Source organism: Haloactinospora alba (genome assembly GCF_006717075.1).
GTDB classification, from domain to species: domain Bacteria; phylum Actinomycetota; class Actinomycetes; order Streptosporangiales; family Streptosporangiaceae; genus Haloactinospora; species Haloactinospora alba.
On sequence record NZ_VFQC01000001.1, the window covers coordinates 3,126,054 to 3,241,396 of the forward strand.

Below are 115,343 nucleotides of genomic sequence, written 5' to 3' on the forward strand. Positions count from 1 at the left end.
TGAATGACACCGTGTCGAGGACCGTGCGGCGCCCGAACCGCTTGGTGAGGCCGCCCGCGCTCAGTACGGGCCCCTGTCCGAGGTCAGCTTCCATCCCCGCCTTCCTCTCGCGACTACCGGACCACCGTGGACGTTCCTACTGGGTGCACTTGAATCGCAGTTCGACGTTGGTGGGGTTCCACGAGGCGCTCATACCGCCGTCGAACGAGCCGCCTCGGGAGACGCAGTAGGCGTAGGCCCAGGCCAGAACGCCGCCCGCGGCTGTGATGACCGCGACCGCGACGACGACGTAGATCCACACGGCCTGGTCTCGCCGTTCGTGGAGGGCCTGGGCGAGGTGGCCGGCCGGGCGGGCGGGAGCCATCGCCAGCAGGCTGGCAGCGGTGTCCACCACTGCCGTGGCGCGGTTCCCGGTGTCGGCGCCGGTATCCACTACCATAGGGGGACCTTTCCGTTTCGTTCGTTCATTCTCGGAACCGAAGGGCGGCGCGGATATCGCGTCGTGGGGGCTGGCTGGGACGAGTCAGTCCCCACATCCGCGTTTCCTTCACAGGGGGAACGCCGTGGCTGCCGTGTTTTTATGACACAGACTCGGGATTTTTCGAAATTCCTGCCGTGACCACGGAATACAGCAGATTCAGTCCCCGGTCCCGCGACCGGGCCACCGTTCCCCAGTGGACTCCCAGCACCCGCGCCGCCGCCGCGAGTTCCATCCCGCAGAGGTCGACGAGGAACACCGACTGGGCCTGACGCAGCGGGAGCCTGTGCAACAGCCACTGGGCCTGCCACGTCGCCTCGGCTTCCCTGATGGGTAGTACGGGGACCTCGGGCATCTCGTCCACGACCCTGACGGGGGCCGCGCGCAGGTGGTCGTAGGCGACGGTGGTCACGCACCGCAAGGCGTAGGCACGAGGAGCGGGGTGGCTCGTGAGCCGGTGCGCGTGGGTGAGGAGTTTCAGGCAGGCGTCGTGCACCACGTCCTCGTGCCTGCGTGGCACCAGGACCGCCGCCTTCCGGTACATGTGGGGGAGGAGGGAGACGACCAGCTCGTGGGGGTGGGCCGGGTCGTGCGCGCCCGCTGGTGCGCGGTGACCACCCTGGTCGTTCCCGTTCGGAGGGTGGGGCATTCGACTTCTCGCTCTCGTTCAGGTGGGGGATGGCACGTTTGCCACAAGGAGAGCCATGAGTCGCACCGTACTCCCCGCTCACAACGAGGAAAATACTTCTTTGTAAAGCGAATGCGGAAACATTCGGGGAAAACACGGGAAATGGCGTTTACGATCCGGTACGGAACCAGGCACCCGGAGAAAACATCGCCGCGGAACGCGGCGGGATCGGACTCGAACGGGTGACGCGTCCGCAGCGTGCCCTCGGGCACCGGCACCGCCCGTCGGTGCGTGCCCCAAAGAAACCGGGGCGCTGCCCCTGCCCGGAGACGCGGTCAACCGCGAAACCGGGCGGGGGCGAAGGTGAGGCCGTGTGTGCTGGCGCGGCGCCGTCCACCGGTGGCGCCAGGGCCTGTTGTGTGGACGCTGTGCGCCGCGAGCGGCGCGTCCGGTGCCGCCTGGCACGGCCAGGAGGGAGGGCGGAGCGGCCCCTCCGCCGACCGACGAGAACGCGGCCAGGCGGCACCGGGGCGACGCGCAGCGGGACAGGCGTCACCGAACAGGCCTAGTAGTGGCCGTTGCTGTCGGAGAACGACTTGGCGTCGCAAGGGGACTCGTAGCGGTCGTCGATGTAGCCCAGTCCCCACTCGATCTGGGTGGCGGGGTTGGTCTTCCAGTCGGAGCCCGCACTGGCCATCTTGTTGCCCGGCAGGGCCTGCGGGATGCCGTAGGCGCCCGAGCTGGGGTTCTCCGCCGAGGGATCCCAACCGCTCTCCCGCTCCCACAACGCGTCCAGGCAGGAGAACTGGTCCTGTCCCCACCCGTAGTCGCCGAGCTTGGACTGCGCGATCTCCTTGGGGGAACCGTCGGGGACGGAACCGCCGCTGTCCCCCTCGTCGGTCTCCTCCTCTTCCTCCTCTTCCTTCTCCTTCTCGGTGGTGGCCCCCGCGCCGCTGGCCAGAGCGGCGCTGCTGGCCTCATCCAGCTTCTTCTCGGCCTTGTCGCGCTGTTCGGCGAGTTCCTCCTGGGAGGGTTCGTCGACGTCCGCGAAGAAGTTCTTGCCGGTGTCGGCGGCGCGGTCCGGTGTCATCGCCGAGACGGCCTGGTCCGGTTCGCCGCCCGCGTCCGCGAATGCGGACACCGCGAACGTGGCACCGGCGACCACCGCTGCCGAGCCGACCGCTGTGGCGACCCGCAGCGAGATCCGGTTGAGTAGCAAGAATCGCCCTTTCGTCTATCGCGATGGACGGTCGCGCGCGGCCGGCTACATGTCTCCGCGACAGCCACGACTCAGGGGAGATCACGCCTTCCGGCGCGTTTCGGCTTCCGGCCGCCCAGCACTGCGTGACCGCAGGGGTCGCGGGCGTGGCGTCGCTCCCGGCACGCGCTTCCAGGGGTTCCATCCGGAGCGGGAACTACTGTGCCGCATTACGGCTGCTCCGCAATTCGTATTCAATCATGTCATAAATCACATCACGCCGTGTGTCGCGCGAACGGCCGCGCTGCCAGGGCTTACCACGCGCGGTAGCGGCGCGGGTTCCCGCGTCTGGCGACACGTACCCGGACGTTCTGAGTACACGTGATCAGGCCGAGCGTACGGGACCCGTGGCACCATCGCGGCCATGAGCATCCCCTGCCCGTTCACCGCGTGTCCGGACTGCGCCGCGCGGACCGACGAGGGCGACACCACCTGCCCCGAGTGCCACCTACCACTGTCCACGAGCGCCGCCACGCGGCTCGCGGAGGTGCGCGACGAACTCGACCGGTTGGCGCGGCGGCGCCGCCTCCTGGAGGAGGAGCAGGAGGAGCTCATCTCCCGGCTGCGTGCGCTGCGTGAGACGCGCGCGGCCCGCCATCCACAACCGGAGTCGTCAGCCGCGGCCCCGCCACCGCAACCGGAGCCGGAGCCCGCACCGGCACCCGTGGTCGCCGCCCCCGCTTCCGGAGAGCACGCGCCGCGACCGGAACCGTCCCCCCAACCGTCCGCGCCGCGCCCCAAACGGCCGCGACGCGAGATCTCCCTCCCCTCGGCCCAGAACGTCCTGCTCGGACTGGGCGGGCTCCTCATCGCCGTCGCCGCCACCGTGTTCACCGTCGTCACCTGGAGCGAACTCGGCCTCGCGCCCCGGGCGCTCATCCTGGCCGGCTTCACCACCGCGGCCGGGTACACGACGGTGCCGCTGCTGCGCGCGGGCATGCGTGCCACCGCGGAGACGTTCGGGGTGCTGGCCGCGGCCCTGCTCGCGCTGACCACCACGGCGCTGGGCATGCTCGCCCTGGGAGCTGGGCCGGTGGCGGGTACCGGCACGTCGGACCTCGGGGTGTCGGCCCCCCGCCTCTGGACGGCCACCGCCGGCACCGCCGTGATCGTCGCCGCTCTCGCGTACTTCCCCCGCCTCGTCCCGTTGCGCGGCCCGCACGTCATCGCCGTGGTCCTGGCACAGCTGGTCGCGCCGCTGGCCGCCATGGCGCTGGTCACCGGGAGCGGCGCCACGTGGCCCGTGGTACTGACCGCGCTCGCGGTCACCTCCCTGGGCGACCTCGCCCTGTACCGTCGCGTGACCCGCCTGCGGAGCCGGTGGCGCGGCCAGCTCGGCACACTGGTCTGGACACTGGGTGCAGCCTGCTGGTGCCCCGCCGTGCTGCCGGCGGTCCCCGTCACCGTCGGGTTCGTGTCACTTCCCGTGCTCCTGGCGGGGGCCTGGCCGGCCGGCGCCGGCGGGGCCGCAACGGCGGTGGTCGTCGGAGGGACCCTCGCCACGGCCGGGGGCGCCGCCGCCTGGGCGGCCCGGACCACCCCCTCCCCCGCCTGGCGGAGGTCCCTCGTGGCCCTGGCTACCGCCGCCGGAACCACCACCCTCCCCACGACCCTCACCGGGTTGTACGACGCGGACGCCGCTCCGCTCTGGGCCCTGGTAGCCAGCATGAGCGTCTCGGCCGCCGCGGCGTGCGGGCTCTCCGGGTCGTTGCCGCGGCACGGGGACCGCGCGGCGTCCGGGATCACCGCCGGTGCGGCGCTCGCGTTCGGCGCCGTCCCCTCGGTGTTCATGCTGGCCGGGGAGCTGCCCGCTCTCACCGCCCGTCTCGCCGCGCCGTGGACCGGCGCTGGCGCCGGGGCTCCGACACCCGCCACCGAGCTGACCCCCCGCCTGGTGCTGCTGCTCCTGGTACAGACCGCCGGTTGGGGGCTCCTCGCTCGGACGCTGCGCCGGCGGTGGGCCGCGGTCGCCGCGTTGTGCCTCGCCAGCACGACCGCGCTCGCCCTCTCCCGCGCGGGCCTCCTCGCCGCCCACCCGTGGGTGGGGGTGACCGGTGCCGCGCTGGCGTTGCTCGCGGCCGCCGCCGTGGCGGCCCGCGGCACGGGGCCGGCCGGTCGGGTCACGCACGCGTGGCTGGGGAACGCGCCGCTGGCGCTGGCCGGCGTCGCGGGATCGCTGGGGCTGACCTACGCGCTGTCCAGCCCGCGTGCGACCGTCGTCACCGCGGGGGTGCTGCTGCTCGCCGCGGCGGCGGTCGCCGGACTGCGCACCAACCGCCCGGTCGCGGCGGCCACCGCCGCCAGCGGCGCTCTCCTGCTCACCGGGGAGGTGGCCGCGCTCCTGCTGTGGCTCTCCGCGCCCGTGGCCGTCTGGGTCGCTGCCATGCTGGCCGTGGCTGCCGGCGCGGTGGCGACCGCCTCCGCCGTGACAGCACTCGCCGCTCCCGAACCGCCCCTCCCCGCCCGCCAGGACCAGGTGCGCGCTCTGGACGCGGCCGTGGCCGCTCCCCTGGCGGGAACGCTCGTCGCGGCCGGCACGGCCGGTGCCGGGGTGTTCACCCTGGCGGCGGCCCTGGTGGTGTTTCCCGTGCTGGTGGTCGCCACGCACCATCCCAGCCTCGCTCCCCCCGTGCGGGTCGGGGCGTTCGCCGTGGCAGCGCTGTCGGCGACGGTGGCGGCCGCGGGAACGCTGCCGCTGCTGGCACACGCCACCGTGGACCACCTGCGCCACCTCGCGGCCCCCTGGCAAGAGCACGCGGTCGCACCGCTCGTCGCCGACCAACCGGACGGTCCGCGCACCGCCGCCGCCCTGCTGCTGGCAGTACCGCTGGTCGCGGCCGGAGCCGTCCTGGAGGGACGGCGGGTCGGGATTCCCGCCAGCATCGTCGGCTGCGTGAGTGCGGCCCTCATCGGAGCCGTCTGGCTCCCCCATCCCGCCACGATCGCCGTCCTGACCGCGACCGCCGTCGCCGCGCTCGCCGCCGCCTCCGTTGCCGAGCTAGGCTCGGACCGGCCGATCGTGGGCTCGGGCATCACCGTGTTCGCCAAACGGGCGGTCGCGGGCCGCCGCGGCGCTGTCACCGGCATCGTCACGGCCGCGACGGTGGCCGTCCTGGCGGTGGCCGCCGCCCTGAGCGGGCCGGTCGCCACCATCACGGTGCTCGGGGCGCTGACGGTGGCGAGTGCCGGGGCAGCGGTGGCCCGGCCCGGCCCCAGAACCACCGCCGCGGGCGCGTCGGCGACCGTGGCGTGCGCGTCCGGGGTGACCGTGGCGTCGTTCGTCCACGCGGGCGCGCCGCTTCCCGCGTTCGTGGGAGCACTGCTCACCGTGGCCGCGCTCGCCGTCGGTGCCGCGGCAGCGCTCGCGCACGCCGGGAGACGGCCGGAACAGGTCACCGCGCTGGACGGCGCGTCCGTGATCCCCGCGGCCCTGGCGCTCGGGTTCGCCGCCGCCTGGGGGCGGGACCTGTTCGCGCTCGCCGCCGCCGTCTCCGCCGTGCTGGTGCTGACCGTGGCCACCCGTACGGCCGGGAGGCACACCCGGTGGTGGCTGCTCGGTGGTGCCGCAGCCGTGGCGGGAAGCGCCCTGACCGCCCTCGCCGACCGGCTCGCCGCGGTGGTGACCGGGCCGGTGCCGGTACTGGCGGCCCCGTGGCAGCACGGGGGCACCCCGCGCGTGCTGCCCACGCTCCTCACCGACGCGTCCCTGCCGCTGCTGCTGCCGGCGTGCGGCACCGCCGTGGCGGCCCTCGCGTGGTGCGCCGCCATGGTCGACGGCACCAGCGGCCAGGGGCAGCGGCTGTTCTCCTGGGGCTGCTCCGCCGCCGGGGTGCTGGTTCCGGTGGCGCTGGTCAACCTCGACACCGGCTACGGGGCGGCGCTCGGCGCCCTGGTGGTGACCTCCGGGCTGCTGTTCGCCGGCGCCTCCGCCGCTTCGGGAACCGGGGCGTACGCCCTGGTGGCGACCGGGACGCTCACCACCGCCCTCGCCTCCGGGTGGTCTGCCGCCACGCCCACGGCGACCCTGCTGGTGCTGGTGTCGCTGACCGTGCTGGCCGCCGTCCCCGCGGGGGCCGTACGGGGCCACACCCCCGCCGGGGTCGCGCGTGTCCTGGCCTACCTGGCGGGGGTGGGAGCCGGGCTGGTGACGCTGTCCTGCTACGGCGCCCTGCTGCACGCCGGTTTCGCGCCGGACCCGCGCTGGCACCCGTTCACGGGGCTGGCGACGGCGGCGCTCATCGCGGGACTGGTGCGGCTGCGCGCGCTGTCGGACCGCCCCGCCCAGCGCGGCGGACTCGTCACGGCTGGCGTCACGCTGCTGCTGGTGAGCTCGTTCGCCGCGCCGGGGGAACCCGGCCTCGGCGGCCTGGTCGCGGCGGTGTGCGGACTGCTGCTGCTGACGTTCGCCCGCGCGCTCCCGACGTGGCCGCGCTGGCTGGCCACGGGCGCGGCGGCGCTGGTGGCGGCGGGCGCGCTGGCCTACGTGCTCGTCCCGTTGGTGTCACTGCTGCTGGCTCCCTACACGTGGGTGGGCGCCGTCTGGCAGCCCGCCGGCTGGGACGCGGTGACGCGTCCCGCCACCGTGGCCCTCGGCCCGGCGGGGGCCGGCGGTTCCCCGGTGGTTCTCCCCCCGGCGGGGCTGCTGCCGACCGTGGCCACGGTGGCGGCCACCGTGCTGCTGGGGGTGCGCGTGTGGGCGCGTTCGTGGTTGCCGCGCGCCGCCGCGGTGCTGGCCGTGCCGGTGCTGGTGCCGTTCCCGCTGGCCGTGCGGATCGGTGACGCGGGTGATCCCGGCGTGGCCGGGCTGCCGTACCCGGCCGCGCTGGCGGGGGTGCTGCTGGTCGCCGCCCTCCTGACGGTGCTCGGCGCCCGCAGCGGGAACAGTCGGCTCGCCGCCGTGTGCGGCGGCGCTGCGCTGTCGCCACTGACCCTGGCCGCGGCCTGGGGATTGACGACACCGCCGGCGACCCTGGTGACACTGGCCGCCGCCACGGTGCTCGCGGCCGTCGCCGCGGCGCTGGCGCGCACGGTCGTGTTCACGGCGGGTGCGACGGCCAGCGCGGTGCTGGCGGCCGGCGGGTTCGCGCTGGCCGCGCCGCTGGCGCTGGGCCAGCCGGCCGCGGTGGCGGCACTCGCGCCGCTCGTCGTGGTTGCGGGTGTCACCGCGGTGCTGGGCGGGGTGCGGCTGCAGCGGCGGGTGACGCTTCCCGCGGAGGTCGCCGCCGGGGTACTGGCGGTGGTCGCGATCGTGCTGACGCTGGCCGGATCGGCCCGGTTGGAGCTCACCAGTGCGGCACTCGCTGCGGCGGGCGTGATCGCGTTGGCCAACGCGCCCCGTCCGGGCCGGTGGTGGCTCGGTGCGGTCGGGCCGGTCCTGCTGCTGGGGGCGCTCTGGCTGTTCCTCGGGTGGATGCGGGTGAGCGCGCCCGAGCCCTACACCACGGTTCCGGCGCTGGCGGCACTGGCGGCGGGATGGGAACTGCGGCGCCGCCGCCCGGACACCGGAACCTGGGTCAGCTACGGCGCGCCATTGGCGCTGCTGCTCGCGCCCGGACTGGTGGCGGCCCTCCTCGGTGACGGCACCCTGTGGCGGGTGGCGCTGCTGGGCACCACCGGGCTGGTGGTGACCCTGGTGGGGGCGTGGCGGCGGTTGCAGGCCCCGCTGCTGGTCGGGGCGGTCTCCCTGTTGCCGCTCGCCGCCAAGACCCCCGGACCGCCGCTGTGGGACATGGTGCTGGCGCTGCCGAACTGGATACCGCTCGGGGCCGTCGGGGTGCTGCTCGTGTACGCGGGCGCGCGTTACGAACGCCACATCCGCCGCCTGCGCGCACTCGGACAGCGGATACGCGAGATGGAGTAGCACGGGCCCGACCGCGCTGGGGACGCCCAGGACCTGTCCGCGTCGGCACGCGGCACCCCGCGGGGAATGGCACCGGCGGCGCGCCGCGTTGCGGGTACGGTTACCGTCGTGGCCGGAACCGGGACGGCTCTTGCCGGGCGGAAACCCGCTCCGTCCCGTCGGCCCCGTGCCGCGTCCGGCTCCCGCCCCGGGAGCACGCGAACGGCGGCGCCGAGCATCCGGCCACCGTCCTCACCGTGGAGGTTGCACCGTGCCCACGCGTCGCGGCCGTGTGCCGCGTCTCCTCACCCCGCCGCTCGCCGCGGCGCTGCTGTGCGTACTCGCGCACACCCCCGTGCTGGCGGACACGGCCCCCCGGTCCGCCGCGTACCGGATCATGCCGGCCGGGGACTCCATCACCCAGGGCGCACGCGGCGACTACACGTGGCGGTACCACCTGTGGCGCCACCTGGCCCCGGAGGAACCCCGGGTGGACTTCGTCGGCCCGTACCGGAAGGTGGCCGACACCTCCGCCGGCTCCGAGAAGCACGAGGTATCGCCCGAGTCCGACTCCGGCTACCGCGACCCGGACTTCGACCAGGACCACAACGCGATCTGGGGACGGACCCTCGCCGACGCGCGCACCACGATCCGGCGCGACGTCCGCGAGCACAGCCCCGACCTCATCCTGGTGCTGCTGGGCATCAACGACCTGGTGCAGCCGGACGCGTCCCCCGAGCGCGTCGAGGAGGAGCTGCGGGCCTACCTGACCGACGCCCGCGCCGCCCGCCCCGGAGTGGGGTTCGCGCTGGCGCGACTGACCCCCAGCCTGATGGGAGAGGAGGACCCCCGGTTCGCGCGGGACTTCGCGGAGGTCAACCGGCGCATCGGCACGGTCGCGCGCGACATGGCCACCGTGTCCTCGCCCATCGCCGTCGTCGACATCGCCGCGGCGACCGGGTACACGGCCCGGCGTGACACCAGCGACGGGACGCATCCCAACAGGCAGGGGCAGGTGAAGATCGCCGCCGCGTTCGCCGAGACCCTCGCCGAGGAGTTCTCCCTCGGCGGGCGGTACCCGCGCCCGTTCACCGTGACCGACTCCGGCGGCGGGGAGGGCGGCTCCGCCACGCCGGGCTGGCCGCTCACTCTGGGGGTGGCGGCCAGCGTGGTGGCCCTGGCCGGGGTGCTGGCGCTGCGCCGCCACCGGATGGAACGGCGAAGCTAGGCTCTGTTCGGCGGGCGCCGGTTCATCCGGTGCCGGCCCCCGGCCTCAGGGTGCGGCTCCAGAGCGCGTCGCCGTTGCCGTCGCGCAGGTGGACGGTGAGCTCCTTGCTGGCACGGTCGATCTCCACCTCACCGAAGTGCTGCCCGCCCTCCATGGGTGAGGCGTTCTGGCGCGGCGGTCCGTGGGCGAACACCTGCCGCGGCCCGAACGTGGGGTCGAGTTCGGAAGGGCCGAACCCGCCGGCGTGCAGCGGGCCGGACACGAACTCCCAGAACGGGGAGAAGTCGGGGATGCTCGCGCGGTCCGGCGAGTAGTGGTGCGCGGCGGTGTAGTGCACGTCGGCGGTGAGCCAGACGACGTCGGACACACCGCGGCGGTGCAGCCCGCGCAGCACCGCGGCCAGTTCCGGCTCCCTGCCGCGCGGCCGGCCCGGCAGGCCGTTGGCGACCGCCTCCACGTCGTCGCCGTCCGGCACCACCAGTCCCAGCGGCATGTCGGAGGCGACGACCTTCCACGTGGCGGTGGAGGCGGCCAGCGCCGACACCAGCCATTCCGCCTGCGCGGTGCCGAGGATGCTGCGGGACGGTGCCGTACCGTCCGCGTTGGCGTCCCGGTAGGGGCGCATGTCGATGACGAACACGTCCAGGTCCGGCCCGTAGGAGATGGCGCGGTAGATCCGGCCGTCCACCGTCTCGGCGGGGACGATGGGTTGCCACTCGTGGAACGCCCGGTGCGCGCGGGACGCCAGCACGTCCACGTCGCGCTGGGTGTAGCCGCTGTCCGGTGGGAGGGTCTCGCCCGGGTACCAGTTGTTGACGACCTCGTGGTCGTCCCACTGCACGATCTGCGGGACCCGGGCGGCGAAGTCGCGCAGCGGGTCGTCCAGTAGGTTGTAGGCGAACTGGCCGCGGAACTGGTCCAGGGTCTCGGCGGGGGCGGCCTTCGCCTCGGTGACGACGTTGCGCCACACCCGCCCGTCGGGAAGTGTGACGCTTTCCCGCAGCGGAGCGTCCGAGTAGCACACGTCGCCGCTGTGCAGGAAGAAGTCGGGGTCGCGGTCGGCCATCGCGGTGAAGATCGGCATGCCGCCGAGGTCGGGGTTGCTGCCCCAGCCCTGCCCGGCGACGTCGCCCGACCACAGGAAGCGGATCGTGTCGTTGTCCCCGCCGGCCGTGCGGAACGTGCCGTGGGTGGCGGCGCTCGTGTACCGGCCCGACTCGGCGCGTACCCGCAGGTGCACCCGCTGGCCCGGGTCGAGCCCGGTGATCCGCACCCGGCCGGTGCCGTCGCTGTCCGGGGTGAGCTGCGGCCCCCGTACCGTGCGCGGGTCGGTGAAGTCGGGGGTGTCGCTGACCTCCACCACCATTCGGGCGGGCCGGTCCGCCCGGGTCCAGACGACGGCGCCGTCCGGGCGGGGGTCGCCGAGCTGGATCCCGTGGGTCAGCGTCGGACGGTTGTTGCCCTGCGCGAGGACGGGGGCGCCGCTGACGCCGCCGAGCGCGGCGGCGCCGAGGCCGACGGCGCCGTGCCGCAGCAGGCCGCGGCGGGACGGGGGGCGGGGGCGGAAGCTGGGCATGGTCGCGTTCTCCTCGTCTCCGGTATCCGGGACGGACCCGGTTGTACCGGGTGGCGGTGGCTCGCGGCCGAACCCGCGGTGGCGTGGGGATGAACCACCACCCGGGTTCATCCCCACAGCGCCCGGGAGGTCACTCCTCCAGCATCTCGGTCACGAGCGCGGCGATGGGTGAGCGTTCCGACCGGGTCAGGGTGACGTGGGCGAACAGCGGGTGGCCCTTGAGTTTCTCGATGACGGCGGCCACCCCGTCGTGGCGCCCCACCCGCAGGTTGTCGCGCTGGGCGACGTCGTGGGTGAGCACCACCCGGGAGTTCTCCCCCAGTCGGGACAGCACGGTCAGCAGCACCCCGCGTTCCAGCGACTGCGCCTCGTCCACGATCACGAAGGAGTCGTGCAGGGAGCGGCCCCGGATGTGGGTCAGCGGCAGCACCTCCAGCAGCTCCCGGTCCATGACCTCGTCGATGACCTCCTGGCTGGTGACGGCGGACAGGGTGTCGTGCACCGCCTGCGACCAGGGCGACATCTTCTCGTACTCGCTGCCGGGCAGGTAGCCCAGGTCCTCACCGCCCACGGCGTGCAGGGGACGGAACACGACCACCTTGCGGTGCTCCTCGCGTTCCAGTACCGCTTCCAGGCCGGCGCACAGTGCCAGTGCCGACTTCCCGGTACCGGCCCGGCCGCCCAGGGACACGATGCCGACCTCGGGGTCGGTGAGGAGGTCGATGGCGACGCGCTGTTCGGCGCTGCGCCCGTGCAGCCCGAAAACGTCCCGGTCCCCCTTGACGACCTTCACCGACTTGTCCGGCAGTACCCGCCCCAGGGCCTTGCCGCGCTCCGACAGCAACGCCAACCCGGTGTGGCACGGGAAGTCCCGCGCCGCCTCGATGTCGGCGCTGGCGCACCGGAAGAGCTCCGACACCTCGTGGGCGGGCACGTCGAGTTCGGCCATGCCCGTCCACCCGTGCTCGATCGCGAGTTCCGCGCGGTACTCCTCCGCCGCCACGCCGATGGAGGACGCCTTGATCCGCATCGGGAGGTCCTTGCTGACGAGGACGACCTCCTCGTGGGACCGGAGGTTTCCGGCGACGGTCAGGATGCGGGTGTCGTTGTCGCCGAGCCGGAACCCCGCCGGCAGGACGGAGTCGTCACTGTGGTTGAGCTCCACCCGCAGTGTTCCGCCCTGGTCGTTGACCGGGACGTCGGTGTCCAGCCCGCCGTGCGCCAGCCGCAGGTCGTCCAGCCGGCGCAACGCTTCCCGGGCGAAATAGCCCAGTTCCGGATGGTGGCGCTTGTTTTCCAGCTCGGTAATCACAACGATGGGCAGAACCACCGCGTGCTCGGCGAAACGGGTCATCGACACGGGATCGGCCAACAGCACGCTGGTGTCGAGCACGTAGGTGCGCCGCTCCCCCGTCCCAACCGAGGAGACAGGGTTTTTCGGGTCGCGACGGTACGTCGAGGAACTAGCCACGCGTTCTCCCCTCGGGCGCCGCCGGGGCGCCCGGTTCGCACGGGATACCAGGGTCCGGGACCGGCCCCGCGAGGGCCGGTCCCGGCCCTTCTCGCGCGAAGTTCCGTCAATAGGACCTCACAGCTCGGGGCCTCCCGAGTGACCGGCGCACAACCGGCCACTGGGACCGACAGTACTCGTATCGCCGGAAAGAGCAAGGGTCATGCGTGGGATGGCGCGTTAACAGCCGTCGACGAAAGGCGTGTAACGGGAGGTCAGGAGCCGAAGCGGCGGTTGCGCGCCCCGTAGGAACGCAACGCGCGCAGGAAGTCCACCCTGCGGAAGGCGGGCCAGAAGACCTCGCAGAAGTAGAACTCCGAGTGGGCGCTCTGCCACAGCAGGAACCCGGACAGGCGCTGCTCCCCCGACGTGCGGATGAGCAGGTCCGGGTCGGGTTGGCCGCGCGTGTAGAGGTGCCGGGAGATGTCGTCCAGGTCCAGCCGCTGGGCCAGTTCCTCGATGGTGGTGCCGTTGGCCGCCTCGGCGTACAGCAGGGACCGCACCGCGTCGGCGATCTCGCGCCGGCCGCCGTAACCCACCGCGGCGTTCACCACCAACCCGGAGCCGTCGGAGGTGGTCTCCTCGGCCTCCTTCATCACCCGGGCGGTGGACTCGGGCAGGGTATCCAGGGCGCCGACCGGGTTGACGTTCCACCCCTCCTCGCACAGCCGCCCCACGGTGGTCTCGATGATCCCCAGCAGGGGTTCGACCTCCTCGCGGGCGCGCATCAGGTTGTCGGTGGACAGCAGCCACAGGGTGACCACGTGCACCCCGACCTCGTCGCACCAGTGCAGGAAGTCGAAGATCTTGTCGGCTCCGGCCTGGTGGCCCTGCTGGACGTCCTTGTGGCCGCTACTGCGGGACCAGCGGCGGTTCCCGTCCAGGATGACCCCGACGTGCCGAGGGGTATCGTAACCGCCGAGTTCGCGCTCCAGCCGGCGTTCGTACAGCCAGTAGAGGGGATTGCGCAACCCCATGAGACGTCACCTTTCGCCGCCGTGGTGCGGAGGGGGATAACCGGGTCCCGTACCCCGCTCCGCGGCCCGGTGGCGGACGCCGCGGGAAAGGGCACGGACCTGTCCAGGGTAGGCCGCGTTACTGGCTATCGTCACCGCGAACGGGATTCGGCACGCGCCGCGACGGGTGCGGGGCGGGCGCGAACCCGCCCGCCCCGTCGGTGTCACACCCGGGCGAGTTGCTCCGCGAGCCGTTCCGGGGTGGTCGCGGGAAGCTCGCAGGTGAAGTCGCGGCACACGTAGGCGGCGGGGGCGCCGTCCACCAGGGTGCGGCCGGTGAGCAGCGGGATGCCGCCATCGTCGTCCCCGTCCCCGCGGGTGATCGCGGTGGCGCCGGGGGCGTGCAGCAGTGCCGTGGTGTGCAGCTCCCTCGTGGCGGGGTCCCCGGCGGCTCCCACCACCGCGACCTCCGGCGGACCGGTGAGCAGCGCCTCCGCGGCGAACAGTCCCCACCCGGCGAAGCGGGGGGCTTTCTCGGCCAGGAGGGCCACCGGCGCCAGTGCCCGTTCCGCGGCCTCGCGGTGGCGGGTCGAGCCGGTCAGTCCGGCATGGGTGAGCAGCGCGGCCGCCGCGGCGAACTGCCCGGACGGAGTGGCGTTGTCCGTGGGGTCCTTCGGCCGGTTGAACAGGGCCTCGCTGTCGTCGGCGGTGTCGAAGAACCCGCCCTCCCCGTCGGGGAAGTGTTCCAGCACCGCCTCCAGGAGTGCTCCCGCGGTCGTGGCCCACCGCGTCTCACCGGTGACGGCGTGCAGCGCGAGCATCCCCTCGGCCACGTCGGCGTAGTCCTCCAGCACCCCGGCGCTGTCGCCTGCGGTGCCGTCGCGGGAGGTGCGCAGGAGGCGGCCGCCCCGCAGGTGGACCTCCCACAGCAGTTCAGCCGCGGTGCGGGCGTTCTCCACCAGGTCGGGGCGGTCGAACAGCGCTCCCGCCTCGGCGAGGGCCGCGATGGCGAGCCCGTTCCAGGCGGCGACGACCTTGTCGTCCCGCTGCGGCGGCACCCGCTGGTCGCGGGCGGCGAGCAACGCGGCCCGGACCCGCTGGTAGCGCTGCCAGTCCTCGGGGTCGGCCCGCAGCTGGAGCACGGAGGCCCCGTGTTCGAACGTCCCGGTCTCGGTCACCCCGAACAGGTCGGCCGCCCAGGCGCCGTCCTCGTCCCCGAGCGTCTCGCGCAGCGTCTGCGGGCTCCACACGTAGTAGCGCCCCTCCTCGCCCTCGCTGTCGGCGTCGAGCGCGGAAGCGAACCCGCCCTGGGGGGTGCGCAGCCCGCGCACCATCCAGTCGGCGGTCTCCAGCGCGACCCGGCGCGCCATGCCGTCGGAGGTCGAGCGCCACAGGCGGGTATAGCCACGCAGCAGCAGCGCGTTGTCGTAGAGCATCTTCTCGAAGTGGGGCACGGTCCAGTGCGGGTCCACCGAGTAGCGGGCGAACCCGCCGCCGAGCTGGTCGTACATGCCGCCGCGGGCCATGGCCTCGGCGGTTCCCGTCGCCATCCGCAGGCTGGCGGTGTCGGCGCCGGTGCGGCCCGCGACGCGGCGGTGGTGGGCCAGCAGGAACGACAGCACCATGGAGGGCGGGAACTTGGGCGCGGTTCCGTACCCGCCGTTGGCGTCGTCGTAGTCGCGTTCCAGCTGGGTCACCGCGGCGTCGAGGGTCTCGGCTCCGGGAGCGCTGCCCGTTCCCAGGGACCGGGGGCCGCTGAGCGCCTCGACCACCCGGCGCCCCTGTTCCAGTACGCCCTGGTGCTCCTGCTCCCAGGCGCGGCTGACCCCGTCCATCAGGCGGTGGAAGTGTTCACGCGGGAAGTAGGTGCCGCAGTAGAACGGTTCGCCCTCCGGGGTGAGGAACGCGGTCATCGGCCAGCCGCCCTGGCCGGTCATGGCCTGGGTGGCTTCCATGTAGACGGCGTCGATGTCGGGGCGTTCCTCCCGGTCCACCTTGATGTTGACGAACCGCGCGTTCATGATCTCCGCCGTCGCCTCGTCCTCGAAGGACTCGTGGGCCATGACGTGGCACCAGTGGCAGGCGGAGTAGCCGACCGAGAGGAGCACGGGAACCTGCCGCCGCCGCGCCTCGTCGAAGGCTTCCTGGCCCCACGGGTGCCAGTCCACCGGGTTGTCGGCGTGTTGGAGCAGGTAGGGGCTCGTTGCCTCAGTCAGACGGTTGGACATGTCCCCACTCTGCCCGACCACAGTGGTTGTGACACCGGCGGGTGGAGCCAGTCCCCGGCCGATCTAGGATCCGTCCCGGCCTGTGCGGCCGGACCACCCCTCGGAGTCGGCCTCCGCGGCAGCGGCGCCGTCCGCGGCGGCGTCCTCCGCGACCGCGGCGGTGCCGTCGCCGGTGCCCTCGCCCGCGTCCGTGTCCGCGTCCCGGACGCGGCTGAGCTTGCCGACCATGGATTTCATGAGGAAGTAGAGCACGGCCCCCACGAAGGCCACGACGAGGAAACCGAGCACGCCCGGAGTGACCAGGTCGGTGGGGGTGTCGGTGTCAGCGAGAAGAACCGCGGCGCTCATCGATGGTGCGGGCTCGCCCCTCCCGTAGCGCGGGGAGGCGGTGCCCTCCTCCTTTCCGGTGGTGTCAGTGCACCCGCCGCGTCAGCGGGGGTGTCAGCGGGGCTCGCGTTCCGCCCCGGTGGCGGGGCGGAACGCGGTGTCGCCGCCGGAACGCCCACCACCCCGGCGGCGGGTGCCGGTCAGGCGGCGGGGAACCTCACACGTTGCATGTTCGCACGTCCTCTGCGACCCCGGCGAAGAGGTCCTCCTCCGGGAGGCTGGTGTCCACCACGGACCGCGCCAGGTGGTAGTCCTCGTAGGGCCAGGCCTCGCGCTGGATCTCCCGTGGGACCGCGAACCAGAACCCGTTCGGGTCGATCTGGGTGGCGTGCGCGATGAGGGCGCGGTCGCGGGTCTCGAAGTAGTCGGCGCACTGGATCTGGGTGGTGATCTCCCACTGCGGGAAGTTCCGCTCCTGGATGCGTTCCACCCAGTCGGCGAAGGGGTTCTCCATACCGTGCTGGTGCAGCACTGTGGCCAGACTCTCGAACCGGGCCAGCGGGAACGAGACGTGGTAGTACAGCTTGAGCGGCTGCCACGGCTCGCCGCTCTCGGGGTAACGGTCCGGGTCGCCGGCCGCGTCGAACGCCTCCACGGAGACCTTGTGCGTCATGATGTGGTCCGGGTGGGGATAACCGCCGTTGTCGTCGTAGGTCACCATGACGTGGGGGCGGAAGGAGCGCACCGACCGGACCAGGGGCTCGGACGCGGTCTCCAGGGGTTGGACCGCGAAGCAGCCCTCCGGGAGCGGGGGCGGGGGGTCGCCCTCCGGCAGGCCGGAGTCGACGAAACCGCTGAACTCCTGGTGCACCCCGAGGATCTGCCGTGCCTCGGCCATCTCCTTGCGGCGCACCTCGGCGATGTTGTCGCGGATCTCCGGGCGGTCCATCGCGGGGTTCAGGATGGAGCCGGCCTCACCTCCGGTGAGGGTGACGACAAGCACTTCGGCGCCCTCGTCCACGTAGCGCGCCATGGTGGCGGCGCCCTTGCTCGACTCGTCATCAGGGTGGGCATGGACAGACATGAGCCGCAAACGCTCAGACAACGGACAGATCCCCTTGGATAGTCGCGGACGTTGACGTGTCCCCGGGGCGAGCTCCCCACTCCTGGGGCCGTGGAACACGCGTGAGACGAGCGTGTCGCGGGGGCGGGACGGGGGCCGCTCGAACCGGGGCTATCTTGGACAACGTAGTCACCACGCTCGGAGATTCCCGTATGCCCGACAGCCCATCCGCATCCGCCCCCCGCTCCGGCACGACGCCCGAGGGGGGACGCAGTCAGGGAAAGCGCCCTGTCCTCTTCATAATCGGCGTTCTCGTCGCCATTGTCTTCACTGTCGGATGGGGTCTGGCGCTGCGGAGCTACGGCGGTTCAGGAACGGGTGTATCCACCCAGACGGTCGCCTGGAAGGTCGTGTCCGACCAGGAGGCGTCCATAACTTTCCAGGTCAGTGGGGACAGTCCGGTATCCTGTCTCATCAAGGCGAGTGATGCCCAGCACGTCGACGTCGGCCAGACCGAGGTGGACGTCGCGGCCGACGACCGGAACGTCACCGCCACAGTGGAGACAGTTCGCGAGGCGTCGACGGTAGAAGTGGCCTCATGTAGGGAACAAGGTTCGGCAAAGTAAAACCGAAGCCCCTGGGGGTTACCCCGGCGGGCGCTGTCCCCTGCCCGTTTCCGAACCGAGATGACAGCCACGGCTGAGCTTTCGCGGCCCTCCGGCCCGAGGGGTGCCACAACCCCCGCGACCCCCGGAAGCCCGCGATTCGCGGTCGTACGGCCTCACAGCTCGGTGGTAATCTCGTAAGTTCAGCCGCGGCCGGTGGACATCCGCGGCCGCTAGACGTACCAAGGGAGTTCCCGTGACCGAGACCCGCGATGACAACGTCACCTGGCTCACCCAGGAGGCGTATGACCGGCTCAAGTCCGAGCTGGACCACCTCTCGGGGCCTGGTCGCATCGAGATCGCCGACAAGATCGAAGAGGCCCGCGCCGAGGGGGATCTCAAGGAGAACGGCGGTTACCACGCCGCCAAGGAGGAGCAGGGCAAGATCGAAGCCCGGATCACGCAGCTCCAGGAGATCCTGCGCAACGCGCGCGTGGGGGAGGCTCCACGCAAGGAGGGCACCGTCGGCCCCGGTATGACCGTCACCATCAAGTTCGAGGGTGATGACGAGGAGATCACCTTCCTACTCGCTTCCCGGGAGGAGAGCGGCGCGCCGATCGACGTCTACTCGCCCAAGTCGCCGCTGGGCAGCGCGATCAACGGCAAGAAGATCGGCGAGACGACCAGCTACACCTTGCCGAACGGCGGGAGCATCTCGGTCGACATCATCGACGCCGTTCCCTACGGCGAGAAGTAACAGCACCGGCCAGCGGGACGGGGTGGTGGCCGCCGCCCCGTCCGCGCCCCCGCCGCACGACCGCGGCGGGGGCGCACGGCTGTGGACGGCTGCCTCCGGAATACTCTCCGAACCGATGGCTCACGTAGAGTACGGCCCGGTCTATCGAGAGGAATCCCGGAATTGCCACCCCCCGCCTGGCATGAGTCCCACGGCGGCTACAACCCGCCACCCGGATACGGGCAGTACCCCGGTTACGGGCAGTACCAGGGGCACCCCCACCCGGGCGGATACGGCTATCCCGGCTGGCCCTCGGGCGGTGCGATGCCGCCGCAGGGGTTCCCCACGCCGCCCGGCCCGCCGATCGCGGGCTACGGCAGGCGCGCCGCCGGCTTCCTGCTGGACTGCGTGTTCCTCGCCCTGCTGTTCTTCGGCCTTATCTTCCTGGGATACCTCACCGGAGAACTCGCCTCCCCCCCCCCGGTGAGGCTTCAGCGGAGGATGTGAGGACCCTGTTCATAGGGGTCAGCTATCTTCTCGCGGTGATCGTGAACTTCTGCTACCGGTGGATCCCGCACGGCAGGTCCGGCCAGACATGGGGCAAGAGGATCACGGGCATCCGGCTCGTGAAACCGGAGACCGGCCAGCCGCCCGGACTCGGCTCCTCCTTCGGCCGCGAGGTGATCATGGGTCTGCTCAACGCGTTCGGCAGCGTCTGCGGCTTCGCGCTGGATCTGCTGTGGCCGCTGTGGGACAGCAGATGCCAGACCCTGCACGACAAGGCGATCTCGACCGTCGTCGTACGCGTACGCTAGATGCTGTCGCCGGGCAGACTCCGCCCTGCCCGCCCCCGAAGAATGACCGGGCGGTAGCCTCCCACAGTCACCCGACAACCCACCGAGAGGACCCCCATGGCTTCCCCCTCCTGGAACAACCCGCCCCCCGGATACGACTACCCGGGCGGCTACGGATACGGCGGCTACGGCCACCCCGCTGGCGCGCCGTACGGCTCCCCCGCCGCTGCCAGCCAACCACTCGCGGAATACGGCACCCGCGTGTGCGCCTACCTGCTGGACTGCGTGTTCATGCTGATCCTCATGGTGGTGACCTCCGTCCTCGCCCTGGGGGCCACCATGGGGCTCTTCTACGTACTGTGGCCCGAGTCGTTCGCCGGAACGGGCGACGAAGCGATGATCCCGATCATCGTCAGTGTCATCGTGATGTACCCGGTGATGTTCGGAACGGCGTTCTGCTACCGGTGGATCCCGCACGGCAGGTCCGGGCAGACGTGGGGCAAGAGGATCATGGGCATCCGGCTCGTGAAACTGGAAACCGGCCAGCCGCCCGGACTCGGCTCCTCCTTCGTCCGCGAGCTGCTCTTCCAGCTACTGAACATGGCCACCTGCGGCGCCGGCAACCTCCTCGACCTGCTGTGGCCGCTGTGGGACGAACCCAACCGCCAGACCCTGCACGACAAGGCGGTCTCGACCGTCGTCGTCGCGGTTCGCTAGGACCCGCCTCCCGGCTCCGCCCGGAAACCCAATGGACAGTACTCTCCTACAACTGTAACGACACCGACCGAGAGGACCCTCGTGGCTTCCGCCTCCTGGAACAACCCCCGCCCGGACACGGATGTGATGTTCCGGCACGTTGGTAACACCCGACACGCCCTGGCAAGGCCTTGAACGAAGAGAGGGCCTTCTGGTTCCGGTGTGGACTGTGAGATCTGCACCGACGCTCCAGGAGGCCCTCGTGCCCCACCGTAACGCCCCCCTGACCCCCACCGGGCGCCTGCGACTCGCCCGATGCGTCGTCCAGGACGGATGGACCCGCCGCCAAGCCGCCGAACGCTTCAACGTCGCCCCCAAGACCGCCCACAAATGGGCCGCCCGCTACCGCGACGAAGGCGAGACCGGCATGGCCGACCGGCCCAGCCGCCCGCACCGCCAACCCAGCCGCACCAGCGCCGAGACCGAAGACGACGTGGTCCGGCTGCGCCGCAAGCACCGCCTGGGACCGGCACGCCTGGCCACCCGCACCCGGGTGGCCGCCTCCACCGCTCATCGCATCCTGGCCCGCCGCGGCCTGCCGCCCCTGGCCGCCACCGACCGGGCCACCGCAGAGCCCGTGCGCCGCTACGAGCGCGACCGCCCCGGCGAGCTGGTCCACGTCGACGTCAAAAAGCTCGGACGCATCCCCGACGGCGGGGGATGGCGCGCCCTGGGCCGGGCCGCCGCCCGGCCCAACAAGGCATCTGCGGGCACCGCCTTCCTGCACACCGCCCTGGACGACCGCTCCCGCCTGGCCTACTCGGAGATCCTGGCCGACGAAAAGGCCGCGACCTGCGCCGGCTTCCTGCGCCGGGCCGCGGCCTGGTTCCACGGCCACGGTGTGCGCGTGCAACGAGTGCTGACCGACAACGCCTGGGCCTACTCCAAGACCACCTGGCGCCAAATCTGTTCGGAGTTGGGGATCTCGCCGAGGTGGACCCGGCCCTGGCGGCCCCAAACCAACGGCAAGGTCGAACGTTTCCACCAGACCCTGGCCCAGGAGTGGGCCTACACCCGCCCCTACGCCTCAGAGGCCGAGCGCCAGGCCGCTTATCCTGCTTTCCTGGACTGGTACAACTACCATCGCCCCCACACCGGGATCGGCGGCCGAACACCCGCCGAGCGCGTTCCCAACCTCTCAGAACATCACACCTAACGCGCGAACGCCAGAAGGCAGGCGGTGAACCCGTGCAGGTGGTTCCCGCCGGCGACGGGGCCGATCTCCCCGGCGGCGAAGAATCCGCTCACGTTGTCCGTTCCCAGCGTCTGGCGAACCGCGCGCACGTCGTGGTCGGCCGTGGCGAACATGGACACGCCGCGGCCGTTGCAGGAGAACAGCAGGACGCTGTCGGTCCGGCCGGGAGCGCTCTCCTCGAACGCCCGCAACCGCTGCGCCAGGTCGGTGTCCGCGGTGTCGCGGTCCCGCACCTGGAACCGCACGGTCTGGCCGACCTCGACCATGTCGCCGATGGTCAGGGTGCCCTCGTCCGGGTCGGCGCCGACGACGGCGCGCACCAGGAAGTCGCCGTGTTCGTGGCGCTCGGCGTACTCGTCCATGGCGATGCCGATGTGCAGCCCCAGCGAGGCCAGCTCCTGCTCCTCCTCGGGGAGCGCGTTGATGACGCCCTCCACCTTCTCGTAGGCGGGAGCGCCGGCCAGTTCCACGATGGTGTTGCCCTCGGCCTTGGTGACCGCCATGGCGGGGCCGATCGGGCGGCAGCCCTGGCTGACCATGGTGCCGACGACGTTGTCGCCGCCCAGGATGAGGCCGACCGCTCCGGAGTCGGCCACCTCACCCTCGAGGAACAGCCGCACCGAGTCCTGTCCGCGCATCCCGTCGGCGAGGCCGCCCACGAGCGGCAGCCCTCCCAGGGCGGTGGTGGACTGCTCCACGAACGACTGCGCCGGGAACTCGTAGGGGTTGGCCAGCAGCAGCGCCGCGCGGTCGGAGGGGGTGGGTTCGTGCATCCCCACGACGGCGAGGTGGTCCTCCTCCGGGACCACGTCGAGTCGGAACGGGGTGAGGGTCACGCCGGGGAGCCGCGCGGCCCACACGCTCACCGCCCCCTGTTCCTCGACCCCGCGCCCCTCGCCGATGACGCCGGTGGCGCTGCACCCCACCGCCACGGCGCCCCCGCCGTGGGCCATGACGCGTTCCCCCGCGAGCACCACCTCGTCCGGGTCCTCGCCGCAGACGAAGAAACACAGGAGGTCCACGGGCCCGTCGAGCGGCGCCACCGCGCGCAGTACCGCCCGCTCAGCCGCGCTCACCAGGTCGGCACCCGTAGCCAGAGCTTCGCCGAACGTGGCCACTCGTCGCCACCTCACATCTCGGGCCGAAACAGTCTTTCGGGGACCATACTCCCAGTCGTGGCGGGTGAAACTCGGCGACAACCCGGGGAATTCCCGCATCTCGGGGAAGCCACGGGCGAAACCGGTGGTGTGTTCTCCCGCTGGCCCTACACTTGTACGCGTGTCTGCTGTCACGTCCCCCCATGCTTCGCACGACTGGCCCACGACCCTCGGTGCTCTGCGGGCGAGCGGGCACCGGCACCGCTCCGTGGGATCCGAGGTGCGCCAGAATCTGCACGCCCGGCTGCGTTCGGGGGAGGAGCGCTTCCCCGGCGTCGTGGGTTTCGACACGACGGTGCTGCCGCAGCTGGAGCGGGCGCTGCTGGCCGGTCACGACGTGCTCCTGGTCGGACGGCACGGCCAGGGCAGGAGCCGTCTGCTGCGCGCCGTGGCGGCGCTGCTCGACGAGTGGACCCCCGCGGTGGCGGGGTGCGCCGTCAACGATCACCCCTACGCGCCGGTGTGCCCCGCCTGCCGGGAGGCCGCGGCCGAGGCGGGCGAGGACCTGCCGGTGGTATGGCGGCACCGCACGGAGCGGTACAACGAGAAGCTGTGCACCCCCGACACGAGTGTCGGCGACCTCATCGGCGACATCGACCCGGTGAGGCTGGCTGACGGGTACCCCCTCAGCGACCCGCGCGCCGTGCACTACGGGCTGGTTCCGCGCACCAACCGCGGGGTGGTCGGTGTGAACGAGCTTCCGGAGCTGGCGGCCCAACTGCAGGTGGCGCTGTTGGACGTGCTGGAGGAACGCGAGGCCCACGTCCGCGGCCACACGCTGCGGCTGCCGCTGGACGTGCTGGTGCTCGCCACCGCCAACCCGGAGAACCCCACGCGCCGCGGCCGGATCGTGGCGCCGCTCAGGGACCGGTTCGGCGCCCATGTGCGGACCCACTACCCGGAGGATCCCGACGCGGAGGCGGCCCTGATCCGCCAGGAGGCGCGGGTGGACGACGGCCCGGACGTTCCCGACCACCTGATGGAGATCGCCGCCCGGTTCGTCCGGCTCGTGCGGGAGTCGCCGTCCGTGGACGAACGTTGCGGTGTCTCGACCCGGCTCGGCACCGACGCCGTGGAGACCGCGGCGGCCTCGGCCGCGCGGCGCGGCGCCCTCACCGGTGAGGAGCACCCGGTGGCGCGGGTGTGCGACCTGGAACCGGCCGTGGACACGCTCCGGGACCGGGTCGAGTTCGAGGCCGGCGAGGAGGAGCGGGGGCGGGAGATCCTGACGCACCTGCTGCGCCGCGCCACCCTCGACACGTTCCGGAACCTCCTGGGCGACGCGGAGTTGGGCGAGCTCACCGGAGTGTTCACCGGCGGGGCCACGGTGGCGTCGGGGCCGCTGGTCAGTAGCGCCACGCTGCTGGACCGCCTGGGCCCGGTTCCCGAGCTGGCCGAGCTGACCAGTCGGGTGCGGACTCCCGCCGCGGACGGGGACGGGAGCGCCGAACACGACCGGGGGCACACGGCAGCCGCTGTGGAGTTCGCTCTGGAGGGGCTGTACCTGAACCGTCAGCTCTCCAGGGACACCGCGCACGACGGAGTCGTCTACCGACTGTGAGAGCCGCAGGAGTGGCAATGGACCGTTACCGGTACGGCCGGCCCCCCGGCTCCGGTCTCGACCGGCTGGCGGCGCTGGCCCTAGAGGAGCTGGGGCGCGGGGTGCGACGCGGCGCCACCCCGCGGGAGGCGCTGCACGGACTGCTCCGCCGCGGCCTTCAGGACACCCCCGGCATCGACGGTGTGCTGGAGGAGGCGCGCCTGCGGCGGGAGCGGTTGCTCTCGGCGGGCCACCCGGACGGGACGCTGACCCGCGCGCGTTCCCTGCTGGAGCGGGCGCTGCGCCAGGAGCGCGCCGTGCTGTCGTCCGACGGCGGGGGTGCCGCGCGGTTGCGGGAGGTGGGCCTCGGGTCGGTTCCCGCCGACGTCCCGGCGGCACTGCGCGCGCTGGCGGACTACCGGTGGCGGTCGGCGGCCGCGCGGGCGACGTTCGACCGGTTGTGGGACCTGGTGTACCGGGAGATCGCCGAGGCGTGGGTCCCCGGAGCGAAGGAGGGCCTGCGCGAGGCGCCCCCCGCCACGGAGCACCGTTTCCGGGCGATGCTGGCGGCGCTCACCCGGATGCTGGAGGCCGACGCCCGGGGGGCGTCGGTGGACGACGCGGCCTTCCTGGCCGAGTACGGCGACCTCCTCCCGCGGGGGCCGCGCGACCTCGACGAGCTGGTGGACCTCCTGGCCCGCCGTGCGGCCGCTCTGCGGCGCGTGCTGGAGTCCGTACCCCCGCAACGGAACGCGGAGCTGCGCGGCCTCGTCGCCGTGGGTGCCGAGGAGGCGGGGATAGCGGGAGAGCTGGAGCGGCTGTCGGAAGCGTTGCGGGCGCGCCGCCCGGACCTGGCGTTCTCCGGTGGCCGGGAGACCACCGGGCCGAGTCCGCTGGGGCTGGGGGCGGCCACCACCGTGGCCCGGGAACTCGCCGACCTGGCGGAGGTGGAGGCGGCGCTGCGGTCCCAGGACGCGGACGCGGCGCTGGAGCGGGTCGACCTGGCCGCGGTGTCGCGCTGCCTGGGGGACACCGCCGCCGAGGACCTCACACGGCTGGGCGGTCTGGAGCGGCGGCTACGCGAGGGTGGCTACCTGGAGGGGACGCGCCGCCGTCCGCGACTGACTCCGAGGGCGGTGCGCCGGCTGGGTGAGGCCGCCCTGCGGGAGGCGACGGCCGCGCTGGAAGCCGACCCCCGCAACAGCGCCATCCGCGGGTGTGCGGGTGAACCGTCCGGCCATTCCACGGGCGCGGCGCTGGCGGCGCGTAACGCGGTCGGACGCGAGCGTGACCCGCGGGGGCGGCTGCGGTTGGACCCGCACGACCTCGCGCCCGCCACGGGGGGTGGACACGGCGGCGCCGCGGCGGTGTGCCTGCTGCTCGACATGTCCTACTCGATGGTGCGGGGTGAGGTGTGGGACAGCGCCAAGGCGGCGGCGATGGCCCTGAACACCCTGGTCAGCACGCGTTTCCCGCAGGACGCGCTCCGTGTCATCGGCTTCAACGACCGCGCGCGGGAGATCCCCGGCCACGAGCTGCTGGGGCTGGCGTGGGAACCGGTGCAGGGCACCAACCTGCAGCACGCCCTGGCCTTGGCGGGGCGCCACCTGGACCGCTGTCCCGGTTTCGACCCGGTCGTTCTGGTGGTGACGGACGGGGAACCGACGGCCCACCTGGAACCGGACGGTTCGGTGTCGTTCGCGTGGCCGCCGTCGCCCCGGACCACGGAGGCGACCCTGGCCGAGGTGGACCGGATGGCGCGCCGGGAGGCGTCGCTGACGACGTTCCTGCTGTCCGGCGACGCCCGGTTGGAGGACTTCGCGCGGCGGGCCCGCGACCGCGGCGGGGGCCGGGTGGTGCCCACCGACGGCGGTGAGCTCGGGGGCCGCGTGGTGCGCGAGCTGCTGCGTCGGCGGCGGTGACTCCGCCACCGGTGCCGCTGGCGGGCGCTGCGGGTCAGTGCTCGAAGATGCTGACGTCGGTGGCGTCCCGGACGAGTTCCGGGGAGATGTCCCCCTCGGCGTAGAGCAGTTGGTGGCGGTCGGCCGGCATCAGGGTCTTGGTGAACCGGACCGGTGTGGTGCCGGAGTAGGACATGCGCTCGTGCACCAGCAGCGGGATGCCCGGCCCCAGACCGAACAGGGTGGAGTCCCGCAGGGAGGGCATGCGGGCCCCGACGACGTCCCAGGAGGAGGTGTAGGGGTATCCCAGGTCGGCGAGGACGGCGCTCGTCCCCTGCGGCAGGTCGTCGGGACGCATCAGTTCGGTGTGCGTCGCGATGTGGTCGGGATAGTAGGACAGCTGCCGCTCCCACAACCGGCCCTCCACGAAACGGTCGCAGCGGCGGGTGACGACGAACCCCGCGGCGTCGGAGGGGTCCAGGTTCAGCAGGCTCGCCAGGTAGCCGGTGGCGGGTTCCACGAGCACCTGGAGCTGCTGTTCCGGTTCCAGTCCCTGCTCGTGTTTCAGCCGGTCCGCGTACTGGGTGTAGCGCTCGTCGTCGGAGATGCCGGGCAGGGTGCTGGCCAGGTGGGTGGTGGGTTTGTACGAGCGGACCCTGCTCCCGCTGCCCTGTTTGGTGTCGATCCTGCCGCGGCCCGCCAGCTCCTGCAGGGCCCTGCGGATGGTGTTCCGTGACGTGCCGTACCGACCCATGAGCTGGTCCTCGGTGGGCAGCGCCGCCCCGGGGGTGTACCGGCCGGTGTCGATCTCTTCCATGAGTTCCTGAGCGATCTCCAGGTGCCGGGGCTCCATACTCGCTCCTACCGGTCGTGGGATTGGTTCCAATGATTCTACCCATGAGACTTGACTCACGCTGGACAAGACAGCATGGTGGGACTTGTAGGAATGAATCGCATAAAGCCGAACAGTGGAAAGAGTCGCTCAGGGCACGTGACGACAGCACCGCTCGGCGGAGTGGGTTCATTACTCTCCCGGGGCTCGGGCCCCGCTACCGTGCGGGCTCCACGGCAGCGCCGCACGAAAAGAGAGGAGGGGAACAATGCCCCTGATACTCGGTACTCTCGTGCTGCTTCTCGTGGCTTTCTTCAGCCTCGTCCTCGGTGTTCTGATCGCCGCCAGCATCGGCATCAAGCGCGATGACCGCGGCGACTACCACGCCCTGCGGGACGGCACGAGCGAGCGCCGCTTCTCGGGCGCCGGCCGCAGCCTCTCCGGGCTACGGTTTCCCGACCAGGAGGAGCAGGAAGGCCGGGAGGAGTCCGACGGGGACAGTGACGACGGGGTGCCGCCCAGCCACCACACCGCCACGGTGTGACCCCCGCCCGACGCTCCCCCCACGTGCGGCGACAGCAACCGCACGCGCCCGGCTCGTGCCGGACGCGCGGTTGTACCGCCGCGCGGGAACCGGGCCGGACGCCCGGTCACCCGGCGAGTGCCTGCCGCAGGTCGGCGAGCAGGTCCTCGGCCGCCTCGATACCGACCGACAGCCGCACCAGGTCAGCGGGCACCTCCAGCGCCGACCCGGCCGTCGAGGAGTGCGTCATCCTCCCCGGGTGCTCGATCAACGACTCCACCCCTCCCAGGGACTCGCCCAGCGTGAACACCCGCGCCCGCTCGCACAGCCGCAGCGCGGCGTCCTCGCCGCCGGACAGCCGGACCGACACCATGCCGCCGAAACCCGACATCTGGTTCGCGGCCACCTTGTGCCCCGGATGGTCCGCCAGGCCGGGGTAGAGCACCTCCCGCACCGCCGGGTGCTCGGACAGCTCCCGGACGACGCGCTCGGCGTTGGCGCAGTGCCGGTCCATCCGCACCCCGAGCGTCTTCACCCCCCGCAGCGTCAGCCAGGAGTCGAACGGCCCCGCGATGGCGCCCATGGTCTTCTGGTGGAACGCCAGCCGCTCCCCCAGCTCGGCGTCGGCGGCCACCAGCGCACCACCGACGACGTCGGAGTGGCCCCCCAGGTACTTGGTGGTGGAGTGCGCCACCACGTCCGCCCCGAGGGCGAGCGGCTGCTGCAGGTAGGGCGAGGCGAAGGTGTTGTCCACCACCAGCAGCGCTCCCGCCTCGTGGGCGATGCCGGCGAGCGCCGCGATGTCGGTGACGTTCAGCAACGGGTTCGTCGGCGTCTCCGTCCAGACCGCCACGGTCTCGGGACGGATGGCGGCGCGCACCGCCTCCGGGTCGGTCTGGGGCACCGCATCCCAGCTCACCCCCCACCGCTGCAGCACGGTGGAGAACAGCCGGAACGTCCCCCCGTAGGCGTCGTCGGGGATGATCACGTGGTCGCCCGGCCCCGCGATGGTGCGCAGCAGCGTGTCCTCGGCCGCCATCCCGGAGGCGAACGCGAGACCGCGCGCGCCGGACTCCAGTGCCGCCAGGCACTCCTCCAGCGCGCTACGCGTGGGATTGGCCGCACGTGAGTACTCGTAGCCCCCGCGCAGCCCGCCGACACTGTCCTGGGCGTAGGTGCTGGTCTGGTGGATCGGGACCACGACCGAACCGGTACCGGCGTCGGCTTCCTGTCCCGCGTGGATCGCGCGTGTGTCAAACCCGTCGAACGTCATGCGGCCCAGGTTAGGCGCACTGGCACCGGGTGCGCTGCCGGTTCGCCACAACCGGGCGCTCTGACCTCACGCCCCGGAGGAGGCGGCGCGCGGTTCCGGCGGGCTACGGCGCCTCCTCCTCCGTCTCGTGGGTGCGCAGCGGTGGAACCCAGCCGGCGTCGGCGTCGTAACGGCGCACGATCCGCCCGGGCACACCGGCGATGACGCTGTGGTCGGGGTAGTCCCCCGCCCGCACGACCGAGCTCGCCGCCACCACGCAGTTGCGGCCGAGCCGCGCGCCGGGCAGCACGACGGCGTTCGCGCCGATCCAGGTTCCGGAACCCACCCGCACCGGGTCGTCGGCGGGCCACTGGTGGCCCACCGGCACGTCGGGGTCGGTGTACACGTGGTTCTGGTCGCTGATGTAGACGTAGGGACCGGTGAAGACGTTGTCGCCCAGTTCGATGGAGCAGTGCGCCACCACGTGCGACCCGCGGCCGATGGTGCACCCGTCCCCGATCCGGATCAGCGGGTCCGGCCCCAGGTCGAGTCCGGGCACCATGCCGGCGGTGAGTGTGATGTCCGCGCCGAGCAGCGTGTGTGAGCCGAGCACGATCCACGGCTCACCGAAGATCGTGGCGTGCGGGAACGCGATCGACGTTCCCGGGCCGTAGCCCGCGAACCGGCGGGCGGCCCGGGAACCGGAACGGGTCTCGGCGCTGCGTCGGGCCCACGTCCACACAGCGCGCACCAACCAGGACAACAGCCGCGACACGCAGAAACCCCTACATTTACCGACCAGTAGCTGACCAGTGAAACGGTAATAGCAACCGCGCGCCGCGTGGAACGCCGGGTGGGCTCACCCGGACAGGTGGGCCAGCAGGTCCTGGCGGGTCAGCACCCCGGCGGGTTTGCCGTCCATCAGCACCACCACGGCGCCGCCCTTCTCCAGCAGGCCGATGCAGCGGCTCACCGGCTCGCCGGAGCCCACGGCGGGAAGCGGCGGGCTCATGTGCGTCTCCACGGTGTCGCCGAGCTGGGCGCGGGAGTTGAACAGGGCGTCCAACATGTCGCGTTCGGCGATGGCCCCCACCACCTCCGCCGCCATGACCGGAGGCTCCGCCTTGATGACGGGAAGCTGGGATACCTGGTACTCGCGCATGATCGCCACCGCGGTCCCCACCGTCTCGTAAGGGTGGATGTGGACGAACTCGGGCAGCTCCGATCCCTTGCCGGCGAGCACGTCCCCGGCGGTGGCCTCCTCGGTCTCGGCGGAGAGGAAACCGTAGTCGGCCATCCACTCGTCGTTGAAGATCTTGGTGAGGTACCCGCGCCCCCCGTCGGGCAGCAGCACCACGATGACGTCGTCGGGTCCGGCCGTGGCCGCCACCCGCAGCGCCGCGACGGTCGCGAGCCCGCAGGAGCCGCCGACCAGCAGCGTCTCCTCCTTCGCGAGCCTGCGGGTCATCACGAAGGACTCCTTGTCGGTGACCGCGAGGACCTCGTCGCAGACCTGCGGGTCGTACGTCTCGGGCCAGATGTCCTCACCGACGCCCTCCACCATGTAGGGACGCCCGCTGCCACCGGAGTAGACCGACCCCTCGGGATCGGCCCCGATCACCCGCACCCTGCCGCCGGAGATCTCCTTGAGGTAGCGGCCGGCGCCGGTGATGGTGCCGCCGGTGCCGATACCGCACACGAAGTGCGTGACGCGCCCCTCGGTCTGCTCCCAGATCTCGGGGCCGGTGGTGTGGTAGTGCGAGGCGGGGTTGTTCTGGTTGGCGTACTGGTCGGGTTTCCACGCGCCCGGTGTGGTGGCCGCCAGCCGGTCGGACACCGAGTAGTAGGAGTCCGGATGGTCCGGCGCGACCGTGGAGGGGCACACCACCACCTCAGCGCCGTAGGCGCGCAGCACCGACAGCTTGTCCGAGCCGACCTTGTCCGGGCAGACGAAGACGCACCGGTAGCCCTTCTCCGCCGCGACGATCGCCAGTCCCACGCCGGTGTTCCCCGACGTCGGCTCGACGATCGTCCCGCCGGGGCGCAACTGGCCGCTGTTCTCCGCGTCCTCCACCATGCGCAGGGCGATCCTGTCCTTGACCGAGCCTCCCGGGTTGAAGTACTCGGCCTTGGCCAGCACGGTCGGCGCGAGTCCGGCTGTCAGCGCGTTCATCCGCACCAGCGGGGTGTTCCCGACGAGCTCGATCAACGAATCGTGCGTCCGCATCAGCGGAGCCCCTTTCACATCTGCCCGGCGCACGGGGCTGGTTCCCACCCCCGTGGCCGCGGTCGCGGCTCTCAAGCGCACGGGCTGGTACGGCCCGTTTCCCCGAGCTTAACCCGATTGTGGCGAACACCACAGTCACGAAGGGAAAGAAGTGGAACACGGGTAGTGGGGGGCGGGACACATTATGGAATCGCCGCTCCGCCCGAAACCGTTGGAACCAGTACCACCACCGGCCAGGAACCTGTCGGGGAGGAGGCCACAGATGCTGCTGCGCGCCGTACGCGCCCGTCGAATCGCCACCGCCACGATGTTCTCCTCGGGCGGCCTGACCCTGCTGGGAGCCAGCACCGTCGGCCTCCTCTACCTGCAGGCCAAGCTGGCACGCAGGGTCGTGGGCGTCACCCACTGGTCGGCCCCGCCGGTGGACGGCGACTACGGGAACGGGGACGGTCCCCCCGTCTCCTTCGTGATGATGGGGGACTCGACCGCCGCCGGCTTCGCCGTCGCCGACGGCCAGCAGACGCCGGGAAGCCTGCTCGCCTCCAGCATCGCGGCGGCGGCCGACCGGCCGGTGCGGATGCGCAACGTCTCCGTCGTGGGCGCCACCTCCCGGGACCTGCCCGCCCAGCTCGCCACCGTCCGGGAGCAGCCCGCGGACCTCGCCGTGATCCTCATCGGCGCCAACGACGTCATCAACCGGATGCGGCCCGCCGACTCGGTACGCCACCTGAAGGAGGTCGTGGGCGAGCTCACCAGCGCCGGCACGGCCGTGGTGGTGGGCACCTGCCCCGACCTGGGCACCGTGCGGCCGATCGGGTGGCCGCTGCGCCACGTCGCGCGGCGCTCCTCGCGTCAGCTGGCCGCCGCCCAGACCATCGCCGTGGTGGAGGCCGGAGGGCGCACCGTGTCCCTGAGTGACCTCCTCACCGACGTGTTCTGGGACAACCCGCAACAGATGTTCGGGCCGGACCGGTTCCACCCCTCCGAACACGGTTACGCCCACCTCGCCGCCGCACTGCTGCCCTCGGCCTGCCTCGCGCTCGGCTTCCTCCCGCAGGACCTGCCGCCGCAGGGAACCGACGGCGTGCTACCGGTGGACCGCGCCGCCGTCGCTGCTGCCGAGAACGCCGGAACCGAGGTCAACGGGGCCAGCCTGGCCGGCCGGGAGCGCGGCCCGCGCGGGCGGTGGGCCACGCTCGTCCGCCGCGACTCCGGCGACACCGAGTCCGCGACGGACGGGAACGGCGAACCGGCGCAACCGCACCCGGAGGCGCACTGACACCCCCGCACGGGTTAACGTGCGAGTAACCAACGGCCGGGCCCACCGGCCCCCTTCGGCAGAGAGGAAACCGCGAGCATGCCCGAAGCCGTCATCGTCGCGACCGCACGCTCGCCCATCGGTCGCGCGTTCAAAGGGTCGCTGAAGGACATCCGTCCCGACGACCTGACCGCGCAACTCGTGTCCGCCGCCCTGGCGAAAGTCCCCCAGGTCGACCAGAACAGCATCGACGACCTCATGGTCGGCTGCGGTCTCCCCGGCGGGGAGCAGGGCTACAACCTCGCCCGGGTGGTCGCGGTGCAGCTCGGGTTGGACAACCTTCCCGGCACCACCCTCACCCGCTACTGCTCCTCCTCGCTGCAGACCACCCGCATGGCCTACCACGCCATCAAGGCCGGCGAGGGCGACGTGTTCGTCTCGGCCGGTGTGGAGATGGTGAGCAGCTACGTCAAGGGCAACAGCGACACCCTTCCCGACACCCAGAACCCGGTGTTCGCCGAGGCCGAGGAGCGCACCGCCAAACGGGCGGAAGGCGGGGCCCCCGTCTGGCACGACCCGCGCGAGGACGGGAAACTCCCCGACGTCTACCTCGCCATGGGCCAGACAGCGGAGAACGTGGCGCAGATGCGCGGCGTCTCCCGCCAACGCCAGGACGAGTTCGGGGTGCGTTCCCAGAACCGCGCGGAACAGGCCATCGACAACGGGTTCTGGTCCCGCGAGATCACCCCGGTCACCCTCCCGGACGGCACCGTGGTCGACGCCGACGACGGCCCCCGCCGCGGGACCACCTACGAGAAGATCTCCCAGCTCGACCCGGTGTTCCGCCCCGACGGAACGGTGACGGCCGGCAACGCCTGCCCGCTGAACGACGGCGCGGCGGCGCTGGTCATCATGAGCGACACCAAGGCCGCCCAGCTCGGCCTCACCCCGCTGGCCCGGGTCGTCTCCACCGGGGTGGGGGCGCTCTCCCCGGAGATCATGGGGCTGGGACCGGTGGAGGCCTCCCGGCAGGCGCTCTCCCGCGCCAACATGACGATCTCCGACATCGACCTGGTGGAGATCAACGAGGCGTTCGCGGCCCAGGTGCTGCCCTCGGCCGACGACCTCGGCATCGACGTCGAGAACCAGCTCAACGTCAACGGCGGCGCGATCGCCGTCGGCCACCCCTTCGGGATGACCGGCGCGCGCATCACCACCACCCTGCTCAACAGCCTCCAGTTCCACGACAGCACCTACGGGCTGGAGACCATGTGCGTGGGCGGCGGCCAGGGCATGGCCGCCGTGTTCGAACGGTTGAGCTGAGCCCGAACACCCGGCCGCGACCCGCGCCGTCCCACCCGCTCGGGGCGTGTCGCGGCCGGTCGCGGTGGTGTGCCGGTGGCACTGTCCGCCCAGCGCCGCCAACGGCACCGGAAAAACGGGACAGAACGTAAAAGCTCTGCTCAGGGCCTTGTCCCAGTGGGGCGCGTGGTGCAGTGTCGCAGGTAAGCGCTACCTACGTTCGGAGGTACCAATTGACGGTAGCCCATTCTCCGGAAATCCACGCGCAGCTCCTCGACCGCATCCCGACCGTTACCGGCCACGACCTCCAGGAATGGTTCGACACGCTTAACAAGGGGCCCGCGCTGAAGCGGTGCTCGGAACGCGCCAACTGGCTCGCCGACGAGCACGGCCTCAGCCACGGCTACGCCCGCGCCATCGTGCAGGAGTACGACCGGCGCTGGCGCAACCGCTCGAACAACGTCCCGTCACCGCGCTCCTGACCACCCGCCGCGCGTGACGCGGCCCGGCGCCGGACGCCGGGACCTCCGCGCGGTGCCGGACCGGTAGGAGGGGCAGCCACGGCACCGGTACGGCACCGCGCGGCTCCGCCCGAGCCCCGTCACACACCGCGGCACGCCTTCCAGGCAACAGACGTGTCCGCTGGTCACAACCCAGAACACCGGTCACAGCCGCTACCGCCCGGCAGCATCCGCGGATCCGGAACGGACTCGCGGCCCTGGGACGCCCGTGTTCCGGAGTGACCGTCACACCCGATCCCTGGAACGGCCGCGGACCATAGCCATGCCCCCTGCCACGGCGGCGACGACCAACCCGGCGCACATGACGATGTTGCCGGTGACGGTCCCGGGCTCACCTGAAGCGAGGTTCGCGGTGAGTTCCTGGCTGAGCAGGCCTCCGGACACGATCCAGGCGGATATGAGAATTCCGGAGACCGGGGTCCACCACCGGATCCAGAAGGCGACGAGCGTCCCGCGGACGAGGATGAGAGCGATGCCGGGCGGGAACCCCGGGAGCCCGTTCGGGGGCAGCGATCCACTGGACGACCAGCCCCAGCACGCCGATCCCGAGGCCACAGAGGCACAGCCGCCTGTTCCTCACATCGCGGTTCGGCTCCGGTGCGGTGGTACTCACCGACGTTCCTTTCGTGCCCATGGTGGATGCGCTGGAATTCCGGCCACGACGCCGTATCGGCCCACACCGCGGCGAACTCGACGACCCTGTCCGGTGTGACGGTCCGGTCCGCGAACTCGGGACCCGCGAATCCCCCGACAAGGGAAACGAGGGACAGGGCCACGGCGAGCAATGGAGTGAACCGCCAGCGCACGGTCATCAGCAGGACCGCGCCCCGAGGTGGATCAGTGGCCCGGCCCGTCGTAGCCGACCACGAGACTGTGGGACCGGATGACCTCGGGGCCGGCGTCGCCGACGGCCGCCAGCACGAGACCGAGGAGGGCCGCCCGTACGTACGCGCGTCGTGTTGAGGTTCCATCGGTTCGCGTTGTCACCCCTGCACTGTCCCGTCCGGCAGGGGCGCCGCACATCCGCTCCGCGTCGTAAGAAGCCCGGGAACCGGGTACGCACTCGCACGTATCCGGCCTACGTCACGCAGACGACCGCCCCGCTCCCGTGGCACGGCGGGGATCACGGTCTGGCGGCTCGCGCCGCCCCGCACCCCCACCGACCGCAGCACAACGCCCCGCCCGGGGATCGGCCGGGGGCGTTCGCCGTGCGTTCCACCACCGCGGTGGTGTCACCGGTGGGAAAGACGGACGTGTGCCCGCCAACCGGTGGCGGTGGGACGCAGCGCGGCGGTGAGCTCCTCGGCGGTGGGACGTCCGCAGCGGTCCCACTCGGCGACGAGGGCGCGCAGCCGCCGCAGTGCGGGGGAACCGGACGCGTCGGCGCGGAAGCCGCCCCCCTCGGGGCCGCAGGTGTGCACCGCGATCCGGGAGCCGCGCGCAACGCCGTATCCGATCTCGGTGCCGCGACCGGTGGAGACGAGCCCCTGCGGGCGCCGGGCGAGCAGCCACAGCCGCAGGTGGTCGCTCTGGGGCCACGCGATGTCGCTGGGAACGGTGTGCTCCGCCGCGCGCAGCGACCGCAACAGGTGTTCGGCGGCGCTGGGGCGGCCGCGCAGCCAGGTGGCCGAGACGTAGTCCCCTTCCTCTTGAGCGTTGCTGGACCCGGACTCCACTGGAACGTGCCACGGCGTGTGCATCCGCCCGTAGGCGCCCCGGTGCAGGTGGACCGTGCGGGGGCGCGCACCGGATCCGACGGTTGCGCGCAGCATTCCGGTGGCGTACGCCACCGGCGCCAGCGGCAGCGGCAGCAGCACGCGGGCGCCCTCGACCGCCTGGCACAGCCACTCCCCGGGTAGCTCCTCGGGGGTCGCCCAGGCCACGATCCGGTCGAAGGGACCGTACTCGGCGGCGCCGTGGCGGCCGTCGCGGGCGAGGCTGGTGACGTTGGTGTAACCGGCCGCGACGTGCAGACGCGCGGCGCGTTCCACCAGGGTCTCCTCCAGGTCGATGCTGACCACGTGACCGCGCGGCCCGACCGTCTCGGCCAGCAGCGCTGTGGACAGTCCGGAACCGGTGCCCACCTCCAACACCCGTTGCCCCGGGTGGGGATCGAGAAGACGGAGGTGGCGGGCGATAGTGGCGGTGTCGGTGCGCTGGCGCACCGCCCGTCCGTCCGCACCCCGATAGTGGGATTCGGGCACGGCGCGCAGGGCGCGTTCCACCCGCTCGTCGGTCACCTCGACCATGCTCGGTCCTTTCCGCTGTCGGATATCGTCGCTGTTCAGATTCGGACGGTGGGGTGGAACGTCTGGCCGGACCACTCCTCGCCGACCGGCTGGAGTCGTGTCTCGATCCAGGCATGCGCGGCGAAGGGCCGGACCCGGCAACCGATACACCAGTCCACCGAACGGCGATGCAGGGTCGCTGCGAGCAGGACTGCCAACGAGATCTCCAGGCAGGCGGTCCGGCCGGGATACCAGTGGCTCACCGCTCGGCAGGCGGCCACGATCTCGTCGGCTCGCGTGTGGCTGGTGGAACGGCGGGCGCCTCGTTTCGCCAGTCGAGCCGCCGCGAGAGTGAACCGCAGTGGGGTGAAGCGCAACAGTAGAAGAGCCGCCAATAAACCGCCGCAGGCTGTGACCCGGTCACGGATACGGGGAGCGGGTCCGGGGGCGGATACCATACGCACGCTCACCACGGCCTCCACCTCCGTTCCTGCGGGGAGGAAACGAGGCCGTGCTGACGGAGCTGTTCGGTGAGAGCTTCCATGTCCTCGCGTACCCGACGGGGGTCTACCCCGTAGCGCCGGGCGATCCGCCTGGATGCCTCGCTCGGGAGGGCCCCTTGGGAGAGCAGGTACCAGAAACACCCTCCTGTCGGAGTGAGCGCGAACCACCGGCCGCGCCCCCGTGTGTCGAGCAGCATGGTCCCCTGAGAAGTGAACGTCGTGTACACGTTCCGGTGGGGGCGGAGAGAGTCGTCCATGGTCAGAAGTCGCTCCCTCCGTGTGCGGCTACCGGCCTTTCGTTGTGGGCGAGCCATAGCTCGGCGGCGAGAAAGGACTCGAACAGCGCCAGCCGACCGGGGGCGCCTGCAATCAGACGTTCCAGGTCATCTCGGACAGCGTTTCGGTCGATAACACCCCGGTCGGCAAGGCGTGACTCATGCACTATCTGGCGCAGGGTGGCGGCGTTGGCGTGAATGCTCGTGTAAGCGGCAGTGTCGTGACTCCCCTTGGTAGGGCGTTCCAGTACGTAACGAGGAACCAAGCCCTCCAATGCGGATCCGAGCAGCGGTTTCTGCCGATGCGTTGAGTACCGCTGTGCGACAGGTAGGGACATGCAGGCGCGGATCACCTCGTTGTCCAGGAACGGAGAGTCGAGATACACCCCCACAGCTGAGAACTGGGCCCGGCGTTCGGCGTGGTGCGTCCCGTACTCGTGGAGCTCGGCCCAGGCCCGGTCGCGGCTGCTGGGCTGGGAAGCTGAATCGCGGGCCGCGGCTTGTGCGGCTGCGTGGGCGCGCTGCGCCAGTTCCTTCTGGGCGTCCTTGGTGAGCCATGCCGCGAAGCTGGGGGGCGGAAACCAGGTGAGACGGTCTTTGGGCCTGGGGCGGCGCCACGTACCGTCCGGATTCTCCACGGAGCTGGCAAAGCTGCGGAGCGCTTGTGATGGGGAGGTGCGCGCGAGTGCGAAGGAGCGTGACAGCACCGACGCTGTCGCTTGGTGACGCGTGTCGGCGTAGTCGCGAGCGTGCTGGAGGAGCGAACGCCACTGTGGGGGAGCCGTGAGGTCGGCCAAGGCGAAGGGAACGGAAGCGAGTAGTGTGTCTCCTCCCGAACCGGAAAGGTGAAGGGTGCTCCCGTGCGCACGGATCATCTGGTGGTAGGAGGTGTGCGTTCCCCAGCGTGGCGCGTCGCTGAAGAGTTGGTCTGTAGGCGGAACCCGGTCGAGTTGTGTGAAGAGCGCGTGCCTCTCGTCGTGCACGACGCGGTGGTGCAGGTTCGGGAACTCTTCCGCGCAGGCGATGGCATAGCGTTGGTCCTCGTCCTCAGCGCCGGTTGTTCGGGTCAGTGCTAACAGTGGCGCGCGTGTCGCCTGGGCCGTGAGCAACGCGATGCTCGATGAGTCCAGTCCGCCGCTGAGGTCGGTACTGATCGGTCCGGTGGTGTTGCGGACACGTGCGAGAACGGCTCGGAGAAGTGCGTGACGTAGGCGTGGAGCTGCCACGCCGGAGTCCGTGTGCGGGGGTGGAGGCTCGTAGGGCCGCACCACTGAGCCTGTGGGAGTGACGTGTAGTAGATGGCCTCCCGGAACGCGGTACACCTCACGGAACGTCGTGCGTTCCGCGACGATCTCCGGAACCGTGGGGCAGGTCAGTAGCGCCGAGAGCGCAGTGTCGTCCAGTGCCCTCTGGTGGGATGCTGCGAGCAAGCGGGCGGACGAGGACCACGCGCAGCCGTGCGGGTGGCTCGTGTAGTACACCGGCCGGGAGCCGCAGAGGTCGGTAAGGACCGTGGTGGTTCCCTGGTGCCAGGCGATCACCCAGTACGATCCGGGCCAGTGGGTGAGCCTCTGCCACTGTCGCGCGCGCACGGCTGTTATGCCCTCGTGCACCTCGGCGTCCGACGCGTGGCAGGATCCGACTACAGCGATGGCGGTGTCCTCCGCTACAGCCGTACGGATGCGGGTTCCCTGCTGAGCGGAGACGCGGGGCGCGGTCGGCCAGTCCCACAGAGCGGTGCCGTGTCCAGCGGCCGAGTACCGGTCCGCGATCCAGAGCATGCTGGCCTCCCGACTCTTCCGACCGTGGGGCGAGGAGCCCACCCCACGGTGAACGGCCGCTACTCGAAGTAGCGCTCCTGGTCCATGCTGTCCTCGGCGTATCGGCCCAGCGTGGCTTCGTCAGCCGTGTCCAACTCGACCACAGCGGGGGCTTCGTAGTACTCGTGCGGCTCCAACGGGATGTTCTCCTTCCGATCCGGGCTGTCGACGGCAGTTTCTATTCCATTGGTAATGGAATAACGCGCGATTGACAACCCCTCTTTGTTCGCTCCGGATTCCCCTCGTGACACTCGGAGTTATTCCATTCATAATGGGATAAGCTTCGACCCCCAGGAGGACCAATGGAGCTGGCGCGTATAGCTGGCGATTGTCCTGATCGCCGCACATGCCCCACTCTGTACGAGACCGACCGGGATACGGTCCTCGTGCAGGGATACGAACTACCGCCCGAGGAGCACACCCGCCTGGCGGTGCCGGAAGGTGAGTCCGTGGTCGAGATCCCCAAGTCCCTGTTGCAGGAGGCCGCCCGTGCTGACCGCGTCTGAACTCGGCGACTACATCGAGTCCCGCCTCACCCGCTCGGCGTTCCGCTTGGAGGTTCTGGACCGCTACGAGGTCGCCGCGGACGGCGGGGACTTCGCCCGTTATCTCGCGGGGGAGCCAGACCCCGACTACGAACGCAAACAGCCTTGGCTGGATCAACTCACTGCTGAGTACGAGGCCGGGATCCTGAACCACCGGGTACACGTACTGCGCACGCCCCTGAGCGACTACCTGCGCTACGAGTGCGAATGGGGCTACCTCCTCAACGCGCGGGCTGGGGAGGAGATCCACATCATCGATCTGGCTGAGCAGCCGGAGCCGGAAGGGCTGGTCGATCACGACTTCTGGCTCGTTGACGACCGTTACGGTCTCCGCATGTACTACTCCCCGGAAGGGCGGTTCCACGGAGCGGAGCCCGTTGACGATATCGTCTCCTACCAGTACGCGCGGGATGCCGCGCTCGCGGCAGCGCAGCCGTTCGAACGGTGGTGGAACCGGCATCCGGAGGAATGGAGAGCCAACCAGCCTGTATGACACCGCCAACGTCGCATGAGGCCGGGCACGGACCGACGGACCGCGCCCGGCTCGCACGTGCGCTCCGGGAGGCCCGCCGCGCCGCTGGCATCGGCGGTATCGAGGCCGGCCGCCGCGCCGGGATCTCGCAGTCCAAGGTCTCCAAGGTGGAACGCGGCCTGCTGGTGCCGACGGTGTCGGATGTGCAGGCCCTGAGCGAGGTCTACGGACTCGCCGCAGCGGATCGGGACCACCTGTGCGCGCTGGCGGCCGGGCTGCGCGAGGAGTCGTCGGCGCGGGTCATCCTCTCCCGGGGAGTCGCGAACTTCCAGCGCCGCATCGGAGAGATGGAGAGCTCGGGTTCGCTCGTACGCTCGTTCCAACCGGTCCTCGTACCGGGAACGCTGCAGACCGCCGACTACTCCCGCTGTGTGTTCCGCGCGGCCGCTCCCGGTGTTCAGCTTCCCGAGGAGGAGGTCGAAGCGGCCGTCACCGAACGCCTCACCCGCCGCGCACGGCTCGGCGAGGACGGTACGCGGCACCGGATCGTGGTCACGGAGGGGGCGCTGCGCTGGCAGGCGTGTTCCGCCCGGACCATGGCCGAGCAGACGGAGACACTCCTCAGCGCTCTCTCCTGGCCCGGGGTCATGCTCGGCCTGATCCCGTGGAGTACGCCCGTACGCGTGTTTCCCGGGCACGGCTTCCACATCTACGACGAGGACGCCGTGATCGTCGGCACCGAGACCGCCACCGCCACTCTCACCAGCGCGGCCGACCTCGCCACGTACCGGGACCTGTTCACCGCCTTGGAGGGGACCGCCCGCTTCGGCGCGGACGCGCGCCCCCACTTGGAGCGTATCGCCGCGGAGTACCGCGCGCTGGACGCGGAACCGGATGGGCAGCGTTGACCGGCGGGGCGCCGCGGGCGGGGCAGCACTTCAGAGGCGGTAGCGAGTGGCGGCGTGCAGGAACGCGGTCCACTCCGCGGTCGAAGGTGAGGAAACCGCGCTCGCCCTGGGTGGAGTCGCCCACGGCTGACGCATCCCGACTCACGGCAGTTCCCTTCCCACGTCACGATAGCGGCGACAGGCCGCACAGCACGTGAACCAGCTCCCTCGCGGTCCGGGGTCCCATCATCGGGGCACGGCGCCGGCCCGGTCAGGAGGCCTCGGTGCCCTGCTCCTGTGTGAGGGAGTTCCGCAGGGCGGCCCAGTCGTCGGGGTGGGCCATGCCGCGGTAGACGGGCAGGACGATGCGGCTTTTGCCGGTGGTCATGACCAGGCGCGTTCCGCTCGCGTCGATCCGGGCGCGGGGAGGTAGGGCGGTGATCGCCTTGGGGCCGCGCATGATCGGGACAACGAGCCGGTCGTTGGTGAGGGTGAAGTAGGGCATGCTCCGGTAGGCCAGACCGAAGCCGAAGACGACCAGGGACGGGATGATGGCCGACAGGCCGGTCCCCACGTCGTACCGGACCGAGAGCCAGATGCCGAAGAGCACCAGTGCCAGTCCGATACCGAGGAAAAGGGAACTGAGCCACCGGGCGAAGCGGACCTTCATGTCGTAGCTCCTGGGGGAGGAGAGAGAGCAGGAAGGCCATGTTAGCGACCTCCCCATGGGAGGTCTATGCGGTGCTGCACCCGTCGTTGGCCCGATCGCGGCGCATGAGCCAGCTCCACGGGCTCGAGGCCGGTCCGCGGACTCGGGACTCGCGAATCCTCCGACGGGGGAACCGAGGTACAGGGCCACCGCGAGCACATGACCGCCCGGTCCCGTGGACGGCGAGGATCACGGTCTGGCGGATCGCGACGCCACCGACCGCAGCGCAACGCCCCCGCCCGGGAATCGGACGGGGGCGTGAGCACGCTGTCTGAGGGGGACTTATTCGCCGCCGAAGATGGCGTAGAGCATCCACAGCAGGCGCAGGATCTCGATGTAGAGCCACACCAGGGTGACGGTGAGACCGAAGGCGAAGTGCCAGGCCATCTGGTTCGGGACGCCCATGGCCAGTCCGTCCTCGATGCCCTTGAAGTCCATCGCCAGCACGGCGCAGGCCAGGATGATCATCCCGAGGGTGAAGACCACTCCCAGCGGGCCCGCCGAGCGCAGCCCCAGGCCGCCGTCGATGAAGAAGCTGGCCACCAGGTTCACCAGGACCAGCACCAGGGCGGCGACCAGCGCCGCCGACACGACCTTCACGAAGGTGTTCGTCACCCGGATGACGCCCGTGCGGTACAGCCCCAGTGTCGCGCCGAACGCGATCAGGGTCCCCAGTACCGCCTGGGTGACCAGTGCGCCGGTGGCCGCTCCCGCCGCCAGCTCGAAGAAGCGGCTGATCCCGCCGACGAACAGCCCCTCCAGCGCGGCGTAGGTGAGGATCAGCGCCGGGTTCGTGGACTGTTTGAACGCGATGACCAGGCCCAGGACCAGGCCGCCGAGGGCGCCGCCGATCGTCAGCAGCATCCCGAGGCCGGGGTTCTGGGGGTCGAACAGGAAGAAGTTCGCCACGGCGGTCAGCACCACCATCCCGAGCGTCATCCCGGTGCGCATGACCACGTCGTCAATGGTCATCCGCCCGCCGCCGGGAGCCGTGCCGCCGGGGTGCTGGCCCGGCTGGGGGGATCCCGCGTAGGGCTGCTGGTAGCCCTGACCGTATCCGGGTTGCGCGTAGCCCGGCTGGCCGTAGGGCATCTGGTGGGCCTGCCCGTATCCGGCCTGACCGGGCTGCATCACCCGCTTGAGCGCGGGGTTGGAACTCCTCATCCGCATGATGTCTCACAAGCCTTTCCAGGGCGTGACGCGTGCTGCCTTAAACCTAACGCACTGTCCCCCGCCCCGGGTTCCCGACAGCAGCACCCCGGTTACGGGCCGGGCGCGCCGTCCGCCACGCCCGGCCTCAGCCCCTGCTCACCAGGGAGCGCAGGAAGAACGTGAGGTTGGCGGGCCGTTCGGCGAGTCGGCGCATGAAGTAGCCGTACCACTGGTCGCCGTAGGGGACGTACACCCGCATGCGGTTGCCGTTGGCGGCCAGCCGGGTCTGCTCCGCGTCCCGGATTCCGTACAGCATCTGGTACTCGTAGCTGTCCGCCGTGCGGCCGGTGGTCTCGGCGAGTTTCCCGGCGATCGCCACCATGCGCGGGTCGTGGGTGGCGATCATGGGATAGCCGTCCCCCTCCATCAGGGTGCGCATGCACCGCACGTACGCCCGGTCGATGTCGGCCTTGCTCCGGTAGGCGACCGAGGCCGGCTCGTCGTAGGCGCCCTTGCACAGCCGCACCCGCGATCCCGCCTGGCGCAGGTCGCGGCAGTCGGCCTCGGTGCGGTGCAGGTAGGCCTGCAGCACCGCTCCCACCCCGTCGAAGTCGGCGCGGAGCTCGCGCAGGATGGACAGGGTCGAGTCGACGGTGGTGTGGTCCTCCATGTCGAGGGTGACGGTGGTGCCGGCCTCCTCGGCGGCCTGGCAGACGCGCCGGGCGTTCTCCAGCGCGATCTTCTCCCCGTCCCCGGGCAGGAACTGCCCCACGGCGGAGAGCTTCATCGACACTTCGGCGCGGTCGGCGAGCCCGGCGTCGGAGAGTTCCTTCAGCAGCCGGGTGTAGGCGGTCACGGTGGTCTCCGCCTGGGCGGCGTCGGTGACGTCCTCCCCCAGGTGGTCCAGGGTGACGAGGCGGTCGCGGGTGATGTCCGCGACAGCGGGGAGCGCCGACTCCAGGGTCGAGCCGGCGACGAAACGCGAGACGAGCCCCCGGGTCACGGGGGTGCGTTCGACCAGGGTGCGGCAGGTGGTGGAGCGCGCCGCCGCCAGGAGGAATGTGCGAAGCATGTGCGACCTCGTGTGTGTGACCGGTGGTACGGGTCCCGGGCGAACGGGTGCCCGGGCCCCGGGTGGTACCCGCTCGTTACCCCTGGTGGGGGTAGCCGGAGGATGTCGGGGGGACGAAGGTCTCCTTGATCGCGCGGGGGCTGGCCCAGCGCGCCAGGTTCTGGGCCGAGCCGGCCTTGTCGTTGGTGCCCGAGGCGCGGGCGCCGCCGAAGGGCTGCTGGCCGACCACCGACCCGGTGGGTTTGTCGTTGACGTAGAAGTTGCCGGCGGCGAAGCGCAGCACCTCCTGGGCCTTGTCCACCGCCGCGCGGTCGGTGGCGTGCACGGCCCCGGTCAGGGCGTAGCCCGACCCCTGGTCCACGACGTGCAGGATGCGCTCGTAGTCCTCGTCGTCGTAGACGTGCACGGCGACGACGGGTCCGAAGTACTCGTCGCGGAACACCTCGTTGTCCGGGTCGGTGCCCAGCAGCACGGTGGGACGCACGAAGTAGCCGTGGGTGTCGTCGGCGGTGCCGCCCGCCAGCACCTCCAGGGTCGGGTCGTCCTTGACCCGCTCCAGCACGCCGCTGAGCTTGTCGAACGACCGGCGGTCGATGACGGCGCCCATGAAGTTGCCGAAGTCGGTGACGTCGCCCATGGGAAGCTGTTCCACCTCGGAGACGAGGTCGTCGCGCATCCGCTCCCACACCGAGCGGGCGACGAACACCCGGGAGGCCGCCGAGCACTTCTGGCCCTGGAACTCGAAGGCGCCGCGGACGATCGAGGTGCGCAGCGCGTCCGGGTCCGCGGAGGAGTGGGCGACGATGAAGTCCTTGCCGCCGGTCTCCCCGACGATGCGGGGGTAGCTGCGGTAGGTGGCGATGTTCTCGCCGACGGCGCGCCACAGGTGCTGGAAGGTGCGCGTGGAGCCGGTGAAGTGCACCCCGGCCAGGTCGGGGTCGTCCAGGGCGACGTCGGAGACGGCGTGGCCGTCGCCGGTGACCATGTTGATCACGCCGGGGGGCATGCCGGCCGCTTCCAGCACGCGCATGGTCATCTCGGCGGCGAGCTGCTGGGTCGGGGAGGGTTTCCACACCACGACGTTGCCCATGAGGGCGGGGGCGGTGGGGAGGTTGCCGGCGATGGCGGTGAAGTTGAACGGGGTCACCGCGTAGACGAAGCCCTCCAGCGGCCGCTGCTCCATCCGGTTCCACTGGCCGGCCGGGCTGTAGGGCTGTTCGCCCATCAGGCGGCGCGCGTAGGCGACGTTGTAGCGCCAGAAGTCGACGAGCTCACACACCGCGTCGATCTCGGACTGGACGACGGTCTTGGACTGGCCCAGCATCGTGGCGGCGTTGATGGTCTGGCGCCACGGTCCGGATACCAGGTCGGCGGCGCGCAGCAGGATGGCGGCGCGTTCGTCGAACGGCATGGCGCGCCAGGCCGGTGCGGCGCGTTTCGCGGCATCCACGGCGGCGCGGGCGTCCTCGTGGGTCGCGTTGCCCATGGTGCCCAACACGTGCGCTGTTTTGTGCGGTTGGACAACGTTGATGCGTTCGCCGCCGCCCATGCGGCGTTCGCCGCCGATCGCCATCGGCAGTTCGACCAGCTCGCTGGCCATCTTGCCCAGCCGTTCGGCCAGCTCCGCGCGTTCCGGCGTTCCCGGAGCGTACGTGAGTACGGGTTCGTTCGCCGGTGTGGGGACGTTCGTGGCCGCGTCCATGGCACCTCCCTGGCGTGAAAGCGGATGATCAGGGCTAACGTTAGGAGCGAACACGCCGGGTGTCGTTATGGAAGCGCCCACTCTTGGACACGGTGGCTTGGCCGGTAGAACAAACGCGGAGGGATCATGGACGAAACGCCCGGTCCGGACGGTGGGACGGCCGCGGAGGACGAGGGGCCCGGCATCCCGCTGCGTCAGCTCCTGCTCGCCGTCGGCGACCCGCTGGTCCGGGTTCTGGCCGCCCCGGCGGGGTTGGACGTGCGGGTGGACAACATCGTGATCGTGGATCCGGACGACCAGGCGGAGGCGGGCCCGCTGGACCTGGCGCTGCTCATCGGGGCGCGGGGGGACGCGGCGCGGCACCTGGTGCGGTCGGCGGCCCGCCGCGGCGCCTCGGCGGTCGCGGTCAAGACCCGGGCGAGTACGGCGCCGGGTGACCACGGGAACGGTCTCACGCCGGGCCAGCAGCCGTTCCCGGAGGAGGCGGTGGAACGGTTGCGGACCGTCGCCCGGGAGAGCGGGGTCGCGCTGCTGTCAGTACGTCCGGACGTGCGGTGGGAGCAGCTGCAGTCCCTGTGCCGGGGCGTGCTGGACGACGCCCGGCTTCCGTCGGCCACCGACCTGGACGCGGCCGGGGACCTGTTCTCACTGGCGCAGACGATCGCGACGCTCACCGGCGGTCTGGTCAGTATCGAGGACGCGGCCAGCCGGGTGCTGGCCTACTCCGGCGGGGAGGAGGCCGACGAGCTGCGTCAGCTGTCCGTGCTGGGCCGCCAGGGGCCGGAACAGTACCTGGCGCTGCTGCGGGACTGGGGCGTGTTCTCCCGGCTGCGGTCGGGCGAGGAGGTGGTGCACATCGACGAGCGCCCCGAACTGGGCATCCGCCGGCGCCTCGCGGTCGGCATCCACGCGGGTTCGCAGCCGTTGGGGACCATCTGGGTGCAGGAGACCCAACAGCCGCTGGCGGCCGGCGCGGAGGAGGCGCTGCTCGGGGCGGCGCGGATGACGGCCCTGCACATGCTGCGGCACCGCAGCGAGATGACGTTCGGGCTACGGCTGCGGGAGGACCTGCTGAGCGGCCTGTTGGAGGGGCGGATCGAGGCGGCGGCGCTCGCCGACACCGTCGAGGTGTCCCCGCAGTGTTCCGCGCTGGTGGTGGCGTTCGCGCTTCCCTCGCCCGCACGGGAGGGGAACGGGTCCCCGGAGGGGGCCGGGCGGGACCGCTCCGGTCAAGAGCTGAACCGCCGCAGGCTGGTGGACCTGATCTCGGTGCACACCGCCGCCTACCGGCGGTCGGCGCTGACGACCGCGCTGGGGGGCCGGGTGTACGCGCTGCTGCCGGAGGTGTCCGGAGGGGCCGACGGCGCCGACTCCTCGGTGCGGGCGCTGACCCACAAGACGGTCCGGGCCGCGCAGCACGCGCTGGGGGTTCCGGTCCAGGCGGCGGTGGGTTCCCTGGTGGAGGCGCTGGACGACGTGTGGCGGTCGCGGCACGAGGCGGACCGGATCCTCGACGCGGTGGGACGCGACATGCGGGTGGATGTGAATCCCGCCACGATCGCGGACGTGCGTTCGCGCGTGCTGGTGAGCGAGACGCTCGCGCACCTGCGCAACGTGCCGGAGCTGCGTGACCCGCGGGTCACGGCGCTGGTGGAGTACGACACGGCGACCGGGTCGCAGCTGGTGCGTTCCCTGGTGGCCTACTTCACGGCGTTCGGGGACGTGCGGCAGGCGGCGCGGCAGCTGCACATCCACCCGAACACGCTGCGGTACCGGGTGCGCCGGGCGGAGTCCGTGAGCGGGCTGGACCTGTCGGAGTCCAACGAGCGGCTGTTCGCCCACCTCCAGCTGCTGCTGGAGTTCGAGCGCTGAACACCGCGGTGCGGACATCGCCCGTCGGCGCCGCTCGGGGTGGACCACGGGAGTCGTCCCTGGTCGCCTGGTACCCCCGGTCGGGTTCGAACCGACACTTGTGACCCTTTTAGGGGGCCTGCCTCTACCGTTGGGCTACGGGGGCCCCACCATCATACCCGTCTTGGTGCATTCGGCAGGATTCGCATCGGTTCCGGGCACGAAAAAACGGCACGGCCGGGCCCGACGCGAACGGGTCGGGGCTCCGGCCGTGCCGTCGTCCGGCCAGGCTCAGCTCGCGCGGCGCAGCAGCTGCCCGTTGGCGACCTGGGGATTGGCGGCCTCCTCGAACGCCTGGTGCGGCTCGCCCATCTCCGGCAGCGCGGTGAAGTCGCGCCGCAGGAGCAGACCGAGCGTCCAGTCGGCCAGGACCCGCAGCTTGCGGTTGAACGTGGGGACCGCGAACAGGTGGTAGGCCCGGTGGGCGTACCAGGCGGGGCGGCCGGTCAGCTTGATCTTGCCGAAGAGCTGGGCCGCGCCCTTGTGCAGCCCGAGCCCGGCCACCGCGCCGAGGTTGGTGTGCCGGTAGGGCTTCATCTCCTTGCCGCGCAGGGCCGCGATGACGTTGTCGGCCAGCACCGGGGCCTGGCGTACGGCGTTCTGCGCGTTGGGCGGGTAGAAGCCGCCGTTGCCGTCCGGCACCTGGGCGCTGTCGCCGCCCGCGAACGCGTTCTCCACCCCGTTGATGGTGAGGTACTCGCTGGTGTCGGCGTGGCCCTTGGCGCCGAGCGGGAGGTCGCTGGCCTGCAGCACGGGGCTGGGCTTGACCCCGGCGGTCCACACGAGGGTGCCCGCGTCGAACTCGGTCCCGTCGCTGAGCTTGATGTGCCCGTCGACGGCCGACTCCAGGAACGTGGACAGCCGCACGTCGATGCCGCGCTGTTTGAACTGGTTCATCGACTTCGTGCCGACCTCGGGACCGACCTCGGGGAAGATCTTGTCCGCCGCCTCGATCAGGTAGAACCTCAGGTCGTCGATACCGATCGAGGAGTAGATCCGTGTGGCGTCGCGCGCCAGGTCCTCCAGCTCGCCGATGGCCTCTGCCCCGGCGAAGCCGCCGCCGACGAACACGAAGTTGAGGGCCTTGCGGCGCACCTCGAGGTCGTCGGTGGAGTCGGCGATGTTGAGCTGCTCCAGCACGTGGTTGCGCAGGTAGGCGGCCTCTTCCACGGTCTTGATGCCGATGCCGGACTCGGCCAGTCCCGGGATCGGCAGCGTCCGGGAGATCGCCCCCGCGGCCATCACGATGTGGTCGTAGCTGATCTGGTAGGGGTCGCCCTCGTTGGGTTCGAAGTCGACCGTGCGCCCGGCGTGGTCGATACGGATGACCCGGCCGTTGAGCACGCGTGTGCGTTTCAGGACCTTGCGCAGTGGGACGACAGCGTGTCGTGGCGAGATACTGCCCGCCGCCAGTTCGGGGAGGAACGGCTGATAGGTCATGTAGGAGTTCGGGTCGACCACCGTGATCCGGGCCTCTCCCGGTCCGAGCTTGCGTTCCAGCCGCTTCGCGGTGTGCATCCCGAGATAGCCGCCCCCGACGACCAGTACGTGCGGTATCTCGGACTCGTCACCGCCACCGTGCACCAGCCGGTAGTTCCTGCTCTGGGTCATCGCGCATCCGCCTTAGATCCCCGCTTCGCACTCCCCACCGGGAGTACGAAAATCGGTAAGTCTTCTTTGACTGTCATCTTCCTGTCGGCTTTCTAGGGAAAGAAAGCTATTTCTTCTTGTCTAGCCGGGACTGCTTCCGCCATCCATGCTTGTGCATTCTTTCACAAGCCTCCCCTGTCAAGGAAGGAACGAACATGAAAGGTTTAGACCATCGTAGAACGCGGGTATACCTCTTCTGTCCAGCTCAGCGCGGTTGTGAATGGTTTCACGCGCGTTCTCAGGAGTGATCCGTCTCACTCTCGGACGGGGAACCCGGCGCGGCCGCCCGGCTACGGACCGGAGACGTCGCTCTCCTCGTCCTCGGGATCGGGCAGGCACAGGCTCCAGGCGAGCCCGTCCAGGATGTCGTGTTCACTGGTGAGGAAACCACCGGCGCCGGTCCGGACCATCACCCGCTCCAGGACCAGCGCGCCCGCGGCGATCACGTCCACCCGTCCCGGGTGCATCACCCCGATCGCGGCGCGCTGCTCGTGCGGCATCGCCAGCAGCTCCCGGGAGATCTCCCCCATCCGGCGCGCGGACACCCACGTGTGGTGGATCCGCTCGGCGTCGTAGCTCGGCAGGTCCAGCGCGATACCGGCCACCGTCGTGGCGGTCCCAGCGACGCACACCACCGTCGCCGCGTCGTCCAGCGGCACCGTGCGCGCCGCTTCCTCCAGCGCCGCGTCGATGTCGGCCCGGGCCGCGGCGACCTGGTCCTCCGCGGGCGGGTCGGTGGTGAAGTGCCGCTCCGTCAGCCGGACGCACCCCACGTCCACCGACCGCGCCGCGCGCACCGCCCCCGCCTCGTCGGCCTCGGCGTAGCCCAGCACGAACTCGGTGGAGCCCCCGCCGGTGTCCACCACGAGGAACGGGCGCTGCACGGGCGCGCCGCCGGCGGTCTCGGCCCCCTGCGGGGCGCCGGCGGCCTCGATCTCGGCCGTGGCGCCGACGAACGACAGTTCCGCCTCCTCGTCCCCGCTGATGATCTCGGGCTCGATCCCGAGGATCTCGCGCACCCCGTCGATGAACTCCTGGCGGTTGGACGCGTCGCGCGTGGCGCTCGTCGCCGCCATCCGCACCGCGTCCGGGCCGAGCTCCACGCCGTTGTCCCGCATCAGCTCGGCGTACTCGCGCAGCACGGTGAAGGTGCGTTCCAAGGCCTCCGGGGCGAACGCCCCGGTGCGGTCCACACCCTGGCCGAGCCGCACCACCTCCATACGCCGCTCGATGTCGAGCAGCTGCACCTCGCCGTCCTCCAACGCGAGCACGTTGGAGATGAGCAGGCGGATCGAGTTCGTGCCGCAGTCCACGGCCGCTACGCTGCTCACTCTTCGTTCCCTTCACTGTCGTCGTCGGCGCCCGCGCACGCGGCGGCGCCGTGTTCCGTTGCCACGCACGGCCCGTCGCGCCACCAGTCGGGCAGCGCCTCCAGCGCCTCCCGGCCCAGCGGGTTCGTTCCGGGCTCGGCCAGCTCGTGGCCGACCAGCGCGTGCAAGCACTTCACGCGGGTGGGCATGCCGCCCGCGCTCTGCATCCCCTCGGGCAGCGGGTCGCCGCCGTCGGCGCGGGCCTGTTCGGTGCGCGCCGCCAGGTAGGCCTCGTGCGCCCGCTCGTAGGACGCCCGCAGCTCCGGTTCCGTGTCCAGCCGTTCGGTCATCGTGCGCATCACGCCCTCGGACTCCAAGGTGCCGACGGCGGAAGCGACACGCGGACAGGTCACGTAGTACAGCGTCGGGAAGGGGGTCCCGTCTTCCAGGCGCGGTGCGGTGCGCACCACGTCCGGAAGGCCGCACGGGCAGCGGTGCGCCACGGCGCGCAGGCCGCGCGGCGGGCGCCCGAGCTGTTCCTCGACGGCGGCGGCGTCCTCGGGGGCGGGCCCTTCCCGGTCCGAACGCGCCTCACCGTGGTCATCAGGGGTAGTCATAACCTGTCCAGGTTATCCCCGCCCCGGAGGGGGACGCGGCACGGCCGCGGTGCGGCGCCCCTCACCGCTCGGGTGGCTGCGCCTCGGGGATCTCCTCCGCGTCAGGGCCGGGCTCGTCGGCCTCCCGCACCGACTCCCACAGCCGGCTGAACCACGGTTGGGACTTCTCCTCGGCATCCTCGCCGTCCTCGTCGCCCTCCGTGCCGGACACGATGACGTAGGAGTGCTCCCCCGGGTACTGGTAGTGCAACCGGGAGCGGGCCTCGCGTTCGATGTAGTCGGGGTCCTGCAGCCGCTCGCGGCGCTCCCTCAGCTCCTCCACCTTCTCGCGGGTCTCCTCGCGTTCCGCCCGCAGCTGGGCGATCTCGGAACGCTGGGCGATGTACTCCCGCAACGGATAGGCGAGGCTCAGCGCTATCGCGCACACCACCAGCGCCAGTATCGCGGCGCGGCTGGTCAGCGCGGGGCGGGACGGAAGCAGCCGTCCCGCCCCGGCCCGGCCCCCGCGGCCCTGACCGCGCGCGGGGCGCGGCCCCGCCCCACCCGGGCGGGAACCGCGCGAACGCTTGGGCTGTGGGGAATCCTCAGGCACGGCCCGTCAGCCTACTTCCGGCCCGCCGCGCGCGGGAAGGCCGACGCACCCGCGTACACGGCGGCGTCGTCCAGCTCCTCCTCGATCCGCAGCAGCTGGTTGTACTTGGCCACGCGCTCGCTGCGCGCCGGGGCGCCGGTCTTGATCTGGCCGGCGTTGGTCGCCACCGCGATGTCGGCGATGGTGGTGTCCTCGGTCTCCCCGGACCGGTGCGAGATCATGGCGGTGTAGCCGTTGCGCTGCGCGAGGGAGACCGCCTGCAGGGTCTCGGTGAGCGTGCCGATCTGGTTGACCTTGACCAGTAGCGAGTTCCCCGCTCCCTGGTCGATGCCGCGCTGCAGCCGCTGGGGGTTGGTGACGAACAGGTCGTCGCCCACGATCTGCACCCGGCCGCCCAGGGCGGCGGTGAGCTCGCTCCAGCCGTCCCAGTCCTCCTCGTCCAGCGGGTCCTCCAGGGAGACGAGGGGGTAGGAGTCCACCAGCTCGCTGTAGTACTGGGCCATGTCACTGGCCGTGCGCTTCTGGCCCTCGAACTGGTAGGTGCCCTCGGAGTGGAACTCACTGGCGGCGATGTCCAGCGCGAGCGCGATGTCGGTTCCCGGCGTGTAGCCGGCGGCGCGGATCGCCTCCAGGATGAGGTCGAGCGCGGCCCGGTTGCTGGAGAGGTTGGGGGCGAACCCGCCCTCGTCGCCGACGCCGGTGTCCAGCCCGTGGCCCTTCAGCACCTTCTTGAGCGCCTGGTAGACCTCGGCGCCCCACCGCACCGCCTCGCGGAAGCTGGCGGCGCCCACCGGGGCGATCATGAACTCCTGGATGTCGACGTTGGTGTCGGCGTGCGCACCACCGTTCAGGATGTTCATCATCGGCACGGGCAGGACGTGGGCGTTGGGACCGCCGATGTAGCGGAACAGCGGCAGGTCCAGGCTCTCGGACGCGGCTCGGGCGACGGCCAGCGAGGTCCCCAGCGCCGCGTTGGCGCCGATCCGGGACAGGCCCGCGGTGCCGTCCAGGTCGAGCAGCGCGCGGTCGATGAGCCGCTGGTCGTCGGGGGTGAATCCGAGGATCTCGTCGGAGATCTCGTCGTTGACGGCGGCTACGGCGTTCTCCACGCCCTTGCCGCCGTAGCGGTCGCCGCCGTCCCGCAGCTCGACCGCTTCGAACTGGCCGGTGGAGGCACCGCTGGGAACAGCCGCCGTGGCGGTGGTCCCGTCGTCGAGCAGGACCTCGACCTCAACCGTGGGATTGCCCCGGGAGTCGAGGATCTCCCGTCCCTGCACTGACTCGATCGACGCCAACGTCGTACTCCGTTTCTCGTGGTTGGTCCGGGTTCACGCGCCGCTGACGGCGCGCGCGGAACCGGCCGAACATCGCCGGCCCGGGGCGGCCTCCCCGCTGAGGCGGACGCGGGAACACCGCTGCTGCGCATCCGAGCCTAGCGACCCGGTCAGCACTACGTCTCGCCCCGGCACCACCGGCCCGGCCACCGGCGCGTTCGCCGTTCCGAACGGGAACCGGGGTTGGCGAAACGCACCCAATCCTCTACTATTCCCACCAAAGAAGTAGAAAATAAGCGACCACGAAGGCCCGGCCATGCAGACCCTTGTCCTCCTTGGCTTCGTCGGTCTCCTCGCCCAACTGATCAACGGGAGCCTGGGCATGGGGTACGGCGTCGCCTCCACCACGTTCCTGGTGACGCTGGGAACGGGTCCTGCCCTGGCCTCGGCGACCGTGAACCTCTCGCAGGTCGGGTCGCAGCTCGCGTCGGGCTTCGCCCACTGGCGGTTCGGCAACGTCGACTGGCGGATCGTGCGCCACCTGACCCTGCCGGGCGCCGCCGGGGCGTTCGCGGGGGCGGTACTGCTCAGCCGGATCTCCACCGCGGCCGCGGCCCCGCTGATGTCGAGCATCCTGCTCGCGCTGGGCACCTACATCCTGGTGCGGTTCACCCTGGGCGGAGTTCCCCGCCCCACCCTGAACCGGCCGCTGCGCGCCGCGTTCCTCGCGCCGCTGGGGCTCGTGGCCGGGTTCATGAACTCCGCCGGCGGGGGCGGCTGGGGCCCGGTCGGCACCACCGCGCTACTGGCCAGCGGGAAGGCCGAGCCCCGCAAGGTCATCGGGTCGATCAGCACCAGCGAGTTCGCCATCGTCCTGGCCGGCAGCGCCGGCTTCGCCGTCGGCCTGGGGCTGGGCGGCATCAACCTCGGCTGGGTCGTCATGATGCTGCTGGGCGGTGTGCTGGCCGCGCCCATGGCCGCCTGGCTCGCCCGGACCGTGCCCTCGCGCCTACTGGGCCCGGCGGTCGGCGGGATGATCGTCGTCACCAACGTGCGCGTGCTGCTCGACAACGCGTGGGCGCAGAACCACGCCGCGGTGGGCTACACCGTCTACGGCGCCGTCGCCCTGGCCTGGGCCGCGGCCGTGGCGTGGTCCTGGCGCGCCCACCGCGCGCAGCGTGCGGCGGCCGCCCCCGAGCGGGAGGCCGCACCGCAGCACGGTTAGACCCCTGGACGGCGGCCCGGCGCCGCCGCGCGAGCTCACTCGGGCGAGGCCTGCATCAGGGAGCGCGCCGCCTCGGTGACACTGCCGGACAGGGACGGGTACACCGAGAACGTGTGCGCGATGTCGTCCACGGTCAGCCGCTGCTGCACCGCCAGCGACACTCCCAGGATGAGCTCGCTCGCGTTGGGGCCGATGATCACACCGCCCAGCACGATCCCGGTGTGGCGCCGGCAGATCAGCTTGACGAAGCCGTCCTTGCTGCGGTTCATCTTCGCGCGCGGGTTGGTGTCCAGCGGCAGTGTGACGATGCGCCCGTCCACCTTGCCGGAGCGCACGTCCTCCTCGGTCACCCCCACCGCGGACAGCTCCGGGTGGGTGAACACGGTCGAGGCCACGGTGGACAGTTTCAGCGGCGACACCGCCTCGCCCAGCGCGTGCCACATCGCGATGCGGCCCTGCATGGCCGCCACCGACGCCAGCATGTTCACCCCGGTGCAGTCGCCGGCGGCGTACACGCCCGGGGTCGAGGTCCGCGACACCCGGTCGACCTGCACGAAACCGCCCTGGTCCAGGTGCACGCCGGTCTCCTCCAGGCCGATGCCCTGGGTGTTGGGGATCATCCCCACCGTCATCAGGCAGTGGCTGCCCTCGATCTGGCTGCCGTCGGACAGCTCCACCAGCACCCCGTCACCCGTGTTGGTGACCGCCTGGGCGCGGGTGTTGGCGAGCACGGTCATGCCGCGGCGCGCGAACACGTCCTGCAGCACCTCGGCCGCGTCGGCGTCCTGGGTGGGCATCACCCGGTCCCGGGAGGACACGAGGGTCACCTGGGAACCCAGTGCCTGGTAGGCGTTGGCGAACTCGGCGCCGGTGACGCCCGAACCCACCACGATCAGTTTCTCCGGCAGGCTCTCCAGGTCGTACAGGTGGCGCCAGCTCAGGATGCGTTCCCCGTCCGGCTGGGCCGAGGGGAGCTCGCGCGGGTGGGCGCCGGTGGAGACCAGCACGATGTCGGCGTGGATGCGACGCTCGCCCACCGCGACGATCCGCGGGTCGACCATCCGGGCCTCCCCCGCGATGACCTCCACACCCTCGGCGACGAGGCGGGCGTAGGTGTCCTGGGACTGGGCCCGGGCCAGCCGCTTCACCCGCGGGTTCACCGCCGCCATGTCGGGCTCGACGCTGCACTTGTGGTCGGGTTCGCCGCCGAGGTTGACGCCGAGCCTGGACGAGTCCGTGACGTAGGTCGTGTGCACGGAGGTGGCGATGAGCGTCTTGGACGGGACACAGTCCGTCAGGACACAGGCACCTCCGATACCGTCGCGGTCCACCACCGTCACGTCGGCGCCGAGCTGGGCGGCAACCAGGGCGGACTCGTACCCTCCGGGGCCGCCACCGATGATCACGACTTTCGTCACGTCCGTCTCACTCCTTCACCGCGGCCACGGCGTCCGGGATCGCCTCGCCGTTCCGCGTCAGCCCGGGGAATCGCTCACCTCTCACCCCCATTGTCCTTCATTACGGGAAACATCGTTCTCAGCGGCACCGCCGTACCCAGCATCGCCGCACGGGCCGCAGCCGCCGCGCGGCGTTTCCCGATATGGGCCACACCTCGCTTCAACACGCTGAGTAACAAATCATGAATAATCAGTGATCGGACAGGTACGCTCCGCAGGTGTGAGCGACCCCACGCACTACCACTCGGGAACGCGTACCGCGGAGGCCAAGGCGCTCGCGGTGACCGCGGCGGACGAACTACGGACCAGGTGCGACACCGACGGCTACGACGCCGTGGTGGTCCTCGGATCGGGATGGACCCACGCCAGTGGCTCTCTCGGAACGCCGGACACCGAGTTCGATGTGACCGAGCTCTCCGGGTTCTCCGCCCCTTCGGCCGTGGGCCACTCCACCAAGGTGCGCAGCCTGCGTCTGGGGACGACCCGTGTCCTCGTCTTCCTCGGACGCACCCACCTGTACGAGACCGGCGCCCCCATGCGGGTCGCCCACGCCGTACGCACCGGTGTGGCCGCCGGTGCCGAACTCGTCGTCCTCACCGGGTCGGCGGGGGCGTTGCGCAACGACTTCGCGGAGGGCCAGCCGGTCATGGTGCGCGACCACATCAACCTGACCGGAACGTCGCCGCTGTCCGGGGCGGACTTCGTGGACCTGAGCGAGGCGTACTCCCCGCAGCTGCGCCGGGAGCTCCAGCACCTCGACGGTTCGCTGACCGAGGGCGTGTACGCGACCACCACCGGGCCGCACCTGCAGACTCCCGCCGAACTGCGGATGCTGCGCATGGCCGGAGCCGACCTGGTGGGGCACTCGTTCGCGCTGGAGACGATCGCGGCGGTGGAGATGGGGGCCCAAGTGCTGGGGCTGGCGATGGTCAGCAACGACGCCATCGGGGCGGTTCTGGACTCGTTCGACCCGGCCCGGGCGCTGCGGGTTCCCGAACAGCGGGCTCCCGCCATGGGTGAGCTGCTGTCCCGTTTCCTGCAGGGGTGACACCGGCCCTGCCTGGGGCGCGGGACCCGCCCGGCGGCGCGCCGCACGGGCACCGCAGTGGCGTTCAGCCGGCCTGCTGCCGCACCGGCGCTCCCTCTTCCCCCAGCACGCGCACACCGCCCACGCGGTGCCCCTCAGCGACCGCGAGGGCGAGGACACCGGGGAACCGCCGCTCGCACTCCGCGCGACGGAGGTCGTTGCGCCTGCGGGTGCCCTCGTCCCACTGGTGGAGCACTCCCGCCTCGCGCAGAACGCGGAAGTGGCGTGAGGCCGCGGACTTGCCCACGGGCAGGTCGAACCGGCCGCAGGCGGTGCCCGGGTGGTCGGCGAGCGCGGCGACGATCCCCAACCTGACCGGGTCACTGAGGGCCGCCATCACAGTGGTGAACTCCATCTCCTCGGCACTGGGGTGCACGAGCGGAGTCGCGTTTCGGCTGGCCATAGTCCCGATTATGCCGCATCACACGCTCGCGTAGCCGCGAGCGCCAAGCGTGCGGAGCGGAGGAACGCATGTCCGGGACCGGATCCCCAGAGCCATGGGTGTGTGCCCTGGAAGAGGCGCGTCATGAATCCTGAGGACGTGTTGCGATCCCTCCAGGGGTGATGAGTGGACGGCGGATCCTGGCCCACGGGGCGGGCGGCTGGATCGGGGTGCGATCCCTCCAGGGGTGATGAGTGGACGCGGTCCCAATACGACATTGTTCCCCCGTCCATCGTTGCGATCCCTCTAGGGCCTGTTTGGTAATTGGTGCGATCAGGGGAAAACGCACCGATCCGGTCACACCAGGCGTGTCACCCCGCACATAAGCGAAGCCTTCGGTAGACGAGTCAACGACCAAGAAGACCACACCCACCGAAGGCTTCACTGTGACCCTACCCGGCCCCGCACGCGGTGACCTCACCGACGCCCAATGGGCGCTGCTCGAACCACTCCTGCCCACCCCCGCCGCCGGCCGCCCACCCTCACGCTCCAAACGCCAACTGATCAACGGCATCCGCTGGCGGGTACGGGTCGGCGCTCCCTGGCGCGACGTGCCCGAACGCTACGGCCCCTGGCAAAGCGTCTATGACCTCTTCCGCCGCTGGACCCGCAACGGCACCTGGGCCCGGATCCTGACCGCCCTGCGCTCGCGGGCCGACGCGGCGGGGCTGATCACCTGGGACATCAACGTGGACTCCACCGCGGTGCGCGCCCACCAGCACGCCGCCGGGGCCGCGGAAAGGGGGAAGGCCGGGATCACGAAACGGTCGAGCCCGACGATCACGGGCTGGGCCGCTCACGCGGAGGGTTGAGCACGAAGATCCATCTGGCCTGCGAACAGGGACAAAAGCCGATGTCGGTGGTGGTCACCGCCGGGCAGCGGGGAGACGCACCGCAATTCGCACCGGTGGTGGAGGGCATCCGGGTGGCCGGACACCAGCGGAGCGGTCCCGCGCGCACCCGACCGGTGCGGGTGCGCGCGGATAAGGCCTACAGCTCGACGGAGATCCGTGCCTACCTGCGCAGACGCAAGATCAAGGCGACGATTCCCGAACCCGCGGACCGGGTGCGCAACCGCAAACGCACCGGGCATCGCGGGGGCCGCCCGCCGGGGTTCGACAAGGTCGATTATCGGGCCCGTCACGCGGTGGAGTGCGGGATCAACCGGCTCAAACGGCACCGGGCGGTGGCCACGCGCTATGACAAGCTCGCGCTTCGCTACGAGGCCACCATCCAGATCGCGGCCATCAACGAATGGCTCTAACTTCCCAAACAGGCCCTAGGGGTGATGAGTGGACACTGACAGCCGTTGCGTCGTATGTGCAGCGGAGAGCGTTGCGATCCCTCCAGGGGTGATGAGTGGACCTGCTTCCTTGTCGGAGCCCTGATCGGACTTGGGGTCATGTTGCGATCCCTCCAGGGGTGATGAGTGGACACGTGGCCGTCACCCGCGCCCAGCAGACCCTGTTGCGATCCCTCCAGGGGTGATGAGTGGACTCGCCTCGGAAGCGATCGCCCGTCCGAACCGAAAGTTGCGATCCCTCCAGGGGTGATGAGTGGACCGGCTCGCCGGCAGCGCCCCCCTGCCGGAGTTCTTGTGTTGCGATCCCTCCAGGGGTGATGAGTGGACCTCGAGCCACGTGGGCTCTCGTTGACCCGGACCCGTTGCGATCCCTCCAGGGGTGATGAGTGGACCCGAGGGTAAAGTCGCAGGTCACGCCGCAGTTGTAGGCGGCTGTGCGACCCGGTTTTGCAGCGACCCGGAAGTACTGCAGCCTCGCAGGTCACAGCGCTACAACACCCCCAGGCTTAGTGAGCTCTCGCCTCATGGTCCTTCCGGGAGAGGATAGCCCACCACGCCTGAGTGTTCCGGCGGGACGCGGTCCCTCACGTCACCGACGTCGCGGCGGGTTCCGCATCCGGGGGAAGTGGCCGGATACGGAACCCGTGCGGGGGTTACTGGTCGTGGTGGTGCGGGATCGCGGTGTCGGTGTCGTCGGTGTCCGTGTTCTCGTCGCCGAGCCAGGCAACCACGCGCGCGTGCAGTTCCTGGAGGATGTCGCGGATCTGGCCGGGCCACAGGGCGTTGCCGTCCATGGCCTGGGCGAGCTGATCCAGTAGGTCGCGCAGTTCGCAGCGTTCCTGCGGGGTGAGGTTCATGCCTGGCCACCCCCGTCGTCCTGGTGGTGGGTGGTGGCCCTCAGGGCCTGGACATCCTGGGGCAGGAAGCGGCGGTGCCCGCCCGGGGTGACCAGGACCGGGGCCAGGTGTCCCTGACGCACCCAGGCGTTCACCGTCGAGGTGGTCACGCCGAACACCTCGGCCACGTCGCCGGGCCGCAATAGAGTCGTGGACCAGTTCTGGGGGATCGTCATCGGGCCACTCCCACGGTGTTGGCCTGCTCGTGTTGGGACAGCCACTGGCGCACCAGCGGGGACAGTTCCTTGCGGACGTCGTCCAACCCGTCGCCGTACGTCGGCGAGGCGGAAGGCTCCGGTGCGGGGACGGCGGCGCCGCAGGCCGGGCAGTACCGCTCCTCCTCCCGCTGTTGGCGGTGGCGTTCGTACTCGGTCACGTAGGGCCGCACCGGATTGTGCTCCTCGGGATCGAGCGCCTCGGGCTCAACAAGCGGCGACTGGGGCGCCAGTGCGGGAGTCGCCTCCCGGTGGAACGGGATGGTGTGGCTGCGGGTCCCACCGCGTGGTGGAGGCACCGCGAATCGACGGGCCGTGCACCGTCGGGCAGGCGGTGGCGGTGCGGCGGATGCGGTCGTGCGCTCAGAACGCCTCTGGGGACGGGCAGGTGCTACAAAAACTACACAGAGTATCAAAACGAGGGCTATTAGTGACCAGGCGTCTCGGAGCATAAGTCACCTCGGGGTCAGGCCGACCGAGGCGGTCGGCGTCGGGTATCAGTAGTGACAGGATGCACCGTAACGTTTACATTTTCAACGGCTACATTGGAACTGCTGCTGTAGTAAATGTGCAAATGCGCAGGTCACGTAACAATCGATACAATCGAAAGGTTCACATGCCGGAGGATGATCCGATGCCCACCAGCCCCACAGTCAGGAGACGGCAGCTGTCCACCGAGTTGCGACGGTTGCGCCTGGAATCCGGGCACACCTTGGAAAGTGCTGCCGAGGCGCTCGAAACTTCTCGCGGCAAGATCAGCCACATCGAGACGGGGCGCCGCAAGAAGCCCTCCATGATCGACATCAATGCTCTGTTGGATCTCTATGGCGTGACCGATCCCCGCCAACGTGAGGCTGTCCTGAACCTGACACGGCAGTCACGTGAAACTGGCTGGTGGACGCGCTACGACGATGTGTTCACCGGTGCCTATGTCGGCCTGGAAGCCGAAGCGAGCCGTATCGATACATACGAACCCATGGTTGTTCCCGGCTTGCTCCAAACCCGGGAATACGCTGCGGAGATGGCCGAAGCCACGCTCAATCATCGTGATGCGCAGCGCTACGTAGAGGCCCGCATGCGCCGCCAAGAGATCCTGGAACGCGAAGACGCGCCCGACGTGTGGGCGATCATGGAAGAAGCGAGTCTGCGTCGCTTGGAACCATGGCCGGACCTACTGTTCGGACAGCTCGACCGACTGATTCAGGCGGCAACTGTTCCAGGAGCGGTTACGCTGCAACTCGTCCCCATGCAGGCAGGGCTTCATCCTGGGGTCGCAGGCGCGTTCGCGATCATGCAATTCGCAGACGCTCCCACGGTTGTTTACGCCGAGACGCTTACTGATGGGCTGTACGTGGAGCGCTCAGAGGAGATCGACGCCTACCGTCGGGCGTTCGATCATCTGCAGGGATTCGCTCTGAGCACTCGTGAAACCGTGTCGCTGCTGCGCGACCTGAAACCTTGAAGAAAGAGATCCCCGATGCACTCGATACCCAACAACCTGTGGCACGTTTCCACCTACTCCACCAGCAACAACTGTGTTGAGGTGGCTTCCCAGCCGGAGATCTCCGCTGTTCGGGATACCAAGAACCGCGAGCACGGGAATCTCCTCTTCTCCTCGCGTGAGTGGCGGGCGTTCGTCGAGGCCGTCAGGAACGAGGAGGTATAAAACCTCCCGGCATGCGAGGAGCCCCCGACGGCCACTGTCGGGGGCTCCAGCACTCTGATACCCGAGGCTGAGACTACCTTCCCAGCGGGAAGAAAACAGGCGGGAACACAGCGGTTTCCACCTGTAGCCTGTGGACGACTCGCAGGCGTTCCTTGAGAGCCCCAAGAAGTCCCACCCGTAAGGAACCGCGATGCCGAAGCCGTCCCGCCTGAACTTCCGCAAGTCCAGCTACAGCGGTCCCAAGACCGAGAACTGTGTAGAAATGGCTGACACCGGTTCGGGAGCAGCCGTCCGCGACTCCAAGCATCCTGAGGTCGGATATCTTGCCTTCCCAGCTACCGAATGGAATGTGTTCCTTGCTGAAGTAAGGCGAGGTGCTCTGTAGTCCAGAGACAGTTGAGGCGCGGCCCAGCTGCAGACGCTTTCGCCGAGCTCTCCGGCATGGCACTGCCCCCGAGGCAGTCGATCCAACGGATCAAGGAAGCAAGGGACTACCACTATGCTTAACAAGACCTTCCAGAAGAGTTCTTACTCAACCGGTGGGGCTTCCAACTGTGTCGAGTGCCGTGGTGACGAGCACACGGTCCAGATGCGCGACACCCAGAACCGCCAGGATGGGCACCTGTCGTTCTCCGCCTCCGAGTGGAGGGCGTTCCTCGACGAGGTCCGCGCCGAGAACCTGTAACCCCTGGCTCCGCACGCCCGGGCACGGAACCGGCCCGGGACTCCACCCTGCCCCGGGTGGAGCCGCAGAACGGCCGAGCAAAAATTCGTTCCGGCCGGTCCCTATCCGCGCCCAGGACCAGCCGGAACGATCTCGTGCGAGCATGGGCGCCGGTACGGCACCGCGGCTGGCGCCGCGTGGCGAGCGACATCCCGAGGCCGAGGATGGACAACGCCAGCCGCGATCCCGCCGGCACCCGCCGGTTCACTCCCGGACCCCGCGTTTTCCGGGCGCGAACCGGCGCGCTCCCTTCAGTGCGCCGCCGCGAGTACCGGAAACGGATCCGCGCTCCCGTCTCTGGCACCCGCACGCACGGGTGGCGAACCGTGCACGCGGCGCTCCCGCGTCTCCCTCCGCCACCCCGCGTCACGGTGTGGCGCTGCGCACCGCAGTCCATATTCGGTTGGACCGTCCGGAAAAGGAGGTACGCCGTCGGCGCTGTCCACCACACCCTTTCCTTAGGCATGCCTAACCTAAACATGTCGTGATCGCGGGGTCAACCCCCGCGACAGTCGGAGTGTGGTGTTCGGTGGGGTCGGGAACGCGAACGCCCCGGTCCAGTCGTTCGGCGATGGCGGGCCAGAACCTGGACGGGCAGCACCCCTGGACCGCCCCGTCACAGCCGCGACAGGATGGTCGGGCAGGAAACGGGAGTCGGCCTCCCGCAACGGCACCGCTGCCGCTGCCACCGGCTGCTCCTCCGCCAGAGAACCCACGTACGCACTGGCTGCCGCGGTATCGGCATTCATACCAATGGTCCCTACGGCTGGTACGACGCCGACCGCGCCACGCGGATTACCGAGAACGCGTGCAACAACCACGCCAACTGGAGTTCCCAGTAAGGAGGCTGCGGTGAGGCGCTGGCCGCTGCTACTCGCGTTGGCCTGTCTGGTGGGAACCATCGGCGGGTGCGCCGACCAGCGGTCCACACCTCCGGGCGGCGACGAACCGGCCTCCCGGGACGGGAGCTCACCGCCCCCCTCGTCCTCCTCGGGAGGGGAACAACGCGACGGTGTCGTGGGTCATGTCACCGCGGGCGACGGCACACCGCTCGAGGGCTGCAGCGTCACCGCTGACCCAACCTCCTTCCCGGCACCAGCGGTACCGGAGAAAGCGGTCATCACCGACGCCGACGGTCGCTACTACTGGTCCCTGCCTCCCGCGACGTACACGATCACCGCCTACTGCCCCCGTGACGAGGGCACCGGTCAACGCACCGGCGAGGTCACCGACCTCGCCGTCACGGAAGGCGAGGAGCACACCGCCGACATCACCGTCCGGTGAGACGCCCTCTCCCCTGCTCCCCTGTTGTCGCACCGGCGTGCCGAAAGCGGGCTCCCGTTTCCGGCCCCCCGCCAGAGGAGCCGCACGCCGCTCATCCCAGCAGCAGCGCCGCCAGTAGCAGAACCACCGGGATGCCGAGCGCCGCCAGCGCGTCCGGCGACCAGGACGTCACCGGCTCCTCGGTGTCAGAACCGCCCCCGGCGCCGGGGCGCGCCCGGCAGCGTTCCGCCTCGTCCCGGAGCTGTTTCGCCGCCAGCTCCGCCGGACGCATCCTGCTCGGGTCCTCGTCCGGCGCGTCCGCGTAGCCGTTGGCCCGCCGGAGGTTCTGCCGCACCCGCGCCCGCTTCGTCTCCCGCAGCGGCCACGAGCGGAAGACCCGCTCGCCCGCGTGCACCCGCAGCACGTCCGTGACGTCGGCCCACGTGAAAGCCGGCCAGGGGACGAACGTCTCCCGCAGCGGGTTCACCAGCCGCACGCCGCTCAGCGCCGGGACCACCCGCGGGCGCAGCCAGAGCACGTAGGCGCCGCCCACGGTCAGCAGCACCACGGCGCCGGCCACCAGCGACTGGCGGCCGGCGCCGTTCAGCGCGAGGTCCACCAGCAGCAGGGCGGCCAGCACCACCCATGCCCAGCCGAGGAAACGCGATAGCGGAGCTGTTATCGGCCTCATCGTGTGCCGGATGCCCGCCCCGGCCTGCCGGAACGCGGCACCCTCCTCCTTCCCGCTGGTGTCTCGGCGGGCGCTGGCGGCGCCCCGAGCGGCAAAACTACTCCGTCGCCCACTTGAGCTGGGCGAAGCCCGGCTTGATGTGCCCGTTGATCAACGCGAGCCGTTCGTCGAACGGCAGGAACGACGACTTCATCGCGTTCACCGTGAACCATTGCAGATCGTCCCAACCGTAGCCGAAGGCCTCGCACAGCTTCGCGAACTCCTCGGACATGGTCGTTCCGCTCTGCAGCCGGTTGTCGGTGTTGACCGTGATCCGGAAACGCTGCCGGCGCAGCATCCCGATCGGGTGCTTCTCGATCGAGTCCGCGGCCCCCGTCTGCACGTTGGAACTCGGGCACAGCTCCAGCGGGATGCGCTTGTCCCGCACGTAGTTCGCCAGCCTCCCCATCCTGAGGCCGCCCGACGGCGAGGACTCGATGTCGTCCACGATCCGCACGCCGTGCCCCAGGCGGTCGGTGCCGCACCACTGCAGCGCCTCCCAGATCGACGGGAGGCCGAACGCCTCCCCCGCGTGGATCGTGAAGTGGAAGTTCTCCCGCCTGAGGTACTCGAAGGCGTCCAGGTGGCGCGTGGGCGGGTATCCGGCCTCGGCTCCGGCGATGTCGAAGCCGACCACTCCCGCGTCCCGGTACCGCACGGCGAGCTCGGCGATCTCCTGGGAGCGGGCCGCGTGCCGCATCGCCGTCAGCAGGGTGCCGATGCGGATCTGGTTGCCCGCGCGGGCGGCCCGCTCACGTCCCTGCTCGAAACCCTCCAGCACCGCCTCGACCACCTGGTCCAGGGTGAGTCCCCCCTCCAGGTGCTGCTCCGGCGCGTAACGCACCTCGGCGTAGACGACCCCGTCAGCGGCCAGGTCCTCGGCGCACTCCGCCGCCACCCGTACGAGCGCCTCCCGGCTCTGCATCACCCCGACGGTGTGCGTGAACGTCTCCAGGTACCGTTCCAGACTCCCGGAATCGGCGGACTCCCGGAACCAGGTCTCCAGCTGTGCCACGTCCGTCGTGGGCAGACCGGTGTAACCTTGGGCTTCGGCCAGCTCCACCACGGTCCGCGGGCGCAGCCCTCCGTCGAGGTGGTCGTGCAGCAGCGCCTTGGGCGCCTGCCGGATCTGTTCCAGGGTCAGGTTTTGGCTCATGCCCACCAGGATGCCACCCACCGAGGCCGCGGCGCGTGCCCCGGTTGCCCCCGGTCACGCCAGCGCGGCGTCCCCGACGGCCGCGCCGCCGCGCGCGCGTGCGTACTCCCACAGCGCCGTGAGCGCTGTCGCCGCCATGAGCCGCACACCGGTGTCGATGGACTGCTCGTCCACGTCGAAGGTGCCGCGGTGCAGGTCCAGCATCGGGGAGCTGGAGGTGGGAGAGTGCGTCCCCAACCGGGCCATCGCCCCCGGCACGTGTTCCAGGTACCAGGCGAAGTCCTCCCCGCCGAGACTCTGCGGGGTGGTCGCCTCCGCCTCCGCGCCCAGCACCTGCGAGCAGGCCGCGCGCAGCATCCCCACACTGCTGGACTCGTTCACGGTCGGGGGGACGCCGCGCCGGTAGTCCACGTCGGCCTGGGCCCCGTAGCCGGACACCACTCCCTGGACCAGCTCCTCGACCAGTTCCGGAGCCTCGTGCCAGGCGTCGTCGTCCAGGCAGCGCACCGTGCCCTCGGCCACGCCGTCGTCCGGGATCGCGTTGGGTGTGGACCCGGAACTGATCCGACCCCACACCAGGCTCAGCCCGGCACGGGGGTCGACGCGGCGGGACAGCGCGGCGGGCAGCTCGGTGACCACCTTGCCCAGCGCGTAGACGATGTCGGAGGTCAGGTGCGGCCGCGCCGTGTGCCCGCCGGCACCGGACAGCCGCACCATGACCCGGTCACAGGCGGCGGTGAGGGCGCCGACCCGCAACCCCACCTGTCCCGCCAGCAGCCGGGGGTCGCAGTGCAGCGCGAAGATGCGGTCCACACCCTCGAGCCCGCCGGCATCGATCACCTCCTGGGAACCCCCGGGCAGCTCCTCGGCCGGCTGGAAGAGCAGCCGCACCCTGCCCGGGAGCGCTCCGGCCCGGTCCTGCTGCGCCAGGAACAGGCCGGCGGCCAGCAGCACCGTGGTGTGCACGTCGTGCCCGCAGGCGTGTGCGGCACCCGGCACCGTGGAGCGGTACGGGACCTCCTTCTCGTCGGTCAGCGGCAACGCGTCGATGTCGCCACGCAACGCCACGCTGGGACCCTCGCCCGACCCGATGTCGCAGATGAGTCCCGTGCCCTGGGGAAGCGTTCTCGGCTCCAGGCCGGCGTCCCGCAACCACTGCGCCACCCGCTGGGTGGTCCGGTGCTCCGCGAACGCCAACTCCGGGTGCATGTGCAGGTCACGCCGGAAATCGACGAGTTCCCGCCTGTGCCGCGCCAGAAAAGCTGTCAACTGTTCCCGCAGGTCACGCCCCTGCATGCGAGGGTCCCCTCTTCATCGACGAATGTTGGTGACCGGCGTCGCCGCCGGTGCTGTCGTGGCCCGCAGTGGGGCCGATATCCCGGTGTCGAACTCGGTGGCGAGCGAGGCGACGACATCGTTGAGTGTCCCGCCCTGGTTCAGGACCGCCCGTTGCCGCTCGTAGGAGGCGCCGTTGTCCAGCACCTCGAACACGGTCTCCAGCTCCTCGGCGCAACCGAGCCGCGTGGCGACCGGTTCCAGCTCGCGGACGAGTTCGTACAGGTCATCGCGGAGCGGTGCGGTACTGCCGCGTTCGTTCGTGATGACCCGAGCATCCAGCCCGTACCGGGTGGCCCGCCACTTGTTGTCCTGCACGACCCACGCCGAGGGACTGGGCAGGCTGTAACCACGGTCGAGCTGCTGGTCGAACAGACGCACCAGACTCTGCGACAGAGCCGCGGCCATTCCGACCTCGCGTAGGGTCGGAATTCCGTCGAACATCCGGATCTCGATGGTTCCGAAATCCGGATGAGGCCGGACATCCCACCAGACTTCCTTGATGCTGGCGATCGTTCCCGCCCTCAGCAGGGTATCCATGTATTCCTCGAACGCGTTCCAGTTCGCCAGGTTCGGGGGCGGTCCGGCGGTCGGGAGCGCGCCGAACACGATCGACCGGCTGGACGCCAGGCCGGTGTCGTGCCCGTTCCAGAAAGGACTGGAAGCGGTCAGCGCGAGGAAATGCGGGAGGTAGTTCGCCAACGCGTTCACGATCGGGATCGTCTTCTCCGCGGAACGCACCCCGACATGCACGTGCACCCCGAAGGTGAGAATGCGACGCGCCAGCCACTGCATCTGATCGACGAGTTCACCGTAGCGCTGGATGGGGGAGAGCGTCTGGTCGCGCCAGTCGCCCAACGGGTGGGTGCCGGCGCACACGAGGCCCGCCTGGCGCGGTTCCAGGACACTGTTGAGGCGATGGACAGTGCCCGCCAGGTCGGCTTTGACCTCCTCGACGGTTTCGCAGATCCCGGTGACGAGCTCCACCTGGCACTGCATGAGTTCGTGCCGCAGCGGGGGGTGGGTGGGAGCTACCGACAATTCCGGCAGTTCCCCCAGGATTTGTTGGGCTTCCTGACGGAGATGGCGAGTGTGCGCGTCGACAAGCTGCAGCTCCCATTCCACCCCGAGCGTGGTGCGGTCAGAAGCGTTGAATTCAATGGCCACGGTCAACCTCCGCGCTGTGTTCCGGCCGGTCCGCTCACCGGCACCAGACGCACACACCCCGGGACAACCCGGGTTTCGGTGCGCCCCATGGCCGGCTCCATTCCCCTAAGAGACACGCGCGGATGTGACCCGGCTCGTCGACGGGTAAACCCGCAATTTGCCGCAAAATTCCCCACGAAGGCGAAAGTCCCGGTGACACCGCCGGTTCTCCGTGACTCCGTCCCAGAATGCGAGCACCACCGCGCGGGTCCGGCGCCGCCCTCCCACCGGGACCTCGGAACCACGGGGCCGCCCACGGATTCCCCGGAACCCGGCGGACACGACCAGCCCGTCCGCGACCACCGCCCAGGTTACACAACCAAAGCACGACGCACCGAAGAGTAATCGACATGTAATGCGCAGGGGTGCCGGTGCTTACGTACGGGCGCTGTCCCGCCGCGCCCGGCGACGGCGATTCGCCACGATCCACACGGCGGCCGCCACGACGGCGGCCGGCGCCGCCAGCCGGCGCGCCACCCGCGCCAGCGCACGGCGCCGCGCGCGCCCTCGGGAACGCGCCACCCGCTCCGCCGTGGGACGGGAGGGCAGGACCGCGCTGTACCGCACGCTGTCCTGCGGATGCACCTCCGGACGCGCGGGGTCGGTCGCGGTGGCCCCGGCCGGCATCGCCACCGGGGTCGTCCCCTGGTACGGCGGTAGCACCGGCAACCACGTGGCGGTCCACGCCGCGCCGAAGAGCACCACCCGGCTGACCAGGTTGATCCACACCAGCAACCCCACGAGCACGGCGAACGACGCGTACACCGGGTTGCTGAGTGTTCCTCCCACGAGCACGGCCCCCAGGGACTTGAGCACCTCGAAACCGACCGCGGTCAGCAGCGCGCCGCGCCACAGCACCCGCCACGAGCTGCGGGTCCCCGACAGCTGCGCGAACAGCACCAGGAAGATCACCAGGCTCATGGCGATCGCGACGACGAACCCCAGCACCCGCAACCCGAAACCCGCCAGCGCGGAGTCCGCCAACCCCACCCACGCGAGCAGCCAGTCCGTGGCCGCCTGCGCGACGCTGGTGAGCGCCACCGACGCCAGCAGCGCCAGCCCCAGCACCACCATGACGGCGATGTCGAGGAGTTTGGCCACGACGATGTTCGGCCCCTCCGACACGTTCTTCAGCCACACCCGGTGCAGCGCGACGCGCAGCGCGGAGACCGACCCCAGACCGGCGTAGAGCAGCCCCAGCAGGCCGCCCGCACCGGCTCCGGCGCGCGCCTCGGCGATCCGGTCCACCGGTAGCTCGTTCGCCAGCCCCGGAAGCACGTCCCGGATGGCCTGGTCCAGGTACTCCCGCGCCTCGTCCTGGAACACGGCCGCGTAGCCCGCGATGGCGAAGGCGAGCGCGAGCAGCGGGAAGAACGACAGGAAAACGAAGTACGTGACGGAACCCGCGAGCTGGTTGCCGCCGCTGTCCGCGTAACGTTCGTAGGCCCGCACCGCGTGGTCCAGAACCGGCCAACGCTGCCGCGCGGACCACGCCCGGTCCGCCGCCGCGTTGGCGTACTCGCGCGCCCGCGCCTTCACCCTTCCCAACACCGAAGCCATGGCCCCTCACCTCGTCGCCGCTCCCGCGGCCGCCAACGCTCCCGGCCAGCAGACCGGCGGCCAAGCCCAGCGGTACTCACCATCGCTACACTGCACGCGTGCGTTCCCACCAGCCTCCCACGCCGCCCGCGGGCGCCGCGGGTGGAAACGCCACCGTGCCGTGCGGCCACCGCTTCCCGTCGGCAGGGCCAGTGAACCGGCCCCGCCGGCCGCCGAGCGCCGGCCGAGGCACCCACGACCACGACGCAACGACCCTTCGCACCGGCAAGGCACCACATGAGCACACTGCACAGACTGCTGCGACCGTTGCGGGGCGACCGCGCCGCGACGGACGAGGAACCGCCGGTCTCCGACGGCGCCTCCCCCGACGAGCTGTCGGCGGCGTTCACCTCCCGCTACGGCCACACCCCCGCGGGTGTGTGGTGGGCCCCCGGACAGGCCGCCCTGCTGGGGGAACACACCGGTGACAGCGGCATGACCCTGACCACGGCGCTCCCCTGGGGCGTCTCGCTCGCCCTCGCGCCGACCGACGACGGGACGCTCCGGGTCGCCAGCCGCGGCGCCAGCGGACAGGCCGTCCGCCTGGCCCCGGGCAGGCAACCGCTGGGCGCCCCCGCGTGGGCCGGCCGGGTGGCAGGGGTCGTCCGGGCCGCCCGCGAGTCGGGGCAGCTTCCCGACGGGGCGGGCGCGCGCGTCCTGGTGGACTCCGACCTTCCCGCGGGCGGGGGGTTCGCCGCCGCGGCGGCGTTGGAGTGCGCGGTCCTGGTCGCACTGGCCCAGGCGCACGGGAACGACGCCCTGGCGAAGGACCCGGCGGCCCTGGCCCGTGTCTCCCACACGCCCGGGGGCGGGTCCCACGGCGCGTCCACCGGCCCCGCCCGTGCCGCGGCGTTGCGGTACTCGCGGGGCAACGCGCTTCTCACCGACCGCCGCAGCGGCCGCACCAGCACCGTCCCGCTGGATCCGCACCGCTCCGGAGTGGAGCTCCTCGTGATCACACCCCGGCAGCGGCACGGCCTCCGTGCCGGAACGGCGGGCAGGCGCCGCGCCGAGTGCGCGCGCGCCGCGCGGCTGCTGGGGGTCGACGCGCTACCGGACGTCGCCGACCTCACCCGGGCTCTGGATACACTGAACGACCCGGTGCTGCGCCGCCGGGTGCAGCACGTGGTGACCGAGGCCCACCGGGTCAACGCCGCGAGCGGACTGCTGCGCGTGGGGGCGGTGGGCGAGCTCGGCGCGCTGCTCACGTCCTCGCACCTGTCCCTGCGGGACCAGTTCGCGGTGTCCTCCCCCACGACGGACGCCGCTGTGGAGGCCTCCTCCGCGGCAGCGCGCGGCGCCCGGATGGTCGGCGGGCGCGGGGAGAGCGCGCTCGTTCTCGCCGACGCCCACCGGGCGGCGGAGGTGCGGCGCGCGGTCAGCGCGGCGTTCGACTCCCGCGGGTGGCCCGAACCCGAGGTCCGCCCGGCCTGTCCGGCCGCCGGGGCGCACCGCGTCGACGGCTGAGCGGGGCGGGGAACCGGCCGGTGGTGGCGGCCGGTCCCAGGGACGGCACACGTGAACGGCGCGACGCGAAGGATGGCGGACAGAGTATGGCGGACAGACCGCGCAGACCCAGCTCCCGGTCCGGGAGCGGGTCGAATGATTCCAACCGTACGGGCGTGTTCCGCAGACCCTCCGGTGGCGGGGCCGACGAGATCGAGAAGCTGTACCGGCCGCGCCGTTCGCAGCAGAACTCCGGCGGTGACGCGGGTGGGTCCGCACGGCGCCGCCCGGCCTCGGGGGGTTCCGGCCGGGGAAGCTCCGGCCGGGGAGGCGGCATCGACGGTTCCGGGCAGGCGCGGCGGGAACGGGAGCAGCGGCGCCGACGGCGCCGGACACTGCTGGTCCTGCTGCTGGTGGTGCTCGTCATGGTGCCCACCGCGTTCTACCTGTGGGCCGACTCCCGGCTGGAACGGGTGGAGGCGCTGCCGGAGTACGAGGGCCAGCCCGAGGAACAGCCCGGCACGACCTACATGATCGTCGGCTCGGACAGCCGGGAGGGGCTCAGCGACGAGGACAAGCAGGATCTGGGCACCGGCGACGCCGAGGGCAAACGCACCGACACGATCATGGTGCTGTACGTCCCCGAGGAGGGCACCCCCTCCATCGTCAGCGTCCCGCGCGACTCCTACGTCACCGTTCCCGGATTGGGGAAGAACAAGATCAACGCCGCCTTCGCCACAGCGGCCGGCGGGGGCCCCGCGACCCTGGTGCAGACGTTCGAGCAGGCCAGCGGGGTACGGATCGACCACTACGTGGAGATCGGCTTCTCCGGTTTCGTGGACATCGTGGACGCCGTCGGAGGCGTCGAGATGTGCCCCGAGGAGGCGATGGAGGACCCCAAGGCCAACCTCGACATCGAGGCGGGCTGCCAGGACATGGACGGCAGCACCGCCCTGGGCTACGTGCGCACGCGGGCCTCGCCGCGGGCCGACCTCGACCGGATCGAACGCCAGCGCGAGTTCTTCAGCGCACTGGTGGACAAGACCACATCGCCGGGGACGCTGCTCAACCCGGTGCGGTCCGTGCCGCTGGTGACCGACGGCACCGAGACGTTCGAGGTGGGAGAGGACGACCACCTCAGCGACCTCGGGTGGATGGCGCTGGCGATGCGCGACGACCCCGAGACGACGTCCGTCCCCATCGGCACCACCACGCGCACCGAGGTGGGCTCCTCCGTGCTGTGGGACGAGCAGCGCTCGGAGGAGATGTTCGGCGCGATGCGCTCCGGGGAGGAGATCCCCGAGTCGGCCATGCAGGAGTGAGGCGGTTCCGGGCCGGCGGCGGCGCCGGCTCCGGTCCGGAACGGGCCCGGACATGGGAAGGGCCCGCCGTGTAGCACGACGGGCCCTTCCTTGACGTTCCGCACCGCGCGCGCCTACCCCCCAGCGGGCGCGTGGCCGGCACGTCGACCTGGATGATCATGTGCCCCGGTGTTCCCGGAGCGGAGCGCTTCCGCGCGGCGATCCGCCGAAGCACTGCCTCCAGAGTACGGCAAGATACGCAAATTACGCGAATCGTACTAATGTGGCATCTCTGACATTACCGCAGGCCAGAGCACTGCCACCGGTTCCCAGTATTGCACTGCGGCCCCCGCACGCGCGGGAGAACGCCGAAATCCGCCCCACACACGTCCGTCCCGCCGCGAGGGGCGGGACGGTGGTGCAGGAAAGCGCCGGTTCCGGTCAGGAGAGGCGCTTGGCCAGGTTCTCGTCCAGCGCGGCCAGGAACTCCTCCGTGGTGAGCCAGTCCTGCTCCCCGCCGATGAGCAGGGCCAGGTCCTTGGTCATCTGACCGCCCTCGACCGTGGAGACGACCACCTTCTCCAGGGTGTTGGCGAACTCCACCACCGCCGGGGTGTTGTCCTGCTTGCCGCGGTGCTCCAGACCCCGCGTCCAGGCGAAGATGGAGGCGATGGGGTTGGTGGAGGTGGCCTTGCCCTGCTGGTGCTGGCGGTAGTGCCGCGTGACCGTGCCGTGGGCCGCCTCGGCCTCCACGGTCCGGCCGTCCGCGGTGCGCAGCACCGAGGTCATCAGCCCCAGCGAGCCGAAGCCCTGGGCGACTGTGTCGGACTGGACGTCACCGTCGTAGTTCTTGCACGCCCACACGTAGCCGCCCTCCCACTTGAGCGCGGCGGCGACCATGTCGTCGATCAGCCGGTGCTCGTAGGTGAGGCCGGCCGCCTCGAAGGCGTCCTTGAACTCGTTCTCGTAGATCTCGGCGAACACGTCCTTGAACATGCCGTCGTAGGACTTGAGGATCGTGTTCTTGGTGGACAGGTACACCGGGTAGCCGCGGTCGAGCCCGTAGTTGAAGCTGGCGCGGGCGAAGTCCTCGATGGACCGGCGGTAGTTGTACATGCCCAGGGCGACGCCGCCGTCCTCGGGGAACTGGGCGACCTCCATCTCGATGGGTTCCCCGCCGTCGTCCGGCGTGTAGGTGATCGTCACCGTGCCGGGGCCGGGAACCTTGAAGTCGCTCGCCCGGTACTGGTCGGCGTGGGCGTGCCTGCCGATGATGATGGGCTGGGTCCAGCTCGGAACCAGCCGGGGCACGTTCTCGCAGATGATGGGCTCGCGGAAGACCACGCCGCCGAGGATGTTACGGATGGTCCCGTTGGGGGACCGCCACATCTTCTTCAGCCCGAACTCCTCGACCCGGGCCTCGTCCGGGGTGATGGTGGCGCACTTGACACCGGTCCCGTACTGCTTGATGGCATTGGCGGCGTCCACCGTCACCTGGTCGTCGGTGCGGTCGCGCTCCTCGATGCCGAGGTCGTAGTACTTGAGGTCGATGTCCAGGTAGGGCAGGATCAGCCGGTCCTTGATGAAGGACCAGATGATCCGGGTCATCTCGTCGCCGTCCAGCTCTACTACAGGGTTGGCAACCTTGATTTTGGCCATGGTCGTGTGGCTGTCCCTTCGTTTCGGCTCACGTTCATGTGGCTGGAGGCCAAGCCGCGCAGCACGTCCGCCGCTCCACCGACCGTGGCCGTGTACGCGCCCGCCTCATGAGCTCGCCGCACAGCAGTGAACCGCCAGGTCCCTGGTTCTCTCCCGTTCGCGGTCAACCCCCCGGCGGTTCCGTGAAACGAACATATGCGGTATCTCGATATCAAGCTTATTAGACGCGCGTCACGCGAGTTGCGGTGCTACCCACGCCAGCACGATCAGAAGCACCGCCAGGGTCACCGTCGTCAGCACGTCGACCCACCAGCGCCGTACCGCCAGCAGCCCCACCCGCTCGGCCGGCAGGAGCACGCGCAGCAGCGCGGCCAGCAGCAGCGCACCGGCGACCACCGCCGGACCGCGTTTGAAGTGCGCCGCCGCCACGATGACCAGGCCGGCTCCCATGGCCGCCATCACCAGCAGGTAGGGAATCTGGACGAACCACGCCGGCACCGCGGGCTCGGCGGACGGTTCCCCCTCCCCGTCCGGACCCTGCTGTGATGCTGTCTCCGCCGCGTTCCGATCCACCGTGATCCTCACCTTGACGTAGGTCCTGCTTTTCGGACGCTTGTCCTGCTGCGCGCCGCCCCAGGACACCGCCCCGCGGCGTTCTCGTCGGTCGGCGGAGGGTCCGCTCCGCCTCCCTGACCGGCCGTGCCGGGGCGGCACCGGAGACGCCGCTCGCGACGAACAGCGCCCAAAAAACAGGACCTAGTGACGTCCACCCGCCGCGCCACACCGGACACGCCGCGCGGCCGCTGCGACCGCGCCCGATTATGCCAACCGCACCGGCCCCGCCGCCGGCGGCGAGCACCTCCGGCGGCGCCGCCCGCGCCGCACCTCCCACGAATGCCCGCAAAGGAGCGTAGAACGAACAGCAGCCGGGTAACACACCATGAGATGAGTGCCACGGTGAGCGAGGACCCCTCCCATGAACCCCACTCAACCAACGGCTAGCGACCGCACCGCCCCCGTACCGACACCCCCGCCCCGAACCCGCCGTGCCCCACCGCAACGGATGCGTTCCACCCTGGAGGCACCCCCCGTGGACGGGCCCTACATCCGGCTCGAGGAGAGCGGGGAGGTGCAGCAGCTCAACACCGACGTCACCACTGTAGGGCGCGGGGAGGGCACCGACATCCGCCTCAGCGACCCGAGCGTGTCGCAGCTGCACGCCGAACTGGTGCGTCGCGGTCCCTACGTGTACGTCGCCGACAGCGGCCTCTCCCGCAACGGGACCCGGGTCAACGGCCGCCCCGTCGCGCGGCGGGTGCTCGAGGACGGCGACGTCGTCAGCTTCGGTACCGCCCGCGGCAAGATCGGGGGGCTCGGCTACGAGGACCTCTCCCCCGAGGCGGAGCTCCGGCGCAGCTCCGCACCGGAGCTGACCCGCAGGGAGCTGGACGTGCTCACGGCCCTGTGCAGCCCCGTGCTGTCCGAGGAGGCCTTCGTGTCGCCCGCGACCGCGCGTCAGATCGCCGAGGACCTCGTGGTCACCGAGGCGGCAGTCAAACAGCACCTGCTCCGCCTCTACCAGAAGTTCCGGATACCGGAAGGAGCGAACCGCCGCACCCGGCTGGCCAACGAGGTCGTGGCGCTGGGACTGATACGCCCCCTGCCGTCCCTGAACACCAACCGCCGGCGGTGAGACCCGGCCGGGCGCGACGCTCCGGGGCCGGGCCTCACCACGGGAGAGAGGACCGGCCCCGGAGACCGGGTGTCCCGGCGGAACCGGAACGCGGCTCCGCCGGTCCGGCGGCTCAACCTGCCTGGCGCTCCGCGGCCTCCACCAGGTTGACGAGCAGCATCGCCCGCGTCATCGGACCCACGCCACCGGGGTTGGGCGACACGTAACCGGCCACCTCACGCACGTCCGGGGCCACGTCCCCGGCGACCCCCTGGTCCGTCCGGGTCACCCCGACGTCCAGCACAGCCGAGCCCGGTTTGACCATGTCCTGGGTGATGAGGCCGGGAACGCCCGCCCCGGCGACCACGATGTCAGCGCGGCGCGTGTGCGCGGCGAGGTCGCGCGTTCCGGTGTGGCACGAGGTCACCGTGGCGTTCTCACTGCGGCGGGTCATCAGCAGCCCCAGCGGGCGGCCGACCGTGACCCCCCTGCCGACCACGACGACCTCCGCGCCCCGCAACGGGATCTCGTAGCGGTTCAACAGCTCCACGATGCCGCGCGGCGTGCACGGCAGCGGCGCCTCCTGCGTCAGCACCAGCTTGCCCAGGTTGGAGGGCTGCAACCCGTCGGCGTCCTTGTTCGGGTCGATCATGCCCAGCACCCGGTTCTCGTCCACCCCGCGCGGCAGCGGGAGCTGGACGATGTAGCCGGTGCAGGCGGGGTCGGCGTTGAACTCCGCCACCGCCGCCTCGATCTCCTCCTGGGTGGCGCTGGCCGGGAGCTCCCGGCGGAGGCTCTCGATCCCCACCTCGGCACAGTCCCGGTGCTTACCGGAGACGTAGGCGTGGCTGCCCGGGTCGTCGCCCACCAGAAGCGTTCCCAGGCCGGGGGTGACGCCCTTCGCCCGCAACGCCGCGACCCGGTCCACGAGCTCCGCGCGGATCGCGCCCGCGGTGGCCTTCCCATCAAGAATCTGCGCGCCCATCGCGCCCCTCCGTACGGCTCGGTTTTCCTGCTCAGTGGTAGAAATGCCGGGTTCCGGTGGTGTACATCGGGATACCGGCCCGTTGCGCCGCGGCGGCGACCTCCTCGTCCCGCAGCGACCCGCCCGGCTGGACCACCGCGCGCACCCCCGCCTCGGTGAGCACGTCGAGACCGTCCGGGAACGGGAAGAAGGCGTCACTGGCCGCGACGGCGCCGGCGGCCCGCTCCCCGGCGCGGGTGACCGCCAACCGCGCGGCGTCGACCCGGTTGACCTGGCCCATGCCCACCCCGACGGTGGCGCGGTCGTGCGCCAGCAGGATCGCGTTGGACTTGACCGCCCGCGCCGCCCGCCACGCGAACGCCAGGTCGGCCAGTGTCGCCTCGTCGGCGGCGGGACCCGCACGCAGCTCCCACGCCTCCGGGTCGTCACCGGCGGCGTCCAGCGCGTCGGCGGACTGCAGCAGCACACCGCCGCTGATCCGGTGCACCTCGGTCATCCCGGCGCGCTGAGGCTCCGTGACCCGCAACAGCCGGATGTTCTTCTTGCGGGTCAGCACCTCGACCGCGTCCGGTTCGAACTCCGGCGCCGCCAGCACCTCGGTGAAGACCTCCGCGACCTGTTCGGCCATCGCCGCGCTCACCGGCCGGTTGGTGGCGATGACACCGCCGAACGCCGACACGGGGTCGCAGGCGTGGGCCTTGCGGTGCGCCTCGGCGATGTCGGCGCCGGTCGCGATGCCGCACGGGTTGGCGTGCTTGATGACAGCCACACACGGTTCGGTGAAGTCGTTGGCGGCACGCAGCGCCGCGTCCCCGTCGACGTAGTTGTTGTAGGACATCTCCTTGCCGTGGAACAGCTGGGCGCCGGCCAGGCCGGTCCCAGCGGCGCCGGCGTCCCGGTAGAGCGCCGCCCGCTGGTGGGGGTTCTCCCCGTAGCGCAGCGGCGCCACCCGCTCGTAGGTCGCGGCGTGGAACCCCGGCCAGCCGGTGGACTCCGCCACGTCGTCCGGGGCGTAGCTGCCGGCGAACCAGCGGGCCACGGCGGCGTCGTACCCGGCGGTGTGCGCGAAGGCGTCGGCGGCGAGGCGCTGGCGCTGCGTTCCGGTGAACCCTCCGGCGGTCACCGCCTCCAGCACCTCGTCGTAGCGCCCCGGGTCGACGACGACGGCGAGGCTGTTGTGGTTCTTGGCGGCGGCCCGGACCATGGCGGGGCCGCCGATGTCGATCTTCTCGATGCACTCCTGCGGGTCCGCCCCCGTGGCCACCGTGTCCTCGAAGGGGTAGAGGTTCACCACCACCAGGTCGAAGGGGGCGATGCCGAGGTCGTCGAGAGTGGCGGTGTGATCCGCGCTGTCCCGATCGGCCAGCAGCCCCGCGTGGATGTTGGGGTGGAGGGTCTTCACCCGCCCCTGCAGACACTCGGGGAAGCCGGTGACCTCCTCAACCGGGGTGACCGGAACATCGATCTCCGTCATCCTGGCCGCGGTGGAGCCAGTGGAGACGATCTCCACTCCCGCCTCCGCGAGCCCGTAGGCCAGTTCCTCCAGGCCGGTCTTGTCGTAGACGCTGATCAACGCGCGCCGAACGGGCCGCTGACTCACCGGTTCTCCTCTGTTATGTCGCCGGATACGCGGGCGGAACCGGCATCGTCCGGCCCCAACCGCACCTGTCGTTGTTCCACGGCCCAACCGTGGGTGGCGAGCCGGCCCACCACGTCGACCAGCATGTCCCGCTCCACGGTCTTGATGCGGCCGTGCAGACTCGTGACGTCGTCGTCGGGGCGCACCCGGACCGCCGCCTGCTCGATGACGGGCCCCGTGTCCACGCCCTCGTCCACGAAGTGCACGGTCGCCCCGGTGACACGCACCCCGTAGGCGAGGGCGTCGCGGACGGCGTGGGCCCCCGGGAACGCCGGAAGCAGCGCCGGGTGGCTGTTGACGACGGTGTGGCGGGCCAGGAACTCGGGGCCGAGGATCCGCATGAAACCCGCCGCCACCACGAGGTCGGGCGTGAACTCCCCCACCCGCCGGGCGAGTTCGGCGTCCCACTGCTGCCGGTCCGGGTACTCCCCGAACGGGACGGTGAACGTGGGAACGCCCGCGCGGCGGGCGTGGTCGAGCCCTTGGGCGCTCTCCCGGTCCGCGCCGACGGCGGCGACGCGCACACCGTAGGCCGGATCGGCCGCAGCATCGAGCAGGGCAGCCATGGTGCTTCCCACACCGGAAACGAGGACGACTACTCGCGCCGACAGTGTGCTTCCTCCTTCACGGGAAAGAGCCAGAGATGCGAAACGCTCCCGTGTCCCGGGGGCGCGTTGGGAACGCGCGGCATCCGGGAACGCGCGGACACGGGTGAACGGGCCGAAGAAGCCCGGAAGCGGCCGGCGGCCGAGCGCATCCGCCCCGTCCGCGTGGTCACTCTATCTTGCGCGGTAACGTCTGTCCCAAGAGGATCCGGAACGCAGGCTCGGTTTCCGCAGCGCTGCGCCCCGGGCCCGGCCAACGCTTCCGACACGTCCGGCACAGCCACGAAGGAGCCCCGGTGAGCAACGAGCAGCCCGAGTCCAACCCCAACGGGCGACCATCCGCTACGGAGCGGGGCGGCCTGTGGGGCGTCTTCTTTTCCGCCGCCGGGTTGCTGCTTCCGCCGTTCGGAATCGTGCTGTCCCTGTTCGGCATCTTCCAGGGCCGGCGGGCGCGCCGCTCCGGACGGGAACGCAACGTTCCGGCCCCGGGCGCCGTGTTCAGCATGGTTCTCGGCTGGATCGGCGTCACGTTCTCGGCTTTCGCGATCGCCGGGTGGGCCGTGTTCTACGACGAGTACACCGCCTACCAGGCGTGCACGCAGCGGGCGCACACGGTCAGTTCCCAGGAGCAGTGCGACGAGAGCTTCCGCCAGGCCGTTGCCGAACGCGCCGGCCTTCCCGAGGAACAGGTCCCCGCTCTGGACGGCGTCGTCTGACGAGCGCTCTCACCGCTGGGTGCCGTCCTCGGCGCCGGCCTCGTAGGTGATCCCGAACAGGTCGTCCTCCGCGCCGTCGCGGTCGTCGCCCGCGTCCCGGTCCCGTCGGAACCTCAGCCGCGGCACCCGCAACCTCCCCAGCCACGCGCGGCGCCGTGTCCCCTCCCCGGCCCGGGGCGCCCCGGTCTCCTCCTTCGGTTGGTCCGCGTCGGCGGGCGCCTCCCCGGCCGGTTCGGGCTCCGCCGTGGCAGGCACCGGCCGCGCGTCCTGAGCATCGGCGGTCGTGTCCGCCGCCTCCGCCGCGCCGGCCGGCGTACGGCGCGTCCTCGGCCGGACGGGGCGGAACCGCCACCAGGTGGCCACCCACACCGCCACGGCCGCGGCCGCACCCACCTCGGCCGCCGCGGCGAGTCCCACCTGCCACGCCGACGGGCCGATCGCGGCCAACCGCTGGCCCCCCAGCGATCCTCCGGCCACACCCGCCAGCACCGCGCACATCATCCCTGTCGTGGCACCAGTGGCCAGGCCCCACAACGGTGAGGTCCCCGCCACCACCTCCGGGGCGCTGCGCTGGGCGAGCGTCCCGCCGACGGCACCGGCGACGAACGGTCCCGCCACGGCCGCCAACGACACCACCGGAGCGGGGCCGTTGTCGGGCAGGGCCGCCAGCATCGGGAACATGGGCAGCTCACCCACCGACACGCCACTCGGCGCCACAGCCGTGTCGGTGCCCATCGTGAACCCCGGACCGGTCGCGTACGACAGGCCGAACACCACCGCGTTCGGCAGGTAGAGAAGCTGGGCCAGTACCAGCAGCGTCCCCCCGACGGCGCCCGGCGCCAGTTCCCCGGTGATGTCCGCGGCCTCGGGAGCGCCCGCGGCGAGGCCGGCCCCGAAGAGGAGCAGGCCCACCGCCAGCAGCGTCGCGGTGGATCCGAGCGTGCCGACGAGAAGCGGGCGGTACCGGTCCGGAATCTGCGCCAGCAGCCTCCGGCGCGGGATGCGGTTGTCCTTCATCAGCTGCCGCAGCGCGCCCAGCCCTCCGGCCACGAACGCCAGCGCGAAACCGGCGACGAGTGCCTGCAGCAGGCTGGGGCGCATGCTCTCGGTCCGCACCGCGAGCGCCAGTGTCCCGCAGATCGCCGCGTAGGGCCCGGAGATCGCCACCGCCGCGCGGAACATGTGACGCAGCCGGGGGAGGTCGCAGGTGCGCGCCAGCCACCGGCCCGCGCGAAACAGCAGCAGCCCCGGCAGCACCAGCAGCCCGAGCGGCAGCAGGGAGACGCTTCCGCCGGGTATGCCGACCCCCACGAGGTGGCCGACCAGCCACGCCTGCACCGCGGTGCGCAACACGTCGAGGATGTCCTCACCGATCGTGCCGTGCGGGGCGGCGACCCAGCCGAGCACGGTGAAGGTGGTCAGTACCGCCAGGCCGACACCGGCCGCCGAGGCGGCCGCGAACCCTCCGGCGGTGTACAGGGGGCGGGAGTCGCCGCCGGCCGCCGGGGTCGCTGCCCGGTCGGCGCGGCCGGTGGTTCTGTCACCGTGGCCCGCCTTCGAACCGCGGGTCGTGGACTGTCGTGGGGGCGCGCTCACCCGACCCATGCTGCCATCCCCGCCACACCACCGCCCCGCGCACTCCCGGGCGTGTCGCGGCCGCGGCGTTGGGGGATCGGACACACGACGGCCCCGTCCGCCGGGGACACGGCTGGACGGGGCCGGTAGCGTCAGCCAGGCGTTACGCGGTCAGAACAGGCCACGAGCGAGCTTGGCCGTCTCGCTGGGGGTCTTGCCGACCTTGACGCCGACCGCCTCCAGCGCCTCCTTCTTCGCGGAGGCGGTGCCGGCGGAACCGGAGACGATGGCGCCGGCGTGGCCCATGGTCTTGCCCTCCGGCGCCGTGAACCCGGCGACGTAACCAACGACGGGCTTGGACACGTTGTCCTTGATGAACTCGGCGGCGCGCTCCTCGGCGTCCCCGCCGATCTCCCCGATCATCACGATGGCGTCGGTGTCCGGGTCGGCCTCGAACGCCTCCAGCGCGTCGATGTGCGTGGTCCCGATGATCGGGTCGCCGCCGATCCCCACGCAGGTGGAGAACCCGATGTCCCGCAGCTCGTACATCATCTGGTACGTCAGCGTCCCGGACTTCGACACCAGACCGATCCGCCCCGGCTCGGTGATGTCGGAGGGGATGATGCCGGCGTTGGACCCGCCCGGCGTGATGACGCCGGGGCAGTTCGGGCCGACGACACGGGTCCGGTTGCCCTGCGACTGCGCGTAGGCCCAGAACGCCGCCGTGTCGTGCACCGGGATGCCCTCGGTGATCACCACGGCCAGCCCGATACCGGCGTCGACGGCCTCGATCACGGCGTCCTTGCTGAACTTCGGCGGGACGAAGATCACGGTGACGTCCGCGCCGGTCTGCTCCATACCGTCGGCCACGGAAGCGAAGACCGGAACCTGGGTGCCGTCGAAGTCCACGCTCTGCCCGGCCTTGCGGGGGTTGACCCCGCCCACGATCTGGGTGCCGGAGGCCAGCATGCGGCGGGTGTGCTTGGTGCCCTCAGAGCCGGTCATGCCCTGCACCAGCACCTTGCTGTCCTTGGTCAGAAAAATAGCCATTGTCGCTGCTCGCTCTTCGCTTCTACTTCGCGGCCAGCTCGGCAGCCTGGGCGGCGGCGCCGTCCATGGTGTCCAGTTGGCGCACGGCCGGATGGTTGCGGTCGTTGAGGATCTTGCGCCCGAGCTCGGCGTTGTTCCCGTCCAGGCGCACCACCAGCGGCTTGCTGACGTCGTCGCCGCGGCTCTCCAGCAGCTCCAGCGCCTGCACGATGCCGTTGGCCACCGCGTCGCAGGCGGTGATGCCGCCGAAGACGTTCACGAAGACGCTGCGCACGTCGGAGTCACCGAGGATGATCTCCAGACCGTTGGCCATCACCTCGGCGGAGGCGCCACCACCGATGTCCAGGAAGTTGGCCGGTTTCGCCCCGCCGCGGCTCTCTCCGGCGTAGGCCACCACGTCCAGGGTGGACATGACCAGGCCGGCGCCGTTGCCGATGATGCCGACCTCACCGTCCAGCTTGACGTAGTTGAGGCCCTTCTCCTTGGCGGCCACCTCGAGGGGGTCGCCCTCGGCCGCGACCTTGCGGCTCTCCAGGTCCTGGCGGAAGGCGGCGTTCTCGTCCAGCGTGACCTTGGCGTCCAGCGCCACCACGCGGCCGTCCCCCGTCAGGATCAGCGGGTTGACCTCGACCAGGGTGGCGTCAGCGCCGACGAACACGTCCCACAGCTTGGTGATGAGCTCGACGGCGCCGGCGGCGGCCTGTTCGGGGAGCTTGCCGCGCCGCACGATGTCCGCGGCCACCTCGGCCGGGGCGCCCTTCAGGGCGTCGATCTCCACCTTGGCGACGGCGTCCGGGTTGGAAGCCGCGACCTCCTCGATCTCCACCCCGCCCTCTGCGGAGCAGATGGACAGGAACGTCCGGTTGGCGCGGTCGAGCAGGAAGGAGAAGTAGTACTCCTCCTCGATCGCGCTGGCTTCCTCCACCAGCACGCGGTGCACGGTGTGTCCCTTGATGTCCATGCCCAGGATCTCCTCGGCCTTCGCCTGAGCGTCCTGGGCGTCGTCGGCCACTTTGACGCCGCCGGCCTTACCCCGGCCGCCGGCCTTGACCTGCGCCTTGACGACAACGCGGGAAGTGCCCGCCGCCGCGAATTCCTCGGCGATAGCACGCGCCTCTTGCGGCGTGCTCGCCACCTTTCCCTGGGGTACGGGGACCCCATACTCCGCGAAGAGTTCCTTCGCCTGGTATTCGAACAGGTCCACGAGGGTCCGTCCTTGTAACTCGCTGGCTGCAGTAAATTGCGGAGGTCGTGTCAGTCAACCGGCGGAACCTTCGTGAGGTCGGCCGCGTTGGAAGATACGAGGAACGCTGTTTAAGCCATCCGCACCAGGGGAAGCTTAGCTCTCCTCGCCGTTCACCTCTGACACTGGCCCCGCACCACTCGGCGTGTTGTGGCCGGGAACACGGCGCCGCACCGCCGCCCACGGGCAGCAGCTCTGGGAAAACGTGTGACGACTCACACCGCGCTTCACACTCGTAACCGGCATGTTCCCACCGAGCCGACCCGCGTAACGCGCGGCCGCGCCCCGGCGCGCCGACCACCAGCGGCCGCCCGGACTCCCGGGGCCTGTGCGGCGGACGCTGTTCGTCGCGAGCGGCGCCTCCGGTGCCGCCCGGCACGGCCGGCCAGGGAGGCGGAGCGGACCCTCCGGCGGCCGGCGGGAACGCCGCCGGGCGGTGTGCCGGGGGCGACACGCACCAGGACAAGCGTTCGGAAACAGGGCCTAACCGACAGCGGAGGCCGGCCGGATGTTCTCCCGCACCCACGTGGCGATCTCCGAGGTGGCCGACCCGGGGGTGAACACCTTCGCCACTCCCAGACGCTCCAGCTCGGGAATGTCCTCGTCGGGGATGATCCCCCCGCCGAACACCCGGATGTCCTCGGCGCCGTTCTCCCAGAGGAGCTCCATCACGCGGGAGAAGATCGTCATGTGCGCCCCGGAGAGCACCGACAGGCCGATCGCGTCCGCGTCCTCCTGCAGCGCGGCGTCCACGATCATCTCCGGTGTCTGGCGCAGCCCCGCGTACACCACCTCCACACCGGCGTCGCGCAGTGTGCGAGCGACGATCTTCACACCGCGGTCGTGTCCGTCCAGACCCGGTTTGGCGATGACAACCCGTACCGCTGACGACGTGCCCATGTTCGGTCCCTTTCCCGACGTGGTGCCGCTTCACCCTCGTTCGTCCGGCGACGCACGGCTTCCCGCCCTACGTGAGCAGCGTAACGTACGTCACTACGCGATGAACGGTTCGGGTGCGGGTAGACCCGGGGCATGGCCAGTGATCTGGATCGACTGACAACGGAGGAGCTCCGGGATCGCGCTGTCGCGCTCGCGCGCCACCGGTGGGACGTGCGGTTCTTCTGGAGGCTGCTCACCTACCTGCCCGCCGCCGAGGCCGGGGCCGGCAGGCTCGAGGCCAGCGACGCCACCGTGGCCCAGGCCTCCGGCCTGTTCCACGAGGCCCTCGCCTCGGAGGACGACCCGCAGGTGCAGGAGGCGCTGCGGCCGCTCTACATCGACTACCTGTCCAACTACGAGGAGGGGGAGGCGGCGGGGTGAACCGGGCGCTCCGGGGCACCCGCCCCGCCACCCCCATGTCCGAAATCCGCTAGCCTCCGCGGGTGAGAGCGGGCGAGAATGGCAGTGTGCCCGCAGACGACCACCGCTACCACGCGGTACGCAGCAGTGATCCCCGCTTCGACGGGGTGTTCTACGTGGGTGTGCGCAGCACCGGCATCTACTGCCGTCCCAGTTGTCCGGCGATCACTCCGAAACGGCGCAACACGGCGTTCTTCCCGTCCGCCGCGGCGGCGCAGAACGCGGGGTTCCGCGCCTGCAAACGCTGCCGTCCGGACGCCGCTCCGGGATCGCCGGAATGGAACATCCGCGCCGACACTGTGGGCCGGGCGATGCGCATGATCGCCGACGGGACGGTGGACCGGGACGGAGTCACCGGCCTGGCCTCCTCCCTGGGCTACAGTCAGCGCCAGCTGCAGCGGCTGCTCACCGCCGAGCTCGGTGCCGGCCCGCTCGCGCTCGCGCGGGCCCAGCGCGCGCAGACGGCACGTGTGCTGGTGGAGACCACACCGCTGAGCATGTCCGACATCGCCTTCGCCTCGGGCTTCTCCAGCATCCGGCAGTTCAACGACACGATGCGGGCGGTCTTCGCCCTCTCCCCCACTGGCCTGCGGGCGCGTTCCTCCCGCTGGAGGACGGCCGGCCACCCGAACGGTGTCACCCTCCGGCTGGCCTACCGGGAACCGTTCGACGCGCGCCAGGTGTTCGGTTTCCTCGCCGCCCGCGCGGTTCCCGGCGTGGAGGAGGTGGACGGGAACGGGACGTACCGGCGTGTCCTGCGGCTGCCGCACGGGACCGGAACCGTGGAGGTTCTCCCCCAGGCGGAGGGCGGGTTCCTGCAGTGCCGGGTGCGGTTGGAGGACCTGCGCGACCTCGGGGCCGCTGTCCAGCGGTGCCGCCGGATGCTGGACGCGGACACCGACCCGCGCGCCGTGTCCGAGGTGCTGCGGGAGGACCCGCTCCTCGCTCCCGTCGTGGCGCGGAGCCCCGGACTGCGTTCGCCCGGGCACCCGTGCGGGTCCGAGCTCGCGGTGTGGACGGTGCTCGCGCAGCGCTCCTCCCTGCCGGAGGCACGGACCGCCGCCGCGTGGGTCGCACGGCGCCACGGCACACCGTTGACCGCTCCCGGCGGACTCACCCACGCCTTCCCCACGGCCGACACGCTGGCCGGAGCCTCCGCCGCGGACCTTCCCCTGCCGGAGCGGGCCCGGACGCTGCTGGACCTCTGTGCGGCTCTCGCGGACGGCAGTGTGGATCTCGGGCCGGGGGCCGACCGGGAGGAGAACATCTCCCGGCTGGCCGCGCTGCCCGGTGTCGGTCCGACCACGGCCGGATACGTCCGGATGCGCGCACTCGGAGACCCGGACGTGTTCCTCCCCGGAGACTCGGGCGTACGGCGTGGGCTGTCCCGGTTGGGAGTGCGACGCCCCCTGGGGAGCGCCGCACGCGCCTGGCGGCCGTGGCGCTCGTACGCCACACACCACCTCTGGGCCGCACAGGACCCAGCACACACGGACCAGGAAAGGATTCCGCTATGACATCCGCACCTCAGGACACGCTTCCGCTGTCCGTAGCCGCAGCCAGCACGCCCGACCCGGTGGAGTTCGCCGCCCCGGTGGAGGGGCCGACGCGTTACGACGTGGTTCTCTCCCCGATCGGGGATCTCCTGCTCACCAGCGACGGGGTTTCGCTGACCGGCCTGCACGTGGGGCCGGAGGAGGGCAGGTCTCCCAGCCCCGAGCCGACGTGGCACCACGATCCGGGGGTGTTCGGCCAGGTCCGGAAACAACTCGACTCCTACTTCGCGGGGGAGCTGCGGGAGTTCGACGTGCCGTTGGCGCCGTCGGGCACGGCGTTCCAGCTGAGTGCCTGGCGGGCTCTGACCACGGTCGGCTACGGCCGTACCGCCAGTTACGGGGAGATCGCCGCCGCGCTCGGCCGCCAGGGCGCCGCCCGCGCTGTCGGGATGGCGAACAACCGCAATCCGATCTCGATCATCGTCCCGTGCCACCGGGTGGTGGGTGCCAACGGGAAACTCGTCGGCTACGGCGGTGGAGTGTCGCGCAAGGAGTACCTGCTACGTCTGGAGAGCGGAGCACAGCGTTAAGTCCCTGACCGGCCCGCGGAATTTCCGTTGCGGGGCCGAGTAGCGGATTCCTACTGTCCGCGCATGGGACACAATGTCGAACTGGTTCGTGACGACCGGCTTTCGGATGTCGCCGAGTACGCCTACGCCTCGGTGGTACGTGAGTCCGCACGGGTGGTTTTCACAGCGGGCGCGTGCCCTCTTGACCAGGAGGGGAACACTGTCGCTGTGGGCGACTACGCGGGGCAGGCGGAACAGGCCATGCGCAACCTGGTGTCGGCGCTGGACAGTGCTGGGGCGCGGCTGGCCGACGTCGCGAAAACCACGGTGTACGTCGCCTCGACGAAACGGGCGGACCTGGTCACGGCCTGGGAGGTCGTGCGTGATTTCCTCGGGGAACACGATCCTCCGAGCACACTTCTGGGAGTAACGGTTCTCGGTTACGACGACCAACTCGTGGAGGTGGAGGCGGTCGCCGTCCCCGAGTGAGGGGGATTTCCGCACGCGCGTGCACCGGAGGAAAGAGAAGAGAAGGAAATCCCGGACCGGGCCGTTTCGGCCAGCAGTTCCTCGGATGGTTCCGCCGCGTATCGATTCCTTTTTCCGGAATACATTCAACCACAGCGGGTTTTTGTTTTTAACTTTGCGTAGTGTGCTGGGACATAAAAATGGGGTGGGTGGAAACGAACCTCGGGTTCGTTTCCACCCACCCCATCACAACGAATGTCCGGCGGTGACCTACTCTCCCACCCCGCACCATAGGGGCAGTACCATCGGCGCAAGAAAGCTTAACGACCGGGTTCGGAATGGCACCGGGTGTTTCCCTTCCGCTCTCACCGCCGTAACCCACACCCACACACGCACACGCGCGCGTGGGGGGACACTCATGAGGGACCAACCACCACCCACAGGCAGCAGCAATCCGTGAAATAGTGTGCGCGAACAACCATGTATCCATGGTGGACAAGCCCTCGGCCCATTAGTACCGGTCAGCTCCACCCCTCACAGAGCTTCCACCTCCGGCCTATCAACCCCATCATCTCTGGGCGGCCTTACCCCCACACAGGGGCGGGAGACCTCATCTCCAAGCAAGCTTCCCACTTAGATGCTTTCAGCGGTTATCTCTCCCGAACGTAGCCAACCAGCCATGCTCCTGGCGGAACAACTGGCACACCAGAGGTTCGTCCGTCCCGGTCCTCTCGTACTAGGGACAGCCCTTGCCAAGTCTCCAACGCGCGCAGCGGATAGGGACCGAACTGTCTCACGACGTTCTAAACCCAGCTCGCGTGCCGCTTTAATGGGCGAACAGCCCAACCCTTGGGACCAACTCCAGCCCCAGGATGCGACGAGCCGACATCGAGGTGCCAAACCATCCCGTCGATACGAACTCTCGGGGAAGATGAGCCTGTTATCCCCGGGGTACCTTTTAGCCGTTGAGCGACACCCCTTCCACACGGTGGTGCCGGATCACTAGTCCCTGCTTTCGCACCTGCTCGACACGTCCGTCTCGCAGTCAAGCTCCCTTGTGCACTTACACTCACCACCTGATTACCAACCAGGCCGAGGGAACCATTGGGCGCCTCCGTTACCTTTTAGGAGGCAACCGCCCCAGTTAAACTACCCACCAGACACGGTCCCCCACCCGGATCACGGGCGCGGGTTGAGGTGTACGACATGATCAGAGTGGTATTTCACCAACGCCTCCACCAACACTGGCGTGTCAGCTTCCCAGGCTCCCACCTATCCTACACAAACCATCCCACACACCAATGTCAAGCTGTAGTGAAGGTCCCGGGGTCTTTCCGTCCTGCTGCGCGAAACGAGCATCTTTACTCGTAGTGCAATTTCACCGGGCCCATGGTTGAGACAGCGGGGAAGTCGTTACGCCATTCGTGCAGGTCGGAACTTACCCGACAAGGAATTTCGCTACCTTAGGATGGTTATAGTTACCACCGCCGTTTACCGGCGCTTAGATTCCCAGCCTCACCCCGCAGGGCTCACCAGTCCTCTTAACGTTCCGGCACCGGGCAGGCGTCAGTCCGTATACCGCGTCTTACGACTTCGCACGGACCTGTGTTTTTAATAAACAGTCGCTTCCCCCTGGTATCTGCGACCCAGCGCAGCTCCCACCGCACGGGTGTTCACCACACCGGGCTCCCCTTCTCCCAAAGTTACGGGGACAATTTGCCGAGTTCCTTAACCATGGTTCACCCGACCGCCTCGGTATTCTCTACCTGACCACCTGCGTCGGTTTCGGGTACGGGCCGCACGCACACTCACTAGAGGCTTTTCTCGACAGCACGGGGCCACTCACTTCGCCACACCGGCTCGACATCACGCCTCACCCCACTGCAGCACGGATTTGCCTATACTGCGGGCTACACGCTTATCCCGGGACAACCACCGCCCGGTAGAGCTCCCCCTCTGCGTCACCCCATCGCTGACCCACACATGGTCGGATCCCACGCCACAACACCACCACACCCGCAGGTGCGACAGCATCATGGTGGTGGTTAGCATACCCACATGCCGGTCCGGACGCATACGCACGGGTACGGGAATATCAACCCGTTATCCATCGACTACGCCTGTCGGCCTCGCCTTAGGTCCCGACTCACCCTGGGCGGATTAACCTGCCCCAGGAACCCTGAGTCACTCGGCGCCAGGGTTTCTCACCCTGGTCTCGCTACTCATGCCTGCATTCGCACTCGCTACCGCTCCACCCCCGGTCACCCGAAGACTTCACCGCAGGCAGCGACGCTCCCCTACCAACCCCACCAACGGTGGGGCTCCACAGCTTCGGCGGTGTGCTTCAGCCCCGCTACATTATCGGCGCATAATCACTTGACCAGTGAGCTATTACGCACTCTTTCAAGGATGGCTGCTTCTAAGCCAACCTCCTGGTTGTCTCAGCAACTACACAACCTTTCCCACTCAGCACACGCTTAGGGGCCTTAGCTGGCGATCTGGGCTGTTTCCCTCTCGACCACGGAGCTTGTCCCCCGCAGTCTCACTGCTGCACTCCCACGTGACGGCATTCGGAGTTTAGCTGATCTCAGTAACCAATACGGCCCATCGACCAACCAGTCGCTCTACCTCCGCCACGCACCATGCAACGCTGCACCTAAATGCATTTCGGGGAGAACCAGCTATCACAGAGTTTGATTGGCCTTTCACCCCTACCCACAGCTCATCCCCCAGGTTTTCAACCCTGGTGGGTGCGGGCCTCCACGACGTCTTACCGACGCTTCACCCTGGCCATGGGTAGCTCACTCCGCTTCGGGTCTGCAGCATGCGACTCACGCCCCATTAGAACTCGCTTTCGCTACGGCTCCCCCACACGGGTTAACCTCGCCACACACCACAACTCGCAGGCTCATTCTTCAATAGGCACGCCATCACCACCCCAACAAGGCAGCTCTGACGGCTTGACAGCACACGGTTTCAAGACCTCTTTCACCACCCCTCACCGGGGCACTTTTCACCTTTCCCTCACGGTACTCGTCCACTATCGGTCACCAGGACGTATTTAGGCTTGACAGGTGGTCCTGCCAGATTCACACGGAATTTCACGGGCTCCGCGCTACTCGGGACCATGCCCACCGCAACCAGCGCAACTCCACCTACGGGACTCTCACCCTCTTTGGTTCCGGATCCCACCGGATTCGACTCACCACACTGGCCCCAGCGGAAGCCGGCAGACTCCCACAGGCACATCCCACAACCCCACACACGCAACAGCTGCCGCCTTGACACGCGCATGGTTTAGCCACATCCCCGTTCGCTCACCACTACTAAGGGAATCACCGTTGTTTTCTCTTCCTGCGGGTACTGAGATGTTTCACTTCCCCGCGTTACCACCAACTGCCCTATACATTCAGACAGAGGCAACCCGACACAACTCGGGCTAGGTTCCCCCATTCGGACACCCACGGATCACCGCTTGGTTGACAACTCCCCATGGACTATCGCGGTCTCCCACGTCCTTCATCGGCGCCTGGTACCAAGGCATCCACCGTATGCCACTACTACTTGGCCACCACAGATACACGATGCTCGCGCACACTATCCACAAATCAAACACCCAGCCACACACCCAACCACAACCACAACCAGACCCAGCAGACACCACCAACCCACTTCCCTGACACAGAGAAGAACCAGCCCTCTCTCCCACAACAAGGAAAGAAGAACCAGCCCCTCCCACCAGAGAAGGAACCAGCAGCACCCACCAAGACCAGCACGGTCTTCATTGGGGTGGCCAGAAGCACCCCGCACACAGCGGTTGCTCCCTCAGACACCCAACAGCGCGCAACCACCCACCACAACCCCACAACAGAGGCCACGGCACATGGTTTCGTTCGTCTTCATGCTCCCGTTTCCCGACCGGGCGCCAACGGCACCCATGCCGGGTCCACAAAACACTGAGCCACCCACCCCAAACAACAACAACAAAAACACCACGGGGCAGGCACCAGCTCCTTAGAAAGGAGGTGATCCAGCCGCACCTTCCGGTACGGCTACCTTGTTACGACTTCGTCCCAATCGCCAGCCCCACCTTCACGCACTCCCCCCACAACCGTGGTTGGGCCACACGTTTCGGGTGTTGCCGACTTTCATGACGTGACGGGCGGTGTGTACAAGGCCCGGGAACGTATTCACCGCGGCATTGCTGATCCGCGATTACTAGCGACTCCACCTTCATAGGGTCGAGTTGCAGACCCCAATCCGAACTGAGACCGGCTTTATGGGATTCGCTCCACCTCACGGTATCGCACGCCCACTGTACCGGCCATTGTAGCATGTTTGCAGCCCAAGGCATCAGGGGCATGATGACTTGACGTCGTCCCCACCTTCCTCCGAGTTGACCCCGGCAGTCTCCCATGAGTCCCCACCACCACGTGCTGGCAACATGGAACAAGGGTTGCGCTCGTTGCGGGACTTAACCCAACATCTCACGACACGAGCTGACGACAGCCATGCACCACCTGTCACCGATCCCCAAAAGGACCCACCATCTCTGATGGATTACCGGCGATGTCAAACCTTGGTAAGGTTCTTCGCGTTGCGTCGAATTAAGCAACATGCTCCGCCGCTTGTGCGGGCCCCCGTCAATTCCTTTGAGTTTTAGCCTTGCGGCCGTACTCCCCAGGCGGGGCGCTTAATGCGTTAGCTACGGCACGGAAACCGTGGAAAGTCCCCACACCTAGCGCCCAACGTTTACAGCATGGACTACCAGGGTATCTAATCCTGTTCGCTACCCACGCTTTCGCTCCTCAGCGTCAGGTCAGGCCCAGAGACCCGCCTTCGCCACCGGTGTTCCTCCTGATATCTGCGCATTTCACCGCTACACCAGGAATTCCAGTCTCCCCTACCTGCCTCAAGCATGCCCGTATCCACTGCCAAACCGGAGTTAAGCCCCGGACTTTCACAGCAGACGCGACACGCCGCCTACGAGCTCTTTACGCCCAATAATTCCGGACAACGCTCGGACCCTACGTATTACCGCGGCTGCTGGCACGTAGTTAGCCGGTCCTTATTCCCCACCTACCGTCAACCACACACCACGTGCATGGCCTGCTTCAGTGGTAAAAGAGGTTTACAACCCAAAGGCCGTCATCCCCCACGCGGCGTCGCTGCGTCAGGCTTTCGCCCATTGCGCAAGATTCCCCACTGCTGCCTCCCGTAGGAGTCTGGGCCGTGTCTCAGTCCCAGTGTGGCCGACCGCCCTCTCAGGCCGGCTACCCGTAATCGCCTTGGTAGGCCCTCACCCCACCAACAAGCTGATAGGCCGCGAGCCCATCCCCAACCAGAAAGACACCTTTCCACCACCAACCCATGCGGGCAGTGGTCATATCCGGTATTAGACCGGGTTTCCCCGGCTTATCCCAGAGTCAGGGGCAGGTTACTCACGTGTTACTCACCCGTTCGCCGCTCACCACCCCACCCGAAAGCAGGATGGCGCGCTCGACTTGCATGTGTTAAGCACGCCGCCAGCGTTCGTCCTGAGCCAGGATCAAACTCTCCATTCAGGTCCAACACCCCCACACACCGTGCAGGGGAAAACCCAGATGGCCGAGATCCCGGCCAACCACCCAACCGGGTGGTCATGACCATTCACTAAAACCCGCCCACACCACGTGTGGGCCAGGGGCCAAAACTATCGAAGCACAAGACAAACAAACGCGCTGTTGAGTTCTCAAGAAACAACCGTCCAACCCACACAAACCCAACGGGTTCTTCCGGGAAAACGGAGTTTAAAGTTTTTAAAGTTTCGCGGGTTTCCCCGATGCCTTCCAGCGTATCACAACGCTCAGGGCTCCGGGGCAACCCTTCCATCTTACGTCCGACTGCGGCTGTGTCAACAACCTCGCCGGGCGCCCTCCCAAGCCTACATGCTCCCTGACCCTGTTCGAGCCACTCACATGTCGCTGGGAACCGGCGCGCTAACGGGCACCGCCCGCTGCTGTCCGTCCGGTGTTCCCCACTCTACCCCAAGTGAAACACCGGTTTGTCCGACTTCGCCGGGACACGCGGCCCTCTCGGGTCACAGTTTCTCGATCGGAGCGTACTTCACCAGGAAGTCCTTCTCCCCGATGTCGGCGCCGAAGTCCACACGCGCCTTGGCCCGGTCGGCCGTGCCCTCGACCAGTAGCACGGTTCCCAGACCGAACGAGTCGTGGTTGACCTTGTCCCCCACGGACAACGCCGGGACGCTGCCCGTGCCGCCGCGCGGGGGTGCGGCGGTCGTCGGGGGCCGCCGCGCGGACCCGTTGGGGGTTTCGGTCCGGCGCCACTCGACGAGGTCACCGGGCACCTCCTCCAGGAACCGCGAGGGAGGGTTGTAGGACGGGCTCCCCCACGCGCTGCGGACCGCGGCCCTACTGAGATACAACCGCTCCTGCGCCCGGGTTATTCCCACGTAGGCCAGCCTGCGCTCCTCCTCCAGCTCGGCTCTCTCCCCCAGCGTTCGCAGGTGCGGGAAGACGCCGTCCTCCATGCCGGTGAGGAACACCACCGGGAACTCCAACCCCTTGGCCGCGTGCAGGGTCATCAGTGTCACCACCCCGCCGCCACCGTCGTCGTCGGGGATCTGGTCCGTGTCGGCGACCAGGGAGACCTGTTCCAGGAAGTCCAACAGGGTGGGGCCGGAGGGTTCCTGGCCGCCCTCCGTGTTCTCCGCCGCCTCGCCGGCTTCCTCCTCCTCGCCGGAGGAACCGGTGAACGAGTTCTCGAATTCCCTGGCGAGCTCCACGAACTCCTCCAGGTTCTCCACCCGGCTCTCGTCCTGGAGATCGGTGGACTCGGAGAGTTCCGAGAGGTAACCGGTCCGCTCCAGTACCGCCTCCACGATCTCGGACGGGGAGTGGGTCGCCAGCAGCTCCTCCAGCTCCTCCAGCAGTGCCACGAAGTTCCGCACCGCCTTCAGCGAGCGTGTCGCGATCCCGGGCGCCTCGTCCGCCCGGCGCAGCGCCCGCCCGAAGGAGACCCGCTCCCGCGCGGCGAACAGCTCCACCGCCTCGGCGGCCCGGTCCCCGATACCGCGCTTGGGGACGTTCAGGATGCGGCGCAGGCTCACCGTGTCGTCCGGGTTGGCCAGTACCCGCAGGTAGGCGAGGATGTCGCGGATCTCCTTGCGTTCGTAGAACCGCACCCCGCCCACGATCTTGTACGGCAGACCGGCCCGGATGAAGATGTCCTCGAACACCCGCGACTGGGCGTTGGTCCGGTAGAACACGGCGGTCTCACCGGGGGTGCACACCCCCTCGTCCGTCAACCGGTCGATCTCGCCGACGACGAACGCGGCCTCGTCGTGCTCGTTGTCGGCGACGTAGCCGGTGATGGCCGGCCCCTCCCCCTGGGAGGACCACAGTTTCTTCTCCGGCCGCTCCGCGTTGCGTTTGATGAGGCTGTTGGCGGCGTTGAGGATGGTCTGGGTAGAGCGGTAGTTCTGCTCCAGCAGGATGGTGCGCGCGTTCGGATAGTCCCGCTCGAACTCCAGGATGTTGCGGATACTCGCCCCGCGGAAGGCGTAGATGGACTGGTCCGAGTCACCCACGACGCACAGTTCCGAGGCGGGCACGCGCGCATCGGGCTCGTCCGTGCCGACCAGGCGGCGCACCAGCTCGTACTGGGCGTGGTTGGTGTCCTGGTACTCGTCCACGAGGATGTGCCGGAAACGGAGCCGGTAGTGCTCGGCGACCTCGGGGAACATCTCCAGCAGGTTGACCGTGACCATGATCAGGTCGTCGAAGTCCATCGCGCCGGCCTCGTAGAGGCGCTGCTGGTAGATGGTGTAGGCCTCGGCGAGCTTCTTCTCCTGCTCGGTTTGCGCCCGCTGGGTGAACGTGTCCTGGTCGACCAGCTCGTTCTTGAGGTTGGAGACCTGGGCGGAGAACGACTTGGGCGGGAAGCGCTTGGGGTCCAGGTCCAGCTCCTTGCAGACGAGCTGCATCAGGCGCTTGGAGTCGGTGGCGTCGTAGATGGTGAAACCGCTCGGGTAGCCGAGCCGCCCCGCCTCCCGGCGGAGGATACGCACGCACGCGGAGTGGAACGTCATCATCCACATCGCCCGCACCGCCCGGTCGCCGAGGAGGTCGGTGATCCGCTCCCTCATCTCGGCGGCGGCCTTGTTCGTGAAGGTGATCGCCAGCACCTCGCCGGCGCGCACACCCCGCTCGGCCAGCAGGTAGGCGATGCGGTGCGTGAGGACACGCGTCTTGCCTGACCCCGCGCCGGCGACGATCAGCAGCGGACTGCCGGAGTGCGTGACCGCTTCGCGCTGCGGGGCGTTGAGACCTTCGAGAAGCAACTCTTGGGAGGACACTCCACCAACACTATGTCCGAACGCGGGGTCACGTCGCCCGCTCCGGCGGTACCCGCGCCACGCCGCGGCCCGGGTACCGCCAACGGACCGTAATGTGGAGCCACGTACACGAAAACGACAATGGGGGTGGACTGTGCAGGTCTTCGTCGACTGCGATCCGGGCATCGACGACGCGTTGGCCCTGGCCTACCTGGCTTCCCGGCCGGACGTGACGTTCGCCGGAATCGGCGCCGTGTTCGGTAACAACAGTGTGGACGTCACCACGGACAACGCACTGCGGCTGCTGGACCTGTACGGCCGCTCCGGTGTCCCGGTCGCGCGCGGCGCCTCCCGTCCGCTGGTACAGGTTCCCCGGCTGGGGGACTACGTGCACGGCGCCAACGGGCTGGGTGAGGTGGTGACCCCGGAACCGAGCGGCGAACCGGTCCGGGAGTCGGCGGCGGAACTGCTGGTCCGCTCGGCCCGTGCGGCTCCCGGCGAGATCGACGTGCTGGCGCTGGGGCCGCTGACCAACCTGGCCCTGGCCCTGAACCTGGAACCGGAGCTGCCCCGGCTGCTGCGGCGTGTGGTCGTCATGGGCGGAGCGGTCCGGGCGCCCGGCAACATCACCCCGTGGGCCGAGGCCAACACGTACAACGACCCGGAGGCCGCCGAGGTCGTCCTCGGCGCGGGTTTCGACATGACACTGGTGGCGCTGGACGTCACCATGCGCACCACGGCGCACGAGGCGTGGCTGGACGAGCTGGGGAGGCTAGACAACGAGCGAGCCCGGACCACGTCGTCGTTCCTGGAGTTCTACGTCGGCCACTACAGCAAGGTGTTCGGGGTCCGGCAGTGCGCCATGCACGACCCGCTGGCGGCGGCGGTCCTGCTCGACCCGGGGCTGGTGACCTCCTCGGTGGAGGTCCCCGTCCGAGTGGAGCTGCAGGGGGAGTACACCCGCGCGCTGACCATCGCCGACCTGCGCCCCACACCGGCGGCGGACGACGAGCGTCCCAGCGTCACCCTGCCCACCGAGGTGGACCGGGACGTCTTCCTCACCCGGATGCTGGACGCGCTGCGCTGACCGTCCGGCGGTCCGAGCCGGTTCAGACGAGGATTCCGGCGACCATCGTGGCGGCGACACACAACAGGGCCGCTCCGAGCCCGGCGCACACGACCGTGCTGCGGGCGCCGCCGGTCACCGGCAACGGGTGGGCGGCGGCGCGGTGCGCTCCGGCCAGGGTCCGTCGGGAGTGGAGCGCGTAGCGGACGGCCATGCCGACCAGGACCAGGCCGGCCAGTACCAGGGTTCCGACGACCAGCCACGCTGCGAGGCCGGGTTCCATGCTCACGGAGTTCAGTTCGACGTGGGGCACAGTGATCCACCTATCGTCCACGGTTTGCGTGGATTTTACCCCTTGGTAGGTGGTGTGTCCCACATCGCGGGGTCACCGGTACACAACGAAAACCGGTGGGCAGGGAGCGCGGCTCGCACCACCGGAACGGCGGTACCCGCGCTCGCTCAGACCAGTTTGCGGGCGCTGGCCCACCGGCTGAGCTCGTGCCGGTTGGAGAGCTGCAGTTTGCGCAGTACCGAGGACACGTGTGTCTCCACGGTCTTCACCGAGATGAACAGCTCCCGGCCCGCTTCCTTGTAGGCGTAACCGCGGGCGATGAACCGCAGCACCTCGCGTTCCCGCTGGGTGAGGCGGTCGAGTTCGGGATCCACCGCCGGAGCGTCGGTGGAGGAGAACGCGTCCAGCACGAACCCCGCCAACCGGGGGGAGAACACGGCGTCCCCGTCCGCGACCCGGACGATGGCGTCCACCAGCTCCCGACCGGAGATGGTCTTGGTGACGTAGCCCCGGGCGCCGCCGCGCACGGTGCCGATCACGTCCTCGGCGGCGTCCGACACGGACAGGGCGAGGAACCGGACCTCGGGGTGCTCGGGCAGGACGCGGCGCAGGACCTCCACCCCGCCCCCGCCGGGCAGGTGCACGTCCAGCAGGACGAGGTCGGGCAGCTGCTCGTTGGTCACGCGCACGGCGGTGTCCACGTCCCAGGCTTCCCCGACGATCGTGACCGCGTCGCCGAGTTCCTCCCGGACACCGCTGCGGAACAGCCGGTGGTCGTCCACGATGACGACGCGCGGTACCGCGGCGCCGCTGGCGAAGGTGCTGTCGTCGTCTTCCACATTCGCGACTCTACCCATTGACGCGACAGCTACCGAGCTCCGAACCAATGATTGGCCGGATCCGGCCGCCGACGGCGGTCACTCGCCGCCGCGGGGCATGCGCAGCTGCACCTCGGTTCCCTCACCGGGCGAGGTGCGGATGCGGGCGCTTCCCCCGTGGCGCTCCATCCGCCCGATGATGGAGCCCCGGACCCCCATGCGGTCGTCGGGAACCGCGTTCATGTCGAAGCCCGCCCCGCGGTCCCGCACGAAGACGAGCACCTCCTCGGGGGCGACCTCACCGAACACGGAGATGCTCTCGACCCCGGAGTACTTCGCGGAGTTCACCATGGCCTCCCGCGCTGCCTCCAGGGTCGCGGTGAGGTGGGGGTCGAGGGCGCAGTCGCCCACGCACACCGCCTCGATGGAGACCCCGTGGGCCTCCTCCACGTCGGCGGCGGCGCGTTCGAGGGCGGGAGTGAGGGTGGTGTCGGAGTCGGCGGGGCGCTGGTAGAGCCAGTTGCGCAACGCGCGTTCCTGGACACGTGCCAGCCGGTGGACCTCGCGGGGGTCCTCGGAGCTGCGTTGGATCAGGGTGAGGGTCTGCAGTACCGAGTCGTGGATGTGGGCGGCGAGTTCGGCGCGTTCCTGGTTTCGGATGCGTTCCCCGCGTTCCCGGTCGCGTTCCCGTGCCAGGGCGACGATCCACGGCGCGGCGATCAGGGCGATCCCGGCGAGTATGGTGACCGCGAAGGTGAGCCCGGCGCGTGCCTCGTGCAGCTGCTGCTGGAACGCGAGGAACCCGAACACGCCGACCGTGACGAGCAGGATTCCCGCCGTGATCCGTAGCCAGCCCCTGCGGCTGTGCACCGCGCTGGCGGAGATCCAGCCCTCGCGCAGCGTCGGGTTGGCCTGCTGCCACAGGATGGTCCCGCCGAGCGCGCCCAGGATGAGGAACCACAGCAGCGGGTCGACGAACCCCCCGAACAGCAGGAGGAGCATCCCCAACCCGAGCGCCAGGGCGACGTAGGCGAGCACCTGGCTGGTGTCCCACCCTCTGGATCTTCCCGGGGTGTCGTGTGCGGTCTCCTCCTCCGTCTCGTCAGCGGGTTCCCGCCACGGCGGTTCGGGCGCCCCCTCCTCGGGCTCCACCGGAATGAAGAAGATCAGGGCGATGTAGACGGCGATACCGATCCCGCCGGTGCCCAGCACGAGGAACGCGATCCGCGTGGCCACGGGGTCGACGCCCAAATGGCGTGCGAGGCCGTAGCCGATCCCGCAGAGGAGCCGTTTCCCCTGCCCGCGGCGCGCCCGGTAGAGCCTCGGCGTCTCGGCCGCCGTGTCCAACGTGTACCCGCGTCCTCTCGCTGCTCGTTCCTGTGGTTCCAGAATGCCTGCCACGGCCCCGCCGCACATCAGGGACGCGCCCCCGCTGCCCCCCAGACGCGGTCAGGGCCAGCTCAGGGGTGTTCCGGATGGGCACACCCGCGTGTAGGGGCGACCATGGGAGGAGACGGTCAGACACGCGGCGGGGAGCAGGCGAACGGGAACCGATGGCGGACGCGGAACAGCACGAGCCGGCCGGTCCGGATCCCGCCGGGTCCGGCGGCGGGACGGGGGAGCTGCGCAAGGACTCCAGCTCCCGCGTGCTCGCCGGCGTGTGTTCCGGACTGGGGCACTACACCCGCATCGACCCGCTCGTGTGGCGCACCGGCTTCGTCCTTATCACGGTCGGCGGAACCGGGGTGTGGCTGTACCTCGCCGCGTGGGCGCTGATGCGGGACTCCCGCGGCGGTCCGGCGCTGCTGGAGCAGTTGTTCAACCGGCGGTTCGAACCGCGGGTGGTTCTCCTGCTGCTCACCACGGGGCTGGCGGTCTCGACGCTGTTCAGCACGCTCGGGGGGCTCAGCTGGCGCACCCTGGTCCTGGCGGTTCCGCTCGTGCTGGGAGTGTTGTCCGCCCGCAACCGCGGCGTGGACGTGTGGGAGGAGTTCCGCCGGCTGCCGTCCCTGCTCCGCTCGAGCGCTCCTCCCCCCACCGCTCCGGAGCCGGAGCCGCAACCGACGTACTACAACCCGGCCCAACCGTGGGCGACGACCCCCCAGGGTCCGGTGGACCTCGCGGCCGTATCCGAGCACTACGCCGAGGGTGCCGACGCGTCCGGGACACCGGAGGGCGCCTCTCCCCCGCCACCGCCTCCGCCCAGTGGGCGGGAGGCCGGCTCCGGCCGGACCGGACGGGCGCCTCACCCGAACGGCGCGCGGCGGCGACGGCGCCGTGGGGCGCCGTTGGCGCTGTTCGTGCTCGGTGTCGCGGTACTCGCCGCCGGGGGGACCGCGGCGTTCGACGGCGGTTCCGCGCTCGTGTCACCGCGGCCCGGGGTGGTGTATCTCGGTGGTGTGGTGGCGCTGACCGGGCTCGCCCTGGTGGTGGGGTCCTGGGCCGGCAACCCGCGTGGGCTGGTCACGCTGGGGACCGTGGCGAGCGTCCTCCTGGTCGGGGTGGCCAGTGTGGACATGGCGAACACGCGGATCGGCCGGCAGGAGTGGCGTCCGGCCTCGGTGGAGGAGGCCACCCAGGCGGAGTACGCGCTCACCGCGGGCAGGGCCGAGCTGGACCTGACCGGTCTCGACCCGGACCCCGGACAGCGGGTGGAGGTCAGCGCGAGGGTGAACGTCGGCGGTATGTCGGTGCGGGTGCCGCGCACCGCCCGGGTGGTGGTCAGGGGCACCGCCACGGTCGGGGCGATCCGGGTGGGCGACACCGAGCACGCCGGGACGCTGCTGCGCGCGAACGAGACGCTGCCCGCCGCGGACCGGAGGCAGGCGGAGGGTGACCCGCCCACCCTGGCACTGGATCTGGCGTCCCACGGCGGTGACATGGAGGTGCGGCGTGCCGACTCATAGGACCGACTGGGGTTCGCTACTCGCCGGGTTGCTGTTCCTCGCGCTCGGTGTCGCGTTCGTGGTGCGCGGCTCAACCTCCTGGGACTTCGAGGCACTGTGGGTGCTACCGGTGTTGGCCCTGGGCCTGGGGATCGCCGGCATCGTCCGCACGGTGAGCAGGCAGCGGGAACGCGACGGGGAGGATTAGGCCGCGTCCGGTTCGCGACCGGCACCATCGCCGACCTCGGTGAGCCCCACCGGAACCCGGGCGACGAACGACGTGGGTCCCACCGGGATCAGCGTGGCCCGGAATCAGGGATCCGCTCACTCCCACTCGATGGTCGCGGGGGGTTTGCTGGTGACGTCCAGGGCCACCCGGTTGATGCCGCCTACCTCGTTGGTGATGCGGTTGGAGATGGTGGCCAACGTGTCGTAGGGCACCCGGGACCAGTCGGCGGTCATGGCGTCCTCGCTGCTCACGGGGCGCAGCACCACGGGGTGGCCGTAGGTGCGTCCGTCACCCTGCACCCCTACGGACTGGACGCCGGCCAGCAGCACCACGGGGCACTGCCAGATCTCGCCGTCGAGGTCGGCGCGGGAGAGCTCCTCGCGGGCGATCGCGTCGGCCTCGCGCAGGGTGTCCAGGCGTTCGCGGGTGACCTCGCCGATGATGCGGATGCCCAGGCCGGGGCCGGGGAAGGGGTGGCGCCACACCATGTCGTGGGGCAGGCCGAGTTCCTCGCCCACGCGGCGGACCTCGTCCTTGAACAGCTCCCGCAGCGGTTCCACCAGGTCGAACGCGAGGTCCTCCGGCAGCCCGCCGACGTTGTGGTGCGACTTGATGTTGGCGGTGCCGTTGCCGCCGCCGGACTCCACCACGTCGGGGTAGAGGGTGCCCTGCACGAGGAACTCGACGTCCTGGCCGGCGGCGTCGCTTTCGGCGACGAGCTCGCGGGCGGTGCGCTCGAAGATCCGGATGAACTCCCGGCCGATGATCCTGCGTTTCTCCTCGGGCTCGCTGACCCCCTCCAACGCAGCCAGGAACTGGTCCTGGGCCTCGACCACCCTGAGCTGCGCGCCGGTGGCGGCGACGAAGTCCTTCTCGACCTGTTCCACCTCGCCCTTGCGCAGCAGGCCGTGGTCGACGAACACGCAGGTGAGCTGGGAACCGATGGCGCGCTGCACCAGTGCGCCGGCCACGGCGGAGTCCACGCCGCCGCTCAGCGCGCAGATGGCGCGTTTCTCCCCGATCTGGGTGCGGATGCGCTCGACCTGCTCGTCGACGATGTTCACCATGGTCCAGGTGCGGCGGCACCCGGCGGCCTCGAGGAAGCGCCGCAGCACCTCGGTGCCGTGGTCGGTGTGCAGCACCTCGGGGTGGAACTGGACACCGAACAGGCCGCGGTCGGGTGCCTCCACCGCCGCCACGGGGGTGGAGTCCGTGGTGGAGGTGGTGGTGAAGCCCTCGGGGGCGGCGGTGACGGAGTCGCCGTGCGACATCCACACCGTCTGGACCCCGGGCAGGCCGCCGAACAGGACGCTGTCGCCGCTGCCGGTGCGCGCCTGGGTGCGGCCGAACTCGCTGCTGCCGGTCTCGGCGACGGTGCCGCCCAGCTCCTGCACCATCGCCTGGAACCCGTAGCAGATGCCGAAGGTGGGCAGGCCGGTGTCGAACAGTCCTGCGGGGACCCGGGGCGCGCCCTCGGCGTAGACCGAGGCGGGGCCGCCGGAGAGGATGATCGCGGCGGGTTTCTTCGCGAGCATGTCCGCGACCGGCATGGTCGGGGGCACGATCTCGCTGTACACGTGGCACTCGCGCACGCGGCGCGCGATCAACTGCGCGTACTGCGCACCGAAATCGACGACGAGGACGGTGTCGAATGTGCTGTCGTCAGCACCGCCAAGAGACACGTAACGGCCTTCCCGCAGGTGGACACATGGATATGGTCCCAGTTTAGGTCCTGTCCGGCGGCGGATGTTCGCCGGACAGGAGCCGGGACCCTCACGTGCCCGCGGGAGGCGGTTGGGCGGGGGTGCCCGCCGCCGACAACGGGCACCCGCCGGTTCACCGGATGTGGAAGCGTTTCATCATCCGCGCGCCGGTGGTCATCAGGTTGGCGAGGGTGTCCCCGCCCATGCCGGGCGGGCCGCCGAACCCGATGTAGTGCTGGCTGGCGACGGTCTGGGGCTCGGTGAAACGCAGCATCCCCTCGTCGCCGTGGCGGCGCCCCACACCGGAGGACTTCATGCCGCCCATCGGGGCGCCGTAGCTGGCCCACGCGGCCGCGTAGCCCTCGTTGATGTTGACCGTCCCGGCGCGGAGGCGCTCGGCGAGGCGCCGGGCGTGTCCGGTGTCCCGGCTCCACACGCTGGCGTTGAGACCGTACTCGGTGGCGTTGGCGCGCCGCACCACCTCGTCGTCGCTGCCGTAGCCGTACACCGACACCACCGGGCCGAAGGTCTCCGCCGCGCAGGCGGACATGGTGTCGCCGACGCCGGTCATGAGGGTGGGTTCGAAGAACAGCGGACCGAGGTCGGGCCGGGGGTTGCCGCCGGCGAGGATCTCGGCGCCCTTGGAGCGGGCGTCGTCGACGTGCTCGGTGACGCGGTCCAGTTGGCGCTGGTAGGTCAGCGAGCCCATGTCGGTGGAGAAGTCGAGCCGGTTGTTGAGCGTCATGTCGCGCACGGCCGCGGCGAGTTTCGGCACGAAGGTGTCGTAGATGTCCTCGTGCACGTAGAGGCGCTCCATCGAGATGCAGAGCTGGCCCGCGTTGCTGTAGCAGGCGCGTATGGCGCCCTCCACGGTCCAGTCGACGTTGGCGTCCTCGCAGACGATCATGGGGTTCTTCCCGCCGAGTTCCGCGGAGCAGCCCACCAGCCGGGCATTGGCGCGCTGGGCGATGTGCGCGCCGACGGCGGAGGAGCCGGTGAAGGCGACGTAGTCGCACTCGTCCACGAGGGGGTCGCCGATCTCGGCCGGCTCACCGAGAACCGGTATCCACAGGTCGGCGGGCAGCCCGGCCTCGCGTGCCAGGTCGATCGCCCACAGCGCGGACAGCGCGGTCTGGGTGTCGGGTTTGGCGACGACGGCGTTGCCGGCCATCAGGGCCGGGACGGCGTCGCCGACCGGCAGCGCCAGGGGGTAGTTCCAGGGTGTGATGACGCTGACGGCGCCCTTGGGCTGGTGGTGCATGTAGGCGCGGGTGGCACCCGGCATCGCCCCGGCGGTGCGGCGCCTGCGCAGCAGGCTCGGGGCGCGCCGGGCGTAGTGCAGGGTCCCGGCGGCGGCGTCGTAGACCTCCTCGAACGCGTGGCGGCGGGCTTTACCGGTCTCCCACTGGATGATGTCGAGGATCTCGCTCTGACGGTCGAGCACCATGTCGTGGAAACGCAGGAACGGTTCGGCGCGCTCGCGTACCGGCGTCGCCGCCCAGGCCTCCTGGGCGGCGCGGGCGCGTTCGAAGGCCGCGGTGACGTCGGCCGCGTCCGACTGGGGGAGGTCGACGAGCGGTTTCCCGGTGAACGGGGCGTTCGTGGTGGTCGTGGCGCCCGAGGCGCTGGCGACGTGTCCCGTGATCCGGCCGACCATGGCGGGGTCGAGCGCGGGAGCCTCCGTGGAGCTGTTCGTGGCGGTACCCATGCCGGAACCCTAGTGTGTCCCACCCCACTTTGACTACCCGCAGGTAACCAAAGCTGTGTCCTGGTCCTGGACAACAGCGCGCGCACGCGGTTGAATCCTGCCGAGTGGTGAACCGCTTCGTCATCGCCCCGGAGCCGCCACGGCGGGTAGGAGGCACCGTTGGCACCCACCGAGACCACCACCGTCGCCGTGTCCGGGGGCGGTCCCGCCGGGATCACGCTCGGGCTCCTGCTCGCCCGCGCCGGCGTGGACGTCACCGTCTGCGAGAAACACGCCGACTTCCTGCGCGACTTCCGCGGCGACACCGTCCACCCCTCCACCCTGGAGATCCTCGACGAGCTCGGGCTCGGCGCGGAGATGGCCCGCCTCCCGCAGCGCAGGATCGACCGGCTGCGTGTCGGCACCGCCGAGGAGCCGTTCGTGGACGTCGACCTCGGCGACCTCCCCAGCCCCCACCCCTACCTGGCGATGGTCCCCCAGTGGGACTTCCTCGGGATGCTCGCCGAACACGCCCGGCGCTACCCCACCTTCCGGCTGCGCACCGAGACCGAGAGCACCGGCCTGCTGCGGGACAACGGGGCGGTGCGCGGGCTGCGCTGCACCGGCCCCGAGGGGCGGCACCACATCCGGGCGGTGCTCACCGTCGCCGCCGACGGGCGCGACTCCCCGCTGCGCAGCGCCGCGGGCCTGGTACCCACCGAGCTCGGCGCCCCCATGGACGTGCTGTGGCTGCGCCTCTCCCGCTCCGCCGACGACCCGGAGGGACTCGCCGGGGGTATCGGGCGCGGGGCGATGGCCGCCGCCATCGACCGCGGCGACTACTGGCAGATCGCCTACCTCATCCCGAAGGGCGGCTACGCCCACATGCGCGCCCGGCCGGTGGAGCACCTGCACGACGGGCTGCGCGAGGCCCTGCCCTTCCTCGGCGACCGCGTGGCGGAGGTGGGGGGATGGGATGAGGTCGCGTTCCTCAACGTGGGGCTGGACCGCCTCTCCCGCTGGTACCGGCCGGGGCTGCTGTGCCTCGGCGACGCGGCGCACACCATGACCCCGGTCGGCGGGGTGGGGATCAACCTGGCGGTGCAGGACGCCGTCGCCGCCGCGAACCTGCTGGCCGCGCCGCTGCGGCGGGCGCAGGAGGACCCCGACCGGTTCACCCGCACGCTCAACCCCGAGCTCCTGGCCCGGGTGCAGCGCCGCCGGCAGTGGCCCACCGTGGGAACGCAGGCGCTGCAGCGCGCCGTCCAGCGCCAGGTGATCAGCAGGGCACTGTCCGGGGCCCCCGACCTGCCCGCCTTCTCGCCGCCGGTGCGGGCCCTGGCCGGGACGCGAGCCTGGTCGCGGTTCATCGGCCGGGTCCTGATGCTGGGTCTGCGGCCGGAGCACGTGGAGACGCCGCAGTACGGCACCGCCGCGGAGCCGCCCCGCTGACCCGCCCGCCGCGGGCGGCGGTCCCGGATCCGGGTCCGTACTCGGCGACCCGACCCGGCGCTGGTTCCGGGATCGATGGCCGGACGAGGGGTTAACCGCCGGCGAAGCCGTTCGGGTTGGCGGACTGCCAGCGCCACGCGTCCGCGCAGGCCTGCTCCACGCTCAGCTCCGCGCGCCAGCCCAGGTCGCGTTCGGCCGCCGACGGGTCGGCGTAGCAGGTGGCGATGTCACCGGGTCGGCGTGCCGTCACCTCGTAGGGGACGCGGCGGCCGCTCGCCCGCTCGAACGCGCGGATCGACTCCAGCACCGACACTCCGGTGCCGGTGCCGATGTTGTAGGCGCGGTAGCCGGACGCGTCCGCGAGGTGCTCGACGGCGGCGACGTGCGCCCGGGCGAGGTCCACGATGTGCAGGTAGTCGCGCACCCCGGTGCCGTCGGGTGTGTCGTAGTCGTCGCCGAACACGGAGAGCTTGTCCCGCTTCCCGGCCGCCACCTGGGAGATGTAGGGGAACAGGTTGTTGGGGACGCCGTGGGGGTCCTCCCCGATGAGGCCGCTGGGGTGCGCCCCGATCGGGTTGAAGTACCGCAGCGCGATGACGCTCCACCCGCTGGTCGCGGCCGTCGTGTCGGCGAGGACCTGTTCGGCGAACAGTTTGGTCGCGCCGTAGGGGTTGGCCACGGCGAGCGGCATGTCCTCGGTGATCGGCACCGTCTCCGGGTCGCCGTAGACGGTCGCCGAGGAGCTGAACACCATGGCGCCCACCCCGTGGGCGTGCATCACCTCGCACAGGGTGAGGACCGCGTTCAGGTTCGTGCGGTAGTAGCGCACCGGTTGTTCGGTGGACTCCCCCACCGCCTTCAGCCCGGCGCAGTGCACCACCGCGTCGACGGTGTGCTTGGTGAACACCCGGTCCACTGCGACCGGGTCGGTGCAGTCGGCCGTGTGAAACGCGACCTCGCGGCCGGTGACGCGCTCCACCCGCCGCACCGCCTCGGCGTGGCTGTTGGCGAGCGAGTCCAGCAGCACCACCCCGTGACCGGCGTTGCTCAGCTCCACCGCCACGTGTGTGCCGATATATCCGGCACCGCCGGTCACCAGAACGTTCATCCCTCGCGCCCCCGGGCTGTCGCTGTCTCTCCCCGTCCTTCGCGCCCCAGGATAGGCGCCGTGCGCCGCGGCGGGCCTCCCGCGGCTAGTCCGCTGCGCGCCGGCGGCACAGGGTGGCGTGGAACCCGCGCTACCCCACTGGCAGCTGGGGCGGGAGGGCGTCAAGCCGCTCCACCTCAGGTACCGGTGCTCTCCTCATGCAGCGGGCGGGTGGGTTCGTACCAGGTGCGGTGCGCGGGAACGCGGCGCAGTTCCCGCTCGGGGTAGCGCAGCGCGGTGAGCTCCCCGCCGAACACGCAGCCGGTGTCCAGGCAGATGGTGTTGTTGACCCACTCCGGTCGCGGGGTGGGCACGTGCCCGTAGACCACCATGGCCTTCCCCTGGTACTCCCGCGCCCAGGGCAGGCGCACCGGCAGCCCCTGCTCGTCGGTCTCGCCGGTGGTGTCGCCGAACAGCGCGAACGAACGCACCCGGCCCGAGCTGCGGCCGTGGTAGGCCTCCTTCAGCCCCGCGTGGGCGACCACGAGGTCGCCGCCGTCCAGCACGTAGTGGTCGACCAGGCCGTCGCAGAACTCCCGAAGGCGTTCGCGGAACTCCGCAGTGCGGGACTCCAGCTGCTGCAGCGTCTGTTCCACGCCGCGCTGGAGCCGCACGTTGCGGCCGTTGAGGGCGCGCAGCAGCTTGTGCTCGTGGTTGCCCAGCACGCACATCGCGTCCCCGCTGTCCACCATGTTCATGACGAGCCGCGCCGCGCCCGGGCTGTCCGGGCCGCGGTCCACGACATCGCCGACGAACAGGGCGGTGCGGCCGTCCGGGTGGCGGGCTCCGGTGGGCTCCCCGGCGTCGTCGCGTTCGATCCGGTAGCCGAGGTCGGTGAGCAGGTCCTCCAGCTCGGCGCGGCAGCCGTGCACGTCGCCGATGATGTCGAACGGGCCGGACAGCTCCCGCCTGTCGTGGGGTGAGGGTTCCAGCTCCACCACGGCCGTGCCGGCTTCGTCGGCGTCCAGGACGTGCACGCGGCGGAAGCCCTCCTTGTCCAGTTGGGCGCGGCCGCGCGACAGGTCGTGCTGCTGGCGGGCGAGAGCATCGGGCTCGATGTCGCGGTCGGTGCGCAGGCGAGTGCGTTCCCGGACGAGGCCGTCGGACGCGTCCAGCACGATGGCGCTGGCGGGAACGTCGTGCTCCTTGGCGAGGCGCACGAGCTGGCCGCGGTCCTCGCGCTGCACGTTGGTGGCGTCCACCACGGTGAGCAGGCCGCGCCGCAGCCGCTTGCCGACGATCCGGTGCACCAGGTCGAACGCGTCACCGGTGGCGGACTGGTCGTTCTCGTCGTCGCTGACCACCCCGCGGTAGGCGTCCGAGGACACCACCTGTGTCGGGAGGAAGTGGCGGGCGGCGAACGTGGACTTGCCCGATCCGGACACGCCGACGAGAACCACGAGCCCCATGGCGGGGACGGGGAGGACACGCTGCTGCGCGGTGGTGTCGCCGCTGTCGCTCACGCGGGAGGTACTCCTTTCCCTGCGGTGGTCGTGCTCGGGATCCGGGGCCGCGCGGGAGGGGCGGGGGTCCCCTCGCGGCACGCGTTGTGGGGAGACTACCGTGTTGCGGCCGACACCGGGGCGGGTATGCGCCCGTTGGGGCCAGCGACCGCGGCCCCTCCCCCACAGTGCGGCTGTGCCGCCTGGAGCGGGGACCGCCACGAGGAGAGCGCGTATGAGCACCGTCCCTGTCCTGCTGTACGACGGCGACTGCGGATTCTGCACCCGGAGTGTCCGCCTGGCGGCCCGGTTTCCCGCTGATGTCGCGCTGCTGCCGTGGCAGGCAGCCGACGTCGCGGCGTTGGGGACGACGGAGAGTCGTGCCCGCCGTGAGGTGGTGTTCGTGGACGAGTACCAACGGGTCCACGGCGGTGCGGCGGCCGTAGCGGCGCTACTGCGCCGGTGCGGCCCCGGCTGGCGTGTGGTGGGGCGTGCGCTCGGTGCTCCGGGGATTCGCCCGCTCGCGGAGCGGGTCTACCGTCTCGTGGCCGACAACCGGCACCGGCTGCCCGGCACCACCCCGGCCTGCCACCTCCCCAGTGAACAATGGCCCGGGTAGCCCGCTGCGGGGTGTTCCTCTGCTGGGAGATGCTCCGGCTGCCGCATCCGGCACATCCGGACGGCGCGAGAACGAAACCCGGCCGAAGCAACTGAGCAACCGGTTTCCATCTTAAAAGCAAAAACAGACAACACCGGAAGGATAGGCACAATCAACCAAAAAATGCCATAGATGAAACGATTGATACATGCATGGAAACCAAAAGAAAGCAAAATCCAACAATATATGCAGAAATTTTAGCAGATCTAAGCAATTTTAAACTATCAAGAACCGATTTCTGGGAATATTTATTTTTGAATATAAGAAGCACAGAGAAAGAAAACAAAAAAAGAGAAAAAATCAAAGAAAATACATATTCATTTTGGTGCAATTGTCTCCGAGTAAAATAGGTCGGTATTACAATTTACATTAATAGTGCACTCCAAGCCTATATAAAAGAAAAATCAATATTTGCCACATCAAAACACTGCAGGAACATTTATCTCAACCCTAACGTTCCCGCCATACATGAATCTCATATTATATATCCGATATACATGAATAAATAAAAAATTATATAGATAAATATAAAGAAATATATATTAATGTATATGTGCCTCTCTATCGAGGAATTACCTTCCTTACTGTCTTTTTCAACTTCTTTTTCAATTATTTTCTTTGCCTTCGTGTTTGTAGGGTATTTAAAAATGTGACCCAAAAGAGACGGCGAGAAATTTATGCAATGGTATTTTTCTCCGTCGTGCGTTTCTATATATAAATCTTCTGGATTTCCTATGTCCTTTATTTTAAAAAAAGGTATTTTATATTCAAATAGAAAATTTTTCACAAATATAAAATTATCTTCTATTTTAATATTTGTGAAAAAACCTGATTTGAGAATAATCCAAACGAGAAAAGAAAACACAAAAGAAAGAACTGCAAAATCTACATAAGGACTTGTTTTTTCTGAGCTTGCCCCAATAAAAAACAAACCTAGAGACAAACCCAAAGATACCAAAATAGAAAAGGATGCTGTATACCAATTTCTTAATGTCATTAATTAACCAATCGCCGCTGGCCGTTCCATGCAAAAATATTTATAACACCCAAATTTTCATCCGTTATATTTAAATAACAACCACATGAAAGCTAAATTAATTAAAATACTCCGAAGCCCCCTGAGTAGCAGTCCAGGATGCGCCATTCACTCCCATATTAAATGTTGTCATTCCCAAATGCGTGCTTCCCACGCCTCTATGTGCAGCACCTTTATCGTGCGGAAGAATTTTTTCACGCGGCCCACTCTTTGCAAATTTACCCCAACCCGACCTCGAAAATACTCTTCCACTGACGGCCCATTTAGAAAAAGCTCCCCCTGCACCCAACAAAGCAGAATTCACTCCATGCCTTCCCCAGTCCATTTCAGTAATATCACCATTTTTTTCCACGGCATCTACTGTTACCTGCGCTCCAACAAGTCCTGCTCCCGCAGCGAGGCACGCACCACCACTCGCAGCCACACAAACTCCCAGAACGCCAGCAGTCGCAACGCCTTCCCAGTTATCTTTCGTCCAGTCCCACGCGGAAGAACCAAAGTCAGCAGCTGACTCGTACCATGATTTGGAGTTATCCCGGGCTTCCTCATCAGGGTCAGTCGCAGGACCGCTGTATGGATCAGAAGGAGCGGGAGAACCTCCAGACGAACTCCCGCCACCGGACGGATTTCCGTAGTAAGGAACCCCTCCGCTTGCTGAAGCTCCCGTATAGAACGAACTCTGCTTGTTCTGGTAATACGGCCTCTGGTAGACACCACTGTTCTGCCGCATCTTCTCTATATCACGCCCCTGCTGCGTCCACATCGCCTCTTGCTTGATTTGCCTAATATCACTGATCCCGCGCGGAGGATCATTACTAGTCGAGGCACAGCACCCAGAATCAAGCATCATCAGCCCGGACGGATCGCTCATTGAGATCGGGTTGTTGTTCGCATAGGCATACCCGTGCATCTGTTGAGCGTTGCCCGGCAGCATCAACGGGTCCACTGACAGAAACCGGCCCAGCGCGGCATCGTAGGCGCGTTCCCCCAACTGGGTCAGCCCCGTGGAGGAATCATCGGTACCGCCGACGAAACCCTTGTCACTGGGCCACTGGCCACCGGAACCGGCCGAGGCGTCCTCACCCCGCAGCTGACCGAACGGGGAGAACCACCGCTGCACCGTGGCCCCCGTATCGGCGTCCATGGACAACGTCCCCGTGCCGTTGTAGTCGTTGAACGTCCAGTGCAGCGACCCGTCGTTGCGCCGCACCGCGACAGAGTCCCCGCCGTGCTCATAGAACCGCTTCGCCTCGGTGGAGTCCTCCCCCGCAGTGAAGCTCACCTCCATCCCCGGCAGGTACAGCGTCGTCGTCGCCCCCGCCCGGCGCAGCAGGCGCTCGTCGTCAGCGTCGTAGACGTAGTCCGTCTCGGTTCCGCCGCTGACGTTGACCAGGTTGCCCTCGGCGTTGTACGTCAGCTCCTGTTTCCCGTCCTCGGTGTCCCGGCTGACCATGTTCCCGGCGTCGTCGTAGCTGTAGCTGGAGGTGCTCTCCCCCTCGGGGCCGCTCTCGGCCACCGAGGACACGCCGTGCTGGGGGCCGCTTTCCTGACCGGCGATGGTGTACTCGCGCACCGTCGTGCCGTTGCCTTCCCGGCGGGTCTCCTGCAGCCGGTTGCCCACGGCGTCGTAGGTGTAGGAGTTCCAGTACGGGGCGACACCGCCCAGCGCGGAGGAGTCGGGCTCGTTCTGGCAGGCGGATTCCGAGCTACTGTCGGGGGTCCACGCCTCTGTGAGGCGGCGCTGGTGGTCGTAGTCGAAGCACTGTGTGTCCGACGGGAGCCCGTCGCTCGTGGGGTTGTCGGTGAGGCGTTGGATGTTGCCGATGTCGTCGTAGGTGTACGTGCGGGTGCTCAACGACCCGGAACCGGTCTCGTGGACGACGCTGTCCTCGGACAGCCGGTCGGTCGCCTCCTCGTAGTCGCGGGTCTCCCAGGTCTTCTCCGAGTAGAAGCCGCCGCGGCTGAACTCGCGTTGCGCCAGCTTCCCGGTCTTGGTGTACAGGGTGCCGGTGACGACATCGCCGTCGGTGGTGGTGAGCTTCGTGGGGTTTCCGATGTCGTCGTACTCGTTGATGACGAGTTCCTGGCGCAGGTCGCCGGCCGCGGGGAGTTCCGTGCTGCTCACGGAGCCGTCCGGGTTGTAGTTGGTGCTGACGTCGTAGTCGCCGGCCAGCTTCCCCTCGGATGCGGGGATGCTGATCCGTTCCTCGGTGGGACGGTCGCGTTCGTCGTAGTTCAGCACCCGCGAGGTGTACTCGTCCCCGCCCGAGTGGCGGGTGGAGGACGTGAGCTCACCCGTGGCCTCGGTGTCGTACTCCCACTCGGCGCGCAGGTCGCCGTCGGGCGAGTCGTCGCGCATCTCGACCTCGCGGCCGAGCGCGTCGTAGGTGTAGGCCAGGGTCTCACCGCGCCCGTCGGTGATGGTCGTCTTCCGGTCGAGGGAGTCGTAGGTGATGGTGGTCGTTCCCACGTCCGGATCGGTCTGTTCCACCTTGCGGCCGCGCAGGTCGTAGGTGTAGGTCCAGGTGGCGCCGGACGGGTCGGTCATCGTGGCGACTTTGTCGTGCTTGCCGTAGGTGTAGGTGGTGGCGTCGTACTCCCCTTCGGGTTTGCGGCCGTGGTGGTCCCGCTTCTCGACGGTGCGGCCCCGGGCGTCGGTGATCTCGGTGGTTCCGGTACCGCCCTCGGGAACGGTCCTCTTGGTGCGGTCCCCCAGATGCTGGGTGGTGGTGCGCCACTGCTCCTCGCCACGGGACACCTGGAGCTCGTCGGTGACCCGGCCCGCCCCGTCGTAGACCTTCTCCGTCTGGCGGGGGATCTCGTCGGTGTTGTTCACCGCGAACAGCGCGCCCTCGGGTGCCTTCTCGTTGTAGTAGGTGTCGCGTTCCACGACGGCGTTGCCGCGCGAGTCGTACAGGGTGCCGGTGATGGCACGGCCTCCGCCGGGGGCGGGTTCCTGGGTCTGGCGCTCGCGCAGGAGGCCGTCGAAGATCACGTACCTCGTGATGTACTCGGCGTTCTCGTTGAGCTCGCGGGTGACGACGCTCGTGGGTTCGTCCTTGCGGACGTTGTACTCGAACTTCTTGTTCGCCGACTCGTCGCGTTCCCTGGAGCGGTCCGGGAGCCACACGGCGGTGATCCGGCCGAGGGGGTCGTACTCGACGTCGGTGCGGTTCCCGTCCGCGTCGATCTCGGCGACGGTCTGGGAGCGGGCGTCGAGATGCTTCTCGGTGGTGTGTCCCAGGGGGTTGGTGGTGGTGACGGTGGTGGCCGCCCCTCCGGTGGTGTCGCCGGAGTACTCGGTGGTGGTCGTGTTGTCCAGCGCGTCGGTGCTGGTGAGTTCGCGACCGTAGGTGTCGTGGGTGGTCTGTTCGGTGGTTTCGTACTGCGCGTCGCCGTCGGTGTACTCGGCCACGCGCTGCTTCCCGGTCACCAGTCCCTGGCTGGGGGCGTCGCCGTAGTCGCCGCTGTCGTAGAGGGTGCGGTCGTCGCTGACGACGTCCGCCGGACGGTCAGGGGTGGCGTCGCACGAGGCCGCCACGGTTTCCTCACGGCGCACCGTGTCCAGTATGCCCTTATCGGGGGCGCGGGCGTACTCGACGCGGGTGCAGCGGTCGTCGTCGCTCGTGGACGTGTCGCCCTGGTCGTCGGTCTCGGTGACGAAACCGTGCTCGTCGAAGCTCCTGGTGGTGCGGGTTACCTGGCGGCCGTCGCTGGTGGGGGTGTACTCCTCGGTGGTCTCGGTCTTGGTGATGTGGGCGCGCAGGGTGCCCCAGTCGTAGTCGCGTTCGGCGGTCCTGTTCTTCCACGGTGTCGTGATGGTCTTCTCGACGACGTCCCCGCCGGGACCGTCACGGGTGATGACCTCGCGGGTCATGCCGTTGTAGGCGTCGTGGTCGGTGACGCTGTCGCCTTCGGAGTCGGTGACCTTGACCGACCGGTCGGAGCCGGACTCCTGGTTGTCGCCGTCCATGCCGCGGAAGAAGCGGTGCTGGGTCTCGGTCCGGGTCTGGTCGGGGTGGCCCTTGCGGACGGTGACCGTCTCGAAACCGCGGAACTGGGACCAGGTCTTGCGCTCCTCGGGGACGATGCCGTCGGGGTCGTCGTAGTGCCAGCCGGGGTTGTCGTACTCGTAGGAGGTGAGAACCGTGGGCTGCTGGGCCACCAGGTCCTTCTGCGCGACCTGGGTGACGGTGTACTTGTGGAACCAGTCGGTGAGCTCCGCCCCACCTTCCGGTGTCCAGATGGTGGGGTAGCACTGTTCGGAGTTCGAGTCGGGGTCCGGAGTGTCGTCGGGGGAGCACTGCTGGTCGGAGTAGGTCACGTCGATCTGGCCGCCGGTCTCGGTGTACACCGAGGTCATGCGCCACTTGCGCATGGGGGCGAGGCCGTCGGAGGTGCTGTCCACCCGGTTGGGCATGGCCGTCCCACCGAAGGTGAGGTCCGGATCGGAGGCGGTGCCGCCGACGTGGCCGGTGTGGGAGACCGAGGCGAGCCACAGGTCCGGGTCCGTCCCGTCCCCCGAGTCGGGGAACTCGTGCTGGAGGTCCCAGGAGTCAACGGCGGTGTACTCGTTCCCGTCGTGCACCTGGGTGGTGACCGTGTCCAGCTTCTTGGTGGACCAGAACGTCGCCGAGTGCGTGTCGGGGCAGGTGTCCCCGTCGCATTCCCGGTCGAGGGGGGTGTCGGGCCAGTGGTCGGCGTTGTCGTCGCTGCGTTTGCCCGCGGAGCAGTCGAACCCGTCGGTGGGGATGCAGCGCTCGCTGACGTCGAACTGGACCCGGGCGGGTGCGGTGGCGAACACGTCGTCCTCGCGCAGCCCGTACTCGATGCGCTTCAGGTGGGAGGCGCGGTCGTAGGGAGTGGCCTCGTCCCCAAGATTACGCCCGTAGTTGTTGGTCTCCTGTTCGTAGTAGTAGGCCATGGCGTTGCCGCGGGGGTTCACCACGTAGTCGAGGTTCCACCGGTAGGCCTGCTGGCACCAGGACTCGTCGAACGTGGAGGCGTGGCACGGCTCCCCGGAGTCGTTGCCGTAGACCGGGGTGGTCAGCGCCGACCGGGTCTCGGGGTCGCCGGAGGTCCAGCCGGGTAGGCGGTTCCTGCCGAAGTAGTACTGGGTGCCGTCCGTGGTGGTGACTTTCCAGTACTCGCCGTTGTTGTCGCCGTTGTTCCCACCGGTGAGCTTCTCCACGGTGGCACCGTCATCGTCGCGGGCGTGCCATTCGCCGTCCTCGTCGACGAACAGCTCCGTGGAACTGCCGTCGAGCATCATGGTGGCGTTCTCGCGCCCCCAGCACTGGTCGGCGACCTCTTTCCCGTCGTCGTCGCAGAGTTTGAACTTACGCTCGATATAGCCGGGGTCGTAGTCGAACCCTTCCCCGATCCACGAGGTCTGGTTGTTGGTGGATGCGGTGCGGCCGTCCACGCTCTGCGCGGAGTAGTTCAGTGCCACGTCCGGGGCGAGGTCCCCGGCGACGGCGGGAGCCGACATGGGGTACGACCAGGAGAAGTCGCCGGTTTGCAGCCCCACGTTCCATTCGTATGAGGAAGAGAGTTTGGTGGCCGTGTAGTCGCCGCTGCTGTCGTCGTCACCTTCGTCTGCGGTGGCCGCGAGCAGGGTCCCGTCCCCGTCCGTGGCGGGGGCCACGGCCCGGACGGTCTGGGACTCGGCATCGTTGGTGGAGTCCAGTTCGGCGGTGGCCGAACAGTCGCGCGGGTCGCCGGACTCCTCCGTGCAGTCGTCCAGGGCGACCAGCTCCAGCCGGGAGCCGTAGTTCCCGCCGAACGCGGAGGAGAAGCCGGAGTAGTCCAGGCCGACGGCGACAGGACCCGCCGCGTCCCCACCGTCGGTACGGGTCAGCCGCATCAGCACACCGTCGATTCCGGCCTGCTGGGCCGCTTCGCGGCCGAGGACCTCCAGCTCGGCGTCGGCGACCTCGCGCGGGTGTTCCCGCTCGGGTGTCTCCTCCGCCGGGGCGTCGTCCGGGGTCTCCTCCGGGGTGCTCTCCGAGGGGGCGTCCTCCGGTTCGGAGCCGCTGTCCTCCCCGGTACCGGGGCCGGAGGTGGGGTCGGGAGAGGGGGGAGCGGAGGGGGA

The 115,343-nt window shown here is 69.8% G+C and carries 96 protein-coding genes, 1 tRNA gene, 3 rRNA genes, 2 pseudogenes and 1 CRISPR repeat array (2 of these 103 cut by a window edge); of the genes and pseudogenes, 39 read left to right on the forward strand and 63 right to left on the reverse strand.

What is annotated here, in order from left to right:
* The 4 genes from FHX37_RS14035 to FHX37_RS14050 all read right to left on the reverse strand — a co-directional run.
* On the reverse strand, positions 1–94 hold the 5' end (the start) of the coding sequence (locus FHX37_RS14035) for an ABC transporter ATP-binding protein (protein ID WP_141924326.1). The gene continues 701 nt to the left of window position 1, outside the view; 94 of the gene's 795 nt are visible here — the first part of the coding sequence; it begins with the start codon at positions 92–94; its stop codon lies off the left edge, out of view.
* 42 nt (positions 95–136) lie between these two features.
* Complete coding sequence (locus FHX37_RS14040; RefSeq protein WP_141924327.1) at positions 137–439, reverse strand: hypothetical protein; 303 nt, start codon at positions 437–439, stop codon at positions 137–139.
* 139 nt (positions 440–578) lie between these two features.
* Positions 579–1,127, reverse strand: coding sequence for an RNA polymerase sigma factor (locus tag FHX37_RS14045; protein ID WP_141924328.1), 549 nt, complete (start codon positions 1,125–1,127; stop codon positions 579–581).
* Positions 1,128–1,671: 544 nt separating this feature from the next.
* Positions 1,672–2,325, reverse strand: coding sequence for an aggregation-promoting factor C-terminal-like domain-containing protein (locus FHX37_RS14050; RefSeq protein WP_141924329.1), 654 nt, complete (start codon positions 2,323–2,325; stop codon positions 1,672–1,674).
* Positions 2,326–2,728: 403 nt separating this feature from the next.
* Here FHX37_RS14050 and FHX37_RS14055 point away from each other — a divergent pair, with 403 nt between their 5' ends.
* Together FHX37_RS14055 and FHX37_RS14060 are read left to right on the forward strand one after the other, a co-directional pair.
* Positions 2,729–8,224, forward strand: a complete 5,496-nt coding sequence (locus FHX37_RS14055) for an SCO7613 C-terminal domain-containing membrane protein (RefSeq protein ID WP_141924330.1) — start codon at positions 2,729–2,731, stop codon at positions 8,222–8,224.
* Positions 8,225–8,474: 250 nt separating this feature from the next.
* Positions 8,475–9,431, forward strand: coding sequence for a GDSL-type esterase/lipase family protein (locus tag FHX37_RS14060; RefSeq protein WP_141924331.1), 957 nt, complete (start codon positions 8,475–8,477; stop codon positions 9,429–9,431).
* A 22-nt stretch (positions 9,432–9,453) separates the two neighbouring features.
* On the opposite strand, the gene FHX37_RS14065 is transcribed toward FHX37_RS14060, so the two are convergent.
* The 6 genes from FHX37_RS14065 to mca form a co-directional block, all read right to left on the reverse strand.
* Complete coding sequence (locus FHX37_RS14065; protein ID WP_141924332.1) at positions 9,454–11,007, reverse strand: alkaline phosphatase D family protein; 1,554 nt, start codon at positions 11,005–11,007, stop codon at positions 9,454–9,456.
* 130 nt (positions 11,008–11,137) lie between these two features.
* Positions 11,138–12,400, reverse strand: a complete 1,263-nt coding sequence (locus tag FHX37_RS14070) for a PhoH family protein (protein WP_141925259.1) — start codon at positions 12,398–12,400, stop codon at positions 11,138–11,140.
* A 332-nt stretch (positions 12,401–12,732) separates the two neighbouring features.
* The gene (locus FHX37_RS14075; RefSeq protein ID WP_141924333.1) at positions 12,733–13,494 is read right to left on the reverse strand and encodes an isoprenyl transferase; all 762 of its coding nucleotides are present in this window, start codon (positions 13,492–13,494) and stop codon (positions 12,733–12,735) included.
* Between the two features lie 203 nt (positions 13,495–13,697).
* Positions 13,698–15,701, reverse strand: a complete 2,004-nt coding sequence (locus FHX37_RS14080; protein WP_141924334.1) for a thioredoxin domain-containing protein — start codon at positions 15,699–15,701, stop codon at positions 13,698–13,700.
* Between the two features lie 63 nt (positions 15,702–15,764).
* The gene (locus FHX37_RS22895; protein WP_170181455.1) at positions 15,765–16,049 is read right to left on the reverse strand and encodes a hypothetical protein; all 285 of its coding nucleotides are present in this window, start codon (positions 16,047–16,049) and stop codon (positions 15,765–15,767) included.
* Between the two features lie 196 nt (positions 16,050–16,245).
* A complete protein-coding gene (gene mca / locus FHX37_RS14090) occupies positions 16,246–17,133 on the reverse strand; it encodes a mycothiol conjugate amidase Mca (protein ID WP_141924335.1) in 888 nt (295 codons plus the stop codon).
* A 170-nt stretch (positions 17,134–17,303) separates the two neighbouring features.
* Here mca and FHX37_RS14095 point away from each other — a divergent pair, with 170 nt between their 5' ends.
* The 6 genes from FHX37_RS14095 to FHX37_RS14115 all read left to right on the forward strand — a co-directional run bounded on the left by FHX37_RS14095 (position 17,304) and on the right by FHX37_RS14115 (position 21,138).
* Entirely contained in the window at positions 17,304–17,717 is a 414-nt protein-coding gene (locus tag FHX37_RS14095) for a DUF4307 domain-containing protein (protein ID WP_141924336.1), read from the forward strand.
* A gap of 235 nt (positions 17,718–17,952) precedes the next feature.
* On the forward strand, positions 17,953–18,453 hold the full coding sequence (greA, locus tag FHX37_RS14100) for a transcription elongation factor GreA (RefSeq protein WP_141924337.1): 501 nt from the start codon (positions 17,953–17,955) through the stop codon (positions 18,451–18,453).
* A 162-nt stretch (positions 18,454–18,615) separates the two neighbouring features.
* The gene (locus tag FHX37_RS23260) at positions 18,616–18,939 is read left to right on the forward strand and encodes a hypothetical protein (RefSeq protein WP_211351833.1); all 324 of its coding nucleotides are present in this window, start codon (positions 18,616–18,618) and stop codon (positions 18,937–18,939) included.
* Positions 18,936–19,247: an RDD family protein gene (locus FHX37_RS22905; RefSeq protein ID WP_170181587.1), complete on the forward strand. Its 312-nt coding sequence runs from the start codon at positions 18,936–18,938 to the stop codon at positions 19,245–19,247. Before FHX37_RS23260 ends, FHX37_RS22905 begins: the two co-directional genes overlap by 4 nt.
* A 96-nt stretch (positions 19,248–19,343) precedes the next feature.
* Positions 19,344–19,943 carry an RDD family protein gene (locus tag FHX37_RS14110; protein ID WP_141924339.1) on the forward strand — a complete coding sequence of 200 codons (600 nt, stop codon included), beginning with the start codon at positions 19,344–19,346 and terminating at the stop codon, positions 19,941–19,943.
* A 241-nt stretch (positions 19,944–20,184) separates the two neighbouring features.
* The gene (locus FHX37_RS14115; protein WP_141924340.1) at positions 20,185–21,138 is read left to right on the forward strand and encodes an IS481 family transposase; all 954 of its coding nucleotides are present in this window, start codon (positions 20,185–20,187) and stop codon (positions 21,136–21,138) included.
* Here the strand turns inward: FHX37_RS14115 and FHX37_RS14120 are convergent.
* Positions 21,135–22,295: an FIST signal transduction protein gene (locus FHX37_RS14120; protein ID WP_141924341.1), complete on the reverse strand. Its 1,161-nt coding sequence runs from the start codon at positions 22,293–22,295 to the stop codon at positions 21,135–21,137. The two genes, FHX37_RS14115 and FHX37_RS14120, sit on opposite strands and share 4 nt — an antisense overlap.
* 160 nt (positions 22,296–22,455) lie before the next feature.
* Here FHX37_RS14120 and FHX37_RS14125 point away from each other — a divergent pair, with 160 nt between their 5' ends.
* Together FHX37_RS14125 and FHX37_RS14130 are read left to right on the forward strand one after the other, a co-directional pair.
* Positions 22,456–23,895 carry a sigma 54-interacting transcriptional regulator gene (locus FHX37_RS14125; protein WP_211351834.1) on the forward strand — a complete coding sequence of 480 codons (1,440 nt, stop codon included), beginning with the start codon at positions 22,456–22,458 and terminating at the stop codon, positions 23,893–23,895.
* Positions 23,896–23,912: 17 nt separating this feature from the next.
* Complete coding sequence (locus FHX37_RS14130) at positions 23,913–25,796, forward strand: vWA domain-containing protein (RefSeq protein ID WP_141924342.1); 1,884 nt, start codon at positions 23,913–23,915, stop codon at positions 25,794–25,796.
* 34 nt (positions 25,797–25,830) lie between these two features.
* Here FHX37_RS14130 and FHX37_RS14135 read toward each other — a convergent pair whose 3' ends face one another.
* Positions 25,831–26,628, reverse strand: coding sequence for a GntR family transcriptional regulator (locus FHX37_RS14135; RefSeq protein ID WP_141924343.1), 798 nt, complete (start codon positions 26,626–26,628; stop codon positions 25,831–25,833).
* 247 nt (positions 26,629–26,875) lie between these two features.
* Here FHX37_RS14135 and FHX37_RS14140 point away from each other — a divergent pair, with 247 nt between their 5' ends.
* On the forward strand, positions 26,876–27,151 hold the full coding sequence (locus FHX37_RS14140) for a hypothetical protein (protein WP_141924344.1): 276 nt from the start codon (positions 26,876–26,878) through the stop codon (positions 27,149–27,151).
* A 106-nt stretch (positions 27,152–27,257) separates the two neighbouring features.
* On the opposite strand, the gene FHX37_RS14145 is transcribed toward FHX37_RS14140, so the two are convergent.
* The 3 genes from FHX37_RS14145 to FHX37_RS14155 form a co-directional block, all read right to left on the reverse strand.
* Positions 27,258–28,403, reverse strand: coding sequence for a cystathionine gamma-synthase (locus tag FHX37_RS14145; RefSeq protein ID WP_141924345.1), 1,146 nt, complete (start codon positions 28,401–28,403; stop codon positions 27,258–27,260).
* Between the two features lie 103 nt (positions 28,404–28,506).
* Positions 28,507–29,157: an acyltransferase gene (locus tag FHX37_RS14150; protein WP_141924346.1), complete on the reverse strand. Its 651-nt coding sequence runs from the start codon at positions 29,155–29,157 to the stop codon at positions 28,507–28,509.
* Positions 29,158–29,241: 84 nt separating this feature from the next.
* Positions 29,242–30,609 (reverse strand): cystathionine beta-synthase, encoded by a 1,368-nt coding sequence (locus tag FHX37_RS14155; RefSeq protein WP_141924347.1) that lies wholly within the window; start codon positions 30,607–30,609, stop codon positions 29,242–29,244.
* 265 nt (positions 30,610–30,874) lie between these two features.
* Between FHX37_RS14155 and FHX37_RS14160 the strand changes: the two genes are divergently transcribed.
* The 3 genes from FHX37_RS14160 (at position 30,875) to FHX37_RS14170 (ending at position 33,651) form a co-directional block, all read left to right on the forward strand.
* Positions 30,875–31,888: an SGNH/GDSL hydrolase family protein gene (locus FHX37_RS14160; RefSeq protein WP_211351928.1), complete on the forward strand. Its 1,014-nt coding sequence runs from the start codon at positions 30,875–30,877 to the stop codon at positions 31,886–31,888.
* Positions 31,889–31,966: 78 nt separating this feature from the next.
* The gene (locus FHX37_RS14165) at positions 31,967–33,190 is read left to right on the forward strand and encodes an acetyl-CoA C-acetyltransferase (protein ID WP_141924349.1); all 1,224 of its coding nucleotides are present in this window, start codon (positions 31,967–31,969) and stop codon (positions 33,188–33,190) included.
* 212 nt (positions 33,191–33,402) lie between these two features.
* A complete protein-coding gene (locus FHX37_RS14170; protein WP_141924350.1) occupies positions 33,403–33,651 on the forward strand; it encodes a DUF4287 domain-containing protein in 249 nt (82 codons plus the stop codon).
* A gap of 264 nt (positions 33,652–33,915) precedes the next feature.
* Here FHX37_RS14170 and FHX37_RS14175 read toward each other — a convergent pair whose 3' ends face one another.
* From FHX37_RS14175 to FHX37_RS14200, 7 genes are all read right to left on the reverse strand, one after another.
* Entirely contained in the window at positions 33,916–34,245 is a 330-nt protein-coding gene (locus tag FHX37_RS14175; protein ID WP_211351835.1) for a hypothetical protein, read from the reverse strand.
* 282 nt (positions 34,246–34,527) lie between these two features.
* Entirely contained in the window at positions 34,528–34,677 is a 150-nt protein-coding gene (locus FHX37_RS22910) for a hypothetical protein (protein WP_170181588.1), read from the reverse strand.
* A gap of 245 nt (positions 34,678–34,922) precedes the next feature.
* Positions 34,923–35,939 carry a protein-L-isoaspartate O-methyltransferase family protein gene (locus FHX37_RS14180; RefSeq protein ID WP_141924351.1) on the reverse strand — a complete coding sequence of 339 codons (1,017 nt, stop codon included), beginning with the start codon at positions 35,937–35,939 and terminating at the stop codon, positions 34,923–34,925.
* Positions 35,940–35,974: 35 nt separating this feature from the next.
* Positions 35,975–36,388: a lasso peptide biosynthesis B2 protein gene (locus FHX37_RS14185; RefSeq protein ID WP_246062287.1), complete on the reverse strand. Its 414-nt coding sequence runs from the start codon at positions 36,386–36,388 to the stop codon at positions 35,975–35,977.
* On the reverse strand, positions 36,385–36,678 hold the full coding sequence (locus tag FHX37_RS14190; protein WP_170181589.1) for a PqqD family protein: 294 nt from the start codon (positions 36,676–36,678) through the stop codon (positions 36,385–36,387). Before FHX37_RS14190 ends, FHX37_RS14185 begins: the two co-directional genes overlap by 4 nt.
* A 2-nt stretch (positions 36,679–36,680) precedes the next feature.
* A complete protein-coding gene (locus FHX37_RS14195) occupies positions 36,681–38,477 on the reverse strand; it encodes an albusnodin/ikarugamycin family macrolactam cyclase (RefSeq protein ID WP_141924353.1) in 1,797 nt (598 codons plus the stop codon).
* 59 nt (positions 38,478–38,536) lie between these two features.
* Positions 38,537–38,653 carry a putative RiPP precursor gene (locus tag FHX37_RS14200; RefSeq protein WP_246062288.1) on the reverse strand — a complete coding sequence of 39 codons (117 nt, stop codon included), beginning with the start codon at positions 38,651–38,653 and terminating at the stop codon, positions 38,537–38,539.
* A gap of 165 nt (positions 38,654–38,818) precedes the next feature.
* On the opposite strand from FHX37_RS14200, the gene FHX37_RS14205 reads away from it, so the two are divergent.
* The 3 genes from FHX37_RS14205 to FHX37_RS14215 are packed head-to-tail and all read left to right on the forward strand — an operon-like array spanning position 38,819 to position 40,441.
* A complete protein-coding gene (locus tag FHX37_RS14205; RefSeq protein ID WP_141924354.1) occupies positions 38,819–39,022 on the forward strand; it encodes a hypothetical protein in 204 nt (67 codons plus the stop codon).
* Entirely contained in the window at positions 39,006–39,554 is a 549-nt protein-coding gene (locus FHX37_RS14210; protein WP_141924355.1) for a DUF6879 family protein, read from the forward strand. The genes FHX37_RS14205 and FHX37_RS14210 overlap by 17 nt, the downstream gene beginning before the upstream one ends.
* Positions 39,551–40,441, forward strand: coding sequence for a helix-turn-helix domain-containing protein (locus FHX37_RS14215; protein WP_141924356.1), 891 nt, complete (start codon positions 39,551–39,553; stop codon positions 40,439–40,441). The genes FHX37_RS14210 and FHX37_RS14215 overlap by 4 nt, the downstream gene beginning before the upstream one ends.
* 250 nt (positions 40,442–40,691) lie before the next feature.
* Here FHX37_RS14215 and FHX37_RS14220 read toward each other — a convergent pair whose 3' ends face one another.
* From FHX37_RS14220 to pruA, 4 genes are all read right to left on the reverse strand, one after another.
* Complete coding sequence (locus tag FHX37_RS14220) at positions 40,692–41,090, reverse strand: hypothetical protein (protein WP_141924357.1); 399 nt, start codon at positions 41,088–41,090, stop codon at positions 40,692–40,694.
* Positions 41,091–41,411: 321 nt separating this feature from the next.
* The gene (locus tag FHX37_RS14225; RefSeq protein WP_141924358.1) at positions 41,412–42,299 is read right to left on the reverse strand and encodes a Bax inhibitor-1/YccA family protein; all 888 of its coding nucleotides are present in this window, start codon (positions 42,297–42,299) and stop codon (positions 41,412–41,414) included.
* A gap of 127 nt (positions 42,300–42,426) precedes the next feature.
* Positions 42,427–43,353 (reverse strand): proline dehydrogenase family protein, encoded by a 927-nt coding sequence (locus FHX37_RS14230; protein WP_141924359.1) that lies wholly within the window; start codon positions 43,351–43,353, stop codon positions 42,427–42,429.
* Between the two features lie 76 nt (positions 43,354–43,429).
* On the reverse strand, positions 43,430–45,055 hold the full coding sequence (pruA, locus tag FHX37_RS14235; RefSeq protein ID WP_141924360.1) for an L-glutamate gamma-semialdehyde dehydrogenase: 1,626 nt from the start codon (positions 45,053–45,055) through the stop codon (positions 43,430–43,432).
* Positions 45,056–45,181: 126 nt separating this feature from the next.
* On the opposite strand from pruA, the gene FHX37_RS14240 reads away from it, so the two are divergent.
* On the forward strand, positions 45,182–46,927 hold the full coding sequence (locus tag FHX37_RS14240; protein WP_211351836.1) for a helix-turn-helix domain-containing protein: 1,746 nt from the start codon (positions 45,182–45,184) through the stop codon (positions 46,925–46,927).
* A gap of 68 nt (positions 46,928–46,995) precedes the next feature.
* On the opposite strand, the gene FHX37_RS14245 is transcribed toward FHX37_RS14240, so the two are convergent.
* The 6 genes from FHX37_RS14245 to eno form a co-directional block, all read right to left on the reverse strand.
* Positions 46,996–47,072 (reverse strand) — tRNA-Leu (locus FHX37_RS14245).
* Positions 47,073–47,197: 125 nt separating this feature from the next.
* The gene (locus tag FHX37_RS14250) at positions 47,198–48,577 is read right to left on the reverse strand and encodes an NAD(P)/FAD-dependent oxidoreductase (RefSeq protein ID WP_141924361.1); all 1,380 of its coding nucleotides are present in this window, start codon (positions 48,575–48,577) and stop codon (positions 47,198–47,200) included.
* Between the two features lie 329 nt (positions 48,578–48,906).
* Positions 48,907–49,947, reverse strand: a complete 1,041-nt coding sequence (locus FHX37_RS14255) for a Ppx/GppA phosphatase family protein (RefSeq protein WP_141924362.1) — start codon at positions 49,945–49,947, stop codon at positions 48,907–48,909.
* Positions 49,944–50,543 (reverse strand): DUF501 domain-containing protein, encoded by a 600-nt coding sequence (locus FHX37_RS14260; RefSeq protein ID WP_141924363.1) that lies wholly within the window; start codon positions 50,541–50,543, stop codon positions 49,944–49,946. The genes FHX37_RS14255 and FHX37_RS14260 overlap by 4 nt, the downstream gene beginning before the upstream one ends.
* A gap of 61 nt (positions 50,544–50,604) precedes the next feature.
* Positions 50,605–51,135, reverse strand: coding sequence for an FtsB family cell division protein (locus FHX37_RS14265; protein ID WP_246062289.1), 531 nt, complete (start codon positions 51,133–51,135; stop codon positions 50,605–50,607).
* Between the two features lie 11 nt (positions 51,136–51,146).
* On the reverse strand, positions 51,147–52,430 hold the full coding sequence (gene eno, locus FHX37_RS14270; protein ID WP_141924364.1) for a phosphopyruvate hydratase: 1,284 nt from the start codon (positions 52,428–52,430) through the stop codon (positions 51,147–51,149).
* Positions 52,431–52,725: 295 nt separating this feature from the next.
* Between eno and FHX37_RS14275 the strand changes: the two genes are divergently transcribed.
* A complete protein-coding gene (locus FHX37_RS14275; protein ID WP_141924365.1) occupies positions 52,726–53,634 on the forward strand; it encodes a sulfite exporter TauE/SafE family protein in 909 nt (302 codons plus the stop codon).
* Between the two features lie 35 nt (positions 53,635–53,669).
* On the opposite strand, the gene FHX37_RS14280 is transcribed toward FHX37_RS14275, so the two are convergent.
* Positions 53,670–55,052, reverse strand: a complete 1,383-nt coding sequence (locus tag FHX37_RS14280) for an NAD(P)H-quinone dehydrogenase (RefSeq protein WP_141924366.1) — start codon at positions 55,050–55,052, stop codon at positions 53,670–53,672.
* Between the two features lie 259 nt (positions 55,053–55,311).
* On the opposite strand from FHX37_RS14280, the gene FHX37_RS14285 reads away from it, so the two are divergent.
* Positions 55,312–56,139, forward strand: coding sequence for a purine-nucleoside phosphorylase (locus FHX37_RS14285; RefSeq protein ID WP_141924367.1), 828 nt, complete (start codon positions 55,312–55,314; stop codon positions 56,137–56,139).
* A 64-nt stretch (positions 56,140–56,203) separates the two neighbouring features.
* Here FHX37_RS14285 and FHX37_RS14290 read toward each other — a convergent pair whose 3' ends face one another.
* Complete coding sequence (locus tag FHX37_RS14290; RefSeq protein WP_141924368.1) at positions 56,204–56,581, reverse strand: ArsR/SmtB family transcription factor; 378 nt, start codon at positions 56,579–56,581, stop codon at positions 56,204–56,206.
* A gap of 425 nt (positions 56,582–57,006) precedes the next feature.
* Here FHX37_RS14290 and FHX37_RS14295 point away from each other — a divergent pair.
* Positions 57,007–57,884 (forward strand): annotated as a pseudogene (locus tag FHX37_RS14295) (IS5 family transposase).
* 70 nt (positions 57,885–57,954) lie between these two features.
* Positions 57,955–58,315: direct repeats of the CRISPR family, unit length 31 nt; unit sequence GTTGCGATCCCTCCAGGGGTGATGAGTGGAC.
* Between the two features lie 261 nt (positions 58,316–58,576).
* Here FHX37_RS14295 and FHX37_RS14300 read toward each other — a convergent pair.
* Genes FHX37_RS14300 through FHX37_RS14310 form a run of 3 tightly spaced genes read right to left on the reverse strand, consistent with a single transcriptional unit; the run spans position 58,577 to position 59,333 of the window.
* Positions 58,577–58,780, reverse strand: coding sequence for a hypothetical protein (locus tag FHX37_RS14300; RefSeq protein WP_141924369.1), 204 nt, complete (start codon positions 58,778–58,780; stop codon positions 58,577–58,579).
* Positions 58,777–58,995, reverse strand: coding sequence for a MerR family transcriptional regulator (locus tag FHX37_RS14305; protein WP_141924370.1), 219 nt, complete (start codon positions 58,993–58,995; stop codon positions 58,777–58,779). The genes FHX37_RS14300 and FHX37_RS14305 overlap by 4 nt, the downstream gene beginning before the upstream one ends.
* Positions 58,992–59,333, reverse strand: a complete 342-nt coding sequence (locus tag FHX37_RS14310; RefSeq protein WP_141924371.1) for a hypothetical protein — start codon at positions 59,331–59,333, stop codon at positions 58,992–58,994. The genes FHX37_RS14305 and FHX37_RS14310 overlap by 4 nt, the downstream gene beginning before the upstream one ends.
* A 317-nt stretch (positions 59,334–59,650) precedes the next feature.
* Here FHX37_RS14310 and FHX37_RS14315 point away from each other — a divergent pair, with 317 nt between their 5' ends.
* The 5 genes from FHX37_RS14315 to FHX37_RS14335 all read left to right on the forward strand — a co-directional run bounded on the left by FHX37_RS14315 (position 59,651) and on the right by FHX37_RS14335 (position 62,708).
* Positions 59,651–60,496, forward strand: a complete 846-nt coding sequence (locus FHX37_RS14315; RefSeq protein ID WP_246062290.1) for a helix-turn-helix domain-containing protein — start codon at positions 59,651–59,653, stop codon at positions 60,494–60,496.
* Between the two features lie 15 nt (positions 60,497–60,511).
* Entirely contained in the window at positions 60,512–60,700 is a 189-nt protein-coding gene (locus FHX37_RS14320) for a DUF397 domain-containing protein (protein WP_141924372.1), read from the forward strand.
* Positions 60,701–60,890: 190 nt separating this feature from the next.
* The gene (locus FHX37_RS14325) at positions 60,891–61,085 is read left to right on the forward strand and encodes a DUF397 domain-containing protein (protein WP_141924373.1); all 195 of its coding nucleotides are present in this window, start codon (positions 60,891–60,893) and stop codon (positions 61,083–61,085) included.
* 114 nt (positions 61,086–61,199) lie between these two features.
* Positions 61,200–61,385 carry a DUF397 domain-containing protein gene (locus FHX37_RS14330; protein WP_141924374.1) on the forward strand — a complete coding sequence of 62 codons (186 nt, stop codon included), beginning with the start codon at positions 61,200–61,202 and terminating at the stop codon, positions 61,383–61,385.
* Between the two features lie 891 nt (positions 61,386–62,276).
* Positions 62,277–62,708 (forward strand): carboxypeptidase-like regulatory domain-containing protein, encoded by a 432-nt coding sequence (locus FHX37_RS14335; RefSeq protein WP_170181590.1) that lies wholly within the window; start codon positions 62,277–62,279, stop codon positions 62,706–62,708.
* 91 nt (positions 62,709–62,799) lie between these two features.
* Here FHX37_RS14335 and FHX37_RS14340 read toward each other — a convergent pair whose 3' ends face one another.
* The 5 genes from FHX37_RS14340 to FHX37_RS14360 form a co-directional block, all read right to left on the reverse strand.
* The gene (locus FHX37_RS14340; RefSeq protein ID WP_141924376.1) at positions 62,800–63,378 is read right to left on the reverse strand and encodes a PH domain-containing protein; all 579 of its coding nucleotides are present in this window, start codon (positions 63,376–63,378) and stop codon (positions 62,800–62,802) included.
* A 97-nt stretch (positions 63,379–63,475) separates the two neighbouring features.
* The gene (locus FHX37_RS14345) at positions 63,476–64,573 is read right to left on the reverse strand and encodes an adenosine deaminase (RefSeq protein WP_141924377.1); all 1,098 of its coding nucleotides are present in this window, start codon (positions 64,571–64,573) and stop codon (positions 63,476–63,478) included.
* A 54-nt stretch (positions 64,574–64,627) separates the two neighbouring features.
* Positions 64,628–65,869 (reverse strand): amidohydrolase, encoded by a 1,242-nt coding sequence (locus tag FHX37_RS14350; RefSeq protein WP_141924378.1) that lies wholly within the window; start codon positions 65,867–65,869, stop codon positions 64,628–64,630.
* 15 nt (positions 65,870–65,884) lie between these two features.
* A complete protein-coding gene (locus FHX37_RS14355; RefSeq protein ID WP_141924379.1) occupies positions 65,885–67,075 on the reverse strand; it encodes a glutamate--cysteine ligase in 1,191 nt (396 codons plus the stop codon).
* Positions 67,076–67,489: 414 nt separating this feature from the next.
* A complete protein-coding gene (locus FHX37_RS14360; RefSeq protein ID WP_141924380.1) occupies positions 67,490–68,674 on the reverse strand; it encodes a YihY/virulence factor BrkB family protein in 1,185 nt (394 codons plus the stop codon).
* A 276-nt stretch (positions 68,675–68,950) separates the two neighbouring features.
* Here FHX37_RS14360 and FHX37_RS14365 point away from each other — a divergent pair, with 276 nt between their 5' ends.
* Both FHX37_RS14365 and FHX37_RS14370 read left to right on the forward strand, forming a co-directional pair.
* Positions 68,951–70,180, forward strand: a complete 1,230-nt coding sequence (locus FHX37_RS14365; protein ID WP_141924381.1) for a galactokinase — start codon at positions 68,951–68,953, stop codon at positions 70,178–70,180.
* Positions 70,181–70,266: 86 nt separating this feature from the next.
* Positions 70,267–71,481: an LCP family protein gene (locus FHX37_RS14370; protein ID WP_141924382.1), complete on the forward strand. Its 1,215-nt coding sequence runs from the start codon at positions 70,267–70,269 to the stop codon at positions 71,479–71,481.
* Between the two features lie 420 nt (positions 71,482–71,901).
* On the opposite strand, the gene FHX37_RS14375 is transcribed toward FHX37_RS14370, so the two are convergent.
* Positions 71,902–73,119, reverse strand: a complete 1,218-nt coding sequence (locus FHX37_RS14375) for an NADP-dependent isocitrate dehydrogenase (protein ID WP_141924383.1) — start codon at positions 73,117–73,119, stop codon at positions 71,902–71,904.
* 231 nt (positions 73,120–73,350) lie between these two features.
* On the reverse strand, positions 73,351–73,692 hold the full coding sequence (locus FHX37_RS14380; protein WP_246062291.1) for a DUF3017 domain-containing protein: 342 nt from the start codon (positions 73,690–73,692) through the stop codon (positions 73,351–73,353).
* A 517-nt stretch (positions 73,693–74,209) separates the two neighbouring features.
* Between FHX37_RS14380 and FHX37_RS14385 the strand changes: the two genes are divergently transcribed.
* On the forward strand, positions 74,210–74,812 hold the full coding sequence (locus tag FHX37_RS14385; RefSeq protein ID WP_141925267.1) for an FHA domain-containing protein: 603 nt from the start codon (positions 74,210–74,212) through the stop codon (positions 74,810–74,812).
* A 112-nt stretch (positions 74,813–74,924) separates the two neighbouring features.
* Here the strand turns inward: FHX37_RS14385 and FHX37_RS14390 are convergent, their stop codons facing one another.
* Genes FHX37_RS14390 through purN form a run of 3 tightly spaced genes read right to left on the reverse strand, consistent with a single transcriptional unit; the run spans position 74,925 to position 78,026 of the window.
* Positions 74,925–75,776 (reverse strand): bifunctional methylenetetrahydrofolate dehydrogenase/methenyltetrahydrofolate cyclohydrolase, encoded by an 852-nt coding sequence (locus FHX37_RS14390; RefSeq protein WP_141924384.1) that lies wholly within the window; start codon positions 75,774–75,776, stop codon positions 74,925–74,927.
* Positions 75,777–75,807: 31 nt separating this feature from the next.
* The gene (gene purH / locus FHX37_RS14395; RefSeq protein WP_141924385.1) at positions 75,808–77,376 is read right to left on the reverse strand and encodes a bifunctional phosphoribosylaminoimidazolecarboxamide formyltransferase/IMP cyclohydrolase; all 1,569 of its coding nucleotides are present in this window, start codon (positions 77,374–77,376) and stop codon (positions 75,808–75,810) included.
* The gene (purN, locus tag FHX37_RS14400; RefSeq protein ID WP_141924386.1) at positions 77,373–78,026 is read right to left on the reverse strand and encodes a phosphoribosylglycinamide formyltransferase; all 654 of its coding nucleotides are present in this window, start codon (positions 78,024–78,026) and stop codon (positions 77,373–77,375) included. Before purN ends, purH begins: the two co-directional genes overlap by 4 nt.
* 290 nt (positions 78,027–78,316) lie before the next feature.
* On the opposite strand from purN, the gene FHX37_RS14405 reads away from it, so the two are divergent.
* Positions 78,317–78,736 (forward strand): DUF4190 domain-containing protein, encoded by a 420-nt coding sequence (locus FHX37_RS14405; RefSeq protein WP_141924387.1) that lies wholly within the window; start codon positions 78,317–78,319, stop codon positions 78,734–78,736.
* 9 nt (positions 78,737–78,745) lie between these two features.
* Here FHX37_RS14405 and FHX37_RS14410 read toward each other — a convergent pair whose 3' ends face one another.
* The 4 genes from FHX37_RS14410 to FHX37_RS14425 form a co-directional block, all read right to left on the reverse strand.
* Positions 78,746–80,341 carry a cell division protein PerM gene (locus FHX37_RS14410; protein ID WP_449405182.1) on the reverse strand — a complete coding sequence of 532 codons (1,596 nt, stop codon included), beginning with the start codon at positions 80,339–80,341 and terminating at the stop codon, positions 78,746–78,748.
* Positions 80,342–80,482: 141 nt separating this feature from the next.
* Positions 80,483–81,361: a succinate--CoA ligase subunit alpha gene (sucD, locus tag FHX37_RS14415; RefSeq protein WP_141924388.1), complete on the reverse strand. Its 879-nt coding sequence runs from the start codon at positions 81,359–81,361 to the stop codon at positions 80,483–80,485.
* A gap of 22 nt (positions 81,362–81,383) precedes the next feature.
* A complete protein-coding gene (sucC, locus tag FHX37_RS14420) occupies positions 81,384–82,565 on the reverse strand; it encodes an ADP-forming succinate--CoA ligase subunit beta (RefSeq protein ID WP_141924389.1) in 1,182 nt (393 codons plus the stop codon).
* A 522-nt stretch (positions 82,566–83,087) separates the two neighbouring features.
* Positions 83,088–83,504, reverse strand: coding sequence for a cobalamin B12-binding domain-containing protein (locus FHX37_RS14425; RefSeq protein WP_141924390.1), 417 nt, complete (start codon positions 83,502–83,504; stop codon positions 83,088–83,090).
* Between the two features lie 132 nt (positions 83,505–83,636).
* Here FHX37_RS14425 and FHX37_RS14430 point away from each other — a divergent pair, with 132 nt between their 5' ends.
* From FHX37_RS14430 to FHX37_RS14445, 4 genes are all read left to right on the forward strand, one after another.
* Positions 83,637–83,924 carry a hypothetical protein gene (locus FHX37_RS14430; RefSeq protein ID WP_141924391.1) on the forward strand — a complete coding sequence of 96 codons (288 nt, stop codon included), beginning with the start codon at positions 83,637–83,639 and terminating at the stop codon, positions 83,922–83,924.
* Between the two features lie 86 nt (positions 83,925–84,010).
* A complete protein-coding gene (locus FHX37_RS14435; RefSeq protein WP_141924392.1) occupies positions 84,011–85,480 on the forward strand; it encodes an AlkA N-terminal domain-containing protein in 1,470 nt (489 codons plus the stop codon).
* Complete coding sequence (locus FHX37_RS14440) at positions 85,477–86,049, forward strand: methylated-DNA--[protein]-cysteine S-methyltransferase (RefSeq protein WP_141924393.1); 573 nt, start codon at positions 85,477–85,479, stop codon at positions 86,047–86,049. The genes FHX37_RS14435 and FHX37_RS14440 overlap by 4 nt, the downstream gene beginning before the upstream one ends.
* 63 nt (positions 86,050–86,112) lie before the next feature.
* The gene (locus FHX37_RS14445; RefSeq protein WP_141924394.1) at positions 86,113–86,517 is read left to right on the forward strand and encodes a RidA family protein; all 405 of its coding nucleotides are present in this window, start codon (positions 86,113–86,115) and stop codon (positions 86,515–86,517) included.
* Between the two features lie 236 nt (positions 86,518–86,753).
* On the opposite strand, the gene rrf is transcribed toward FHX37_RS14445, so the two are convergent.
* From rrf to pcrA, 4 genes are all read right to left on the reverse strand, one after another.
* Positions 86,754–86,872, reverse strand: a 5S ribosomal RNA gene (gene rrf, locus FHX37_RS14450).
* Positions 86,873–86,987: 115 nt separating this feature from the next.
* Positions 86,988–90,066: ribosomal RNA gene (locus FHX37_RS14455) — 23S ribosomal RNA — on the reverse strand.
* Between the two features lie 448 nt (positions 90,067–90,514).
* Positions 90,515–92,060, reverse strand: a 16S ribosomal RNA gene (locus FHX37_RS14460).
* The 16S, 23S and 5S rRNA genes sit together here, the layout of an rRNA operon.
* A 515-nt stretch (positions 92,061–92,575) precedes the next feature.
* Positions 92,576–94,855: a DNA helicase PcrA gene (gene pcrA / locus FHX37_RS14465; RefSeq protein ID WP_141924395.1), complete on the reverse strand. Its 2,280-nt coding sequence runs from the start codon at positions 94,853–94,855 to the stop codon at positions 92,576–92,578.
* 133 nt (positions 94,856–94,988) lie between these two features.
* Between pcrA and FHX37_RS14470 the strand changes: the two genes are divergently transcribed.
* Positions 94,989–95,921 carry a nucleoside hydrolase gene (locus FHX37_RS14470; protein ID WP_141924396.1) on the forward strand — a complete coding sequence of 311 codons (933 nt, stop codon included), beginning with the start codon at positions 94,989–94,991 and terminating at the stop codon, positions 95,919–95,921.
* A 22-nt stretch (positions 95,922–95,943) separates the two neighbouring features.
* On the opposite strand, the gene FHX37_RS14475 is transcribed toward FHX37_RS14470, so the two are convergent.
* From FHX37_RS14475 to FHX37_RS14485, 3 genes are all read right to left on the reverse strand, one after another.
* Complete coding sequence (locus FHX37_RS14475; protein ID WP_141924397.1) at positions 95,944–96,213, reverse strand: hypothetical protein; 270 nt, start codon at positions 96,211–96,213, stop codon at positions 95,944–95,946.
* A gap of 146 nt (positions 96,214–96,359) precedes the next feature.
* Positions 96,360–97,049, reverse strand: a complete 690-nt coding sequence (locus FHX37_RS14480) for a response regulator (protein ID WP_246062293.1) — start codon at positions 97,047–97,049, stop codon at positions 96,360–96,362.
* A gap of 60 nt (positions 97,050–97,109) precedes the next feature.
* Complete coding sequence (locus FHX37_RS14485) at positions 97,110–98,357, reverse strand: ATP-binding protein (RefSeq protein WP_246062294.1); 1,248 nt, start codon at positions 98,355–98,357, stop codon at positions 97,110–97,112.
* A gap of 206 nt (positions 98,358–98,563) precedes the next feature.
* On the opposite strand from FHX37_RS14485, the gene FHX37_RS14490 reads away from it, so the two are divergent.
* Entirely contained in the window at positions 98,564–99,916 is a 1,353-nt protein-coding gene (locus FHX37_RS14490; RefSeq protein ID WP_141924400.1) for a PspC domain-containing protein, read from the forward strand.
* On the forward strand, positions 99,903–100,103 hold the full coding sequence (locus FHX37_RS14495; RefSeq protein WP_141924401.1) for a cytochrome c-type biogenesis protein: 201 nt from the start codon (positions 99,903–99,905) through the stop codon (positions 100,101–100,103). The genes FHX37_RS14490 and FHX37_RS14495 overlap by 14 nt, the downstream gene beginning before the upstream one ends.
* Positions 100,104–100,219: 116 nt before the next feature.
* Here the strand turns inward: FHX37_RS14495 and guaA are convergent, their stop codons facing one another.
* Both guaA and FHX37_RS14505 read right to left on the reverse strand, forming a co-directional pair.
* Positions 100,220–101,806 carry a glutamine-hydrolyzing GMP synthase gene (gene guaA / locus FHX37_RS14500; protein ID WP_141924402.1) on the reverse strand — a complete coding sequence of 529 codons (1,587 nt, stop codon included), beginning with the start codon at positions 101,804–101,806 and terminating at the stop codon, positions 100,220–100,222.
* A 154-nt stretch (positions 101,807–101,960) separates the two neighbouring features.
* On the reverse strand, positions 101,961–103,535 hold the full coding sequence (locus FHX37_RS14505; protein ID WP_141924403.1) for a succinic semialdehyde dehydrogenase: 1,575 nt from the start codon (positions 103,533–103,535) through the stop codon (positions 101,961–101,963).
* Positions 103,536–103,694: 159 nt separating this feature from the next.
* On the opposite strand from FHX37_RS14505, the gene FHX37_RS14510 reads away from it, so the two are divergent.
* Entirely contained in the window at positions 103,695–104,966 is a 1,272-nt protein-coding gene (locus tag FHX37_RS14510; protein WP_141924404.1) for an FAD-dependent oxidoreductase, read from the forward strand.
* A 91-nt stretch (positions 104,967–105,057) separates the two neighbouring features.
* Here the strand turns inward: FHX37_RS14510 and galE are convergent, their stop codons facing one another.
* Together galE and FHX37_RS14520 are read right to left on the reverse strand one after the other, a co-directional pair.
* Positions 105,058–106,074 carry a UDP-glucose 4-epimerase GalE gene (galE, locus tag FHX37_RS14515; protein ID WP_141924405.1) on the reverse strand — a complete coding sequence of 339 codons (1,017 nt, stop codon included), beginning with the start codon at positions 106,072–106,074 and terminating at the stop codon, positions 105,058–105,060.
* A 188-nt stretch (positions 106,075–106,262) separates the two neighbouring features.
* Positions 106,263–107,522, reverse strand: a pseudogene (locus tag FHX37_RS14520) (AAA family ATPase); the annotation flags it as partial.
* A gap of 268 nt (positions 107,523–107,790) precedes the next feature.
* Between FHX37_RS14520 and FHX37_RS14525 the strand changes: the two are divergent.
* Complete coding sequence (locus FHX37_RS14525) at positions 107,791–108,174, forward strand: thiol-disulfide oxidoreductase DCC family protein (RefSeq protein ID WP_141924406.1); 384 nt, start codon at positions 107,791–107,793, stop codon at positions 108,172–108,174.
* 1,133 nt (positions 108,175–109,307) lie between these two features.
* Here the strand turns inward: FHX37_RS14525 and FHX37_RS23900 are convergent.
* A protein-coding gene (locus FHX37_RS23900) for an RHS repeat domain-containing protein (RefSeq protein WP_141924407.1) crosses the window boundary here: on the reverse strand, positions 109,308–115,343 show its 3' portion. 495 nt of this gene lie beyond the right edge of the window; the window shows 6,036 of its 6,531 coding nt (coding positions 496–6,531); the start codon falls outside the window, past its right edge; the stop codon is at positions 109,308–109,310.

Bases quoted from the DNA above. Each gene is read 5' to 3' on its own strand.
- FHX37_RS14230 (WP_141924359.1), bottom strand. From the start codon at position 43,353: ATGCTTCGCACATTCCTCCTGGCGGCGGCGCGCTCCACCACCTGCCGC.
- FHX37_RS14480 (WP_246062293.1), bottom strand. From the start codon at position 97,049: ATGGGTAGAGTCGCGAATGTGGAAGACGACGACAGCACCTTCGCCAGC.
- FHX37_RS14350 (WP_141924378.1), bottom strand. From the start codon at position 65,869: ATGCAGGGGCGTGACCTGCGGGAACAGTTGACAGCTTTTCTGGCGCGG.
- FHX37_RS14250 (WP_141924361.1), bottom strand. From the start codon at position 48,577: ATGACCCAGAGCAGGAACTACCGGCTGGTGCACGGTGGCGGTGACGAG.
- FHX37_RS14140 (WP_141924344.1), top strand. From the start codon at position 26,876: ATGCCCCTGATACTCGGTACTCTCGTGCTGCTTCTCGTGGCTTTCTTC.
- FHX37_RS14340 (WP_141924376.1), bottom strand. From the start codon at position 63,378: ATGAGGCCGATAACAGCTCCGCTATCGCGTTTCCTCGGCTGGGCATGG.
- FHX37_RS14225 (WP_141924358.1), bottom strand. From the start codon at position 42,299: ATGCGGATGAGGAGTTCCAACCCCGCGCTCAAGCGGGTGATGCAGCCC.
- FHX37_RS14320 (WP_141924372.1), top strand. From the start codon at position 60,512: ATGCACTCGATACCCAACAACCTGTGGCACGTTTCCACCTACTCCACC.
- FHX37_RS14440 (WP_141924393.1), top strand. From the start codon at position 85,477: ATGACATCCGCACCTCAGGACACGCTTCCGCTGTCCGTAGCCGCAGCC.
- FHX37_RS14490 (WP_141924400.1), top strand. From the start codon at position 98,564: ATGGCGGACGCGGAACAGCACGAGCCGGCCGGTCCGGATCCCGCCGGG.
- FHX37_RS14075 (WP_141924333.1), bottom strand. From the start codon at position 13,494: ATGGGGTTGCGCAATCCCCTCTACTGGCTGTACGAACGCCGGCTGGAG.
- FHX37_RS14080 (WP_141924334.1), bottom strand. From the start codon at position 15,701: ATGTCCAACCGTCTGACTGAGGCAACGAGCCCCTACCTGCTCCAACAC.
- FHX37_RS14360 (WP_141924380.1), bottom strand. From the start codon at position 68,674: ATGGCTTCGGTGTTGGGAAGGGTGAAGGCGCGGGCGCGCGAGTACGCC.
- FHX37_RS14110 (WP_141924339.1), top strand. From the start codon at position 19,344: ATGGCTTCCCCCTCCTGGAACAACCCGCCCCCCGGATACGACTACCCG.
- FHX37_RS14330 (WP_141924374.1), top strand. From the start codon at position 61,200: ATGCTTAACAAGACCTTCCAGAAGAGTTCTTACTCAACCGGTGGGGCT.
- FHX37_RS14240 (WP_211351836.1), top strand. From the start codon at position 45,182: ATGGACGAAACGCCCGGTCCGGACGGTGGGACGGCCGCGGAGGACGAG.
- FHX37_RS14180 (WP_141924351.1), bottom strand. From the start codon at position 35,939: ATGGTCGAGGTGACCGACGAGCGGGTGGAACGCGCCCTGCGCGCCGTG.
- FHX37_RS14260 (WP_141924363.1), bottom strand. From the start codon at position 50,543: ATGACTACCCCTGATGACCACGGTGAGGCGCGTTCGGACCGGGAAGGG.
- FHX37_RS14315 (WP_246062290.1), top strand. From the start codon at position 59,651: ATGCCGGAGGATGATCCGATGCCCACCAGCCCCACAGTCAGGAGACGG.
- FHX37_RS14275 (WP_141924365.1), top strand. From the start codon at position 52,726: ATGCAGACCCTTGTCCTCCTTGGCTTCGTCGGTCTCCTCGCCCAACTG.
- FHX37_RS14425 (WP_141924390.1), bottom strand. From the start codon at position 83,504: ATGGGCACGTCGTCAGCGGTACGGGTTGTCATCGCCAAACCGGGTCTG.
- galE (WP_141924405.1), bottom strand. From the start codon at position 106,074: ATGAACGTTCTGGTGACCGGCGGTGCCGGATATATCGGCACACACGTG.
- FHX37_RS14345 (WP_141924377.1), bottom strand. From the start codon at position 64,573: ATGAGCCAAAACCTGACCCTGGAACAGATCCGGCAGGCGCCCAAGGCG.
- FHX37_RS14095 (WP_141924336.1), top strand. From the start codon at position 17,304: ATGCCCGACAGCCCATCCGCATCCGCCCCCCGCTCCGGCACGACGCCC.
- sucD (WP_141924388.1), bottom strand. From the start codon at position 81,361: ATGGCTATTTTTCTGACCAAGGACAGCAAGGTGCTGGTGCAGGGCATG.
- FHX37_RS14410 (WP_449405182.1), bottom strand. From the start codon at position 80,341: ATGGGTCGGGTGAGCGCGCCCCCACGACAGTCCACGACCCGCGGTTCG.
- FHX37_RS14325 (WP_141924373.1), top strand. From the start codon at position 60,891: ATGCCGAAGCCGTCCCGCCTGAACTTCCGCAAGTCCAGCTACAGCGGT.
- FHX37_RS14155 (WP_141924347.1), bottom strand. From the start codon at position 30,609: ATGCGGACGCACGATTCGTTGATCGAGCTCGTCGGGAACACCCCGCTG.
- FHX37_RS14195 (WP_141924353.1), bottom strand. From the start codon at position 38,477: ATGCTCTGGATCGCGGACCGGTACTCGGCCGCTGGACACGGCACCGCT.
- FHX37_RS14370 (WP_141924382.1), top strand. From the start codon at position 70,267: ATGGCGGACAGACCGCGCAGACCCAGCTCCCGGTCCGGGAGCGGGTCG.
- FHX37_RS14190 (WP_170181589.1), bottom strand. From the start codon at position 36,678: ATGGACGACTCTCTCCGCCCCCACCGGAACGTGTACACGACGTTCACT.
- FHX37_RS14305 (WP_141924370.1), bottom strand. From the start codon at position 58,995: ATGACGATCCCCCAGAACTGGTCCACGACTCTATTGCGGCCCGGCGAC.
- FHX37_RS14300 (WP_141924369.1), bottom strand. From the start codon at position 58,780: ATGAACCTCACCCCGCAGGAACGCTGCGAACTGCGCGACCTACTGGAT.
- FHX37_RS14165 (WP_141924349.1), top strand. From the start codon at position 31,967: ATGCCCGAAGCCGTCATCGTCGCGACCGCACGCTCGCCCATCGGTCGC.
- FHX37_RS14135 (WP_141924343.1), bottom strand. From the start codon at position 26,628: ATGGAGCCCCGGCACCTGGAGATCGCTCAGGAACTCATGGAAGAGATC.
- FHX37_RS14505 (WP_141924403.1), bottom strand. From the start codon at position 103,535: ATGGGTACCGCCACGAACAGCTCCACGGAGGCTCCCGCGCTCGACCCC.
- FHX37_RS14220 (WP_141924357.1), bottom strand. From the start codon at position 41,090: ATGAAGGTCCGCTTCGCCCGGTGGCTCAGTTCCCTTTTCCTCGGTATC.
- FHX37_RS14065 (WP_141924332.1), bottom strand. From the start codon at position 11,007: ATGCCCAGCTTCCGCCCCCGCCCCCCGTCCCGCCGCGGCCTGCTGCGG.
- FHX37_RS14145 (WP_141924345.1), bottom strand. From the start codon at position 28,403: ATGACGTTCGACGGGTTTGACACACGCGCGATCCACGCGGGACAGGAA.
- FHX37_RS22895 (WP_170181455.1), bottom strand. From the start codon at position 16,049: ATGAGCGCCGCGGTTCTTCTCGCTGACACCGACACCCCCACCGACCTG.
- FHX37_RS14375 (WP_141924383.1), bottom strand. From the start codon at position 73,119: ATGGCCAAAATCAAGGTTGCCAACCCTGTAGTAGAGCTGGACGGCGAC.
- pruA (WP_141924360.1), bottom strand. From the start codon at position 45,055: ATGGACGCGGCCACGAACGTCCCCACACCGGCGAACGAACCCGTACTC.
- FHX37_RS14205 (WP_141924354.1), top strand. From the start codon at position 38,819: ATGGAGCTGGCGCGTATAGCTGGCGATTGTCCTGATCGCCGCACATGC.
- FHX37_RS14045 (WP_141924328.1), bottom strand. From the start codon at position 1,127: ATGCCCCACCCTCCGAACGGGAACGACCAGGGTGGTCACCGCGCACCA.
- FHX37_RS14130 (WP_141924342.1), top strand. From the start codon at position 23,913: ATGGACCGTTACCGGTACGGCCGGCCCCCCGGCTCCGGTCTCGACCGG.
- FHX37_RS14525 (WP_141924406.1), top strand. From the start codon at position 107,791: ATGAGCACCGTCCCTGTCCTGCTGTACGACGGCGACTGCGGATTCTGC.
- FHX37_RS14365 (WP_141924381.1), top strand. From the start codon at position 68,951: ATGAGCACACTGCACAGACTGCTGCGACCGTTGCGGGGCGACCGCGCC.
- FHX37_RS14290 (WP_141924368.1), bottom strand. From the start codon at position 56,581: ATGGCCAGCCGAAACGCGACTCCGCTCGTGCACCCCAGTGCCGAGGAG.
- FHX37_RS14445 (WP_141924394.1), top strand. From the start codon at position 86,113: ATGGGACACAATGTCGAACTGGTTCGTGACGACCGGCTTTCGGATGTC.
- FHX37_RS14055 (WP_141924330.1), top strand. From the start codon at position 2,729: ATGAGCATCCCCTGCCCGTTCACCGCGTGTCCGGACTGCGCCGCGCGG.
- FHX37_RS14215 (WP_141924356.1), top strand. From the start codon at position 39,551: ATGACACCGCCAACGTCGCATGAGGCCGGGCACGGACCGACGGACCGC.
- FHX37_RS14430 (WP_141924391.1), top strand. From the start codon at position 83,637: ATGGCCAGTGATCTGGATCGACTGACAACGGAGGAGCTCCGGGATCGC.
- FHX37_RS14390 (WP_141924384.1), bottom strand. From the start codon at position 75,776: ATGGGCGCGCAGATTCTTGATGGGAAGGCCACCGCGGGCGCGATCCGC.
- FHX37_RS14040 (WP_141924327.1), bottom strand. From the start codon at position 439: ATGGTAGTGGATACCGGCGCCGACACCGGGAACCGCGCCACGGCAGTG.